At 62.6% G+C, this 87,322-nt stretch carries 70 protein-coding genes and 2 pseudogenes; 25 read left to right on the top strand and 47 right to left on the bottom strand.

Going from position 1 to position 87,322, the window contains the following annotated elements; all coding sequences use genetic code 11:
* The 8 genes and pseudogenes from ACM6IP_RS09695 to tssB form a co-directional block, all read right to left on the bottom strand.
* Positions 1–310 (bottom strand): annotated as a pseudogene (locus tag ACM6IP_RS09695) (type VI secretion system tip protein VgrG); the annotation flags it as partial.
* 2 nt (positions 311–312) lie between these two features.
* Positions 313–2,934 carry a type VI secretion system ATPase TssH gene (gene tssH, locus ACM6IP_RS09700; RefSeq protein WP_414861366.1) on the bottom strand — a complete coding sequence of 874 codons (2,622 nt, stop codon included), beginning with the start codon at positions 2,932–2,934 and terminating at the stop codon, positions 313–315.
* Between the two features lie 154 nt (positions 2,935–3,088).
* Positions 3,089–3,580 (bottom strand): type VI secretion system tube protein TssD, encoded by a 492-nt coding sequence (gene tssD / locus ACM6IP_RS09705; RefSeq protein WP_414861367.1) that lies wholly within the window; start codon positions 3,578–3,580, stop codon positions 3,089–3,091.
* Positions 3,581–3,594: 14 nt separating this feature from the next.
* A complete protein-coding gene (locus tag ACM6IP_RS09710; protein WP_414861368.1) occupies positions 3,595–5,346 on the bottom strand; it encodes an OmpA family protein in 1,752 nt (583 codons plus the stop codon).
* Positions 5,343–6,026: a type VI secretion system protein TssL, short form gene (gene tssL, locus ACM6IP_RS09715; RefSeq protein WP_414861369.1), complete on the bottom strand. Its 684-nt coding sequence runs from the start codon at positions 6,024–6,026 to the stop codon at positions 5,343–5,345. The genes ACM6IP_RS09710 and tssL overlap by 4 nt, the downstream gene beginning before the upstream one ends.
* Entirely contained in the window at positions 6,023–7,378 is a 1,356-nt protein-coding gene (gene tssK / locus ACM6IP_RS09720) for a type VI secretion system baseplate subunit TssK (RefSeq protein ID WP_414861370.1), read from the bottom strand. The genes tssL and tssK overlap by 4 nt, the downstream gene beginning before the upstream one ends.
* Before the next feature lie 20 nt (positions 7,379–7,398).
* Positions 7,399–8,937 carry a type VI secretion system contractile sheath large subunit gene (gene tssC, locus ACM6IP_RS09725; RefSeq protein ID WP_401129815.1) on the bottom strand — a complete coding sequence of 513 codons (1,539 nt, stop codon included), beginning with the start codon at positions 8,935–8,937 and terminating at the stop codon, positions 7,399–7,401.
* Positions 8,938–8,971: 34 nt separating this feature from the next.
* Complete coding sequence (gene tssB, locus ACM6IP_RS09730; RefSeq protein ID WP_414861371.1) at positions 8,972–9,475, bottom strand: type VI secretion system contractile sheath small subunit; 504 nt, start codon at positions 9,473–9,475, stop codon at positions 8,972–8,974.
* 401 nt (positions 9,476–9,876) lie between these two features.
* Between tssB and ACM6IP_RS09735 the strand changes: the two genes are divergently transcribed.
* Positions 9,877–10,833, top strand: coding sequence for a site-specific integrase (locus tag ACM6IP_RS09735; protein WP_414861372.1), 957 nt, complete (start codon positions 9,877–9,879; stop codon positions 10,831–10,833).
* Positions 10,834–10,857: 24 nt separating this feature from the next.
* Here ACM6IP_RS09735 and ACM6IP_RS09740 read toward each other — a convergent pair whose 3' ends face one another.
* From ACM6IP_RS09740 to ACM6IP_RS09750, 3 genes are read right to left on the bottom strand one after another with little or no spacing between them, the layout of a single operon-like run.
* On the bottom strand, positions 10,858–12,087 hold the full coding sequence (locus ACM6IP_RS09740) for an NAD(P)/FAD-dependent oxidoreductase (RefSeq protein WP_401129809.1): 1,230 nt from the start codon (positions 12,085–12,087) through the stop codon (positions 10,858–10,860).
* The gene (locus tag ACM6IP_RS09745) at positions 12,048–13,553 is read right to left on the bottom strand and encodes an amidase (RefSeq protein ID WP_401129807.1); all 1,506 of its coding nucleotides are present in this window, start codon (positions 13,551–13,553) and stop codon (positions 12,048–12,050) included. The genes ACM6IP_RS09740 and ACM6IP_RS09745 overlap by 40 nt, the downstream gene beginning before the upstream one ends.
* Positions 13,554–13,562: 9 nt before the next feature.
* Complete coding sequence (locus tag ACM6IP_RS09750) at positions 13,563–14,591, bottom strand: hypothetical protein (protein WP_401129805.1); 1,029 nt, start codon at positions 14,589–14,591, stop codon at positions 13,563–13,565.
* A 232-nt stretch (positions 14,592–14,823) separates the two neighbouring features.
* Between ACM6IP_RS09750 and ACM6IP_RS09755 the strand changes: the two genes are divergently transcribed.
* From ACM6IP_RS09755 to ACM6IP_RS09765, 3 genes are all read left to right on the top strand, one after another.
* On the top strand, positions 14,824–16,719 hold the full coding sequence (locus tag ACM6IP_RS09755; protein WP_401129803.1) for an acyl-CoA synthetase: 1,896 nt from the start codon (positions 14,824–14,826) through the stop codon (positions 16,717–16,719).
* A gap of 40 nt (positions 16,720–16,759) precedes the next feature.
* On the top strand, positions 16,760–17,080 hold the full coding sequence (locus ACM6IP_RS09760; RefSeq protein WP_401129801.1) for a 2Fe-2S iron-sulfur cluster-binding protein: 321 nt from the start codon (positions 16,760–16,762) through the stop codon (positions 17,078–17,080).
* Positions 17,081–17,155: 75 nt separating this feature from the next.
* A complete protein-coding gene (locus ACM6IP_RS09765; RefSeq protein WP_414861373.1) occupies positions 17,156–18,226 on the top strand; it encodes an AraC family transcriptional regulator ligand-binding domain-containing protein in 1,071 nt (356 codons plus the stop codon).
* On the opposite strand, the gene ACM6IP_RS09770 is transcribed toward ACM6IP_RS09765, so the two are convergent.
* Positions 18,179–19,054, bottom strand: a complete 876-nt coding sequence (locus tag ACM6IP_RS09770) for a LysR substrate-binding domain-containing protein (RefSeq protein WP_414861374.1) — start codon at positions 19,052–19,054, stop codon at positions 18,179–18,181. The genes ACM6IP_RS09765 and ACM6IP_RS09770 overlap by 48 nt on opposite strands.
* 109 nt (positions 19,055–19,163) lie before the next feature.
* Here ACM6IP_RS09770 and ACM6IP_RS09775 point away from each other — a divergent pair, with 109 nt between their 5' ends.
* From ACM6IP_RS09775 to phnX, 7 genes are all read left to right on the top strand, one after another.
* A complete protein-coding gene (locus ACM6IP_RS09775) occupies positions 19,164–20,030 on the top strand; it encodes a phosphate/phosphite/phosphonate ABC transporter substrate-binding protein (protein WP_159995948.1) in 867 nt (288 codons plus the stop codon).
* Entirely contained in the window at positions 20,027–20,824 is a 798-nt protein-coding gene (phnC, locus tag ACM6IP_RS09780; RefSeq protein ID WP_414861375.1) for a phosphonate ABC transporter ATP-binding protein, read from the top strand. The genes ACM6IP_RS09775 and phnC overlap by 4 nt, the downstream gene beginning before the upstream one ends.
* Before the next feature lie 2 nt (positions 20,825–20,826).
* Positions 20,827–21,645, top strand: coding sequence for a phosphonate ABC transporter, permease protein PhnE (gene phnE / locus ACM6IP_RS09785; RefSeq protein WP_159998822.1), 819 nt, complete (start codon positions 20,827–20,829; stop codon positions 21,643–21,645).
* Between the two features lie 135 nt (positions 21,646–21,780).
* On the top strand, positions 21,781–22,872 hold the full coding sequence (gene psrA, locus ACM6IP_RS09790) for an iron-containing alcohol dehydrogenase PsrA (protein WP_095170280.1): 1,092 nt from the start codon (positions 21,781–21,783) through the stop codon (positions 22,870–22,872).
* Positions 22,873–22,999: 127 nt separating this feature from the next.
* Positions 23,000–24,295, top strand: a complete 1,296-nt coding sequence (locus tag ACM6IP_RS09795; protein ID WP_414861376.1) for an MFS transporter — start codon at positions 23,000–23,002, stop codon at positions 24,293–24,295.
* Between the two features lie 40 nt (positions 24,296–24,335).
* A complete protein-coding gene (locus ACM6IP_RS09800; RefSeq protein WP_095170278.1) occupies positions 24,336–25,208 on the top strand; it encodes a LysR substrate-binding domain-containing protein in 873 nt (290 codons plus the stop codon).
* 82 nt (positions 25,209–25,290) lie between these two features.
* Positions 25,291–26,118, top strand: coding sequence for a phosphonoacetaldehyde hydrolase (phnX, locus tag ACM6IP_RS09805; protein WP_159995942.1), 828 nt, complete (start codon positions 25,291–25,293; stop codon positions 26,116–26,118).
* A 118-nt stretch (positions 26,119–26,236) separates the two neighbouring features.
* Here the strand turns inward: phnX and ACM6IP_RS09810 are convergent, their stop codons facing one another.
* From ACM6IP_RS09810 to ACM6IP_RS09825, 4 genes are all read right to left on the bottom strand, one after another.
* On the bottom strand, positions 26,237–26,509 hold the full coding sequence (locus tag ACM6IP_RS09810) for a CopG family ribbon-helix-helix protein (RefSeq protein ID WP_414861377.1): 273 nt from the start codon (positions 26,507–26,509) through the stop codon (positions 26,237–26,239).
* 240 nt (positions 26,510–26,749) lie between these two features.
* Positions 26,750–27,139 carry a hypothetical protein gene (locus tag ACM6IP_RS09815; protein ID WP_414861378.1) on the bottom strand — a complete coding sequence of 130 codons (390 nt, stop codon included), beginning with the start codon at positions 27,137–27,139 and terminating at the stop codon, positions 26,750–26,752.
* Complete coding sequence (locus tag ACM6IP_RS09820; RefSeq protein WP_414861379.1) at positions 27,136–28,554, bottom strand: PAAR domain-containing protein; 1,419 nt, start codon at positions 28,552–28,554, stop codon at positions 27,136–27,138. Before ACM6IP_RS09820 ends, ACM6IP_RS09815 begins: the two co-directional genes overlap by 4 nt.
* On the bottom strand, positions 28,551–28,694 hold the full coding sequence (locus tag ACM6IP_RS09825) for a hypothetical protein (protein WP_414861380.1): 144 nt from the start codon (positions 28,692–28,694) through the stop codon (positions 28,551–28,553). Before ACM6IP_RS09825 ends, ACM6IP_RS09820 begins: the two co-directional genes overlap by 4 nt.
* A 334-nt stretch (positions 28,695–29,028) precedes the next feature.
* Between ACM6IP_RS09825 and ACM6IP_RS09830 the strand changes: the two genes are divergently transcribed.
* Both ACM6IP_RS09830 and ACM6IP_RS09835 read left to right on the top strand, forming a co-directional pair.
* Positions 29,029–30,543 (top strand): tetratricopeptide repeat protein, encoded by a 1,515-nt coding sequence (locus ACM6IP_RS09830; RefSeq protein WP_414861381.1) that lies wholly within the window; start codon positions 29,029–29,031, stop codon positions 30,541–30,543.
* A 3-nt stretch (positions 30,544–30,546) separates the two neighbouring features.
* The gene (locus ACM6IP_RS09835; protein ID WP_401129781.1) at positions 30,547–30,918 is read left to right on the top strand and encodes a hypothetical protein; all 372 of its coding nucleotides are present in this window, start codon (positions 30,547–30,549) and stop codon (positions 30,916–30,918) included.
* A 9-nt stretch (positions 30,919–30,927) separates the two neighbouring features.
* Here ACM6IP_RS09835 and ACM6IP_RS09840 read toward each other — a convergent pair whose 3' ends face one another.
* From ACM6IP_RS09840 to ACM6IP_RS09910, 15 genes are all read right to left on the bottom strand, one after another.
* Positions 30,928–31,779, bottom strand: a complete 852-nt coding sequence (locus ACM6IP_RS09840; protein ID WP_159995934.1) for a helix-turn-helix transcriptional regulator — start codon at positions 31,777–31,779, stop codon at positions 30,928–30,930.
* A gap of 53 nt (positions 31,780–31,832) precedes the next feature.
* A complete protein-coding gene (locus ACM6IP_RS09845; RefSeq protein WP_414861382.1) occupies positions 31,833–33,251 on the bottom strand; it encodes an aminotransferase in 1,419 nt (472 codons plus the stop codon).
* Positions 33,252–33,317: 66 nt separating this feature from the next.
* Positions 33,318–34,421, bottom strand: a complete 1,104-nt coding sequence (locus tag ACM6IP_RS09850; protein WP_414861383.1) for a polyamine ABC transporter substrate-binding protein — start codon at positions 34,419–34,421, stop codon at positions 33,318–33,320.
* A gap of 250 nt (positions 34,422–34,671) precedes the next feature.
* Complete coding sequence (locus ACM6IP_RS09855) at positions 34,672–35,562, bottom strand: universal stress protein (protein ID WP_414861384.1); 891 nt, start codon at positions 35,560–35,562, stop codon at positions 34,672–34,674.
* Between the two features lie 94 nt (positions 35,563–35,656).
* Positions 35,657–36,370 (bottom strand): NAD(P)H-dependent oxidoreductase, encoded by a 714-nt coding sequence (locus ACM6IP_RS09860; RefSeq protein ID WP_320332178.1) that lies wholly within the window; start codon positions 36,368–36,370, stop codon positions 35,657–35,659.
* 9 nt (positions 36,371–36,379) lie between these two features.
* The gene (locus ACM6IP_RS09865; protein ID WP_414861385.1) at positions 36,380–38,026 is read right to left on the bottom strand and encodes an ABC transporter ATP-binding protein; all 1,647 of its coding nucleotides are present in this window, start codon (positions 38,024–38,026) and stop codon (positions 36,380–36,382) included.
* A gap of 2 nt (positions 38,027–38,028) precedes the next feature.
* Positions 38,029–38,868, bottom strand: coding sequence for an ABC transporter permease (locus ACM6IP_RS09870; RefSeq protein ID WP_095170268.1), 840 nt, complete (start codon positions 38,866–38,868; stop codon positions 38,029–38,031).
* 3 nt (positions 38,869–38,871) lie between these two features.
* Entirely contained in the window at positions 38,872–39,831 is a 960-nt protein-coding gene (locus ACM6IP_RS09875; RefSeq protein ID WP_401129772.1) for an ABC transporter permease, read from the bottom strand.
* A 165-nt stretch (positions 39,832–39,996) separates the two neighbouring features.
* The gene (locus ACM6IP_RS09880) at positions 39,997–41,598 is read right to left on the bottom strand and encodes an ABC transporter substrate-binding protein (RefSeq protein ID WP_095170266.1); all 1,602 of its coding nucleotides are present in this window, start codon (positions 41,596–41,598) and stop codon (positions 39,997–39,999) included.
* A gap of 106 nt (positions 41,599–41,704) precedes the next feature.
* A complete protein-coding gene (locus tag ACM6IP_RS09885; protein ID WP_414861386.1) occupies positions 41,705–43,120 on the bottom strand; it encodes an aldehyde dehydrogenase family protein in 1,416 nt (471 codons plus the stop codon).
* Positions 43,113–44,303, bottom strand: a complete 1,191-nt coding sequence (locus ACM6IP_RS09890) for a pyridoxal phosphate-dependent aminotransferase (protein ID WP_095170264.1) — start codon at positions 44,301–44,303, stop codon at positions 43,113–43,115. The genes ACM6IP_RS09885 and ACM6IP_RS09890 overlap by 8 nt, the downstream gene beginning before the upstream one ends.
* Positions 44,304–44,333: 30 nt before the next feature.
* Positions 44,334–45,941 carry a 5-guanidino-2-oxopentanoate decarboxylase gene (locus tag ACM6IP_RS09895; protein ID WP_095170263.1) on the bottom strand — a complete coding sequence of 536 codons (1,608 nt, stop codon included), beginning with the start codon at positions 45,939–45,941 and terminating at the stop codon, positions 44,334–44,336.
* A 10-nt stretch (positions 45,942–45,951) separates the two neighbouring features.
* On the bottom strand, positions 45,952–48,051 hold the full coding sequence (locus ACM6IP_RS09900) for an acetate--CoA ligase family protein (protein ID WP_414861387.1): 2,100 nt from the start codon (positions 48,049–48,051) through the stop codon (positions 45,952–45,954).
* 19 nt (positions 48,052–48,070) lie between these two features.
* On the bottom strand, positions 48,071–49,231 hold the full coding sequence (locus ACM6IP_RS09905; RefSeq protein ID WP_095170261.1) for an acyl-CoA dehydrogenase family protein: 1,161 nt from the start codon (positions 49,229–49,231) through the stop codon (positions 48,071–48,073).
* 40 nt (positions 49,232–49,271) lie between these two features.
* Positions 49,272–50,063: an enoyl-CoA hydratase/isomerase family protein gene (locus ACM6IP_RS09910; RefSeq protein ID WP_414861388.1), complete on the bottom strand. Its 792-nt coding sequence runs from the start codon at positions 50,061–50,063 to the stop codon at positions 49,272–49,274.
* Between the two features lie 457 nt (positions 50,064–50,520).
* Between ACM6IP_RS09910 and ACM6IP_RS09915 the strand changes: the two are divergent.
* A pseudogene (locus ACM6IP_RS09915) lies at positions 50,521–53,714 on the top strand (T6SS effector BTH_I2691 family protein).
* A gap of 291 nt (positions 53,715–54,005) precedes the next feature.
* Positions 54,006–54,602 carry a DUF6708 domain-containing protein gene (locus ACM6IP_RS09920; protein ID WP_414861389.1) on the top strand — a complete coding sequence of 199 codons (597 nt, stop codon included), beginning with the start codon at positions 54,006–54,008 and terminating at the stop codon, positions 54,600–54,602.
* 340 nt (positions 54,603–54,942) lie between these two features.
* Here the strand turns inward: ACM6IP_RS09920 and ACM6IP_RS09925 are convergent, their stop codons facing one another.
* From ACM6IP_RS09925 to ACM6IP_RS09955, 7 genes are all read right to left on the bottom strand, one after another.
* Positions 54,943–56,355, bottom strand: coding sequence for an amino acid permease (locus tag ACM6IP_RS09925; protein ID WP_414861390.1), 1,413 nt, complete (start codon positions 56,353–56,355; stop codon positions 54,943–54,945).
* A gap of 176 nt (positions 56,356–56,531) precedes the next feature.
* The gene (locus ACM6IP_RS09930) at positions 56,532–58,793 is read right to left on the bottom strand and encodes an ATP-binding protein (protein ID WP_414861391.1); all 2,262 of its coding nucleotides are present in this window, start codon (positions 58,791–58,793) and stop codon (positions 56,532–56,534) included.
* A complete protein-coding gene (locus tag ACM6IP_RS09935) occupies positions 58,790–59,563 on the bottom strand; it encodes a substrate-binding periplasmic protein (protein WP_320332169.1) in 774 nt (257 codons plus the stop codon). The genes ACM6IP_RS09930 and ACM6IP_RS09935 overlap by 4 nt, the downstream gene beginning before the upstream one ends.
* Positions 59,564–59,567: 4 nt before the next feature.
* Positions 59,568–60,284 carry a response regulator gene (locus ACM6IP_RS09940; RefSeq protein WP_095170257.1) on the bottom strand — a complete coding sequence of 239 codons (717 nt, stop codon included), beginning with the start codon at positions 60,282–60,284 and terminating at the stop codon, positions 59,568–59,570.
* 92 nt (positions 60,285–60,376) lie between these two features.
* Positions 60,377–61,024, bottom strand: coding sequence for a TetR family transcriptional regulator C-terminal domain-containing protein (locus tag ACM6IP_RS09945; protein ID WP_414861392.1), 648 nt, complete (start codon positions 61,022–61,024; stop codon positions 60,377–60,379).
* A 100-nt stretch (positions 61,025–61,124) separates the two neighbouring features.
* Positions 61,125–61,919 (bottom strand): class II aldolase/adducin family protein, encoded by a 795-nt coding sequence (locus ACM6IP_RS09950; protein ID WP_095170255.1) that lies wholly within the window; start codon positions 61,917–61,919, stop codon positions 61,125–61,127.
* 71 nt (positions 61,920–61,990) lie between these two features.
* Complete coding sequence (locus tag ACM6IP_RS09955) at positions 61,991–62,986, bottom strand: ABC transporter substrate-binding protein (RefSeq protein ID WP_414861405.1); 996 nt, start codon at positions 62,984–62,986, stop codon at positions 61,991–61,993.
* A gap of 270 nt (positions 62,987–63,256) precedes the next feature.
* Between ACM6IP_RS09955 and ACM6IP_RS09960 the strand changes: the two genes are divergently transcribed.
* Positions 63,257–65,218: an FAD-dependent oxidoreductase gene (locus tag ACM6IP_RS09960; RefSeq protein ID WP_414861393.1), complete on the top strand. Its 1,962-nt coding sequence runs from the start codon at positions 63,257–63,259 to the stop codon at positions 65,216–65,218.
* A gap of 99 nt (positions 65,219–65,317) precedes the next feature.
* Positions 65,318–65,914, top strand: a complete 597-nt coding sequence (locus ACM6IP_RS09965; RefSeq protein WP_095170252.1) for a cupin domain-containing protein — start codon at positions 65,318–65,320, stop codon at positions 65,912–65,914.
* On the opposite strand, the gene ACM6IP_RS09970 is transcribed toward ACM6IP_RS09965, so the two are convergent.
* Positions 65,911–66,843 (bottom strand): helix-turn-helix domain-containing protein, encoded by a 933-nt coding sequence (locus ACM6IP_RS09970; RefSeq protein WP_414861394.1) that lies wholly within the window; start codon positions 66,841–66,843, stop codon positions 65,911–65,913. The two genes, ACM6IP_RS09965 and ACM6IP_RS09970, sit on opposite strands and share 4 nt — an antisense overlap.
* Positions 66,844–67,005: 162 nt before the next feature.
* On the opposite strand from ACM6IP_RS09970, the gene ACM6IP_RS09975 reads away from it, so the two are divergent.
* The 4 genes from ACM6IP_RS09975 to ACM6IP_RS09990 all read left to right on the top strand — a co-directional run bounded on the left by ACM6IP_RS09975 (position 67,006) and on the right by ACM6IP_RS09990 (position 71,589).
* The gene (locus ACM6IP_RS09975; RefSeq protein WP_320332162.1) at positions 67,006–68,364 is read left to right on the top strand and encodes a glutamine synthetase family protein; all 1,359 of its coding nucleotides are present in this window, start codon (positions 67,006–67,008) and stop codon (positions 68,362–68,364) included.
* Between the two features lie 156 nt (positions 68,365–68,520).
* Entirely contained in the window at positions 68,521–69,609 is a 1,089-nt protein-coding gene (locus tag ACM6IP_RS09980; protein WP_095170249.1) for a polyamine ABC transporter substrate-binding protein, read from the top strand.
* Positions 69,606–70,919, top strand: coding sequence for an NAD(P)/FAD-dependent oxidoreductase (locus tag ACM6IP_RS09985; protein WP_414861395.1), 1,314 nt, complete (start codon positions 69,606–69,608; stop codon positions 70,917–70,919). The genes ACM6IP_RS09980 and ACM6IP_RS09985 overlap by 4 nt, the downstream gene beginning before the upstream one ends.
* Before the next feature lie 178 nt (positions 70,920–71,097).
* Positions 71,098–71,589 carry a GNAT family N-acetyltransferase gene (locus ACM6IP_RS09990; RefSeq protein WP_414861396.1) on the top strand — a complete coding sequence of 164 codons (492 nt, stop codon included), beginning with the start codon at positions 71,098–71,100 and terminating at the stop codon, positions 71,587–71,589.
* 11 nt (positions 71,590–71,600) lie between these two features.
* Here the strand turns inward: ACM6IP_RS09990 and ACM6IP_RS09995 are convergent, their stop codons facing one another.
* Together ACM6IP_RS09995 and ACM6IP_RS10000 are read right to left on the bottom strand one after the other, a co-directional pair.
* The gene (locus tag ACM6IP_RS09995; protein WP_414861397.1) at positions 71,601–73,865 is read right to left on the bottom strand and encodes an ATP-dependent DNA helicase; all 2,265 of its coding nucleotides are present in this window, start codon (positions 73,863–73,865) and stop codon (positions 71,601–71,603) included.
* On the bottom strand, positions 73,862–75,514 hold the full coding sequence (locus ACM6IP_RS10000) for a VRR-NUC domain-containing protein (RefSeq protein WP_414861398.1): 1,653 nt from the start codon (positions 75,512–75,514) through the stop codon (positions 73,862–73,864). The genes ACM6IP_RS09995 and ACM6IP_RS10000 overlap by 4 nt, the downstream gene beginning before the upstream one ends.
* 251 nt (positions 75,515–75,765) lie before the next feature.
* On the opposite strand from ACM6IP_RS10000, the gene ACM6IP_RS10005 reads away from it, so the two are divergent.
* On the top strand, positions 75,766–75,990 hold the full coding sequence (locus ACM6IP_RS10005; RefSeq protein ID WP_095170244.1) for a YgdI/YgdR family lipoprotein: 225 nt from the start codon (positions 75,766–75,768) through the stop codon (positions 75,988–75,990).
* 124 nt (positions 75,991–76,114) lie between these two features.
* Positions 76,115–78,136, top strand: coding sequence for a reprolysin-like metallopeptidase (locus ACM6IP_RS10010; protein ID WP_414861399.1), 2,022 nt, complete (start codon positions 76,115–76,117; stop codon positions 78,134–78,136).
* A gap of 53 nt (positions 78,137–78,189) precedes the next feature.
* Here ACM6IP_RS10010 and ACM6IP_RS10015 read toward each other — a convergent pair whose 3' ends face one another.
* From ACM6IP_RS10015 to ACM6IP_RS10035, 5 genes are all read right to left on the bottom strand, one after another.
* Complete coding sequence (locus ACM6IP_RS10015; protein WP_401129727.1) at positions 78,190–79,293, bottom strand: P1 family peptidase; 1,104 nt, start codon at positions 79,291–79,293, stop codon at positions 78,190–78,192.
* A gap of 144 nt (positions 79,294–79,437) precedes the next feature.
* A complete protein-coding gene (locus tag ACM6IP_RS10020; protein WP_414861400.1) occupies positions 79,438–80,532 on the bottom strand; it encodes a polyamine ABC transporter substrate-binding protein in 1,095 nt (364 codons plus the stop codon).
* A gap of 53 nt (positions 80,533–80,585) precedes the next feature.
* Entirely contained in the window at positions 80,586–80,927 is a 342-nt protein-coding gene (locus tag ACM6IP_RS10025) for a cupin domain-containing protein (RefSeq protein ID WP_414861401.1), read from the bottom strand.
* Between the two features lie 28 nt (positions 80,928–80,955).
* Positions 80,956–82,362 carry an NAD(P)/FAD-dependent oxidoreductase gene (locus ACM6IP_RS10030; protein ID WP_414861402.1) on the bottom strand — a complete coding sequence of 469 codons (1,407 nt, stop codon included), beginning with the start codon at positions 82,360–82,362 and terminating at the stop codon, positions 80,956–80,958.
* Positions 82,363–82,412: 50 nt separating this feature from the next.
* Positions 82,413–83,228 (bottom strand): helix-turn-helix domain-containing protein, encoded by an 816-nt coding sequence (locus ACM6IP_RS10035; protein WP_095170239.1) that lies wholly within the window; start codon positions 83,226–83,228, stop codon positions 82,413–82,415.
* Positions 83,229–83,472: 244 nt separating this feature from the next.
* Here ACM6IP_RS10035 and ACM6IP_RS10040 point away from each other — a divergent pair, with 244 nt between their 5' ends.
* On the top strand, positions 83,473–83,748 hold the full coding sequence (locus ACM6IP_RS10040) for a DUF1652 domain-containing protein (RefSeq protein ID WP_095170238.1): 276 nt from the start codon (positions 83,473–83,475) through the stop codon (positions 83,746–83,748).
* Here the strand turns inward: ACM6IP_RS10040 and ACM6IP_RS10045 are convergent.
* Positions 83,739–86,255: a UvrD-helicase domain-containing protein gene (locus tag ACM6IP_RS10045; protein WP_414861403.1), complete on the bottom strand. Its 2,517-nt coding sequence runs from the start codon at positions 86,253–86,255 to the stop codon at positions 83,739–83,741. The two genes, ACM6IP_RS10040 and ACM6IP_RS10045, sit on opposite strands and share 10 nt — an antisense overlap.
* Before the next feature lie 253 nt (positions 86,256–86,508).
* Here ACM6IP_RS10045 and ACM6IP_RS10050 point away from each other — a divergent pair, with 253 nt between their 5' ends.
* On the top strand, positions 86,509–87,204 hold the full coding sequence (locus ACM6IP_RS10050; RefSeq protein WP_414861404.1) for a pirin family protein: 696 nt from the start codon (positions 86,509–86,511) through the stop codon (positions 87,202–87,204).
* Positions 87,205–87,322: the final 118 nt, after the last annotated feature.

Raw genomic sequence — 87,322 nt, forward strand, 5'->3', positions numbered from 1 at the left:
AGCCGGACAGGCGTCGAAAAGCTGTGACCACACCGCGCAACGTGCGCAAGGGCAGGACCACGTCGGGGGCGCTGAAGCTGAACACCGGCACCTTCGACGCCAAGGCGTACAGGCTCAACTGCCCACGCTGGCCAAGCATCTGCGCGGCCTCGATCTCCCCGGCACTGCTGGTGAATTCGATGCGGTAGCTGAACGGCTGGCTGAGTTGCTCTTCGCCTTCGAAAGCGAGCACGTCGAGCGGCGTCTCGACCCCCTCGACCCGCAGCTTATGCCGGTTGTGGTCGAAAAACCTGAGTGATGGACTGGACATGCTCAGGCCTCCGTGACGCTGTCGGTGAACTCAAGGCTGACGCCCTGTTCTTCGCTATAACCCAAGGTCACGCTACGGGTGGGCTGGCGGGCTGCCTGGCGTTGCAGCAACTGCTGGCTGAGCACCGGCAGGATTTGCTGGTTGAGCAAACTGTCGATGTTGCGCGCGCCGGCGTCGGGGAGCAGGCAGGCGCTCACCAGAGCGTCACTGAGGGGTTCGTCGTAGTGGCATTCGAGGTCATAGTGGCGCTGCAAACGCTCGGCGACCTTGGCCAGCTTGAGGCCGACGATGCGTTTGAGCGCGCAAGCATCCAGTGGGCGATAGATCAGGGTCTGGAAGCGTGCCAGCAACGCCGGCTGGAAGTGCTCGCGCAGCAGCGGGTGCAGCAGTTCGTGCAGAAGGCTGTCGGGGGCATCGGGTTGCTGCTGGAGACAGGCTTGCAGTTGCTCGCTGCCCAGGTTCGACGTCATGAGGATCACGGTGTTGCGAAAGTCGATTGCCCGCCCTTCGCCATCGCGCATGAAGCCGCGATCGAAGACTTGGTAAAACAGGTTAAGGACGTCGCGATGGGCTTTCTCCACTTCGTCCAGCAGCACCACGCTATAGGGGCGTTGGCGGACTGCCTCGGTGAGCACGCCACCCTGGCCATAGCCGACATAACCAGGCGGTGAGCCTTTGAGTTGGCTGACGGTATGGGCTTCCTGGTATTCACACAGGTTGAGGGTAATCAGCGACTTTTCGCCGCCGAACAGACAGTCCGCCAGGGCCAGTGCGGTCTCGGTCTTGCCGACACCGCTGGTGCCGACCAACAGGAATACGCCCAGGGGCGCCTTTTCTTCGCTCAGGCCGGTCCGTGCCGCACGCAGGCGCTGGGCCAGAGCGCTCAACGCCGGCGCCTGACCCACCACCCGCGTCGCCAGTTCCTGCTCCAGCGCCAGCAGGCTGGCCTGTTCATCCTTGAGCAGACTACCCAGAGGCACTCCGGTCCAGTCGGCGATCACTTCAGCGACGCTGCGAGCCGTGACGTCGAGGGACACCAGGGGCTGGTTGCCCTGGGCGTCGTTCAGTTGCGCCTGCAACTGGCTGCAGGTGTCCATGCACGCGGGCACCGCCTGGCGGGCGTCGAGCAATTGTCGGGTCAGCTCCAGTTGCTGTTGGTGGCGCTGCTGCAGTTGAGCCTGCTGGTGCTGAAGATCGGCGTGTTGCGCGGCAATCGATGCCAGACGCTCACGGGCCTGGCAACCACCCAGGTGTTGGTCGGCTTCAAGGGCCTCGCGTTCCAGGCCCAGCGCCACCTGGCGGCCGCGTAGGCGCACTAGTGCTTGCGGTTCACAGTCCAGGCTCATGCGTACCCGGGCGCTGGCGGTGTCGAGCAGGTCGACAGCCTTGTCCGGCAGTTGCCGCCCGGTCAGGTAGCGCCGTGACAGGCTGACAGCGGCCTGGACCGCCGCGTCCTCGATATGCACGCCGTGGTGGCTGGCATAACGCGCCTTGAGGCCCCGCAGCATGAGACTGGCACTGGCATCGTCCGGTTCGTCGACCTTGACCTGCTGGAAACGGCGTTCAAGGGCGGCGTCACGCTCGAAATACTGCTTGTATTCGCTCCAGGTGGTCGCTGCAATCGTGCGTAACTCACCCCGGGCCAACGCGGGCTTGAGCAGGTTCGCTGCATCCGCCCCGCCGGCCTGGTTGCCGGCGCCGATCAAGGTATGGGCTTCGTCGATGAACAGCAGCACCGGGTTGCTCGACTGTTGCACCGCCTCGATGACGTTTTTCAGGCGTTGCTCGAACTCCCCCTTGACCCCGGCGCCAGCTTGCAACAGCCCCAGGTCGAGGGTGCGCACGCTGACTGGCTTGAGGCTGTCGGGGACATTGCCCTGGGCAATGCGCAACGCCAGACCTTCGACCAGTGCGGTCTTGCCTACCCCGGGCTCACCGACCAGCAACGGATTGTTCTTGCGTCGACGGCTGAGAATATCGATCACCTGACGGATTTCGTCGTCGCGACCCAGCACCGGGTCGATCTGCCCGGCCCTGGCCTTGGCGGTGAGGTCCTGGGTAAATCGTTGGAGACAGGCATCGTCCGCCGGCGGTTTGCACGGTTCAGGCAACAGGCTGCCGTCGCCCACCGCGCTTTGCTGTTGAGCCTGGGGACGCTCCTCGGAGTGTTGATCGAGCAGACTGGACAGCTGCTGCAACTGCGCTTGACCCAGGCTCAACAATGGCCATGCCGCATCACACGCCAGCAGGCTTGGCGTCTGCAGCAACGCACCGAGCAGGTGGGCAGAACGCAGGCTGGTGCAATGGTCCTCCAGCGAGGCCAGCAGCCAGGCATCCCTGATCAGTTGCTGTAACTTGCCACACAGCTGCGGCTTGCCCTGCACGCTGCGCGGCTGACGGTCGAGGTGCTCGAGCAAGCCGCGCCACAGCGCATCCATGTCCCATTGGTAGCGACGCGCGATCAGGGTCAGGTCGCCCTCGCCCTGCTCCAGAAGCTTGAGCAGCCAGTGCTCGATGCTGATCTGCCCATGGGCTCGGCTTTGGCACAGCGAAGCGGCCGAGCTCAGCGCCTGGGCACAATAGGGATTGAGGCGGCGAAGCAAACGGGAGGCGTCAGGGGCCATGCAGGTACGTCCTTATACTGGATTCTGGGTGCGCAGGCAGTTGCGCCAGCGTTAGGTGTGCCGCGCGATGTGCAGGGTTGAGTGTCCGCGCACGGACACTCAACCCTGCACACCGGAACCAGCAGGTCGGGATCAACCTGCTGGCGGTTTCAGGTCAAGCGCTCTCGCGCGTATTCCAGGCGTCCGAGTGGTTGAGGTTGCCGTCCTTGAAGGACCAGGTGATTTTTTCGTAGCGCAGTTCGACTTCCTCCAGGTGGTTGTGTTTTTCCTTGGCGGGGTCCTTGATGTCGTGCATTTTCGAGGCGACCTTCACCACCTTGACCTGCTCCAGCAATGCGCTGTAGATCTCCACCTCCTGGCCTGCGGTGTTGATGCTGTACCACTTGAATTCAGCGCTCCGCAGGGTCTGACCGGAAGTCACCGCCTTGAGCAGATAAACGGTGGCGGCGTCGACTTCCTTGGTGAACGTAAAGGGTGAGTGAATGCGCGTGCCGGTCAGCTTGCCGGTGTTGTTGTCGGTCGGAATCGACACGTTGTGGTCCAGGGCGAGTACTTCGATGCTGCCCTGTCGCCCTTGCATGTCCACCGAACCTTTGATTGCACTGCCACCGTCATTGGTCAGCCATAGGTAAACGGGAATTGCCATGTGAAACTCCTTTCTCAGTACTCGATTGCCGCGGTTGCGGCAGGGGGTTGTCTGTCCGATCCGGCTGTGGGGAACACACAGGCCCCCGCTTCCGGGACCAGACGGATTTCGACGCGCCGATTGGCGGTGCGCCCGGCCTCGGTAGCATTGCTGGCGATCGGCTGGCTGGCGCCAAAGCCCTGGACCGCAAAGCAGCTGTCGGGGAAGTCGCCCATGCGCTGCATCCAGTCATGCACCGCCGCCGCACGGGCACGGGACAGTTGCAGGTTGTGCTCGGCGTTGCCGGTGGCGTCGGTGTGCCCGGCGATGACGATCAGCCAACCGGCCTGGGCCTGGATGCCAACCAGGGCGTTGATCAGCACTTTGGTCGAGTCCGGCTTGAGGCGCGCACTGCCGCTGCTGAACAGTGACAGGCTGTCCAGGCGAACCTGGCGCCTTACGTCCGCCGGAGTCGAGGCCGTCGGGTACCGGTGTCCGGCAATAGTCGCCAACAACGGCGTGCGCAATCGTTCGCCGTGATACAGGCCGAGTCCCAGGGCCAGTGGTGCGCCATGGCGGTAGTAGAGATCCAGGCGCACCGCGGACTGGCGCAGGGCTGCCAGTGCGCCTTCGCGCTGGGTGAACGATGGATGCCCTGGCCGCTCGCTGTGGGCAATGACGTGGTAGCGACGCAGATCATCGCTGACCTGGCGGGCCAACAAGATGTTCTGCCAGGCTGAGCTGGCGAGGGCCACGACAGCCGCCGCGACGAATAGCCAAAGTGCGATCAGCGGCGCGCCACGCAACGGTAAACGAGAGGGGCGGATTGGCAGCACAGACAGCAACGGATCGGGAAAGGTCAGCGGCCTGTCCACCTGCGGTTGTACCGAGGGGCTATCGAGCAAGGCCAGCTTGTCGCGCAGCCACTGCTGCCACAGGTTGCCCGGCAAGGTCCCGGCCACGGCCGGCACCAGGGTGACGGCGCAGGCCAGCGCAGGGCCGAGGGCGGAATGTCCGTCCCGTTTGGCCAGGTGTGGCAGCACCGACTCGGCCAGCCAGGCCGCAGCACTGTTGAGTTGCACGCTGGCCTGCAAACGTGCAGCCCGGGTGCCCGGGTCAGCGGCCTGGCGCTGCCAATCGCCGAGGCTGACACAGGCGCTGGAGTCGCGCACCCAGGGCTGGACCTGCCCCGCTTCCCAACTGAACCATGGACCGGCAGCGTGCGCACTCTGCAGGTAGCTCGCCAGCATCAGCGGCAAGCCAATCCCGCGTTTGCGCACTTGTCCCACTTGATGGCAGAAGGCGCGCAGTTGGCCGGCCAGTGCGGCACTGTCGGTATGCTCCGCGGGATTGATGATCAACAGCACACTGAGTTGTTCGCCCCACTGTGCACGCTCGGCCAGCAGCTCGGCGACCAGTGAGGGCAGGTGTTCAAGGCTCGGTACCCGTACGAAGCAGCCTTGCCCGGTAGTGCGCAGCGCGATCTGCGACGTCGGGGGTAGCGCGAACAATTGGTTGGCGCTATCACCCCAGACCAGCACCACGGGCAAGCGGTAGCCGGGCGGTGGAAGGCAGGCGTTGCCGGCCAGTGCCAAGGAGCAACCGCGCAGGCGCGCCTCACGGCGCACGCGCAGCCAGGCCCGGCCGACCAGTAACAGCACGGCCAAGACCATCACGGCCCGCAGCCAACCTGCGAGCGGGATAATCGCCAGCAACCCAAGCCCCAGCGCTCCCGCCCACAGCCAAAGCCCTTGCGCCTGCCTGGAGGTCATCGGCAAGGCTTTCATGCCTGCCCCGGCACTAGCGTGGCGATCACATTGCCCAGCAGTTGGTCGAGCCCCCACCACACCAGCCCGAGCACCACTGCCGCCATCAACAGATGCACCAGCGCTGAAGTGTCCCGCCACAGCCAAGCCAGGCGCCGCCCCGCGGGCAACTGACTGGGCAGGCTGTGTTCGAGCTGCAAGGGCGCAACCCGGGCAGTCAGCGTGGCCAGCAATTGTTCACGCTCAGGATCATCGTTGTCGGGGTAGCGGCCGCGAAAACCGAGCATCAGCACGCGCTGGAAGGTGGTCAGTACCAGCGGGTCCGGCGCAGGCTGATGCAGCACTTCGCGCAGGTCGGCATAGAAAAACTCGCCAGCTTGGTGCCGGTTGAAGAACTTCGCCTGCAGTGGCTCGCCGGCCCACCTCGCATGGGCATCGCCCTGGGCACAGCCGAGCATGGTTTCATCCAGCAAGGCGCATTGCGCGTGGCTGATCAGTTCGATGCTGCGTTGGCTGACGTGGGCCGCCGCGAGGTCCTGGCGAACCCGCTCTACCTGTTCAACGCAGCGCTGCCACAGTTGATCACTGTTGTGCGCCGACGCGCCCTGGCGCAGTTCGACAACCAGCAGATAGCTATCTTGCATCAGCCCATCGATATCCAGCGCCATGACGCGGTGGTTTTGTGCGGTGCGCAGGCTCATGTGCGCAGTACCGCAAACAGTTCAAGACTGACGTCGGTGAGTGTGCTGGGCACGTAGAACGCACAGACCCCTGCTGCGAGCATCGCGCGTCCCTTGGGGTGACCCAGGTCGAGGGCGAAGTACTGGTTCTCCAGGCGCAACGGGATGGCCGCCGGCACATGACTGAGGGACAACAAGGGAACACCGTCCAGCGCGGCATTGACCAGTTGCGAGACATCATCCGGGGTACCGACCTTGCACAGGCGCGGGAACTGCTCCTGCACCTGCACCACCGGCAGGCGGCAGCGCACCGAGAGGTAGAAGTCCGCGCCATCCGGTTCACGCAAGCGCCCATCGTTGAGGCTGACTTGCCAACGATTGGCCCCGGTCTCCTGCAGCTCCAGAGCAATGACCCGCGACGGCAGGCTGGCTTCGAGCAAGGTTGAGATGGTGCTCATCAAGGGCGCGAATACACTCTCCAGCTGGGTGTGCCGATAGCTCGGAATCTGCTCGATATCGTGATCCAGGGAAAAGGTCAGCAGACTGCCCGCCAACTTGGCCAGGTCCTGATAGACCTGCTCCGGATGACGCGCAGGATGCGCCTGCAGATCGGCCAGCACCGGCTGGTAGGTGTTCAAGGCATTGAGCAGCCAGAACAACGACACATCGGCCACGGCAAAGTCGGCCATGCGCTGGTTGCTTTCGCGGCGCATGCCCATCAATCGCTGACGCTTGGCCGACAACTGGATCAGCAGGTTGTCCAGTTGCCCGAGCAGACCGGGATGCGCGGCAAAGCTGATCAACGGCGGCACATACGCCGGATCGAGACTCCAGGCACCCAGGCCGTCACGCACCAGGCGCGCGACCGCACAGGTCAGGTAGTCGCCGTTGTCATCGTTTTCCTGGCGCAAGCTCAGTGCATGTTCCAGTACTCCAACCGACTGCACGTCATCGCCGAAGATATCCTGGACCTGACGCCAGTCCTGGCGATAACGCACCGGCCGATCTGCCCTGTCCCCCTCGAACAGGCAGTTGTTGCCATTGGCCTGTTCCAGTGGCAGCGCCAGGAGCAGCGTGACCTGCTGGCAGGTTTCAGGCAGCAGACGGGCCAGTTCCAGGGCTGGTGGCAGACGATCGGCTTGCTGGCTATCGATCAGGGTGCCGTCAGGCATCCGTACGCACAGTTGAGTAGCCTTGAGCAGGCCCAGCTTCAGGGCCTGTGTGTCGAAAGCCACGGCTTGCACCCCCCATGGATGCACCCGCGACAAATGGGCAATGGCCTGGTTGGTGTGGGCTTCCCAGCGAGCCTGCTGCTGGAATTGCTGCGGGCACAACAGGGCTCCCGCATTCCACAGGGGGCGGTCGATATTCATCAAGATTCCCTACAAAGTGATCAGGCTTTCGCTTTCGGCATTTGCGAAACCAACGACAGGTTGACGTCCATGCCTTCCACCTGGAAATGCGGCACGGCGTACAGCTTGACGCGGAAGAACCCGGGGTTGTCCTCGATATCCTCGACTGTCACCTTCGCATCACGCAGGGGGTGCGAAGCCTGCAGGGCGTCGCCAGGGTCGGTCATTTCGGTCACGAGCCCGCCTATCCACTTGTTCAACTCCAATTCCAGCAAGCGCCGGTCTTTGGTGGTGCCAATGTTCTCGCGCTGGATCAGCTTCAGATGATGAGCAATGCGCGACAGCAGGAAGATGTACGGCAAGCGTGCATTGATCCGACTGTTGGCGGTGGCATCGGCGGTATCGTAGAGCGCCGGCTTCTGCGTCGAGTTGGCCGAGAAGAAGCAGGCGTAGTCGCGGTTCTTGTAGTACGACAGCGGAATGAAACCGAGGTTGGCGAACTCGAATTCACGGGTCTCGGGGATCATCACCTCCGATGGAATCTTCACCTGGTTACCTGTGCCCAGGTCGTACAGATGAATCGGCAGTTCGCTGACCGCCCCCCCAGACTGTGGGCCACGTATCTGCACACACCAGCCATTGGTGATGAAGCTCTTGACCATGTTGGCGGCGAAAGCAAACGCAGCGCTGGTCCACAGGTATTTGTCGTGATCCGGGCCCTTGACGCTCTCGACATAGTTGAAGCTGCGCACCGGCACGGTGTCCGGGCCATAGGGCAGACGGCCGAGTACCCGTGGCATGGTCAAGCCAATGTAGCGGGCATCGTCGCTGTCACGGAAGGCTTTCCATTTAATGTATTCGGCACGGTCGAAGTAGTTGCCGATGTCCTTGATGGCGGCCACCTGCTCCATCGACTCCTTGCCGAAGAACGCCGGGCCCACTGCACCAATGAACGGCATGTGCGCGGCAGCCGCGACCTTGGAGATATTGCGCAGAAGAGCGATGTCTTGCGGGCTGCGATCGAACTCGAAGTTGGAAATGGCCGCTGCAAACGGCTCGCCGCCCGGGGTGTCGTACTCCTGGGTGTAGGTCTGCACATAAAAACCGCTTTGCGCGACTTCGGGCGCATCGTCGAAATCCTGTACCAGGTGCTCCTTGCTGATATCCAGTAACTCGATACGTACGTTCTGGCGGAAATCGGTCTGATCGACCAACGACTTCACTCCACGCCAGGTCGACTCGACTCGCTGGAAATCCGGGTGATGCATCACGGCATCCAGTTGTTGGCTGATCTGCGCATCCAGCGCACCAATGTGCTCGTCGAGCAGGCTCTTATCCAGGCGCTCGACCTTCTGTGCCGACTGTTCTAGCAGTTTGAGGAACACGCTGACGGCGGCAGTCACTCGCTCGTCGGCAGAGGCCTCGGCCAATGCTTCACTGCTTTGAAAAGTTTCAATGCCGCCCAACTGCGCAACCGGGTTGAGGTTGATCTTGCTGAATAGGGCGCCATAGACGCCGCGACTTTCTTCGGTCAACACGTGTGCGCCGCGCGATTGTGCGTGGGGATGTTCTACAGGCATGGGATAAACTTCCTTTTAAAGGATCCGGGCGGAGTTAGCGATCGTCTTGCACAGCCAAGGCAGCCAGTTCGTTGCGAAGCTCATGACTTAACCCTTCATCCTTGAGTATGAGTTCGAGTTCGTAACGAAAGGTTGAGTTATCCAGCAGATTGGACTTTAGGTCGCGCAGGAGATTGCGCATCGCCAGCAGTGCACGCAGTTGCGGTATTTGCCGTGCTACCTGTTCAGGTTCAAAATCCTTGAGGTTACGTAACTTCAACTCGATAACCGTCTGCGAACCGTCTTGGGTCAAGGTGTAGGGCACTGCCATTTTCAGGTCAGGGGCGAACTCGGCGAGGACACTGTCGAAGTTGTTGCGATCAACGTTTATCTTGGTTCTTTGCGACAAGGGCCGCAGCTCCTGGCCGTTGCTGTAGTCGCCCATGACCATCAGCTTGAGCGGCAACTCGACTTTTTTCTGCGCCCCACCGGTGTGCAAGTCGAGCTTGATATTGATCCGTGCCTTGGGCACTTCGTTCTGAAAACTACTTGACGCCATACATCCTCCAGATAATAACGTAACAACCGATGTGATCTCGGCAACCGATCCACCGACCTCGTTAGGTAAATCCATTTATTCGGCAACAAACAAACAAGATAAACACCTGCAAGTTGTAATAGTGGATGACTGACAGAGGTCTTTCCAGCCCCGAACATTAGAAAGAGAAAGTTCTTACGCATTTAAGGAAATAACCTACAACGCAAATTTTCTTGTTATGAAATCAAGTACGGCTCAATTAAAAAAACGCGAACATTGTTGCGCAAGCGCTGGATAACAGCCGACTCGCGGCCTCCTGCATCAGCTGCAAGCCTTTATTTCTTATGGTTTTTTGCTGTTTTCCAGAATTTGCGCTCTACTTCGCTCGACAAAACCTGATCAGCCACTGTGGGGAGCTAACGTTGAACAAGGTCGATCTCTACCTCAAGGCCGGTACCCGGGAGAACACCCGGCGCAGTTACCGTGCCGCGGTGGAGCACTTCGAAGTGACCTGGGGCGGGTTCTTGCCGGCGACGGGCGACAGCATCGTGCGCTACCTGGCCGACTACGCCGATCAACTGGCGATCAGCACCTTGAAGCAACGCCTGGCCGCCCTCGCCCAATGGCACATCACCCAGGGATTTCCCGACCCGACCAAGACGCCGACGGTGCGGCAGATGATCAAGGGCATCCGCACCTTGCATCCGGCGCAGGAGAAGCAGGCGGCGCCCCTGTTGCTGCAACACCTGGAGCAGGCCATCGACTGGCTGGAGCACCAGGCAACGCTGGCCGCCCAGCAGTACGACTGGCCCACCGTGCTGCGCTGTCGGCGGGATGCCGCGTTGGTGCTGATCGGATTCTGGCGTGGCTTTCGCGGCGATGAGCTGTCTCGCCTGCGAGTTGAACACACCGAGCTGCAAGCGGGGGTCGGGATCAGCTTCTACCTGCCCCACAGTAAAGGCGATCGCCAGCACCTGGGGACCCGCTTCCAGACCCCGGCCCTGAAAAAGCTCTGCCCGGTGCAGGCCTATGGCAATTGGATCACGGCCGCCGGCATTGCCTATGGGCCGGTGTTCCGGCGCCTGGACCGCTGGGGCAACCTGGCGCCGGACGGTTTGCACGCCAACAGCCTGATCCCCTTGCTGCGCCGCCTGTTTCGCCGAGCCGGGGTGCCCGCCGAGCTGTACACCAGCCACTCCCTGCGCCGCGGCTTTGCCACCTGGGCGACCGCCAATGGCTGGGATATCAAGTCACTGATGAGCTATGTCGGCTGGAAAGACGTCAAGTCGGCGATGCGTTATGTCGACGCTTCCCACAGTTTTGGCGGGCTGGCGGAAAAACCGCTGGTGGCGGGCATCACCCCGCTTTCCCTCGAATGATCCACCGCCCCGCACGACCTGTCGTCAACCGATCTCAGCCAGCGCCTGGGCGCTTGCGCCTTCGGCCAGCAGCTTTTTCGCCCGGATGAACTGCTTGGGACTGTTGATGCAGTCCGCTGCGAGGATCCGCTCATCCTTGATGTACCAGACCACGCGCGCGCGCCCTGCGGCATCGTCCTGGACTACCACACGCTGGTAGCCACGGTTCAACCCGGCGATCTGCAACCGGCAGTCGTACTGGTCGGACCAGAACCACGGCAGCGCCGAGTAGGGTTTGCGCAGGCCGCACAGGCTGGCGGCTGCACTCCTGGCCTGCTCCGTGGCGTTGGGCACGGACTCCAGGCGTAGCGAGTAACCGAGCAGCCCATTGGGATGAAACGCACAGTCGCCCGCCGCCACGATGTTGGGGTCCGATGTGCGCGCGCAATTATCCACCAGGATTCCGTCGCCGACCGCCAGCCCCGCATCGCGGGCCAGTTCCAGGTTGGGCTGGACGCCAATGCCGATGAGCACCAGGTCGGCCGCCAACAAACAGCCATCGCTGCACAGCACTTGCTCGACCCGTCGGCCCCCGCGCAGTTCCACTGGACGGACATGGGTGCGGATGTCCACGCCTTGGGCGGCGTGCAGTCGCGCAAAGTAGGCAGAGACCTCGGCAGCCGACACCCGCTCCAGCACACGGGCGCCCTGCACAAGCAGCGTGACCTGCAGGCCCAACTGGCGCAGGGCCGCGGCAGCCTCCAGGCCAATGTAGCCGCCACCGACAATCACCACATGCCTGCCCGCTCGTGCCTGGGCACGAATGCCCAGCGCATCCGCCGCCGTGCGCAGGTAGTGCACGCCTGCCAGAGCATGGCCAGGCAGTTGCAATTTGCGCACACGCGCGCCGGTGCACAGGGCCAGCTTGTCGTAACCCAGGCGCCGACCATCGTCGAGGACGACATGCTGCTGCACCCGGTCGATCTCCCGTACCCGTGCTCCCGGCATGAGGCTGATGCCCGACTTCTCATAGGCCTCGGGACTGTAGATGGGCGCCGGCCCGGACTCGGCGCCTTGCAGCGCGGACTTCGACAAGGGGGGACGCTGGTAAGGCAACGTCGACTCCTCACCGACCAACTGAATGGGACCGGTCCAGCCTTCGCGCCGCAGGCTGATCGCCAACTGTGCACCGGCGTGGCTGGCTCCCACCACCACACAGGTTCCGTCCAGCCGGCTCATGCCGGGTACGCCAGCGCAGGCAAGCGTTGCAGCCACGGCTGTGCCTGCTCCAGTTGGGCCGCCACTTGCAGCAGCAGCGCCTCGTTGCCGAACGCCGCGATGAACTGCACCCCCAGGGGCAACCCCTGCTCGGTCCAGAACAACGGCACACTGATTGCCGGAGTTCCGGTGAGGTTGGCCAACTGGGTAAAGGGCACAAAGGCCAGGTTCTGCCGGGACAGTTCGCCCAGTTGCTTTTCCATCATGCCCAGGCGCGCCAGCACCGCCAGTGCGCCGCTGGTGAGCAACAGTTGCAGCAGGCGCTCCTCGGCGCGCGGCATCTGCACCGCCTGGTGCGTCAACGGTGGACTGGCGAGTGTCGGCGTCAGGAACAGGTCATACCGCTGATGGAATGCCCCCAAGGCACGGGCGAAGTGATTCCAGCGCCGATGGCGCCCGACATAGTCACCGGCGCTGCTGGCGTTGCCGAGGGTTTCGAGCACGCGCGTGGTCAATTCGAAGTCGCGGCTGCGGGCACCCTGCGCGCGGGCCTGGGCCAGCGTTGCCGCAACTTGACCTCCATACATCTCCAGATAACAGCGCGCCAGTTCGTGGCCGTCGTACAGCGGCCGGTCTTCGCACACCTCATGCCCCAGGGCACTGAGCAGCCGGGCGCTGTGCTGCACCGCAGCGACAGCGTCCGGATGCACTTCGGTGCCCAGCGGCGACTGGCAACTGAAAGCAATACGCAAGCGCCCGAGATCGCGCTGCATCAGCGTGCAGAACGGTTCCTGTGGCGCGGCGATCACAAAGGGCTCGCCGCAACCGGGACCGGCCAGTACATCCAGGGCCAGGGCCGAATCACGCACACTGCGCGACACCACCAGGTCACTGGACGCGCCCTCCCACACTTCACCCGTCGCCGGCCCGCAGGGTACCCGGCCGCGTGATGGACGCAGGCCGAGCAGACCACAACAGGCTGCCGGAATCCGGATCGAACCACCGCCATCATTGGCCCCGGCCATGGGCACGATACCCGCTGCGACGGCAGCGGCCGAGCCACCGCTGGAGCCGCCCGGGGTGCGCGTCAGGTCCCAAGGATTTCGGGTCAGGCCAAAAGCCCGGGAATCGGTACTGGCCTTGAGGGCCAGTTCCGGGGTGCTGGTCTTGCCGAGGATCACCGCGCCAGCGTCCAGCAGGCGCTGGACCACCGTTGAATGCTCGGTTGCCGGTGTGTGGCGCAAGCCCTGGCTACCGTTGGACGTGGGCAAGCCAGCGTAGTCCTGGATCGCATCCTTGATCAGCACCGGCACCCCTGCCAGCGGGCCGCTCAGAGGGTCTTCCAAGCGCTTGCGTGCCTGCGCCAGCATGGGCAGGTTGACGGCGTTGAGCAGCGGATTGAGGCGTTGCAACTGCCCGTCGGCAAGGTCCAGCAACTCGCCGGGACTGACGTCGCCACGCCTGACCAGCTCGGCCAGCGCAGTGGCATCGCACTGCAGGTACTCGTGCACGCTGAGGCTCATCGGGTTTCCTTAATACAGATTCTTCAGGTCGTGTTTGACCACCGCATCCACCAACAGCGTAGTGGCCTTGCCCAACAACCCCCTGCCGTTCATGTGCTCGGACAGCATCTTGGGGAACGACGGCAGGTCGCTGTCACGCAGGTGGGTTTCGCTACGCCACAACCCGGCCGCCACCAGTTCGGGGCACGGCACGAAGCGCCAGCGCTCGACCTCCAGCACAATCGCCACCACCGGCACCTTGCCGTTGATTGCCAGCGGCGCCAGCAGCGACTGGTCGGCGCTCAACCAGGATTTACCGGTGACCGACAACTGGCTGCCGCCACCGGGAATGATGAACGACACGGTCACTGTGGGCGCCGACAGGATGTTGATCAGCGTACAGGCCACCTTGTTGCCGGGCCGCTCGGGGATCAACAGGGTCCGGTCGTCCAGCGCCAGGACAAAGCCGTCGGGATCGCCACGGGGGGAAATTTCCGTGGCGCCCGCGGCGTTGCGCGTCAGCATCAACAGGTAGGGCGAGGCTGCGATGAACCCCAGGGCCTCAGCGGACAGTTGCCCGCCCCCCTCGGCCTCGCACAACGGCAGCGCTGGTGCGCGCGGAGTCCAGAACTGCGCCCGCACCTTGGCCCGCGAACAATGCAGGAACAACGCATCGGCCCGGAACGCCAGGACGCGGGCACCGCCAGTGCCGCGCACCACGCAACGACCATTGGCGCGCAAGGCAAATCCGATGCCGGGCATGGTGAAGTACAGACTGCACCCCAGGCCCTGCTCCAGCGCTGCCGGCACGCTCCGCTCGGCAGGCCAGGCCAGGTCGATGGACTCGCCTTCGGCGCGCAGCACCGGGATGTCACGCAGGTTGAAGAAGGCAATATCCAGGCTCGGATCGCTGAACCCCACGGCACACACGGATGAGTGCTGGATGATCGTCAGGCAGTAATCGTCGATCTGCGATTGCAGGCGCTTTTTCATCATTGCCGGCGGTTCTGCAATCAGTTTGCGCAGGCTTTTAACCGAGTCGATCGAGTGGGCGGGCATCGGCAACTTCCTTGAGGTCGCATGGGATATGGCAACGATCCTAGGCCGTTGCCATACCCACAACCATGGCGCCCGGGATCAACTCCATGGCGTTGGGTTGCAATCTCGCACCCAGGTCCCGCTCGCTGGAAAAGTTGACACCGAACGCCCGACGAATGAATCACCACGCCATGCCTGTGTCCCGCGGTGCTTCCTAGAATCGCTGACCCTTTGCCCGCCACAGGATCCAGCCGTGACCTTACGTGACCTTAGCGACATCGAGGCCTTCGAGCGCACGCCCTTGCTCGACGCCGACCTACCCCCCAGTACCTACCAGATGCTCCTGCGTAGCGCAGACTTGCACGCCGATCGCCCCGCGCTGTCATTTTTTGCCGACATGCAGCACCTGCGCTCGCCCCGCACCTGGACCTACCGCCAGTTGCTGGCGCAGATCCACCGAGTGGCCAACGCCTTGCACAGTCGCGGCTACGGTGCGCACGACGTGCTGGCCTACGTGTTGCCGAACCTGCCCCAGACCCACTTCGTACTCTGGGGTGGCGAAGCCAATGGCATCGTTCTGGCGGTCAATCCTCAGCTCAGTGCCGAAGCCATCAGCCAGTTGCTACAGGCGGCGAACGCCAAGGTGGTGGTGACCCTGGCGCCCGCGCCCGGCACTGAACTGGGGCACAAGGTCGCGCAGGCCGTGGCGCTGACGCGCGGAGTCGAGTTGCTGGTCAGGGTCGCGCTGGACGAGACCGCAGCGCCCACAACCGCCCCGCCGGCGCTGCGCAACGCCATGGGGCAGACGGTCGAAGTGACGAGCTTTGAGGACTTTGTCCAAGGGCATAACGAAGAGCGACTGAACAGCCTGCGCGCCTTCGATTCGCACGCAGTGTCCTCGTACTTTTGCACGGGAGGCACCACTGGCTTGCCGAAAATCGCCGTGCGCGAACACCTCAATGAAGTATTCGACGCCTACGCCATGATGCGCATGCTCGGCGATGCCATCGGCCCGGGCAAAACCCTGTTCTGCGGCTTGCCGTTGTTTCACGCCAACGGCCAGTTGGTGACCGGCCTGGCGCCGTGGTCGGTAGGTGCGCACGTGGTGCTAGGGACCCCTGAGGGTTATCGCGGCGCCGGCGTGCTCGCGGGGTTCTGGGAGATCGTCGAGCACTACCGGATCAATTTTTTCAGTGGCGTGCCGACTATCTACTCGGCGTTGCTGCAACAACCCTGCAGCGGGCGAGACATCAGCTCGCTGCAGCTGGCCATGTGTGGCGCGGCACCCATGCCGGTGGAGCTGTTCCGGCGCTTCGAATCCGCCACCGGGATCCGCATCCTCGAAGGTTATGGCCTGACCGAAGGGGCATGCGCCAGCAGCCTCAACCCACCCGCCGGCGAGTCTCGCATCGGTTCCATCGGCCTGCGCTTGCCTTACCAGCAGATGGCGGTGCTGCAACTGGACGCAGCGGGCAACTACCAGCGCCATTGCCTGCCGGGCGAGGTCGGGGTGATTGCCATCAGTGGCCCCAACGTTTTTCGCGGTTATCTGCAGGCCGAGCACAACCAGGGCGTCTGGCTGACCCTGGGGGACGGGCAGCACTGGTTCAATACCGGTGACCTGGGACGCCAGGACGCAGAGGGCTACTTCTGGCTGACCGGGCGCAAAAAGGAGTTGATCATCCGCGGTGGGCACAACATCGACCCGCAGGTGATCGAGGAACCCTTGTATCGCCACCCCGACGTCGAGATGGCCGCCGCCGTCGGCCGCCCGGACCTGCATGCCGGTGAACTGCCGGTGGCCTACGTCAAGCTGCGCGCGGGCAGCACGGTGACCAGCGCACAACTGCTCGAGTACCTGGCACAGGTCATCGCCGAGCCCGCGGCAATGCCCAAGCGCCTGCAACTGCTCGATGACATGCCACTGACCGCCATCGGCAAACTGTTCAAGCCAACCCTGGTGATGGGTGAAATCGCCGATGTACTACAGGCCACCGCGCTGGCCCAAGGTGTGTCGCTCAACGCCGTGGATGTGCGCCAGCACCCCGTGCACGGCTACCTGGCGACCCTTGCCCTGGAGCAGCACAGTCCGGCATTCGAACAACTGCTGCGACGCTTCGCGTTTGCCTGTGAAATCGCCCGGGGCTGACCCCAGGCGCTCCCCTACCCCCATTGCAAGGAGCTGCAAGATGCCCAGAATCCAGGTCACCGAATTGAACGGCGAAGTCCAGTGGATTGACGCCGACGAGGGGGTCACCCTGATGGAGGCGCTGAAACACGCCGGTTGTGACGAGATCGAGGCCATCTGCGGTGGCGCCTGTTCCTGCTCGACCTGCCACGTCTATGTCCTTGCAGGCGGTTTTGCCGCCTTGGGTGGGCGTAACGAGGGCGAACAATTGCTGGTAGAGGAATCCGTGCACTACCAGGACAACTCGCGGCTGTCGTGCCAGGTGGTGCTGACGGCGGCCATGGACAACCTGCATGTTGCGGTAGCGCCCATGGAGGGATAGTGCGCCATGGTGGCTTTGTGCTTGAGCCTCGCGTTACATTGCCTGTCGAACCCCCTCAGCAGAGTGTCTCGACAGATGCCCAAAGCCACCAGTGTTTCGGCCGTTGCAGTCCTGGACCTGCATGACCTGCTGCTGGCGCTGGAACTGGTCACCCCGGCGCAGATGGCCAGCGCCGGGCTCGATCGCCATGCGCTGATTGACAGCCGCCCCAGCGCCCTGCCGATCCAGGAACAGCGCCTCGACGAGGAGTGCTTGCTGGCCCTGTGGCAGATGGCAACCCGCGACCTGCCCATGCCGGAGATCGGCCTGGTGGTCGGGCAAACCTTCAACCCTGCCACCCAAGGCGTGTTGGCCAGTTGGCTGTTCCAATGCACCCGGCTGGGTGAGGCCTTGCAGATCTTCCAGACCCACATTGCCCTGATGAATCCCTCGGAGAGCTGGACCTGCAGCGAAACCCACGAACATCTGCTGCTGGAGTTTTCCTTCGCCCCCGGCAAGCCCTACCCGCAAGCCGCAACCGAACGCAGCATGAGTGCCTTGCTCAGGTGGAGCCAGGAGATGACCGGAGAACCCCTGGTCCCCAGCGCCTGCGAATTCAGCTACCCGCGCCCGGCCTACCATGAGCGTTACCCGCCGATTTTTGGCCAGCACTTGCAGTTCGACGCCCCGCGCAACTGCCTGTACCTGCCCCGCGCGTTTTTGCAGGCCCCGATCCGCAGTGCCAACAGCTACCTCAAGCAGATTCTCGAGGAGCGGGCGCTGCACACCTTCGGCCAACTCGCCACCCGCGATCCGCTGCTGGACAAGGTGCGCCAGTTGATCCAGGGCAACCTACAGCACGGAGTGAGCATCGAGCAGGTGTGCAGCGCGCTGCATGTCAGTCGCCCGACCCTGTATCGCCGCCTCAAGCAGCACGGCACCAGCTTCACCGAGTTGGTGGGCGCGGTACGCAAGGACCTGGCCTACCGCCAGATTCAGCAGGGTTTGCCGGTGGCGGTGGTCAGTGATGGCCTGGGCTTCAAGGATGTCAGCACTTTCCATCGCGCTTTCAAGCGCTGGTTCAATCGCTCGCCAGGGGAATGCCGCTCGCACACCGGCTCAAGAAACGTGGGCCTGCCCCGCCAGCAGGACTTCGAAGAACGATGAAATCAACCGGCTGGAGCGCCGCTCCGCCAGGCAATAGAGGTAAGTCTCGGTGTACAGCGGATCGCCTTCCAGGCGGATCGCGCGGATCCGTGGGTCGGCAATGAACTCGGCTTCGGACACCGCCCCCAGGCCAATTCCGCGGACCACGGCTTCGCGCAGGGCTTCACGGCTGCCGATCTCCATGGCGATTCGCGGCACCACGCCCGCGGCCAGCAGCGCCGCGTCGAGGACCGCGCGGGTGGTGGAACCGGGCTCGCGTTGCAGCAGCGCCTGGCCTTCCAGTTCTTCGAGACGCACCGAGCCGCGAGCAGCCAGGGGATGGGCATGGTGGGCGAACAGGATGATCGCGTGGCGCGCGTAATGCACGGCACACAGCGCCGGATCGTCGTGCCGCCCGGCCAGCACCGCGATGTCGGTCACGTAGCGTTCGAGATCGGCCAGGACCTCTGCCGAGTTGCCGACCCGGATCGACACATCGATCCGTGGATGACGCTGCAGATAGTGGTCGACCATCTCGATCACATGAAACGGCCCTACCGCCCCCAACCGCAACTCGCCGCTGTCGAGCCGGCCGGAATCGCGCAGCAGGTTGTGCGCGTCCAGATCCAGGGCCGCCATCGCCTGGGCGATCGGCAGCAGTTGCCGGCCGACATCCGACAACTCGATGCGCCGCCCACGGCGGTGAAACAACTCCAGGTTGTATTGCCGTTCCATGGCTTGCACCTGGGTGGTCAGGGTCGGCTGGCTGAGGCCGATCGCCCGTGCCCCGGCACTGAAACTGCCGTGACGGGCCACGGCAAGGAACGCTCGCATCTTTGCGCTGGACATCCATAGACTCCATCAATAGTTAACTGCCTGAAGCCATATTGAATTGATCGAATGACTGTCACGTGACACTTCTAGCCTGAGGCAACTCCAAACCACTCCCTGGATTGCCATGAAACCTCTTCGCTCATTCCTGCGTGTTGCCAGCATCGCCCTCGCCCTGACCGCCGCCGGCCTGGCCAGCGCCAAAGACCAACTGACCATTGGCCTGATCCCCTCCGAAGACTCGCAGGCGATGATCGAAGCCAGCAAACAGGTGCTCGATACCCTGCAAACCCGGTTGGGCATGCCGGTGGTGCCCTTTGTCGCGACCGACTACAACGGCATCATCGAAGCGCTGCGCGCCGGCAAGCTCGACGTCGCGTACCTGGGGCCATTCTCCTACGTCCTCGCCACCTCGGTGGCCGAGGTCGAAGCCTTCGCGGTCGCCGTCACCCGCAAAACCGGGCAAAGCGCCTACAAGAGCGTGATTGTCGCGCGCAAGGACAGCGGCATCCGCGAGCTGGCCGACCTCAAGGGCCGTACCTTCGCCTTTGTCGACCCCAGCTCGGCGTCCGGCCACCTGTTCCCCAAGGCCGGCCTGGAGCAAGCCGGGTTCGTCCCGGCGCAGCTGTTTTCCCGGGTGATTTTCTCCGGCTCCCACGATGCCAGCATCCTCGCTGTGGAAAACCACAAGGTGGATGCCGCTGCGGTAGCCGACCGGATTTTTGCCAGCGCGGTGAGCAAGGGCCTGGTCAAGCAGGACGAATTCCAGGTGGTCTGGAGTTCGCGGCCGATTCCCGAGTCGCCGATGGTCTGGCGCAAGGACCTGGACCCGGCCCTGCAACAGAAGGTCGCCAGTGCCCTGGCCTCGATCAAGGATGTGCCGTGGGGTGACCAGGGCGTGCTCGACGGCTTCCAGCCCACCAGCGACGCCGCCTACGACGTGGTTCGCGACACCGCCAAGGTGCTCGATCTGGATTTGCGGAGCATGAAATGATCAGCATCCGCCAGTTGACCAAGCACTACGGGAGCAACCCGGTGCTGCGCGGTATCGACCTGGACGTCGGCCAAGGCGAGTTCGTGGTGATCCTGGGGCAATCCGGCGCGGGCAAATCGACCTTGCTGCGCTGTATCAACCGCCTGGTCCAGGCCGACTCCGGCACCCTGCAGGTGGCCGGCATCGATGCCCGCTCCTGCCGCGATCCGCGCACGCTGCGCCGCCAGGTGGCGATGATCTTCCAGCACCACAACGTGGTGCCGCGCCTGAGCGTGCTGAAGAATGTCCTGACCGGACGCCTGGGCGCCGTGTCCACCTTCAGCTCGGTGCTGCAGCTGTTTCGCCGGGCGGATGTCGCCCTGGCCAGGCAATGCCTGCAACGGGTGGAGCTGGAGCACAAGGCCGACGAACGCACCGACGCCCTCTCCGGCGGGCAGATGCAACGGGTCGGCATCGCCCGCGCCCTGGCCCAGTGTCCCCAGGTGATCCTGGCGGACGAACCGGTGGCCAGCCTCGACCCCAAGACCGCACGCCTGGTGTTGCAGTACCTGCGCGATGCATCGCGGGAACTGGGGATCACCGTGCTGTGCAACCTGCACCAGGTCGACTACGCCCGTGAGTTTGGCGACCGGATTGTCGGCCTGGCCCACGGCCGCCTGGTGTTCGACGGCCACCCGGCGAGCATGGGCGAGGCTGACCTGCAACGCATCTACCCTGGCCAGGAACCAGCACCTGAAGTGCCACCGACGACCAGCGCGCTGGCGCTGGTGCCGTGCAGCGAACCGAGGGCTTGAACATGCAACCGAACAATTACCTGTGGACCGTCGACCGGCCGCGCAGCGCGCGGAGCTGGCTGACTACCGCGGCGCTGGTGCTGGCGGTGGTGCTGACCCTGCATTGGAGCGCCGAGGGCGCGCAGCTCAGCGTCGCGGAACTGGCCGGCGGCCTGCCGCAAATCGGCGACTTCCTCGCCCGTACCATGCCACCCGACCTGAGCATTCTCCCGCGTTTGCTGGCACCGGCCATCGAAACCCTGCAGATCGCGATCTGGGGCACCCTGCTCGGCGTGCTGCTGGCGATTCCGTTGTCGTTCCTGGCGGCGCGCAACCTCAGTCGCAACCGCCTGGTATTCCACGCCACGCGACAGTTTCTCAACGTGACCCGCAGCATCAACGAACTGATCCTGGCCCTGATCTTTGTCTCGGCGGTGGGTTTGGGGCCCTTTCCCGGTGTGTTGGCGTTGGCGCTGCATGGCATGGGCATGCTCGGCAAGTTCTTCGCCGAAAGCATCGAGGAAATCGACCAGGGACCCATCGAGGCCCTGCAGGCCACCGGGGCACGGCCGTTGCAGGTGATTGTGTTTGGCGTCCTGCCGCAGGTGATTACCGCCTGGATCGCGGTGATCCTCTACCGCTTCGAGGTCAACTTGCGCTCGGCCACCGTGCTCGGCATGGTCGGCGCCGGCGGCCTGGGGTTCGAGCTGGTAAGCAGCCTGAAGCTGTTCAAGTACGAACAAACCGCCACCTGCATCATCGTCATTACCTTGATGGTGGTCATCGCCGACGCAGTGTCCGGCAGGCTGCGCAATGCGATCCAGCGCGGTTCCAACCATTAAACCGCGCTGGCCGCACCTTCGGCTGCCGGCTGTTATCGGTCCAGCCGATTCAAACCTGCGATTTATCGATTTGAGCTGTTGGCGAGTGCCCCTGAGTATGGGGCCACTTCGCCAACAACAATAAGGAACTCCCTGATGACCGCCCGATTCCACAACCCGGTAGACACTCGTTTCGGCTGGGGCAGCCTGCAACAGTTGGCCGCAATTACCGAACAGCACAAGGTCGCCCTGGTGACCTTCCCCGAAGCACGCGGGCTGGGCCTGGTGGCGCGGATCGAAGAGCTGCTGGGTGATCGCCTGGTCTACGTGATCGAAGACGTGCAGCCCAATCCCGACGTGGCGCACCTGCGCGACACCTATGAACGCTTCTGGGCCGAAGCCGGCGACTGTGCCATGGTCATCGCCGTGGGCGGAGGCAGCGCCATCGACACCGCCAAGGCGCTGATTGTCGGTACCGAATCGGGGAGCTTCGACGAGTTGCTGACCCTGCTGGCAACCGGCAAGCCCTTTGTCCCGGCCCGCAGCAAATTGCTGATTGCCGCACCTACCACCGCCGGCACCGGCAGCGAAGTCACGCCCTGGGCGACCATCTGGGACAGCGCCAGCCTGAAGAAATACTCGCTGCACCTGGACTGCACCTGGCCCAAAGTGGCGATCATCGACCCGCAACTGATGTTGACGGTGCCAGCCAGCGTCACCGTCTCCACCGGCCTGGACGCCTTGTCCCATGCCCTGGAGGCAATCTGGAACGTCAACGCCAACCCGATTTCCGACACCTTCGCCGTGGCGGCCATCGAGGACATCCTCGAATGCCTGCCTCGGTTGCTGCGCGACCTGTCCAGCCAGGAACTGCGCTCGCGCATGGCCCTGGCCGCCCTCAAGGCGGGCATGGCGTTCTCCAACACCAAGACCGCACTGGCCCACTCCATTTCCTATGAAATGACCCTGCGCCACGGCCTGCCCCATGGCATCGCCTGCTCCTTCACCCTGCCCCTGGTGCTGGGCCTGGCCTGGGGTCACGACCAGGAGCGCGACCAGACCCTGCAGCGGGTTTTCGGCACCGACTTGGCCAAGGCCCAGGCCCAGTTGCGCGACCTGTTGCACAGCGTCGGGGTGAAGACCGAGTTTGCCGACTACGGCGTCACCGCCCAGGACGCCGAGGCCATCATCCAGTTCGCCCTGCAGGGCGCGCGCGGCAAGAACTTCATCGGTTGCCAAGCGGCCTAGATCCAGCTTTTACCTCAACACGCACTGCCTGCGGCGCCACCGGCCGCGGCGATTTCCTGCGGCACCGGTAAATCGGTGTCACCCTCGGGCGATGGCTCGAGGGGCGAACAATAATAAGGAAAAGATCATGAATCGTGCCCAAACCCTGCCTGGTATCGCTACCCACACGGCCTCGTTCCGCGTCGCCCAGTGGCGCATGTTGCTGGCGGCGATGTTCTGTTACCTGTTTTTCTACACCGGCCGGCAAACCTTCGGTTTTGCCATTCCAGGGATCCAGGCCGAGTTTGGCCTGAGCAAGGAAACCCTGGGCTGGGTGTCGGCCGCCATGCTCTGGGCCTACGCCATCGGCCAGGCCATCAATGGCAACCTTGCCGACAAGTTCGGTGGCCGGCGGATCATGACCCTGGGCGCCGTGCTGTCCTGCGGCGCCAACTGGGTGACCAGCTTCTCTGCCGGGTTTGCCAGCCTGATCCTGCCCTGGGGCATCAACGGTTACTTCCAGGCATTGGGCTGGGCGCCGGGCAGCCGGTTGATCTCCAACTGGTGGAGCGCTGGCGAGCGCGGCAAGGTCTACGGCTTTTATGTGTTTGCCGCTGGGTGCGCCTCGGTGCTGTCCTACGTGACCTCGATCGTGGTGCTGGAGGTGCTGCAACTGGAGTGGCGCTGGATCTTCCGTCTGCCGGTGTTGCTGATGCTGGCCGGCGGTATCCTGTTCTACCTGATTGCCCGTGAACGCCCGCAAGACCTGGGCTTCGAACCGCTGGCCGACACCGGCGTGGCCAATGCCGCCGACAAACAGCATGAGGTGTCGCAAGGCGAGGTCGAAACTTCCGCGCAGCGCTACAAGGCAGTCCTGAAAAATGCCCGGCTGATCATCGCCGCGGTATCCCTGGGCTTCCAGAACGCCGCCCGCTACGGCCTGATCGTCTGGGTGCCGGTGCATTTTCTCGGTGCCGACTGGAAAAGTGGCGACAGCCTGGTGGATCCGAAGTGGATCACCGTGGCCCTGCCGGTGGGCATGGCGATCGGCGCACTGACTAATGGCTGGGTGTCGGACAAGCTGTTCGGCTCCAAGCGTTACCTGGCGATCATGCTCTACATGTTCCTCGGCGCGGCGACCAGCCTGTGGATGTGGAGCCTGCCGCCCCACAGCATGATCGGCCTGGTGGCGCTGTTCCTCTGCGGGTTCTTCGTCTATGGCCCGGCCTCCAGCTTCTGGGCCCTGTGCCCGGACCTGGTCGGCGCCAAGCGGGCGGGTACGGCCACCGGGGTGATGAACTTCTCCTCCTATCTGTTCGCGGGCCTGGCGGAACCCCTGATCGGCAGTATGCTCGACAGTACCGGCAATACCTCGCTGATCTTCATCGTGGTCACCTCGGCCTGCCTGTGCAGTGCGCTGGTCGCGCTGTTCATCAGGCGTTGATGGCTCGGCACCCCGTTTCGACTCACAGGCAGGCGCACTCATGTACCAGTACCACAAGTGGCTCCGTTCCTTTCACGCCGTGGCCAAAACCGGCAGCTTCACCCTGGCGGCCGAATACCTGTGCATCGGCCAGCCAACGGTCAGCGAGCAGGTCAACGCCCTGGAGAAGAAGTTCTCGGTGGAACTGTTCCACCGCCGTGGTCGCTTTATCGACATGAGTTCGGCCGGGCACCAGCTCTACGGGATTACCCAGGGCCTGTTCGGCCAGGAGGACGAAGCCGTGCAACTGCTGCACAGTTTCAAGCAACGCAAGACCGGCATGTTGCGCCTGGGGGCGGTTTCGCCGCCTATCGCGATGAACCTGACCTATGAACTGATGCAGCAGCATCCGGACATCGAGCTGGAAACCTCCTTCAGCCCGGAAAAGGAGACCCTGGCGCGACTGTTCAATTTCGACATCGACGTGGCGATCCTCGCCCTGTCCGAGTTCGACCAGCGTTTCGACACCCAGCTGTACCGGCGCTACCCGATCATCGCGGTGGTCCGTGACGACCATCCCTGGGCGCAGCAGGAACAGGTGCATGTCGAGCAGATCAGTGCCGAGAAATGGGTGCTGCGCGAGAAGAGTTCGCGGACCCGGCAACTGGTGGAGGAAAGCTGCACGCGGTTGAACGTCGAACTCAACTGCGTGATGCAATTGAACAGCCGCGAAGCCATTGTCCACGCCATCGCCAAGGGCATCGGCATTGGTTTTGTCTCGGCTGTCGAGTACGCCCAGACCCCGGGCACCAAACCCATCACCTTCGTCGATCACCCGTTCGCCATCGATTACCACCTGTGCTGCCTGGGCATCCGCCGCAACCGGCCAATGATCGCCGAGCTGTTCGACTCAAGCCCGATACCGACCACCTGACAACACCGTACCCATTGACCTTTGCGCCCTACTTCCTTGCACGAAGGACGGCCGCCCCCTACCCACACACTGGAGATCTACCATGCACTATCAACAACCGCGCCACCTGCAAGCCGTGGTCCTGGACTGGGCCGGCACCGTCGTCGACTTCGGCTCCTTTGCCCCCACGCAGATTTTCGTCGAAGCCTTTGCCGAGTTCGGCGTTGCCGTGTCCCTGGAAGAGGCCCGTGGCCCGATGGGCATGGGCAAGTGGGACCACATCCGCACGCTGTGCAATCAACCGCAGATTGCCGAACGTTACCGTGCCGTGTTCGACCGCCTGCCGACCGATGCAGACGTCACTGCACTCTATGAACGGTTCATGCCGCTGCAGATCGACAAAATCGCCCTGCACTCGGCCCTGATCCCAGGCGCCCTGGAGGCCATCGCCGCGCTACGCGAGCAGGGGCTGAAAATCGGATCCTGCTCCGGCTATCCGGCGGTGGTGATGGCCAAGGTGGTAGAGCTGGCCCGGGCCAACGGTTACGTCGCCGACCATGTGGTAGCCACCGACGAAGTGCCCAACGGCCGTCCGTATCCGGCACAGGCCCTGGCTAACGTGATCGCCCTGGGAATCAGCGACGTCGCCGCATGCGTCAAGGTCGACGACACCTGGCCGGGTATCCTCGAAGGCCGCAGCGCCGGCATGTGGACAGTCGCCCTGACCTGCTCCGGCAACGCCCTGGGCTTGACCTACGAACAGTTCCAGGCACTGAGCCCCGAGCAACTGGCCGAAGCACACGCCCGCATCAGCCAAACCTTCGAAGGCGCCCGCCCGCACTACCTGATCGACACCATTGCCGAGTTGCCGGCAGTGATCGAGCAGATCAACGCCCGCCTGGCACGGGGTGAAACGCCGCAAGGCGCGTGAGCCAAGCAACGCTGCAACTTGCAGCGTATCGGGGTGAGGATTGCCCCGGTACGCTGCCATTTTTCTATGGGTCCGATCCACGCATTATCGATCCTCGCGTGTGTGCCACAGCTCTCCATCAGCGCGGCACTGGCAGCGGAGATTCTGTAGTCAGGCTGTCGGCCCAGGCCTGGACTGCCTGGTGGTCAATTACCCGACCGGCGTCCACATCAGCCAAGGCCTCTCGGGTCAGGCGACTGCGTTCTTCTTCCTGGTCAATCCAAGCAGAAAGGGCCTGCTTGACGATCCAGTTCTTGGAGCGTTCAAGGCGCTCGGCCTTCAAATCGACCTTCTCAGCCAGTTGCACAGGGACATGAGCCGTGACGGATCGGGTCTTGGCGGTAGTAACCATGATCATTACTCCAATGCAGCGAAATGCTATTTTTGAATAAAAAATGGGACAGATTTATTTAGCAGAAAAATAAACCCGTCACCTTATGCGTTAATACCAATCCCGATGCAGCCACCGGTCTGCATATATTGGGCATAATCCGGTATCTGTTCCGGTGCTCCAACCTTGTCCCAGTGATGTAACAGGCTTCGGCTGGAAATATTGAAGTCCGTTTTTTACTTGGATTAGTCGTCCATCAAGCTACTTGAGTTTGATCAGCACGACTGCAATTCCCATCCAAGTGCAGGAAATGATCATTATCGTCAAATCGATAATCAGAAGACGTTTCAAGCGAGTAGGAAAATTTTTAAGATCGGTAGGATCCAGTTCACCGATGCGAAGTGATGCCCATGGCCACACCACCATTCCGGCGATTTTTGATATATCCAAGAAGGACCAAATCAAACCCCGTTTTCCCAGGCTTGGCCCCCAAATATAGATGTAACGACTGTTCTTCAAAGCCTCTTTAATGGCGTCCAGATGACAACGGCTAAGGTACAGACTGAATGCGAGGCCCACCGCAGCGAGGAGAATTGGGCCTCCGCTAACAATGATCGCAATCCAGGGAGACCATGTGTCGATACTGGTCATGGTTGTGTAACCTCGTACATTTTCTCCCCCATGTATTCGCCAGCCTTACCACCGTACTCCGTACCCACCCATGCCCCCGTCCCCACTATGGCCGCGACACAGACAACACCTCCGATACCTGTAGATACGCCAAGTGCCACGCAAATCGAACCTCCAGCAGATCTGGCTATCCCTCCGCTAACAGCACCAATAAAGGTCGACCCAGTAAACTTCCCTCCCTCCGTAAACCTCACCTTCTCGCAAGCCGCCCCCGAATCGCCAATACATACCTCCTGAATAGCCAACCACGAGGACACCCCGCCAATACCAATCCCGATGTAACCACCGGACTGCATATACTGCGCAGCACGACTGGTAGCGCTGACATGCGTGGCATAACCCGGTATCTGTCCCGGCGCCCCAGCCTTGTCCCAATGATGGACCAGGCTTCGACTGGAAATGCCGAGGGCCGTTTTCAACTTGGGGTGATCGCCCAGGGTGGTCTGGCTGCGCAGCCGAGTAGAGTTCAGCAAATGTACATCCAACTGGCTGATCAGGTGCCTGCGATCGGCGAAGAACTGCGGCGATTTGAGATGACCATGTTGGCGATAGCTTTCCTGATGCAAGCGCTCCATGGCCTGGAGCGTGTCACGCAGCCTGCTCACGTGGTTTTCCATGACCAGGGCACTGACGCCAAGCCAGGTTGAGGTGTGACCGGTAAAGCTGGCGATTTCAGCGCCGTGGCGAAGCAGAAAATCGGCCTGTTGCGGCGTAAGAGGATCAAGGGTTGCCTTGACCTGTTGAGCCGCCTGCATCAGTTGCGCTTCCTGATAGGTACAGGAAGTGTTGTTCGGATCGCTCAGCACGACCATCGAACCGGCTTTGATCTCACCCAGATCAGGGTTGAGCGCCTGAAACTTGCTCATCACCGCCCCATCGCGCACCGGAAAAAGCGTGGCCTCCAGTGCTTCACGGGTCATGCTTTTGGGGACCACATAGAAGCCTGGTTCCTGAGGCTCCAAACGCTTGAACACTGGCGCAGCAGCATGGCTCGATGGCGAGAAGGCGGATTGCCGCGGCGCTTGCGAGGGATTGGTGCCTGCTGAAGAAGCTGGCTGAGCGGCTGCTCTTGTCGTTTGTGGTGCAACGCTTGATTGCAGAGGCGCTATCACGCGGTTGCGACCCTTGGGGCAGCCGCAGTGAATGCCTGCGCCGTCCAGTACCGTTGCAATCCCCATCCACTTCATGGCGGGCAGGCTATCAACGATTACACCGATTTCTCCGCATTGCGGGCAAGGTGTGGTTTTATCCCCGAGCCGCAGGACGCCCCGGCCGCCTTGTGTCGCATTGGGCAGGCTGCTGAGACACACCGCGCCGGTGGTGGTCAGATCACCATGCAGACCTTGACCTATCCCGTTGACACTGCCTCGACTCATGACTCAGCCCTCACTCGAGGTAGCCAGGCTGGTGCGCTGACACCGGCAAACTGCTGCTCGGCAAAGTGCAGTTGCTCCAGTGCGCGGAGAAACTCAGGGGAGACGTCGGTGGTGTACATCAGGGCTGCATGCATTTTCATGATCCATATCCATGGGTTTATTTCGCCGTTTCTCTCTCCTCACTCCAGAGCGTGCGATGTCGCGAAACCTATCGAACGATGGCCAAGAGTGTGAGGGTTTGATTAACCAGCAGTACCCTGAAGATGTGAATATCGAACGTAAATAGGACTCTTCCCCGATGCGCGTAGGAAAAGAGTTAAATTAGACTTACTCTCGCGATTGCAACCTAATCGAAGTAATACCCACGCAGGTAGGGCTTTGCCGCTCAAGGTTACTGACCCTGGTAAACCGCCTGCGTTTGTGTCCGTCGGCCTTTGTCATTAGTGTGGGAATTATCTGCAGGGAAGCATCAAGATGAATCTCATGACAAAAGCGATTTGCCGTTATCTTTTGCCCGCACTAGAAGCCCCATTCCGCCTGTCTATTAGCCAATTTTCCTGCGCCTTTGGGAAATGGCCGCAGCGTGTTTTCATGGCAACTGTGCTACTTGGCTTGTTGACGACGGCAGCGTTTGCCAGCGCTCAACCGAGCAATCTTGGAGATCATCAGGTTTTTCAAACAAACACCGAACTGCAGCGCGCTAATACGCAGGTGATTGCGGCGTCCACCTACGCCGAACAACATCCGCGTGATACCGATGCACAGTATGCGCTGGCCGTGGCGCTGGATCGGATGGGTGACCTGCAAACCCTGAGAGCGAAGCAGCTGTTTCCGTACAACGCAGGATACAGGGCCGCTCTGGAGCTGGCCCGGAACAACCTGAAGGCCCACCCTTACACCAGTAAGCTCATGCCCAAGGTACAACGCCTGGAACCTGGCGCGGCAGCAGACAAGGAGCAAATACTCTGGAGCTACCGTGACGCTGCCCGACGTTATTTCACCAGGGCCCGTATCGTTTACCAACAACTGATCGCCTTGCAGCCCAACAACAGCAAGTGGCAACAAGCACTCGCGGTGAACTACACAAGAACCAACCCGGGCCATGTGGGGGTCGAAGAAGTCAGGGCCTACTATCAGCCGGCCCTGGATATTCTGCTGCGCCTGGCAAAGTCAGCGCCTGGTAACCAGCAGTTGCAACGCGATCTCGCGGCAACCTACGAGGAAATTGCGGACCGGGTGAATTCAATGACCGGCACCTTGCCCGCTGAATACCATGAGGCCTTGGCAATACGTATAAAAGTGCTCAGGAGCAATGAAACCAATCCACTGTTCGTCCGCGAGTTGGCAGTGACCTTCGGCAAGATCGGCGAAGCCCTGGTAATGCGCGGGAAATGGGCAGCAGCACGTGACGCCGTGACCGATCAATTTGGCTTGTACCAGGATTTGGCTGCCTTGGACCCTGGCAACAACCAATGGCAACGCGAACTTGCAATGGCGCACATGGATTTTGCAGCGATTAAAAACGACAACAATGGGCCAGGCGCAAAACTAGAGGCAGAAGTGCTGAATCATTATTCCCAAGCCTTGGTAATACGAGCCCGGCTGATTGAAGTGGAGCCGAGCAATGCGCAGTGGCAGATGGACTTGGTCGCCAGCCACGAAACTATGGCCAGGTTTTACGATGACCGAGGGTTGAACGAAAAAACCCTGGCCTCCTACATCGAGGCGCAACGACAAATGGCCAAGTTCGCACAGCGTTACCCCAACGATCGCGGTTGGCTCTTCTACCAACTCTATTTCTATTTCAGCATCGGTTCCGAGTACCGGGCAATACAGAGCTGGGCCGCGCCCCACTCACTTGGGGGGAAATTTCCCGAACCAGGGAAATTCAAATCCGCTGCAAAGGCCCAAGACGAGGTGTTTGAGAATATGCGCAAGATAATCGATACCTTGGTCCGCATGACCGATGCCCCTGCGAGGCCAGTGTAGAAAATGAACAGATTGAACTGGCACACCATGATCTTCTTGCTCAGCGTGCTAACAGCAGGCTGTAGCAATGTCATTTATCCTGACCCGCTCCCGGCCGCAGCAGCCGTACTGAAAACAGCACCTGAATCGGATGGTAAAAAAATCATCTCGGCGCAGTGGATGAAGCGTGATTTTTCTGCCGAAATCCACAGCCTGTCCAGTGGCGATGTTTCGGGGCTTCTTATAAGAACCACCGGGTACGCGCCGGGAGAACAGATCACCGTTGAGCTCGATGATAAAAACAGCAATGACGATGGTGGTAGCTACACGCTAACCAAAAAAATAACCGGCGTCGTGGATAAGCACGGTGAAGTCAGAGTACTGATTAAAAGTTAAACCACCTGATCAGATGCGGTCCTGGCGCAGCCACTCGATGAACAGCGCAAACAACTCGGACTGGGAGTTGATCGCCAACTTCAGGTACAGGTTCTTGCGGTGCATGCGCACGGTTTCTGCGGCGATCCGCAGTTCGTTGGCCGTCGACTTGACCGAGTGACCGCGCAGCACCATGTGCGCCACTTCACGCTCACGCTCGGTCAGCACCTCACAACCGAAATGCTCGAAGGCGTGCTGGATACTCGGTTTGAGATCGACCGTCGCAGGTGCAGCTACCGCCTCCTGTTGGGTGATCAGCCGGTTGCACTGGGCAAACTGGCGGATGAACTGGCGGACCATAGGCTCGACTGCGCGCAGCAGGTCCAGTTGCCCGGTGCTCAAGGCCTGGCCGCCAAAGCCCTGGAACAGGCTCAGGGACACCTTGCTCTGATTGCCGACATCGACAATGAAATAACTGTCTTCCGAACAACCGCCCTTGAGGTAGTAGGCCTTGTAGTAGTCGCTGTCGAAAAAGTCGTCCGGGGCGATTTCTTCCAGGTGATAGAAGCCTTCCGCCAGGCCCTGCTCCACCGCCAGGCAGAACGGGTCGAGCAGGTAACCGCCGGAGAAATAGCGTTCGATCACCGACTCCCGGTACTGCTCGGGAATGCCTTGCAGGTACAAGGATTGGGGTGGCTGGTCCTTGCGCTCCAGGCTGATCATCACCGATTCCACCGACACCAGGTGTCCCAAGGCCTGCGCCAGGCAGCGCAACGCATCCGCCGTATCGATCCGGGTAAAGGCGTGCGCCAGCCCGGCGTGCCATTGATGCAGGGCACGCCAGGGCATGGCGATCAGTGTGTGGTCCTGGGCTTTGCTCATGCCGTGCAGTCTAGCCGGTGAGCCAGGACCGCGCATAGGCAGGCCGCGGCTGCTCATCGCCCGGCGTACAGGTCCAGGGCCTGGAGTTCGGCGGCGACCTCGAGGATGCACGCGCGCAGGGTCTCGACGATTTCGTCGACCTGGGCATGGGTGATGATCAGCGGCGGCGACATTACGTTCAGGTGCATGATCGGCCGCACCAGCAACCCCTTGGCCTGGGCCCGCAGATGAATCCGCTCGCCGATGTTGACCTCGTCGGCAAACAGCGCCTTGCTGGCCTTGTCGGCCACGAACTCGACGCAGGCCATGAGTTTCTCGCAGCGCACATCGCCCACCAGCGGCAAGCCACGCAGGGTTGCCAGGCGTTGTTCCAGATAGCTGCCCACATCCTGCACGTGGGCCAGCAGGTTCTCGCGCTCGATGATCTCGATGTTCTTCAGCGCCGCGGTGCAGCACACCGGATGGCCACTGTAGGTGAAACCGTGGGTGAAGCAGCGCCCTTGGCCGGGCTCGGCGATCACGTCCCAGATCCGCGTCGAGAAAATGCACGCCCCCAGCGGCAGGTAGGCCGAGGTCAGGCCTTTGGCGGTGGTGATGATGTCCGGCTGCACGCCGAACAGCTCGCTGGAGGCGAACCACTTGCCCAGGCGGCCGAACGAGGTCACCACTTCATCGGCGACAAACAGGATGTCGTGGGCCTGGCACACCTGCCACATGCGCTGCAGATAACCTTCAGGGGGAATGATCACCCCGCCGGAGCCCATGATCGGCTCGGCAAAAAACGCCGCGACCCGGTCGGCACCGATGCTGTGGATCTTGTCTTCGAACTCCTGGACCAGGAACTCGAGGAACTGCGCCTCGTCCATGCCATCCGGGGCGCGGTACGGGTTGGGGTTGGAGACGTGGTGGATCAGCTCATGGGCGTAATCGAATTCCGGCACCCGGTCAGCAGCCTTGTTGCCGATCGACATCGTCAGGCAGGTCGAGCCGTGATAGGCGTTGTAGCGGGCAATGATGTGTTTCTTCTGCGGTTTGCCACGGCAGTTCTGGTAGTACTGGATCAGTCGATAGGCGGTGTCGACCGCAGTCGAACCACCGGTGGTGAGGAACACGTGGTCGAGATCGCCGGGAGCCAGGCTGGCAAGTTTTTCGCAAAGCTCGATTGCCACCGCATTGGCCATGTCGGAGAACGGATTGGCGTACGCCAGTTGCCGGACCTGATCGGCAATCGCCAGGGCCATTTCCTCGCGGCCCAGGCCGATGTTGGTGCACCACATGCCGCCCACCGCATCGAGAAAGCGCTGGCCTTCACTGTCGTAGATATACGCGCCGTCGCCGGCGACGATGTTCAGCGCGCCGTTTTGCCGGTGCTCATCGAACACGTGGTAGCCGTGCATGTGGTGGGCCTTGTCGGCCTTGACCAGTTGGGCGTTATCGAACTTGTTGAAGAACTCGGCGTTGGGTGTGGTCATGGCAAAGGTCTCGAAGGTGATGATCAATCAGCTGGGATAATCAAGGTGGGACGAGCCGACACTGACTCAGAGCCCGGTCTTTACCGTGCTCCAGACCCGGGTGATGGCGCGCATGTCCTTGGCGTCCTGGGTCTTCTGCGCAAACAGCCGCGCACGCGTGGCCGCGTCGGGGTAGATCGCCTGGTTGTCACGCACCTCGGGCTGCAGCAACGCGGTGGCGGCCTGGTTGCTGTTGGCGTAGTGGATGTAGTTGCTGACGTCGGCCATTACCTGGGGTTGCAACAGGTACTGGAGGAACTTGTGGGCGTTGGCCACGTGGGGCGCGTCACTGGGGATGTACATATTGTCGAACCAGATCAGCGAGCCTTCCTTGGGCACGAAGTACGCCAGGTTGATCTTCAGCTTGGCCTCCTCCGCCCGGGCCTGGGCGGTGGCGTAATCGCCGGACCAGGTCATCGCCATGCAGACATCGCCATTGGGCAGGCTGGTGAGGTAGTTCACCGAGTCGAATTTCTTGATGTAGGGTCGCACCGACAGCAACAGCTCCTGGGCGGCCTTGAGGTCGGCCGGCGCGGCGCTGCGGGGGTCACGGCCCAGGTAGGTCAATGCCAGGGGGATGACTTCGGTGGGCGCATCGATCAGGGTCACGCCGCAGTCGGCGAAGCGCGAGACAATCTTGGGATCGAAGATCATCGCCAGCGAACCGATAGGGGCATCGGGCATGCGGGCCTTGATCATGTCGACGTTGTAGGTCACGCCATTGCTGCCCCAGGTGTAGGGCGCCGAATAGGCCACACCGGGATCGTAGCCCTGCAGGTCCTGCAGCACCTTGGGGTCCAGGTTGCTCCAGCCCGGCAGTTGCTGCTTGTCCAGGGGTTGGAACACCTTGGCCTTGATCAGCGGCGGCACCAGAGAGGCATTGAGCACCACCAGGTCGTAACCGGAGTGGCCGGTGAGCAGCTTGGCCTGCACCGTCTCGTAGGCATCGAAGGTGTCGTAGATGACCTTGATCCCCGTGGCCTGTTCAAAGTCGGCCAGGGTCCTTTCACCGATGTAGTCCGCCCAGTTGTACAGCCGCAGCGTGTGGGCATCGTTCACCTCGGCGGCATGCACCGCCCAGGACAAGGGAGCTAGCAACAGACTGGAAAACACGTGTAGTGCCTTGCGCATTGCACATTCCACCTTATAAGCAGACTCGGCTCTGGATGAGCGGACGTGCTTACTATTGGCGGATTGACGCAACGGCACCATACCCCGAATGGGGGTGGACGACCGCCCCCCAAACGCAGAACCGTAGCAGCTGTCGAGCCCGCGAGGCTGCGTCAACGGCCGCACGACGTTCATTCAACTCGGCAATACATCCGCCGGGGGTCGCTGCGCAACCCAACGCAGCCTTCGGCAGCGGCTACAGGGATATCCGTCAGACTGCCAGCACGCTGCAGGACGCCTGGTACAGCAGATGCTCGGTGGTGCTGCCGATGAGTTTTTCCAGGCCTCGCGACTGATTGCGCCCCAGCACCAGTACATCGACCTGGTTCTGATGGGCGAATTCGGCCAGCACCTGGACTGGATCACCCTTGATGAAGTGCCGGTGCTCCGGCGCTACGCCAAAATGCTCGGCGGTATTGAGGAAGGCGTTTTCCAGGTCCTGGCGCAATTGCCGGGTCAAGTCGCTCAACGCCAACCCGGCGGCGCCCAGGTCACCCAGAAAATCGGCGGTTATGTCACAGGCTGTGACCAGGTGCAGTTCGGCATCGCATTGCAACGCCAGGCGTTCGGCCTGCTTGAGGATCCGCTCGTTGAGCTTTTGATTCTGTGGCTGGTCATTGGCGCTGTCGATGGCCGCAACGATCTTGCGCGGCAAGGCCTGGGCCTGGTCGCCCACCAGGTAGGTCGGCACCGGGCAATAGCGCAGCAGGTACCAGTCCATCGGGGTGAAGAAGGTGCGCTTGAGCAGCGGTTCCTGCTGCACTTGCTTGATCAGCAGGTCCGGTTGCAGTTCGCTGACGTGCTGCAGGATGTCGCTCCTGACGTCTTCGGACCACGTGGTGTAGGCCGTGACCTCAACCCCGCTGACTCGCAGTTGATGGGCTTGCGCCTGGAGCCAGAGGTCCTGTTCCTGCAGATAGCTGGCCCGTGCGCTGGCCCAGTCATCGCCCTCCAGCAGGGAAAGGATGCCCAGGGACTTGATCAGCCCGACGATGTGCAGGCTCGCACCGCTGGCCCCGGCCAGCGCACCCGCCTGCTGGATGGCCGGCGACTGGCGCAGGGCCGGGTTGATGATCAGCAGCAGGCGTTGGTACTGGCTCATGGTCGGATTCTCGGATGAAGTTATGTTCAGTATTGACCCAAGACTGCACCCGTGGGGGTTTAGCGTATTGATCCCGATCAAGGCCGATGGCTGGTCAGGCCATAGTTGGGGGCCGCGGATACAACTGCTCGTCAAACTGGGCCAGTCGCGGGAACACCAGGGGCTGTTCATCCGCCAGGTGCCGCAGGCGCTGGTCGTACTCCACCAGAAACGTCTGGCGCGCCTCATCGCTGATATAAGGCACGTGCCAGGCGACAAACGGCTCCAGCACATCAAACCCAACGTAGGCCAAGGTCCCGCGCAGGATCGGCCGCAGCATGTCTTCCAGCGGGCCGTGAATCGCACCGTCGCCGAACATGTGCTCACGCCCCCCCAAGGTCACCGTCACCAGCGCCTTCTTCCCGGCCAACCCACCCTGATCGTAAAAACGCTTGCCGCCATAGCAAATGCCCGACACCAGCACCCGATCGATCCAGCCCTTGAGCATGGCCGGGGCGGAGAACCAGAAGATCGGGAAGTTGAGGATCAGCAAGTCGGCCCACAACAGCTTGTCCAGCTCGCCCTGGATGTCCGCGGCCAGGGATTGGCTCTTGACCCCCAGGCGTTGTTCCAGGGCGTAGACCAGGTAATCGGGGTTTTCCCGCGAGGAAAAGTCCTGGCTGCTGGCGACCGGGTTCCAGTTCATCGCGTACAGGTCGCTGACCTGCACCTCGTGGCCCTGGGCCTTGAGGGTGGTCACGGCCTGGTCACGCAGGGCCGCGGTGAAGGAGTTCGGTTCGGGGTGAGCGTGGACGATCAATACTTTCATGATGATTCCTTAGACGTCTGCAAGCGTCGGCGTTGAAGGGTGTGCAGCGCGCGTGGCCAGCAACCGGTCGAGCCAGTCGGGGTCCATTTGCGGTTCGGATGAAAACAGCAGCCCGGTGTAGTCCTGGTGCGGCGGGGTAAAGATGGCATCACGTGAGCCGTGGTCGACCACCCTGCCCCTTTGCATCACCAGCACCTCGTCGGCAATCGCCCGCACCGTGGCCACGTCGTGGGTGATGAACAGGTAGGCGACGCCGAGCTGTTGTTGAATACGGTTGAGCAGTTTCAGTACACCCTCGGCCACCAGTTGGTCGAGGGCCGAGGTCACTTCGTCGCAAATGATCAGTTGCGGATCGGCCGCCAGCGCCCGGGCGATGCAGATCCGTTGTTTCTGCCCACCGGACAGTTCCCGGGGCTGGCGCTCCATGAACGTCGCCGGATCGAGTTCGATCATCTCCAGCAACTCGGCCACGCGGGCGCGCATGGCCTTGCCCTTGAGCCCGAGGTAAAACGTCAGCGGCCGGCCGATGATGTCGACGATGCGCTGGCGCGGGTTGAGCGCCGTGTCGGGGATCTGGTAGATCATCTGGATCTTGCGCAGTTGCTCCTTGCTGCGCTGGCGAAAATCCGCCGGCAGCGGCTGGCCGTCGTACAGCACCTGCCCGGCCGTCGGTGGCAGCAGGCCGGTGATCAAGCGCGCAGTGGAGCTTTTGCCGCTGCCGGATTCACCGATCACCGCCAGCGTCTGGCCACGGTACAGGCTCAGGGATACGTCGTGCAGTACCGGGTGCTGACCATAGCTGGCGCAGCTGTTGCGCAATTCCAGCAACGGCTGTTCCTGCTGCGGCAAGGGCTTGGGTTCGGTGCGAAAACTGCGCACCGCCCACAGCGACTTGGTGTAGTCCTGCTGCGGGGCGTCGAGCATTTGCCGGGTCTGGGCCTCTTCCACCAGCTTGCCGTGGCGCAGCACCATGATCCGGTCGGCCATCTGCGCCACCACCGCCAGGTCGTGGCTGATGTAGATCGCAGCGCTGCCATACGTTGCGACGGCGTCGCGGATCGCCGCCAGCACCTCGATCTGGGTGGTGACGTCCAGGGCCGTGGTCGGCTCGTCGAAGATGATCAGGTCCGGATGGCAAGCCATCGCCATCGCGGTCATGACCCGCTGCAACTGGCCACCGGAGACCTGGTGCGGATACCGCTGGCCGATCTGCTCGGGGTTGGGCAGGCGCAGCACCCGATACAGTTCGACGGCTTCGGCCATGGCTTGCGCGCGGCTGATGCCGGCGTTCTGCACGGCGGTTTCGACGTGCTGGTCAATCAAGCGATGGGCCGGGTTGAACGACGCCGCGGCACTCTGCGCGACATAGGCGATGCGCAGCCCCCGCAGTTTGCGCAGGGTCTCGGGCTTGGCGGCCAACAGGTCGATGCCATCGAACTGCAGCGATCCGCCGGTAATCCGGCAGCCATCGCGGGTGTAGCCCATGGCGGCCAGGCCGAGCGTCGACTTGCCGGCCCCCGACTCGCCGATCAGGCCCAGCACCTCGCCCCGTTGCAGGGTCAGGTCGATGCCCTTGATCAACGGGTGCCAGGCGTCCTCGTAGTGACCTTCGATGTGCAGGTTGCGAATTTCCAGCAGCGCTTTGGCAGTATTCATCTTCAGCATTCCTTGAGACCGCTGGATTTGTGCAGCATCCAGTCGACGACGAAGTTGACGCTCACCGTGATCAACGCCACGGCCAGGGCCGGCAGCAAGGGACTGATGTCACCGAAGGTGATCAGCACCGCGTTGTCGCGCACCATGCTGCCCCAGTCGGCCGTGGGCGGTTGAATCCCCAGGCCGAGGAACGACAGCGCGCTGATGAACAGGAACACAAAGCAGAACCTCAGGCCGAACTCGGCAATCAGCGGCGCCGCGGCATTGGGCAGCACCTCGCGGGTCACCAGCCACCACAGGCCTTCACCCCGCAGCCGCGCGGCCTCGACGAAGTCCTGGACCACCACGTTCATCGCCACCGCGCGGGACAAGCGAAAAACCCGGGTTGCATCCAGCAGCGCGATCACCAGCACCAGCGAGGTGGCCGTGGTGCCCACCACGCTGAGGATCAGCAAGGCAAAGATCAGTTGCGGGATGGCCATCAGAATGTCCACCACCCGCGACAGGCCCTGGTCAACCCAGCCGCCCTTGATCGCCGCCACCAGCCCGCTCAAGCCGCCGAGCAGGAACGCCAGCAGCGTAGTCAGGAAGGCAATCCCCAGGGTATTGCGGGCACCGTAGACCAGGCGGCTGAACATGTCGCGGCCCAGGTTATCGGTGCCCAGCAGGAACTCGCCGCCCCAGGGCGCGAAGCCCTCGCCCACCACCTGGGTTTCACCGAACGGCGCCAACAGCGGGGCGAACAGCGCCACCAGGACATACAGCACGATCACCAGCAGGCCGAACTGGGCGCTAAGCGGCGCCCGGAGCGGTGCCCGGAGCAATTGTTTAAGCAGGCTCATGGTCTACCCCTTCGGATGCATCAGGCGTGGGTTACTGGCAATCGACAGCACGTCGGCGCTGGTATTGAGCAGGATGTAGGTGGCCGCGAAGATCAGGCTGCAGGCCTGCACCACCGGAATGTCGCGTTTGGCCACCGAGTCCACCAGCAACTGTCCAAGACCGGGATAGACAAACACCACCTCGACCACGACTACCCCCACCACCAAGTAGGCCAGGTTCAGCGCCACCACGTTGACGATCGGCGCCAGCGCGTTGGGCAAGGCGTGGCGAAAGATGATCCGCGACGGGCTGATGCCCTTGAGCCGGGCCATTTCGATGTAGGGGCTGGCCAGCAGGTTGATCAGCGAGGCGCGGGTCATGCGCATCATCTGCGCGATCACCACCAGGCTCAGGGTCGCCACCGGCAGCACCGAGCGCTCGAGGATGGTGCCCAGCGAGGCGTCTGGAGCCAGGTTGGAAATACTCGGGAACCAGTTCAGTTTGACCGCGAACACCAGGATCAGCAGGTAGGCCACGAAGAACTCGGGAAACGACACCGCACTCAAGGCCGAGGTGTTGAGCAAACGGTCGAACCAACTGTTGCGATACAACGCCGCGAGCATGCCCAGCAACAAGGCCAGCGGCACCGAGACCAGCGCCGCCAGCAGCGCCAGGCTGAAGGTGTTGCCCAGGCGGCTGCCGACCAGCTCGGCGATCGGCCGCTGGTTGGCCAGCGAAACCCCCAGGTTGCCCTGCAGCAACTGCCAGATCCAGTGGCCGAAGCGGGTCAATGGCGGCAGGTCCAGGCCCAATTGCGCGCGGTAGGCCGCCACGGTTTCCGGGGTCGCTGACTGGCCGAGCATGGCCTCGGCGATGTCACCGGGGAGCATGCCGACGGCGAGGAAGATGATCACCGATACGGCGAACAGCGACAGCAGGCCCAGAGCCAGGCGCTGACCCAACAGCTTGAAAATACTTCTCATCGTGCGGTTCCTTATTCTTCTACTGTGGGAGCGAGCGCCCGCTTGCGGCTTGCTCGCGATGGCGGCGGTCCATTCAACATCAATGTTGCCTGACCAATTGCTATCGCGAGCAAGCCGCAAGCGGGCGCTCGCTCCCACAGGGATTTTCATCGCTTCGAGAATTTCTTACGCCTGCCACCAGCGCTCGATCACCCGCAGCCCGTCCAACTCGCCATACGGCGCGGTCTGGCCGCCGTGGCTGACTCGCTTGGAACGGGCCGCCACGGAGCTGGCGAACAACGGCACGATCGCCCCGCCGTCGTCGCGGCACAGCGCCTGCATTTCGTTGTACATCTCGCGGCGCAGCGGCTCGTTCATCTCGCCCCGGGCGGCATTGAGCAACTGGTTGAAGCGCGGGTTATCCCAGTGGGTTTCGTTCCAGGCCGCACCCTTGGCGTACCCGATGCTGAACATCCGGTCGGCGGTCAGGCTGCTGTACCAGAACGAGGTGGTGAAGGGTTGCTTCATCCACACGTTGGAGAAAAAACCGTCGGCTGGCTCGCGCACCACGTCGATGTCGATCCCGGCGGCTCGGGCCTGCTCCTTGAACAGCACCGACGCGTCCACGGCCCCGGTGTAGGCTGCATCGGACGCTTGCAGGCGTACCTTGAGCGAATCCATACCGGCCTTCTTCAGGTGGAAACGCGCCTTGTCCGGGTCGTAGGTGCGTTGCTCCAGCGCGCTGTTGATGAACCGGCTGCCGGGCTGGATCGGGTGGTCGTTGCCCACCAGGCCATAGCCGTAGAGCACCGAGGCCAGCAGGGTTTCGCGGTTGATCGCGTGCTTCATCGCCAGGCGCACGTCGTTGTTCTGGAACACCGGGCTGTCGGTCAACATGGGAAAGGTGTAGTGCTGGGCGCCCTTGGTTTCCTCGATCACCAGGTTGGGGTTGCGCTTGAGCAGCGCCACAGTCTTGAGGTCGACTTTGTTGATCACGTCCACCTGGCCGGTCACCAGGGCGTTGACCCGCGCGGCGCCATCGGCAATGGCGATCAGTTCGGCGCTGGCGAAGTGCGCCCGGCCGGGTTTCCAGTAGTCGGGGCTGCGCTCCAGGGTCATGCGCACGCCCGGTTCGAAGTCCTTGAGTCGATAGCCGCCAGTACCGACCGCAGACTGCCAGTCCGGCAGACCGTCCTTGCTGGGCATGATCACCAGGTGGTAATCGGCAACCACATAGGCGAAATCGGCGTTGCCCGAGTGCAGTTCAAACACCACGCTGTCCGGGCCCTGGGCGCTGACCTTGGCGACATCGCCGAGCACGGTCTTGGCCGCCGATGTCGACTTCTCGCCCAGGTGGTGCTGGATCGAGGCCACCACATCGTCGCTGTTCAGGCTCTTGCCATTATGGAAGGTCACGCCCGGGCGCAACTTGAAGGTCCAGACCCGTGCGTCCGGGCTCGACTCCCAGCTCAGCGCCAGTTCCGGAATGGCGCTGCCGTCGACGGCGATTTCACTCAAGGTGTTGTACACCGCCGAGAACCCGACAAAGGTGAAGGTGTCGCTCCAGGAGCCGGGATCGCGCGAGTCGGTGGTGCTGCCACCGGCCAGGCCCAGGCGCAGCACGCCACCGGGCTTGGGGGTCGCCTCCTCGGCAAATGCGCCAAACGGCAAACCCATGGAGCAGGCACCGGCCATGGCGGCCGCAGCCGCGCTGTACTTGAGGAAGTCCCGGCGCGGGAAGCTATGTGCATGGATCGCTTGAGTAATTTTGTTGTTGTTATCGCTCATTGCATGGCCTCTGATCAAAAGCTGCGTTGTTAATCGATTACCGGTCCAACTCCACGCAAGGCACCGGGCCATGGCCCGGTGCAAACACCCTGTGGGGCGTCAACCGTCACACCTGGATCGCCTTCACTTCGACGAATTCATTGAGCCCCTCTTCCCCCCATTCCCGGCCATTACCGGATTGTTTATAGCCACCGAACGGCGCCTGGTAATTGAACGCCGCGCCATTGATAAAGCACTGGCCCGCGCGCAGTTGCCGGCCCAGGTGCAACGCGCGCTCAGCACTGCCGGCCCAGACCGCGCTGGACAGGCCGAACGGCGAGTCATTGGCGATCTGCAACGCGTGCGCTTCATCGGTGTAAGGGATCAGGCACAGCACCGGGCCGAAGATCTCTTCCTGGGCGATGCGCATGCGGTTGTCGACATCGGCGAACAGGGTCGGCGTGACGTAGTAGCCCCGCTCGAACGCCGACGCGTGGTCACCGCCGCACACCAGCCGCGCACCTTCCTGCTGGCCGAGCCGGATGTAGTCCTGCACGGTGCGCCGTTGCGCCGCCGAGCACATCGGTCCGAGAAAGCTCTGTGGATCCAGCGGATCACCCATGGCCAGGCCAAGGGTTTGCTCGCGTGCCAGTTCCACCGCCTCGGCGTAACGACGGGCGGGCAAGAGCATGCGCGTCAGGGCGGTGCAGGTTTGGCCGGAGTTGATCATCACGTCCTGTACGCCGTACTGCACGGCAGCGGCCAGGTCGGCGTCCTCGGCGATCAGCAGCGGCGACTTGCCGCCCAGCTCCAGGCACACCCGCTTGACCGACGGTGCGGCAGCCTGGGCCACGCGCACTCCGGCGCCAGTGGAGCCGGTGAACGACAGCATGTCGACATCCGGGTGCTTGGCCAGGGCCTCGCCGACTTTCGAACCCGGCCCGCTGACCAGGTTGAACACCCCGGCAGGCAGGCCGATGGCCTCGACCATCTGCGCCAGCAGGAACGCGTGCAGCGGAGTTTCCTGGCTCGGCTTGACCACCACCGTGCACCCGGCGGCCAGGGCCGGCGCCAGTTTGCCCAGCAGTTGATGCAGCGGGTAATTCCACGGATTGATGAAGGCACAGACACCCACTGCTTCTCGGATCACCAGGGAGTTGCCGACCTCACGGACCTGATCCATCAGGCCCGCCAGCTCCGCGTATTGCTCCAGGCCAATGATCGGCCCGTCGACTTGTACCGAGCGGCACCATTGCACCGGCATCCCCAGTTCGCTGGTGATCACTGCCGCCATCTCGTCCGCCCGCAGCCGCAGTTGCTCGGCCAGCGCGCGGATGTAGCCGGCACGCACACTGGAGGCGGTACGTGACCAGGGACCAAACGCCCGCCGCGCCGCAGCCACGGCCAGTTCGACGTCACGCTCATCGCCCAGCGGCACGCGGCCGGCGAGTTCTTCGGTGGCCGGGTTGATCACCTCGGCCACGCCCTGCCCCGACGGGGTCAGCCAGCGGCCATCGATGTACAGCGAACAGTGTTCAAGCATGGGCTTGGGCCTCCATCAATTCATGGGCACAACGGGCGATGCGCTGGCAGGCCTCGCGCAGTTGTTCGCTGTCGACCACCAGGCCCAGGCGGATATGCCCGGCGGCACTGGGGCCAAAGGCTTCGCCGGCCAGCACCGAGACGCCGTGGCGATCCAACAGGCGGTCGGCAAACGCCTGGGCGCTGAGCCCAGTGGCGCGGATATCGAGCATCACGAACATCCCGCCATCGGGTTTCAACGCCCGCACCCCGGGACAATCGGCCAACACTGCGCAGACCAGATCACGGCGCTGGCGATAGGCCTCGCGCATCGCCGCCAGTTCTGGCAAGTGGTTGTCGAGGGCGACCACGGCGGCATCCTGGACGAAATCCGGCAGGCCATAGAGCATGCACAGCGCAAGGTTTTCCAGGTGCGCAGCCAGCGCCGGTGGCGCCACCACCCAGCCGATCCGCCAGCCGGTCATCGCGTGGGATTTCGACAGGCTGTTGAGGGTCGCCGTGCGCTCGGCCATGCCCGGCAGACTGGCCGGACTCACGTGTTCGCCGTCAAACAGCAGCTCGCTGTAGACCTCGTCGGAAATCAGCCACAGGTCATGGCCGATGCACAGTTCGGCCAAGGCTTGCCAGGTGCTTCTCGGCAGGCTGGCCCCTGAAGGGTTGTGCGGGCTGTTGAGCGCCAAGGCCCGGGTGCGCGGGGTGATGCGCGCGGCGACGTCTTCGGGCATCACCCGAAAGCCGTTCTCGGAGCGCACCGGCACCGGGATCACCACCGCGCCGCAGGCACCGAATACGGCTTCGTAGGTGACGTACATGGGCTCGGCGACCAGTACTTCATCGCCCGGGTTGAGCACACACTGGGCCACGCTGAACAGCGCACATTGGGCGCCAGCCAGGACGATCACCTGTTCAGTGGTGACTGCCTGGCCACTGCGCGCCTGGTGCCGACGGGCGATGGCGTCACGCAGAGTGCGTTTGCCGCGCACGTCGGCGTAGTGGGTGTTGCCCGCCAGCAGGCTGTCGATGGCGGCCTGGACGATAGGGGCCGGGGTATCGAAATCCGGGTCGCCCACCGACAGCAGCAGAATGTCTGCGCCCTGCTCGCGCAAGGCCAGTGCACGGTAGTGAATATCCCAGGCGGCGGCGCCGTCGCCGGCGATACGTTGGGTCAGATCGGAAAAACGCATGGTCCTGCCTCCGTCAAACAAACCATCAAGTCAATGAGCGCAGGCATGCTTGAGCTCGATCAGGGTGACGCCGTTGCGTTTGAAGCCGTGGCGCAAATCGGTCTGCAACTCGGCCAGGCTCTGCGGCTGGCTGACGGTGCAGCCGAATGCTCGGCCGAGGGCGGCAAAGTCCGGATTGCGCGGCAGCACGCCGATCGGCTCGATGTCCAGGCTCAGCATGTCGTCGCGGATCTGGCCCAGGGCGTCGTTGTTCCACAGCAGCACCACCAGCGGGCTGTCCAGCTCCTCGACGGCGGTCGCCAGTTCCTGGGCGGTGTAGAGGAATCCACCGTCGCCCACCAGCACCAGGCCCGGACGCTGCGGTGCGCCGAACTTGGCGCCGATCCCGGCGGGCAAGCCATACCCCAGGGTGCCGTAGCCTGTGGGGTGCAACCAACTGCGCGGGGCCAGGCTGGCGAAGGCGTAGTTGCCGGTGTAGGCCAGTTGGGTCATGTCGGTGCTGATAAAGGCGTTGTCCGGCAGTTCGGCGCCAATGCGCTGCAAAATCGCCTGGTGGATCGACTGCAATGGGCCGTGACCGGCCTGCACCGCTTCGCGCAAGGCGGCGACGGCGGCAATCGCCGCGCTGGCGTCGCGCGGGCCGGACGGCAGGCGTTCGAGCAAGCCGTCCAGGGTTTGCCGGGCATCGCCGTGCAAAGCCACGGCACAGGGGTAGAAGTCGTTGAATTTGCGGGGGTCGATATCGACTCGCAGCAGCTCGGCATTCAACGGCAAGCGCTCGCGCCAGAAGTCTGTGTCGGCCATTTCCGTGCCTACTGCCAGCACCACGTCCGCCTCGGCGATCAACTGCCAGCCCGGCTCCACGCACAACGACGAGCCGGCGTTGAGTGCTGCCTGCGGCGGCAACAGACCCTTGCCGGCGACACTGGTGAACAGCGGCGCGGCCAGCCTGGTGCTGAGTTGCTGCAGTTGCGCGCTTGCGTCCAGGGCGCCGCCTCCGGCGATGATCATCGGCCGTTTGGCAGCGTTCAATTTGCTCACTGCCTGGTCCAGGGCGCTGGCGCACGCGGCGCCACGTCCGGGCCGCACCACCACGTCCTGGCTCCAGTCGCGGGACACCGGTGCCGACAAGACGTCCAGCGGCACGGAAATGTGCACCGGGCGCGGCCGCTCGCTGTCGAACACCGCGTAGGCGCGGGCAATCAATTGCGGCAGGTCGTCCGTGCTCAAGGCTACGGCCGAGAACGCGGTAATTGGCGCTGTCATGGCGCGCTGATCCTGGGTTTCGTGCAGGCAGCCCCAGCCCTTGCCGAGGCTGGCGGTGTGGTTGACGCTGGAGATCACCAGCATCGGGATCGAGTCGGCATAGGCCTGGCCGATACCGGTGGCGGCATTGGTTACCCCGGGGCCGGTGATGATGAAGCAGACTCCCGGTTTGCCGCTGACCCGCGCGTAGCCGTCGGCCATGAAGCTGGCGCCTTGCTCATGCCGGGTCAGGACGTGGCGGATGCCGCTGCCGGGCAAGCCGCGATAGAGCTCCAGGGTGTGTACCCCGGGAATGCCGAACACGGTGTCGACCCCGTAGTTGGCCAGCAGGCGAACCAGGGCCTGGCCACCGGTCAATGGTGTGGTGTGCATGTGTTTATCCTCACGCATGGCCGAGGCGAATCAACGCATCGACCGCGGTCGTGCCGTGGGCACCGACCAACAATGGGTTTACATCGAGTTCCAGCAACTGCCCGGCGTTTTCGCAGGCGTAGTCGGCCACCGCGCGGATCGCGGCCACCAGTGCCTCGAGGTCCGCCGGCGCACGGCCACGAAAGCCCTGGAGCAAGGCTGCACTGCGCAAACTCAGCAGGGCATTGCGAATCGCCCCCTCGGTGGTCGGTAGCAGCAGGCTGCGACTGTCCTTGAGCAATTCCACCAGGACCCCACCGGCACCGATCACCAGCGCTAGGCAAAAGTCGTTTTCGCGCTTGATGCCGACAATCAACTCCGCCAGCGGCGCGCTGGCCATGGGTTCCAGCAGCACCTGATCGAAGACCACGCCAGGGGCGTAGGCGCCAATGCTGGTCGCCATGTTGCTCAGGGCGGCCGTCAAGGCGGCGGCGTCCTTGAGGTTGAGCGCCACGGCCCCGGCCTCGGTCTTGTGCGGCAACTCGGCGCTGAGCGCCTTGAGCACCAAGGGGTAACCCAGGCGTTGGGCATCCTCGAGGGCCTGCGCTACGGTGCTGCGCACGCCATTCGGTACCGGCAGGCCAAAGGCCCGCAGCGCCTGCTTGGAGTCCCATTCATTGAGCAGCCGGCCCGTCCCCGCCAGCGGCTGCGGACAGAGCGGCAGCAACGCTGATTCACCCAGGGCCAGCAACGCCTGGCGGTTAGCCTGGTAACCGGCGATCCGGCCCCAGGCGGCCAGGCCGTCTTCCACCCCTTGCAAAGCAGCTACGCCCTGGGCATGCAAGCGCTCGCGTGCATGGGCCGGCAGCAGCTCGGGGAAAGCCGAGGTGACAAAGCCAGTCTTGCCGTGGCGCACCAGTGCCTGGCAGTACAGCTCCAGCAACAGGTCGCACTCCTTGCGCTCGCCGGTGAACTGGGCGGGGTAATCGAGCACCAGCATGGCCGCGTCGGCTTCAGTGCGCAGGGCACTGTCGAGCATCCGGTTGAGGGCCTCGCCATCGCCCCAGATGGCAGTGGTGAAGTCCAGAGGATTGACCAGGTTGGCGTAGCTGGGCAGGACCTGCGCCAGCTCGGCGGTTTGCCCCGCGTCGAGTTTGGGCAGGCGCAGGTCGTTACGTTCGGCGTAGTCGGCAATCAGCCCGGCATCGCCGCCGGAACAGGCCAGCGCAATCAGGCTGTTGCCCGTTGGCAAGCGACCGCAGGCCGCCGCCTTCAGGGTCTCGACGAAGCTCACCGGGCCACTCACCCGAATCACCCCCAGGCGCGCAAACAGCGCGTCGTACAGGGCATCGGAACCGGACAGCGAGCTGGTGTGACTGAGCGCCAATTCGGCGCCGATCTGCGACACCCCGGTTTTCAGGACGATCACCGGGATGCCCTGCTCCAGCGCCTTGTGCGCGGCACGGGCAAAGGCCGGGACGTTCTTCAGACCTTCCAGGTGCAGGCCGATGGCGGTGACTCGCGGTTCGTCGAGCAACACGTCCATCAACTCCGCCACGCCCAGTTGCGCCTGGTTGCCCACCGATGCCATGTAGGCCACCGGCAGCGAGCGGTCGCTCATCGACAGGTTGTAGGCGAAATTGCCGCTCTGGGTCAGCACGGCCACGCCCCGCTCCACCGCCTTGCCGCCATGGGCCACCGGCCACAGCGCGCAGCTGTGCAGGTAGTCGAGCAAGCCGTAGCAGTTGGGGCCGAGCAAGGCCATGTCACCGGCAGCCTCAAGCAGTTGCTGTTGCAGGGCCTGGCCCTCGGCGCCGGTCTCGGCAAAACCGGAGGCGTAGCAGATCGCCCCGCCCGCGCCCTTGGCGGCCAGTTCGCGGACGCAGGTCAGGGTCAGTTCACGGTTGGTGGCGATGAACACCGCGTCCGGCCCACAGGGCAGATCGCTGATCTGGCGGACGCACGGCACGCCTTCCAGTTCGTCGTGTTGCGGGTTGACCAGCCACATCTGGCCGGCATATCCGCCTTCGGCGCAGCGCTTGAGGGCGCGAGCCATGCTGCGCCCGCCGACAAACGCGACGTGGCGTGGGGCGAGCAGGCGCTTGAGGTTGTCTCGAATCGTCAGGGGCATGGGGGTTCTCCGGGACCGATCAGCGCAGCAGTGGCCGCAGCAGCTCGCGGGAAATGATGTGCCGCTGGATTTCCGAGGTGCCTTCCCAGACCCGCTCGATCCGTGCGTTGCGCCAGATGCGCTCGACCACACACTCATCCATCAAGCCCATGCCACCGAAGATCTGCACCGCCTCGTCGGCGACCTTGCCCAGGGTTTCGCTGGCGAACAGCTTGGCCATGCCGGCTTCGCCATCGGTCATGCTGCCCTGGTCCATCTTCCAGGCGGTGTGCAGGGTCAACAACTCGGCCGCACGGATCTGCGTGGCCATGTCCGCCAACTTGAACGAGATACCCTGGTAGGTGCCGATCGGCTGGCCAAACTGCTTGCGGTCTGCGGCCCATTGCAGCGAGACGTCCAGCGCCCGCTGCGCCTGGCCGACACAGTTGGCGGCAACCATCACCCGCCCGGCGGTCAGCCAGGCATTGGCCACGTCCCAGCCCTTGCCGACTTCACCCAGCACCTTGGAGGCTGGCACGCGGCAGTCGTCGAAGAACATCTCGTAGGTGTGGTAGCCACGGTTGCTCACGCATTTCGGGCCGCGGCGGATGGTCATGCCCGGGGTATTGCGGTCGACCAGGAACGAGGTCACGGCGTTGCGCGTACGGCCGTTATGCTCGTAGGTGTCGGTCACGGCAAACACGATGGCGAAGTCGGCGTGCCCGGCGTGGCTGATGAAGTGCTTGCTGCCGTTCAGCACGAAGTCGTCGCCGTCCCGTACCGCGCGGGTCTTGATCGAGTTGGCATCGGAGCCGGCACCCGGTTCGGTGAGGGCGAAACAGTCGATTTTTTCGCCCTGGATGCACGGCAACAGATAGTCGTTGATCTGCTGGCCGGTGCACGCCATGAGGATCTTCGAGGGACGTGCGACGAACACGTGCAGCGCCCAGGAGACCTTGGACAGCTCCCGCTCGATCAGCGCCTGGGACAGGTAGTCCAGGCCGCCACCGCCCACCTCTTCCGGCATGTTGAACGCATAGAAGCCGGCGGCGATCGCCTTGCCGCGAATCTGCGCCGCCAGTTCGGGCGATACTTCGTCGGCGCGGTCCACCGCCTCTTCATAGGGCAGCAGTTCCTTGGTGACAAAGCTGCGTACGGCGTCCACCAACATTTCTTGTTCTTGGGTCAGTTGGAAATTCATGCTGCTACCTGTTGTTCGTGTGCTGAATGAGGTGGGGGCGTTAGCGTCCGATAAACCGCGCCGGGCGTTTCTCGGCGACGGCGCGCAGGGCTTCGCTGGCGTCTTCACTGCGCCCGCACAGCAGGCCGGCGGCCAGTTCGGCCTGGAGTTGTTGCGCCAGGCAACGGTCAGCGCCTTCACGCATGAGCTGCTTGGCCTGGGCGAAGGCAAAGGTCGGTCCATTGGCCAGACGCGTCGCCAGTTGCGCGGTGACGCTGTGCAGTTGCTCGTCGGCGCAGACTTCGCCCACCAGCCCCGTGGCCAGGGCCCGTTCGCTGCCCCACAGCTCGTCAAGGAACAACAGGCGCTTGGCCTGCTCACTGCCAATCAGGCGTGGCAAGTGCCAGCTGGCACCGGCATCGGGCGAGTAAGCCATGCTGGTGTAGCCGGCCTTGAAGCGCGCCGATTGCCCGGCGATGCGCAGGTCGCAGCACAGGGTCAGGTCCATCCCGGCGCCCACGGCGGTGCCGTTGATGGCGGCAATGGTGGGTTTTTCCAGGCTGTGCAGGCGGTTCATCAGGGCATGGGCGGTTTCGGTCCAGCCGTAGCTTTCCAGGGCTCCCCGCGCCTCGGCGGCCGCCCATTCATCAAGGTCGGCACCGGCGCAGAAACTGCGGCCACTGCCGGTCACCACCACCACCCGCACCTGCGGGTCGGCGTTGTAGCCATCGAGCAAAGCGTGCAGGTATTTCAGGGTCGGAATGTCGAGCGCGTTGCGCTGGGCGGTGCGATTGAGGGTGATCCAGGCAACGCCGGCTTCAACCTGGCTGAGCACGGCAGAATCAGTAGTCATGGGAATCCTCGAATTATTGTGTTTGGCCTGAGGTGCTGCGACTTGAGGCCATACTAAACGAGTGTTCAACAAGGCGGCAATCGTTGGGGAAATCTGCTGTAACAGCGGTTGATCGTGAATATCTTGTTGTATTTAAAGGATTTGTTTGTTGGTGGCGGTTAGCTGGAGATCGCGCTGTTACAACTTTGCACAACTGATGACAGGACGCGGGATATGGGTATAGCAATGCCGTAATCCTGGTCCTGGCGTTCTGAGGTTAGGGCCTGCCTTCAAAATCAAAACCCGAAGCGTCCTACACCCAACACCGAAACAGCTGATTTATCCCTCCCCCACTCCTTGCATAGGGTGCTCGGCACTTCAGACAAGGAAAGCTCATGTCACAACGGACCTGCGTCTTCGCTCCCTGTGCGGCCTATGAGGCGGCCACCGTTAATGCTGGCGTTCGGGGGCGAGCCCAATGACCCTCGGCGAACAACTGGCCATCGTCGTCTCGGAAACCGGTTTGTTCACCGACCAGTGCCGGGCCTGCGAGCGCCAGGGCTTACCGATCCTGCCCTTGCGCCAGGCTTTGGTCCCGGACTACGCGGTCGATCCGTTCCTCGCCGAGAATGGCCAGGTCCAGACCCGATTGGGCTGGCGCACCTTGCGCGCGGGTTACCTGTATGTGTTGCTCGACCGCTCGATCTGGCAGGCCTACCAGGTCACACCTGACGGCTATCTTCGGCAGTTCAATCCCTATACGCCGCCGGCTAGCAACGAGTCCTTGCTCGCCTCGGAATGTGTCTCGGCCGATCACGATGCCCCGGCCTCGTTCCTCAACATCGACACCCATGAGCACCGCGTAGCCTGGTTGGCGTTTGCCAGTGATCCCTGGCCAGTCAGTGTGCTGGATGCCTATAAGGCCGGACATGCCTCGCACCGTTTCCAGGCGCTGGACCTCGCCCAGGCACGGGATAACCCGGCCAGCCTGGGCCTGGCCATGACCGCGGAGTCGCTGCAAGTGAATGAGCGGGTCCTGGAGTACCAGTCGCTGCAGGCGGGCCAATTCCCCAGCGTGCACGGTGTCTACCCGCGCGCCATGAACTGCAGCAGGGGGTGCTGGCCTTCGTCCTCGATGACACCCTCGGCCTGGTCCAGGAATACAACGCCCAGCGCACCGCCTGGATTCATGCCCGCCAGCAATGGCTGGAAGATCCGCTACGGGCCTACCAGCACCAAACCTCGCAGATCCTCTTGGCCATCCGCGCCCAGCACCGTGACCGGGCACAGGCGCACACCCCATCCTTCGAACCCTTCAGCGGTGACGGCCCCCCGGTGTTTGTCGACCCTGGAGTTGAACGCCAGCGCATCATCGACCACGCGGCCGTCGAGTCCAATCAGGACCTCGAGCAGCGCTACGACGAAGCCGCGCGCGCACGGTTTCAGCAGGGCTACGATAAACGGCTGCAACGTTACCAGCAGTTGATTGACCGAGCCGCCGACAACTACGCAGCAGCCTGTGGCACGGCACGCTTCAACTGCATCGAACAGCATGACTACGACGGTGCTGTCGGCGCCTCCGGCCGGGCCTACGCCACCACCATGGCGCTGTGCCTGCGCGGTGGCATCAGCGAAGCCCCGGCTGCCAACGGCGACGAGCGCGGTCCCAGCGCCCAGCTCTGGCGGGCGTGGCTAAGCAATCCACAGAGCCCGATCTACCGCGCCCTGTTGTTACGTGACCAGTCCCTGCTGGCCAACCTGCTGCCGACTTTCGAGGACAACGCCAGCCTTGCCTGGAACGACAGCGAACGGCTCTACAGCGCCCTGAGCAAACTGATCGCCAGCGACCAGGGCGGGCTCCTGCTTGGCGCCTACCTGAAACAATCCATGGCCGACCTGCTCGGCGCCCTGAATGCCGCCAGTGCCCGCCTGCAACCGATCATCAGTCCCGCGGTAGGGCGCGTGGTTTCCCGTGTCAACAGTGCCAGCCAACTGCTGCACAACCGCCTGCACCTCACCGAACTCCAGGTGCAGATGAAACTCAGCGAGTACTACGCGCTGCAATCGGAGCATCTGCGCAACCTGCAACGCAACGCCGTCGCGGCCATGCCCCGCAGTTGGGACAACATCCTCGACGAGACGGGCACGTGGGACCCGAAAAACCGCAAGGTCACCGGCAAAGTCCGACCGCTGATCCAGGGCGGTTTACTCAGCCTGGCGCTGCTTGACCCAAAACTGGCTGCGTTGACCATCACCGTGAGTGTCTGGGTCGAAGGCAAGGCGGCTGGCTTGCTGCAGGAAACCCAGCGCCACATGGCGCAACTGACTGACAGCACGCACTCGGCATTGCTCGATGTCAGGGTCGGCATGGGCACCCTCGAGCCCCAGGCGCGTCAAGTGCTGCAGGGGCTCAAAGTCTCATCAAAACAGGCGACCCACTGGGTACGCACCGGCTTCAGCGGCCTGCGCGGCGCCGCTGACGGCAACATGCTGCTGGCGCTCGGTGGGATGTATTTGCTCAACGACGCCTTGCACAAGAACCTCCAGGAAGCGGAGCGAGTCATCGGGGATAAAGCCCTGGAAGCGCGGTTGGCGTTGTACGGCAGCAGCCTGGGGGTGTTGGGGGGTGGGGTGGAGTTGGTGGGGGCGGCACTGGCGAAAGGGGGGAGTCGGGTGTTGGTGAATGGAGGGTTGTCTGTGCGGGGAGTGGCGGCTATCAAGAGAACTGCGGATGCCGGGAGGGTGCTCGCGAGAGCGGGGGCAGTTATTGGTGTTGCCGCAGGAGTTTTTGAAGCGGCACAAGCCACGGTGGCCACCAAACGATCATTGAACGCCGGTGATACTTCTGCTGGGATCGGCTATTTGGTCTCGACATTTCTATCAGGCGCCGGGGCATTCATAGGCATTGGGGCTGCTGCTTTCGGAGCTAATGCGCTACTTGGTCCAATGGGAGTTGCCATCGCATTGGGACTATTGGGATATGGCGTCTTCCTGTCGGCCAAACGAAAAGAATCCAATCCCTTCGAACAATGGGCAAAACGCTGTTACTTCGGGAATGCCAACGAAACCCCCAAGGTTCATTGGATCAGACCTGATCAAGCCCACATCGCGATTGCCGAACTCAATGCCATAACCCTGGGCCTTGAGACCGGTATCCATTTCCGACTGCGTTTGACCGGACTCAGTTCACCTGACGATGGCGGCCTCATCCCGGGCCTCAGTGCCCCGGTCTACGAGCAATGTCTGGAGTATCGGATATCCCTGCCGTACTTCGACGCGACCCGCTCTGCCTACCGCTGGGCGGTGACGATCCATCGCCGCGGTGACGAAACTGGCAACCAGTCCATAGGCGGTGAAGTGATCGTGGAAGGCGAGCTGAATCCCCCACCCATCCTTACCTCCGCCAGCGAGCGCCGCGCAGCACTGAAGGCATCAACCCGACCAAGACAGCCTGACTACAAGGAAAACAGCATCACTCCCCGCATCAACCTGCGCACCGTGCGCTCGACCGATGGCAGCCCCATGCAGGTGAAGGACATTCAGGGAGCGATTGTCCTACTGCTGGAGTCTCGCCACTACAACATCGAGGGCGCGACCTTGTCATTGACCTACTGGCCAGACCGCGATGTACAGGATGCTTATGCAGAACTAATCACGATGGATTTTCAATGAAGCCGAGACGGCTGTGCAGTAAGACGTTTTAGCCACCCAGACTGGAGTTTTTTAATGGCTTATACCGCCCCCTTACTCAACGAGCCGGCTGAAGGTTGGAAGCATGACCTTCCGGGCCCCAACCAACTACCCACTTCGACGCCGTATCCACCAGTCCTTCCCGATCCGCCCAACCATGTAGACGACATTTATTTGGAACTAGCGCGTGCCACATACCGAATGCGGGGCCTTGGTGTTTGGTGCTCTGTTTTCATCATTGCCTTGGTAGCTGTTTGTGCATTCTTCCTGGCTATGATCGCGATTACTTCCCCTTCCCTCATCCCTCTGGGGATGAGTGCCGTAGGATTAGCCTCGATAGGTATCTGCATCTGGGCTGCAATATATATATGGCGAATGGATACCGAAGCCCCTCGCGATGAACCCATCCGTTTCAATCGCCTACGTCGCAAAGTCTATGTCTATCGCTTCTTCCATGACGGCGCCAAGCCCTTCAGCCGCACCGCCTGGGGGGTGCGCCCGGTAGCTTATGACTGGGACGACCTGCATGCCGAAGCCTGCAGCATCTACGGCCCCATGGGCACCGGCGGTTTTATCGAAACCGTCACGCTGGCCGTGCTCAAGCCCGGCACGCACGAGGTGATCGATCGCTTTCTGTTCGCCCACGAAATCCATCGAGGCGAGATGTATTGGGCCATGGCCCAACTCTTCATGCAGCAAGGCCCCCATGCCCTGCCCACCTTCCCCTACGTACCCCGCGATTGGAACAACGAAGACGTGAGCTTCAACCTGGCTCGGCGTCTCGCGCCCAAAGTCGTCTGGCCGGCGGAGATGGACCTGGAGTCGCGGACAGCGCCATGCCCAAGGCTGGGGAGCCTGGGTTGCAAGTAGGGAGTGGGTAATATCAGGACGCACGTATTTTCTTGGCCGAGTTTGGCTGGTAAGTCTTGTGGCATGTTGATGGACGGTGGTGACCCGGACATTGTCGGAGCGAGCGCCTGCTTGCGGCCTGACAGTGATGATCGCAAGTACGGCGCGGTGCATCAGGCAGTGTGCGTCAGCGTTGACGACCATCGCGAGCAGGCTCGCTCCTACAGGGTCTGGTGTATGCAGGAACCTGTGGGAGCTGGCTTGCCAGCGATGGTTGCAAGGACGACGTGGTGCATCAGGCAGTGTGCGTCATCGTTGGCGACCATCGCGAGCAGGCTCGCTACAGGGGGTGAGTGCGGGGTTATGTGGTAGGCAGTTGCGGGGCCAGGACGCCTTGGCGTTTGCGGTGGATCAGGAAGTAGGCGCTGTAGCACAGGGCAATGAAGCCGAAGCCCCAGTACAGTGACGGGCGTTGGGTTGGGTCCAGGGCCAGGAAGACGAACAACGAGCAGCACAGGGCGATGCACACCAGCGGCAGCACCGGGAACCACGGGGCGCGGTATTTCAGGTCTTCGAGCTTGCCGCCATCACGCAGGTAGGCCTTGCGGAATTTGTATTGGGCCAGGGCGATGACGATCCAGGTCACGGTACCGGACATCCCGCTGACGGCCATCAGCACCATGAACAGGGTGTCGGCGGCGACGAAGCTGGTCATCAGCGACACCAGGGCAAAACACAAGGTGATGCTCAGGGCGCGCAGTGGCACGCCGCGTTTGCTCAGGGGCGACAGGCTTTTCGGTGCCATGCCGGTCTTGGACATGGCCCAGAGGATCCGGGTCGAGGCGTAGAGGCCGGAGTTGCCCACCGAGAGGATCGCGGTGAGGATCACGAAGTTCATCAGGTCCGCGGCGTAGGGGATGCCGACCATGTCGAACACCTGCACGAACGGGCTCTCCATCAGGCCCGCCTGCTGCCACGGAACGATGGCGGACAGCACAATGATCGCCAGCACGTAGAAAATCAGCACGCGGAACACCACGTTGCGCACGGCCCGCGGAATGCTCTTTTCCGGCTGGTCGGTCTCACCCGCTGCCACCCCCATGATTTCGCAGCCCTGGAAGGCGTAGACCACGGTCATCATCACGGCGAACACCGCTGACAGGCCGTTGGGAAACACTGAATCGCCGATCAGGTTGCTCATGCCCGGTGCCGGTGCACCGCTGCTCAGCGGGATCGCGCCGAAGATCACCAGCACGCCGACCACGATAAAGCCCAGGATCGCCGCGACCTTGATCCCCGAGAACCAGTACTCGGCTTCGCCGAAGGCTCGGGTGGCCAGGGCGTTGAGGCCGAACAGCACCACCACGAACAGGGCCGACCAGTACCAGATCGGTACTTCAGGGAACCAGCGCACCATCAGCATGCCGGCGGCAGTAAATTCCAGGCCTACGGTGGTGGCCCAGCTCATCCAGTACACCCAGCCGATCATGAAGCCGGTGGCCGGGCCGATGAACTTGGTGGCGTGGGTCTGGAACGACCCCGACACCGGCATCTGCACCGACAATTCGCCCAGGCAGACCATCACCAGGTACATCAGGAAACCTGCTACCAGGTACGCCAGGATCGCGCCCACCGGACCGCCCTGATTGATGGTCACGCCGGAGCCCATGAACAGCCCGGTGCCGATCACGCCGCCCAGCGACAACATGAAAATGTGCCGGCTTTTAAGGGCGCGGGTCAGGTGGATGCCTGTACGTTCAGTGGTTTGCGTCATGTCAGCACCCCAGGCGAGTGAGGTGGACGGGATCAGCTTTACGGCCATTCATTATTATTATCTCCAATAAGCTTCGAAGACCGCGCTGTGGCGGTTGCCCCGATTATTGGAAGGCCATGTAAGTTCGCGTTGACGGTAAAGATCGAAGTTGTAGAAAGTCGTAACAGATTTGTACGTCAGCTCTGCAACAGGCCTTTGAGGGTCTGCAGGGCTTCGTGGAGCTGGGCATCGACCTGGGGTGCGAGGTCACGCAGGGCGGATTCGGCGTTGCCCAGCGCCGCGTCTTCCAGCGCCCGCAAGACCTGGGCCAGGGCGCGGAAACCCAGGGAGTCACTGCTGCCGGCCAGGCGATGGGCCAGGTGTGCGACCTCGGTGCAGTCTTCGGCCGCGATGGCTTCCGCCAGGGCCCCACGGTGCTGGATGATCGAGGTGCGCAGCACGCTCAGCAGACCCAGCACCTTCTGTTCGCCGAGCAATGTGCGATGGGTATCCAACAGCGGCCAGTCCATGGCCCCGTCCTGCGTTGTGGGTTCGGCTGACGGCGTCTGCCCCGCCAGGACCGCGCGCAGCTCGGCCAGTTTCAGCGGCTTGGCGAGGATGCCGTCCATCCCGGCATCCAGATAGCCGCGCACGAGTGCCGGTTGTACGCTGGCGGTCAGGGCGAAAATCCGCGTGGCGCGGTTCGGCCCGACACCGCCACGGATCTGCCGGCACAGTTCGACGCCGCTGATCCCCGGCAGGTGCACGTCCAGCAGGATCAAATCAAACGCCTGGGCGGCGCACTCGGCCAATCCCTGCTGGCCCTCCTCCGCGAGCCAGACCTGGTGCCCGTCCTGTTGCAGCAAGCCGCTGACCACCTCACGGTTGAGCGCCACATCTTCGACCACCAGAATCTTCAGCGCCGGGCCGCTGACCTGCTCGACGGGTTCATCGACCAACTCGCCCGCCGGCGCCAGTGTCAGCTCGAACCAGAAGCAACTGCCACGTCCCGGCTGGCTGTCGACCCCGATGCTGCCGCCCATTTTCTGCACCAGGTGTTTGCAGATCGCCAGGCCCAGCCCAGTGCCGCCAAAACGTTGCGCCACTTCCTCACTGGCCTGGGTGAAACGCTCGAAGATCTTTTCCTGCATGGCCGGGTCAATGCCGATGCCGTTGTCGGTAATGCTGACCCGCACGCGTTGCCCGTCGAGCCCCGGTGTCGGCGCCAGCAGCATCACCAGCACACTGACCTCACCGCCCTCGGTGAACTTGATGGCGTTGGCCAGCAGGTTGCTCAGCACCTGGCGCAGGAACTGTTCGGCCGCCAACTGGCGTGGCGCCAGCTGCGGGTCGATCAGGCAATGCAGGCGCGTGCGGTTGTCCAGCGCCCGGGGTTCGAGCAGGGTCAGTACCTCATCCAGCAGTTGGCGCAAGGAAAAATTCACCGGCTCCAGGTGGGTTTCGCCCTCCTCCAGGCGCGCGAAGTACAGCACCTCGTTAAGAATGGTCAGCAAACCTTCGCCGGCCTTGTGCAGGGCATCCAGGCGTTTGCCGTCGAGTTCGTCCAGGCGTGGGCTGCGCAGCAATTGCGCCATGCCGAGGATGCCATTGAGCGGCGTGCGCAATTCGTGGCTCATGGTCGCCAGGAACCGCGACTTGGCGAGGTTGGCCGCTTCGGCTTCGTCCTTGGCGCGCATCAGGCTGGCGGTGCGCCGTTCGACCATGCGCAGCAGGTCATCGCGATTGTGCTGCAGGGCCAGGCGGTCGGATTCGCGGCGGTCGATGTCACTGAGGATCGCCCGGCGCATGTCGTCCAGGGCGTGGGCCACGGTGTCGATTTCATCCGGGATGCCACTACGGCTCTTGTCCAGGAGCAAAGGTTCCTGCCACTCGCCGGCAGCGATGCGCCGGGCGAACCCGGCCATCACTTGCAGGTGGCGGGTCACCAGACGGTAGAACAATCCGGACAGCGCCACCGCCAGGCCACAGAGAAACACACTCATCCACAGCAGGCTGGTCAAGCCAGTGGCGTACAGCCGCTGGTGCACGGCCCCCAGGTCAGTGCTGACTTCGAGTTGCCCCAGGTGACGTTTTTCCCCGGAAGGCGGCTGGTAATCCAGTTCGAAGCGCTCGATGCGCAAGGGTCCGACCGGCTGCGGATTGCCCTGCAACAACTCGAAGTCCGGGCTGCTCAGGCGCACCCGCGCCACGTCGGAGAAATCCACCAGGCCCCGAAGCTGGACATTCAGCTGCTCCTGGTTGAGGTCCCACAGGCTGCGTTCCAGACTGGCCAGGTAACCGGCACGAATCAGCTCCATGCGCGAGTCGATGTCACGCATCTCGCGGCGGTACTCGAAGTACAGCTGTACGGTGCTGGCGAGCACGGTAAAACACAGGCTGAACAACAGGATGAACAGCAGCAGGCGTCGCAACAACCCACCGGGCCGGGCGCGGATCATTGCGCGTCCGCCGGCAGGCTGACCATGTCGCGGTAGGTGACTTCGCTTTCGTTGAGCCAGCGTTCGATGTCGCCGGCCTCGACCATGCGCTGCAACTGGGCATCGATCTGCGGCATCTGGCTGGCCAACGCCGAGCGCCGCGACACCGCGATCCGCAGGTAGTCGACGCTCAGGGGCTGGGGCAAGGCGACGATGTCCTGGGCGCCTTTCAGGTGTTCGACGTACAACTCGCCAGTGCGCCGCTCCTGGGTGATGAAGTCGATGCGCCCGCGAATCAGCTTGCCGAAGTTCTGCTCACTGTTGGAGACCCATTCGATATTGTTGCTGCGAGCCACCAATCGGTCGAAATCCACCCCGTAGCTTTCCCCGAACAGCAGGCCGCCGCGGTACCGGGCGAGGTCTTCGAGGCGTTCGAAGCGCACCGGGTGTTGCCGATTGATGAACACCGCGACGTCCTCGCGCAGCACCGGCACCCGGGAAAACACCAGACTTTGCTCGCGTTGCGCAGTGCTGTAGGCCAGCACCACGTCGACCCGACCCTCGGCGGCGTCCAGCAGGCAGCGTTTCCAGTTGCCCAGCACCACGGTCTCGACCTCATAGCCCAGCGCGCCGAACAGGTGCTTGACCACGCTCGGGGCCAGGCCGCGCACCTGCTTGCCGTCACTCCAGGAGATCGGTGGGTACACCGGGTAATCGCAATAGCGGACCTTCTCGGCAGCCATGGCGGTGCCGGCGCCGAGCATCAGTAACAGCCCGAGGGCGCGCACCATCGCCTCAGGCCGCCACACTGGCGGTAAACAGGTAACCGGCGCCGTGAATGGTAATGATCAACTGCGGCTCGGCCGGGTCGTCATGCAACTTGCGCCGCAAGCGCCCCACCAGCACGTCGATCGAGCGGTCGTTGGGCACCCACTCGCGGTTGCGGATCTGGTCCATCAACTGGTCGCGGCTCAGGGTGTGGCCGCTGTTGCGCAGGAACACGCTGAGCAACTGGTATTCGCCGTGGGTCAGCAGGGTCTCGTTGCCGGCGTCATCGATCAGGCGCCGGCGATCGGTATCCAGGGCCCAGGCAGCGAATTGCTTGACCGGCTTGGCCGCGGCGGCGAGTGGCTGGGGGGCTTGGGCATGACGCACCCGGCGAATCAGGTTTTTCGCCCGGGACACCAGTTCCCGGGGGTTCAGCGGCTTGATCACATAGTCATCGGCGCCGCACTCCAGGCCGACGATACGGTCGATTTCGTCGTTGCGGCCGGTGATCAGGATGATCCCCACCTCCGAGCGCACCCGCAGTTCGCGGGTCAAGGTCAGGCCGTCCTTGCCTGGCAGGCGGATGTCGAGCATCACCAGGTCGACCGCCTGGCTGGCGAGGAAGGTATCCGCGGCCTCCGCCGTTTCGGCGCAGTGGACCGCGTACCCTTCCTGGGACAGGTAGGCGTGCAGCAGTTCGCGAATCAGCGGATCGTCGTCGACGATCAGTACCCGAGGAGTCATCGCTTGAAGTCCTGCGTGTGCCCGAAGGCGTGTTTCTTATTAGAGTGGTTTTGCGTTTCAGCGGGTGATCCTAGCCTCTGCTGAACGATCGATCAACAGCTGCCGGTCGGCACGCAGAAACGCTGGCGCCCGCCGGCCTGGAGCCCATCGACCCAGGCTTCACAGATCTGCATGCCCTGCTCCGGGCTGAAGGTCCCGGGGTTGAGTCCGGACTCCAGCCACAGGCCATCGAGCAAGGCGCTCAGGCCAATAGCCGCGAGGTCGGCGTCGAAGTGTTCCCAGCCCTCCTCCTGGGCCAGTTCGGCCAGCACCTTGCGCAAGATGCCGCGGTATTCGCCGTAAGAGTGTTCGTGGGCCAGGTTGATTGCCTCGGCGGTTTTCACCGCGCCCCAGAACGCCAGCCAGGCATCGATCAGTTGCGGGTCCAGCAGTTCGGCGGAAAACGAGCCACGAAAGAACGCCGACAATCGCTCCCGCGCAGTCGGCGCGGCCTGCTCCATGGCCTCGCGCAGCAAGCTCATGACCCGCCCGGTGATCGCCATGTAGGCTTCGGCCACCAGTTCGTCCTTGCCAGAATAGTGGTGGCTGATCAGCCCCACCGAGACCCCGGCCTCAGCGCAGATCTTGCGAATCGATGCGCCCTGGAAGCCATGGCGCTTGAGGCACACCAGGGTCGCCTCGATCAGATTGGCCTTGCGCAACTCCGGCTCCATGCGTGAAAAACGGGCTTCCTGACTCATGGGCGACTCTCTCCTTGGATCGATCATTGGGGCCCTGCACCGCCCCTGCGTTGAACGACTGTACAGCAAGAGTGCGCCCAGTCTCCAGCCTCAACCGCGTTCAGTCACGATAGCCTGGGGCAATGCGCTCGAGCAGGCGCAACATCGCCGCCCAGGCCAGTTGCATGGCATCCGGATCGCTCAACTGGCCCTCTTCCAGGGGCCGGCCGGGATCGTTGAACTGGCGCTCGGTGTGCGCGCAGACCTCGTGGGGCGGCAGCAGCAATTCGCCACAGGCCTGGGCCGCCAGTTGGATCTCGCAGGCCTTTTCCAGGTAATACATGCGCAAGAACGCCTGGCCCACGGTGGCGCCCACGGTCAACAGGCCATGGTTGCGCAACATCAACACCGGCTTGTCCGCCAGGTCGTGCACCAGGCGCTGCTGCTCGCTGAGGTCCAGCGCCACGCCTTCGTAGTCGTGGTAGGCGACCCGGCCGTAGAACTCCATGGAAATCTGATTGACCGGCAACAGCCCGCACTTCAAGGCCGCCACCGCACAACCGGCGCGGGTGTGGGTGTGCAGCACGCACTGGGCGTCGTCACGGGCGCCGTGGATCGCGCTGTGGATGACAAAACCCGCCGGATTGACCGGGTATTGCGACGGCTCTACGGCATGTCCGTCAAGGTCGATTTTCACCAGGTTGGAGGCGCTGATTTCATCGAACATCAAGCCGTAGGGGTTGATCAGGAAGTGGTGCTCCGGCCCAGGCAGGCGCACCGAGATATGGGTGAAGATCAGATCGGTCATGCGAAAGTGCGCGATCAAGCGATAGCACGCCGCCAACTCTTCACGCAGGCGCTGCTCGGTGGCGCTGCGCTCGACCGGCGCATCAGGGTGGCTGACAAATTGTTTCATTGGCGAGGTTCTCCAGGCAGATGGCTGGGCAGACAGTAAGGCTGGACGGGGCAAGCGTCCAGCCGCGCGGCTTATTTGCTGGCCCAGGCGTTGAAACGCTCTTCCAGTTCTTCGCCGTGATCGACCCAGAAGCCGACGTCCATCGACAGCGCACCCTTGAGGTTCTGCGGCGCGGTCGGCACCCAGCGCGCGAGCGACTCATCCAGGCGTGCCGCGGCCTCGGTATTGGTCGGACCGTAGGGAATCTGCTGCACGTACTTGACCTGGGCATCGGGCTGATTGGTGAAGGCGATAAACCGCTTGGCCTGATCGACATGCCGGGAGCCCTTGATGATCGCCCAGTAGTCCATGCCGTACAGGCTGCCCGGCCAGACCAGGCCCAGGTGACTGCCGCCCTGGGCGGCGGCGGCAATCCGCCCGCTGTAGGTCGAGGTCATGACCACGTCGCCGGCGGCCAGCCATTGTGCCGGTTGTGCGCCGGCTTCCCACCACTGGATATGGGGCTTGAGTTCGGTCAGCTTGGCAAAGGCGCGGTTGACCCCTTCAGGAGTGCCCAGGACGTGGTAGACGTCCTCGACCTTGACCCCGTCGGCCAGCAAGGCGAACTCCAGGTTGTACACCGCGCGTTTGCGCAGGCCGCGCTTGCCGGGGATTTTCTCCACGTTCCAGAAATCCGCCCATGAGGCCGGGGCCTGGGCCAGCTTGTCGGTGTCATAGGCAATCGCCACGCTCCACACCAACGCGGCGGAACCGCACTCCTGCGCGGCCTCGGGAATCAACTGTGCGGCATGCCCCAGTTGCGTCCAGTCCAGGCGCTCGTACATGCCCTCTTCGCAGCCGCGCATCAGGTCCGGGCCTTCGATCTGCACCACGTCCCAATCGACGTTGCCGGTGTCGACCATCACCTTGATCCGGGCCATTTCGCCGTTGTATTCGCTCTGGATCAATTTGCTCTGGTCCAGCGCGCTGAAGGGCTGGAAAAACGCCACGTCCTGGGCTTTCTGTCCGGCGCCGCCGTATCCGACCACCACCATGTCCGGCGCCGCCTGAACGCTGCCCATGGCCATGGCCAGGGACAACAGCAAGGGATAACGAGCGAGCTTGAGTCTATTGGCTTTCATCTAGCAGTCCTCGTGCAGGTGCCACCCGGAGCAAGGCCGGCGTGACCCATTTTTATTGTTGTGAGGTTCGCCCCAGGAGCGGGCGCCAAATGAAAGTACTGCAAGCCTTAGTAAAAAAACAAGTTGATTTTTTACTGCCGGTAAATTTCTATAGGGCAATAATAACAACGCCGAAGCACGGCCTTTCGGCTTCAGCCTGCCTGGAGTAAGCGCACCATGCCGACCTCGTCCCCCGCCTTTGCCCATCTGTTCGAGCCCTTGCAGATCCGCGGCAAACGCCTGAAAAACCGCATCATGTCCAGCGGGCACGACACCTCGATGCCGACCGACAACCTGGTCAACGCGCAACTGATCGCCTATCACCGGGCTCGCGCCGAAGGCGGTGTCGGGCTGATCGTGCTGCAGGTGGCCGGGGTCCACGACAGTGCGCGCTACACCTCCCATGTGCTGATGGCCACGGATGACGCCTGCATCGAGGGTTACCGTGAGCTGGCGCAGACATGCCACGAGCATGGCACCCTGGTGTTGTCGCAGATTTTCCACCCGGGGCGGGAAATCATGGAGTCCAGCGACGGTCTGCTGGCCGTGGCCTACTCCGCCTCTGCAGTGCCTAACGAGCGCTTCCGGGTGATGCCACGGGCGCTGGACCAGGCGATGATCGATGAGATCGTCGCCGGTTATGCGGCGGCCGCTCGCCGCCTGCATCAGGCTGGGATCGACGGGGTCGAGGTGGTCGCCAGCCATGGTTACCTGCCCGCGCAGTTCATCAACCCCCGGGTCAACCGACGCACCGATCACTACAACGGAGACCTCGAACAACGCCTGCGCTTCCTGCGGGAAGTGATCGCTGCGGTGCGCGCCAGCACCGATGAGCAGTTCATCATCGGCCTGCGGATTTCTGCGGACGAGCGTGACCCCGAAGGCTTGAGCGAAGATGAGTCCCTGGCCAGTGTGCAAGCGCTGCAAGCCCAGCTGGACTACGTGCACATCGTCGCCGGCACCTCGGCCTCGCTGGGCGGTGCAGTGCACATCGTGCCGCCGATGGCCATCGAAGCGGCGTACCTGGCCAAAGAAGCCGGGACCTTCAAGGCTGGCCTGAAGATTCCACTGTTCGTCACTGGCCGGATCAACCAGCCCCAGGAGGCCGAACTGATCCTGGCCCGGGGCCAGGCCGATGTCTGCGGCATGACCCGGGCGCTGATCTGCGACCCGCAAATGCCCAACAAGACCGACGCCGGGCGTGCCGAAGACGTGCGCGCGTGCATTGCCTGCAACCAGGCGTGCATCGGGCACTTCCACAAGGGATTACCGATTTCCTGCATCCAGCACCCGGAAACCGGGCGCGAACTGATCTACAGCCAACGCGCGCCAGCGACTCGGCGCAAGCGCATCATGATCGCCGGCGGTGGCCCGGCCGGAATGAAGGCCGCAGCGGTGGCCGCCCAGCGCGGGCACGAGGTGACCCTGTACGAAGCCAGCTCGCAACTCGGCGGCCAGGTGCTGTTGGCCCAACTGCTGCCGCGCCGCGCCGAGTTCGGTGGAGCCAGCACCAACCTGCAGCGCGAGATGCAATTGGCCGGGGTGCGCGTAGTGCGCAACACCCGGGTCGACCGGGCACTGGTGGAGCGCGAACAGCCGGACCTGGTGATCGTTGCGACCGGGGCCGAACCTTACTGGCCAAACTTCGAGCGTGGCGGTGAATTGCAGGTGGTCGACGCCTGGCAGGTGCTCAAGGACGAGGTGCCGATCGGCCGTTCAGTGGTAGTGGTGGACTGGCGCTGCGACTGGATCGGCCCAGGTATCGCCGAGCGCCTGGTGCGGGCTGGGCATCAGGTCCAGTTGGCGGTCAATGGCACTCATTGCGGGGAAAACCTGCCGCTGTACGTGCGTGACCAACTGGCCGGCGAACTGCATAAGCTCGGCATCCCGATCACCCCGTATGCCCGGCTCTATGGCTGCGACGACAACACGGTGTACCTGCAACACACCGCCAGTGGCGAGCCAATGCTGCTGGAGAACATCGACACCCTGGTGTTGTGCCAAGGCCACCAACCGGTGGATACCCTAGGTGCCGAACTGCAAGGGCTAGTGGAGTTTCGCCGGATCGGCGACTGCCTGGCACCGCGCACCGCCGAAGAAGCCATCTACGAAGGCCTGAAAGTCGCCTGGGAGCTTTAAGCCTGTTTATACTCCGGGACTTTAGGTTTTGGCTTGGGCGCAAATCCCCGCTTTTAAAGGTGGGACCGCGCTCAAGCCCCTCCCGGTCTGGAATTTGCCATGAGCAACAGCAACACGCCTGCGCCCGACATCGGCAGCGCTGCGCCGCATTTCCTCGGCACGCGGATTCGCGGCCTGCGCAAACGCCGGGGCATGACCCTGGCGCAGCTGGCGCAGTTGAGTGAGTTGACCGCCGGTTACATCAGCCAACTGGAACGCAACCTCGCCTACCCGTCGATCCCGGCGCTGTTCAACATCGCCCGTAGCCTGGGCGTGACCATCCAGTGGTTCTTCGCCAGCGAAGTGCCCACGGCCCCCGAAGACCAGGGCGTGGTGGTGCGCAAGAACAGCCGCCTGAGCGTGCACTACGAAGACGGCATCGTCGACCACCTGCTCACCCCCCAACCCAACCGCCAACTGGAAATGCTCCACTCGCGCTTCCCACCCGGCACCTACAGCCAGCAAAGCTACAGCCACGACGGCGAAGAAGCTGGCTACCTGCTGTGCGGCAGCTTCGAGCTGTGGGTCGGCGATCGGCATTTCCAGCTCAGCGAAGGCGACAGCTTCAGCTTCTCCAGCCAGGAACCACACCGCTACGGCAACCCTGGCGAAGTGGATGCGGTGGTGATCTGGGTGATTACTCCGCCGACGTTTTAACGCCGCACTCGCCCACTGGTTGCTGTAGCCCCCGCACGCTTGAGAGTGTCGCTCGGCAGTTCCTTGAACAGTGCCCGGTAGCTGCTGGAAAAACGTCCCAGGTGCCAGAATGACCAGTGCATCGCCACTTCGGCCACGGTGGTCTGGCCGGGGTGGCTGCCGAGCAGTTCGCGGCGGGCGCTGTTGAGGCGGCGCAGGCGCAGCCATTGGGTTGGAGCAATGCCGGTGTAGGTCTTGAAGGCGTGTTGCAACTGGCGCAGGGAAACCCCGGCGACCTGGGACAACTGCAGCAGGTTGAGCTGTTCTTCCGGGGTATCGGCTGCCCACTCGCCCACCCGTTTCATGAGCACCCGCTCCCCTGCCCGGCGCTGCAATGCACCCTGGTCGAGGCAGACGCAGGCGTTGTCGAGGATGAACAGGCAGTCGTCCAGCAGTTGCTGGGTCAGGGCTTCCCGGCTTGGCGGGTCGATGGCCTGGGACAGCCGGGTCAGGGTGCCGCTGAGCCAGCGGCTGAACAGCGCGTTCTGCTGCGAGTTGAGCGGCGCCATGAACAGGCCTTCCAGGCGTTCGATGCTAACGCCATGGCGCTGCAGGAACTGCGGACCGAAGACCACGGCCACTTCCTGGTAATTCTCCGGGGTGATCCAGATATTGCGGCTTTCGCCGTTGAGCACGTAGAGCGCGTTGTCGCTGCGGTCGAAACAGAACGCCAAGGCCCCCGGTGGCGCGCTGAAATTCTGCTCGACCCGGGTGTTCATGCATTCCTCGTAAATCTCTACCCCCTGCAAGTCCAGATAGCGCACCAGGCCGGCGAAGTGCCCGGGCGACATCTGCTGGTAGTGCTGCACCCACCCAGGGGTCGCGCGTATCTGGTCGGCGACGTCTGCGGTGTTGAAAGCCTGCACATGCAAGGGATTTTGCGCTGTCATGGGGAGATCCGCGCGCACTCTTTTGGTGCGCTTGATGGCTGCTGAAAGTGGATAGATGGAACCGTAACGCTGGCCCAAGATAGTCGTCAACGCGCTACAGGGGAAGTCTCTGTGCACAGCAAGCCTGACTCTGGCGCGGATAAAACCAATAACGAGGTCTTTATGAACGCCCCTTTCGATCAGCTCTCCACCTGGCTGAAAGATCACAAGATTACCGAAGTCGAATGCGTGGTCACTGACCTGACCGGTATCGCTCGCGGCAAGATAGCGCCCACCAACAAGTTCCTGCATGAGCGAGGCATGCGCCTGCCGGAAAGTGTGCTGTTGCAAACGGTAACCGGGGACTTTGTCGACGACGACGTCTACTACGACCTGCTCGACCCGGCCGACATCGACATGGTGTGCAAGCCGGTGTCCGACGCGGTGTACGTGATTCCATGGGCCATCGAGCCCACTGCGATCGTGATCCACGACACCTTCGACAAGTTCGGCAACCCGATCGAACTGTCGCCGCGCAACGTGCTCAAGAAAGTCCTGCAGCTGTACACCGACAAAGGCTGGAAGCCGATCGTGGCCCCGGAAATGGAGTTCTACCTGACCCAGCGCTGCGAAGACCCAGACTTGCCACTCAAGGCGCCACTGGGCCGTTCGGGCCGTGCCGAAAGCGGTCGGCAGTCGTTTTCCATCGATGCCGCCAACGAATTTGATCCACTGTTCGAAGATGTCTACGACTGGTGCGAAGCCCAGGGCCTGGACCTCGACACGCTGATCCATGAAGACGGCCCGGCGCAGATGGAAATCAACTTCCGGCATGGCGACGCACTCGACCTGGCCGACCAGATCACCGTGTTCAAGCGCACCCTGCGCGAAGCGGCGCTCAAGCACAACGTCACCGCCACCTTCATGGCCAAGCCGATCGGCGATGAGCCAGGCAGCGCCATGCACCTGCACCAGAGCGTGGTCGAGATCGCCACCGGCAAGCCAATCTTCGCCAATGAAGACGGGAGCATGAGCGAATTGTTCCTGCACCATATCGGCGGCCTGCAGAAGTACATTCCCAAGCTGTTGCCGATGTTCGCCCCCAACGTCAACTCGTTCCGGCGCTTCCTGCCGGACACCTCGGCGCCAGTGAACGTCGAATGGGGCGTGGAAAACCGCACCGTCGGCCTGCGGGTGCCGACCTCGAGCCCGGACGCGATGCGCGTGGAAAACCGCTTGCCCGGCGCCGATGCCAACCCCTACCTGGCGATCGCGGCCAGCCTGTTGTGCGGTTACCTGGGCATGGTCGAACGAGTCGAACCGAGCGCCGGCGTCGAGGGCCGGGCCTACGAACGACGCAACCTGCGCCTGCCGATCACCATCGAAGACGCCCTGGCGCACATGGAGAACTGCCCGACCATTGAAAGCTACCTGGGCAGCAAGTTCGTGCGCGGCTACGTCGCGGTGAAACGCGCCGAACATGAAAACTTCAAGCGCGTGATCAGCTCCTGGGAGCGCGAGTTCCTGCTGCTGAGCGTCTGATACCGGGACTGTGGGAGCGGGCCGGGCGGCGCTCCGCTTGCTCGCGGTGGGGAGCTGATCCTCGAGCTGATGTCGACTGATCTGACGTCATCGCGAGCAAGCTCGCTCCTACATTGGGTCCTGTACATCGAAAACAATTATTCCAAGAGGTGTCGAATGCGTCTTATGAAATCCGTGGTTCCCGTTGCCCTGGCGCTGTTGTGCAGTGCCGTTGCCCATGCGCAGCCCAGTGTCAGCGTGTACAACTGGACCGACTACATCGGCGAAACCACCCTCGCCGACTTCACCGCCAAGACCTCGGTCAAGGTCATCTATGACGTGTTCGACTCCAATGAAACCCTGGAAGGCAAGCTGCTCGCCGGGCGTACCGGCTACGACGTAGTGGTGCCGTCCAACCACTTCCTGGCGCGCCAGGTTAAAGCCGGGGCCTTCCTCAAGCTCGATCGCGAGCAATTGCCAAACTGGAAGAACCTCGACCCGAAACTCTTGACCCTGCTGGAAAAGAACGACCCCGGCAACGCGCACTCGGTGCCGTACCTGTGGGGCACCAACGGCATCGGTTACAACGTCGACAAGATCAAACAGGTGCTGGGAGTTGACCATATCGACTCGTGGGCGGTGATGTTCGAACCCGAGAACCTGAAAAAGCTCAGCCAGTGCGGCGTGTCGATGATGGATTCGGCCGATGAAGTGTACCCGGCCATCCTCAACTACATGGGTATGGACCCGCGCAGCGAAAAAGTCGAAGACTACAAAAAGGCCGAAGCCAAGCTGTTGACCATTCGGCCCTACATCACCTACTTCCACTCCTCCAAGTACGTCTCGGACCTGGCCAACGGTGATATCTGCATCGCTTTCGGCTACTCCGGCGACGTGTTCCAGGCCGCCAACCGGGCCAAGGAAGCGAAGAACGGGGTGAACATCGCCTACGCCATCCCCAAGGAAGGCAGCAACCTGTGGTTCGACCTGCTGGCGATACCGGCCGATGCCGGCAACCCCAAGCAAGCCTACGAGTTCATCAACTACCTGCTGGACCCCGAGGTCATTGCCAAGGTCAGCGCCACCGTCGGCTACGCTAACCCGAACCCGGCCGCCAAGCCGTTCATGGATGCCGAGCTGGTAAACAACCCTGAGGTCTACCCGCCCCAGGCGGTGCTCGACAAACTCTACATTTCCACCACCCCGACGCCAGAAATCATGCGCCTGATGACTCGCTCGTGGAGCAAAGTGAAGTCCAACAAATGAACCAGGCCACTCAATTCAACCCAGACACCGAGCACGCCCGCTCCTATTACGCGGCCAGCGCCAAGGGCATGCGCCAACGCCCGGCGCTGAGCGCGGACCTGGAGGCCGACGTCTGTGTGATCGGCGGCGGTTTTACCGGGGTCAATACCGCCATCGAACTGGCCCAGCGCGGGCTCTCGGTGATCCTGCTGGAGGCTCGGCGGATCGGCTGGGGTGCCAGCGGGCGCAACGGCGGACAACTGATCCGCGGCGTCGGCCATGACGTCTCGGGATTTGCCCGCTACGTCGGCGAGGACGGCGTGCGTTACCTGGAGCGCGCGGGGATCGAGTCGGTGCAGGTGGTGGCCGAGCGTATCCGCCAGCACGGCATCGACTGTGATCTGCGCTGGGGCTTTTGCGAGCTGGCCAACACCGCGGCGCAGTTTGCCGCGTTCAAGGCTGAGCAACAGAGCCTCCAGGCCCAGGGTTATGCCCACGAGACCCGGCTCGTGGCGGCGCAGGACATCGACCAGGTGGTCAACTCCAAGGTCTACGCCGGGGGGCTGGTGGACATGGGGTCGGGGCATCTGCACCCGCTGAACCTGGTCCTCGGTGAGGCACAGGTGGCTGAATCCCTGGGGGTGCGGATCTTCGAACACAGCCCGGTGCTGGAGATCGTTCACGGCAGTACGGTCAAAGTCCGCTGTGCCAGCGGCTCGGTACGCGCCGGCACACTGGTGCTGGCCTGCAACGCTCACCTAGAGGAGCTGGAGCCCAAGCTCAGCGGCAAGGTCCTGCCCGCCGGCAGCTACATCATCGCCACCGAACCGCTGTCGCAGCAGGCGACGGATCAGTTGATCCCGCAGAACCTGGCGCTGTGTGACCAGAAAGTCGGCCTGGACTATTACCGGTTATCGGCCGACCGGCGCTTGTTGTTTGGCGGTGCCTGCCATTATTCCGGGCGGGACCCGGCGGACATCAGCGCCTACATGCGCCCACAGATGCTCAAGGTGTTCCCACAGTTGGCCGATGTGCGCATCGACTATCAATGGGGTGGGCGCATCGGGATTTCCGCCAACCGTTTTCCGCAGATCGGCCGTCTATCGGCGCACCCGAACGTGTATTACGCCCAGGGATATTCCGGCCACGGCTTGAACGTCACCCACTGGTGCGCACGCCTGCTGGGCGAAGCGATCCATGCCGGACACAGCCAGGGCTTCGACGTGTTCAGCGCAGTGCCGCACCTGACCTTCCCCGGTGGCCGCGCATTGCGCACCCCGCTGCTGGCATTGGGCATGGCGTGGTATCGGTTGAAAGAGATGGTCGGGTGATGGGCTGGGCAAATGGACGCGCTGTCTTGCCACCTTGATGTAGGAGCGAGCTCCCGCTTGCGGCTTGCTCGCGAAAAACCCGAGAGCACCGCGTTGAATCAGCAAACACGCGTCATCGTTGACGTCCATCGCGAGCAGGCTCGCTCCTACAGTGTGGTTTGTTTGAGGACCCTACCCCATGCCCGGCATCGAACTGCTGCGCGCTCAGCGCGATGAGCTGGACTGCATCGAGAACCTGATGCAGTTCTACCTCTATGACTTCAGTGAATGGCTGCCGCTGACCTTCGCCGAGCGCGGCCTGTTCAATGTGCAACTGCCGCCCGACTATTGGCGCAAGCCCGCCATCCAGCCTTTCCTGATCCGGGTGGATGGCGCATTGGCCGGTTTTGTCACGGTAGACGATACGGCACACCTGGCCGGGGTGACGTTCAATATCAGCTATCTATTCGTCAGCCGTCGATACCGTGGCCAGGGCGTTGGCCGCCATGTGGTAGACGCCCTGCTGCAGCAGTTTCCCGGCTGCTGGCAGGTTTTCCACCTGGACGCCAACCTCGCGGCCAAGGCGTTCTGGGCCAAGGTCATCCCGGCGCTGGGTGCAAGCGAACTGAGCCAACACCGGTTGCCGGTGGACGGTTACCCCTGCACCTTGTTCAAGTTCCGCATCCCCTGACGCCATCGAGCTTACGCACGGCCGCTGACGGACCACCAGCGTGGCAGCAACTGCTGGACCTTGGGCTCGGCGAATCGATCGTCGATCAACATCACCAACCCTTGATCCTGCTGGGTGCGAATCACCCGGCCGGCGGCCTGTACGACTTTTTGCACGCCGGGAAACAGGTAGGTGTAGTCATAACCATCGCCGAAAATCGCCGCCATCCGCTGCTTCAACTGCTCGTTGACCGGGTTCAGTTGCGCCAGCCCGAGGGTGGCGATGAAGGCGCCAATCAGTCGTGCCCCGGGCAAGTCGATGCCCTCGCCAAATGCCCCGCCGAGTACCGCAAAACCAACGCCCTGGCTCTGCGCAGTGAACTGTTCGAGAAACGCCTGGCGGCTGCTTTCGTCCATGCCCCGGGACTGCGACCATTGCTGGATGTGCGGGTGACTGTGGGCAAACAGTTGGGCCACCTGTTGCAGGTAATCGAAGCTGCTGAAAAACGCCAGGTAGTTGCCGGGGCGTGCGCTGAACTGGCGCGCCATCAGATCGACAATGGGCGCCAGGGAGGCCTGGCGATGGACAAAACGAGTGGAGATCTGGCTGACGATCTGCACCTGGAGCTGGTCGGCATGAAATGGCGACTCGACGTCGATCCACACCGTCGCCGGCGGCAGCCCCAGCAGGTCGCGGTAATAGCGCTGCGGGCTGAGGGTCGCGGAGAACATCACCACACTGCGCGCCGCGGTCAGCCTGGGGCGAATAAAGCCGGCCGGCACCACGTTGCGCAGGCACAGCAGCGCCAGGCTGCGCTGACCGCTGGACTGGCGCTTGCTGATGTCGAACACGAAGTGCTGGTCGAACAGCTCCGCCACCCGGCAGAACTGCAACGCATCGAAGTAGAAACGCTGCACCTCGGCGTCCAGCCCTTGCGGGTGGTCGTTGAGGTAGTCGCCGATGGCCGCGGTGCACAGCGACAGCGCCTGCAACAGTTTGTCCGGCGCCTTGGCATACGCCTGGTAAGGGCTGGCCTGCTCCTTGTGCAGCGCGTTCCATTCACGGTTGACCCGCTGCAGGCTTTTCTTCAGGACCTGGGGGGCGATCTTGCGCATGCTGTTGAAGCTGAACTGATCCAGGCTGGCGCTGTACATCTGGCGCCCGCGCTCCACCAGGTTGTGGGCCTCGTCCACCAATACCGCCAGTTGCCACTGGTTGGCCTGGGCCAGACCGAACAGCAGCGCGCTGAAATCAAAGTAGTAGTTGTAGTCGGCGACCACCAGGTCGGCCCAGCGCGCCATTTCCTGGCTCAGGTAGTAGGGACACACCTGGTGCTCCCGGGCGATCTGGCGCAGCGCCGCCTGATCAAGCAGGGTCAATTGGCTGGCTGCCTGGCGGGCTGCTGGCAAGCGGTCATAAAAACCCTTGGCCAACGGGCAGGACTCGCCGTGGCAGGCCTTGTCCAGGTGCTCGCAGGCCTTGTCCCGGGCGACCATTTCCAGCACTCGCAAGGGCAACCCCGGTGCGCTGTCGACCAGCACTTGTGCGGCATCCAGCGCCAGTTTGCGGCCTGGAGTCTTGGCAGTGAGAAACAGCACCTTGTCGAGCTTCTGTGGCGCCAGGGCCTTGAGCATCGGGAACAGCGTGCCGAGGGTCTTGCCGATGCCGGTGGTAGCCTGGGCCATCAGGTAGCGGCCGGTGCTGACCGCCTTGAACACCGATTCCGCCAGGTGACGCTGGCCGGGACGAAAGTCCGGGTGGGGAAACCGCAGGGCCTGTGCGGCCTGATTGCGCGCCTCGCGATGAGCCAGTTCCTGCTCGGCCCAGGCCAGGAACAACCCGCACTGCTGGTTGAAAAAGGTCTCCAGCTCAAGCGCGCTGCAGGCTGACACCAGGCTGGTCTCCTGCTCACTGACGATGTCGAAATACACCAGCGCCAGGTTGATCTCGGCCAGGTGCAGTTGCTGGCACAGTAACCAGCCGTAGATTTTCGCCTGGGCCCAATGCAATTGCCGGTGGTTGGCCGGCATACGCTCGAGGTCACCGCGGTAGGTCTTGATTTCTTCCAGGCGGTTCTGCGCCGGGTCATAACCGTCTGCCCGCCCCCGCACGGTCAACTGCCGGTATTGGCCTTGCACCGCCACTTCGTTCTGGTAGCCCGGACTGCGCCGCGATGCCACGGTGCGATGCCCGACGATGCCCTCCAGCGCCGTGGGCGATGGGGTGAAGCGCAGGTCGAGGTCGCCGCACTTGGCGGTGAACTCACACAGGGCACGCACCGCGATGCTGTAGCTCACTCGCAAGGTAACGCCCACTGCACGTAGCACACGGCGATGGGCATCTGATGGGCATGGCAGAACTCCAGCCAGCGCACCTGGTTATCCTGCAAGCGATCGCCGGGGCCCTTGACCTCGATCATCCGGTAGGTCTTGTGCTGCGGCCAGAACTGGATCAGGTCGGGCATGCCGGAGCGGTTGGCCTTGATGTCCTGCAACAGGCGATCGAACCAGTGCTTGAGGTGTTCCGGCGGCAGGCAGAGCAATGCCAGTTCCAGCAGTTCCTCGGTCAACACTCCCCAGAACACGAAGGGCGATTGCACACCCGCCTTGGCGTGAAAACGCTGGCGAATGGTCGCGGCATAACGGCCATCGTCCAGTTCGCCCAGGCAAGCCTGGAACAACTCGGCGCGGCGGGTATGGAAATCCTCGCTCAGCAGGTCCACCGGCCCGCGCTGGAACGGGTGGAAGAACGCCCCGGGCAGCGGCGCGAAGATCGCCGGCCAGCAGAGCAAGCCGAACAATGAGTTGATCAGGCTGTTTTCAACGTAATGCACCGGTGCCGCCGGGTCATCCAGGTGGGCCTGGACATGAAACTCCACCGACAACGCCGGGTCGACGCGCAGCAGGTTGAGGTCCAGGCGCTCGACTTCCCGCGGCTTCAGGCGTGGCGCCGGCGGCCCGCCAAGTTTGCGCCGCAAGCGCGGCAGCATCCGCAGCACTTGCTGCTGCTCGGCGGCACTTTGCGGCGCGAGCTCGGCCTGGGTCGCCAACTCCAGCGCCAGGGCATACTCGGCGCAGCGCTCCAGCACACGGATCAGGCGCGCCCTGGCACCCGGATAGTGGCACTGGCGATAGATGTCCAGCGCTGCCGGCCAGTCGGCCAGGCGTTCGCAGTGTTGCCCGAGCAGGAACAGCAGTTTGTCGCGGCGTCTCAGCAGCCAGGGGTTGGCGCTGTCCAGTGCGTGAATCCGGGCCACCACCTGGCTCACGTCCTCAGCGCCTTCGAAGGCTTGCTGGCAGCCATGCAGGTAAAGAAACGCCTCGACGTCCTCACGACTGCGCAAACCCCGGGACTCGGCGCAGAACTCGACTTTCTCGTAGGTGTAGATGCCCAGGTCCGCCAGCACGAACTCCGACCAGTCCTGGTAAAGGTTGCCGAAGAACATCAAGCGCAGGCGATCGCACAGGTCCATGATGGTCAGGCTCAGGACCCGATCATCCAGGGCCGGGTACCACTGTCGCAGGGTTTGCGGGTGGGGGAATGCCTCACGCAAGGCATCGAGCCAGGCGGTTTTTTTCGCTTTGGGCTGGTCGATGGCCGTGCCGAAACAGGCCAGGATCTCAGCCTTGAGCAGCACCTCGAACAACGCATCCAGAGTCAATGGCGCCTGATCGTCGACCCAGCCCAGCGCCAGTAACGGCTGCACCGCCAGTGCCGTCGCGCCAATTTCCGGGTACTGCAACTTGCCCGGGCGAAAGTGTTCGCCCTTGCGCATCACCATGCGCACCAGTAGCGCCTGGGAAGCTCGCGGCAATTGGCCGAAAGACTCAATGAATGCCTGCTCCTGCGGGCTGAGCACATCGGCATAACGCTGCTGCAGCCAGGCGAGTACCTGCTGAAAGTTATTCAGGTAGTAGAACGGATCTTCGAGCGGATTGACGGTCACAGATAGAAAGGGCCATGGCGAGCGGATACTGGTTATGCATACAGATAGCAGTTCAGCCGCGCCGCTGGCAAATGGAAAAAGATAAATGGCCGGGTTTTGTCCATTCCATCTACCCTGATGTGGTATTTTTCCAGCTTTTTCAGGGCCTAAGCGAACTTTCCCGGGATAAGCGGGACCAAGGGCCTAGTGATATCGCGCCGCTGCTCCTTGCATCAGGCCGATCAAGTGATTCTGGATTAAGAGGTTTTAGTATGAACATCCGTACTCTGTGCATGCCCCTGGCCGTGGTCGCCTTGCTGGCGCTGGCAGGTTGCTCGACCCCAACGGTGGTGACCCTGCAGAACGGCACCCAATACCTGACCGAAGATATGCCGGACACCACCGCTGAAGACGGTTTTGTCGAATTCAAGGACATCTCTGGCGCGACGGTCAAGGTCAAGGCGGATGATGTCGCCACCATCCGCAAGGAAAAATGACCCTGCGCCTTCACGCTGCAACAGGAAACCCCAAGTAACAGGCGATCATTTGAAGTGCTTTATATTTGTTGATAAACAGACGAGTCATCGGAAGTTTACAAACATTATAAAGCCAGGTGATCGCATGTTTTATTCATTGTCCAGCACACACCGAAATATTAACTTAAGTTACCTCATCAACTGCATTAGCATAGCCACCACCACTGCACCACTCACAGTCTTTGCGCAGCCCTTCCCCGCTCCCTCATCGACAATTGTTTCGTTTCAACAAGCGCGGCTCGCACCTGACACTTTTCGCTTGGATCCTTCTGTTTTAGAATCCATCCAGCAAACCGCCAAAGATGGCACCTCCCGACAACTGCAATTACCCCTACCGGAAGGTGGCGACACGGTATTCACCCTCACCGACTCCAATGTTCTACCGCCAGAACTTGCCCAACGTTACCCGCAGATACAAAGCATGAAAGGCACTGATTTGCATGGCCGCCACATACGCATGGACATATCTGATCGCGGAATGCGGGCGATAATATTTGACCCACAAGGCACATGGCAGATCCAGCCCGTACCCAACCTTAATCGACCCTCCTCTTCCCCCGATAATTACCGCAGCTTTCGTATTCCTGGGCTCCTTGCCAGTGCCCCGCCACACAGGACCGAGCCGCCACGCCAGGGCGTGCCGGCACTAACGAGCCCCCAACCCAGCCAGACCTCGCCGATTAATCAGCACTCGCGCGAGTATCGTCTTGCAGTGGCAACCACCAGTGCATATTCGCAATACTTCGGTGGCAGCGTTGCAGCCAGTTTGGCCAGTGTGGTCGAATCCATCAATCGAGTGAACGCGGTATTTGAACGGGATCTTGGAATACACCTGAGGCTGGTCGAAGACAACGACAAACTGATGTTTACTGATCCGACCACGGATCCCTATCGTTCCCCCACGGATGACGAAGATTTCGACTATTCGCGCAAACAAAATACCCGTGTATTAAAAGAATTGATTGGCAGCGAAAACTTTGATGTGGGGCATTTATTTGAAATGTCTGAAGGGGGCGGAGCAATAAACGCTGCTGTTTGCGATGACGAAGGCAAGGCCAACGCCAGTAGCGGTCTAACCCCGAAAGAGGATGATGTCGAACTACTTAACCAGTATTTCATTAACACTGTCACTCACGAACTGGGCCATCAATTTGCTGCGGATCACACGTTTAATGGTTGCATACGTGACGCAGATTCTGCTTTCGAACCCGGCAGCGGCTCAACCATCATGAGTTATGCGGGCGAGTGTTTCTTGTCAACACAATCGCCGCCAACCATAAACCCACTGCACAACCTGCAGAACCATAAAGACACTTTTTTTCATGCAAAAAACATCGAGCAGGTGCACGCCTTCACTTCCGCAGCCGGCGCGACCTGTGGCGTTGAACGGATCAACCCCAACCGCCCTCCGGTAATTGCGACTCCCTATGGTGATGCGAGCCTGTTCATCCCGGCGCGGACCCCGTTTGCGCTTACCGGGCATGCTTACTCCACCGTCCCGAATGCGCAATTGACCTATACCTGGGAACAAATCGATTTGGGGCCGGAGCAGTTGGAGAACGAAGCATTGAGCGATAAGATCCAAGGTCCGATTTTCCGCTCGTACCCGCCCAGCCTTGAAGGAACGCGTACCTTTCCAAAGCTAGAGGCGATTCTCGCGGAACAGCGCCTGAATGGAGAAGTTTACCCCGCGACCACACGCGAGCTGAATTTCCGCCTGACCGTGCGTGACAATCTGCCGGACCTGGCGTCCACCGCCTACATCGACCGCAAAATCCACGTCATGGATACTGGCCAGGCCTTCGCAGTGACTAAACCCACCAGCAATACCACATGGCAGGTCGGCACTGCCCAATCTGTCAGTTGGCTCGTTGCAGGTACCGCCCAAACGCCGATCGCCTGCCAGACCGTGCGGATCGAGCTGTCCCTTGATGGCGGTCACACTTATCTGACTCAACCCTTACTCGCGTCAACTGCAAACACCGGACAGGCTCAAGTAACGCTGCCTACGCTTGACGAGGGCAGCGCCAACTCGCGCATTCGCTTGAGCTGCAACAGCAGTGTATTTTTCGCAGTTTCTCCCGCCAACTTCAGCATCGTGCAGTAAGCGCATTGCTCACCCCCGTGAGGTTTTCGCCTCACGGGTTCATCAGGCCAGTACTACGTCGTACTGTGCCATCCAGTAGCACCCAGCGCCTGCAGCAGCAGCCCTGGCTTGAGCCCCTCAACTTGGCGGCCATCGTCGCTGCACATGTCCTCGCCTGCGAGCAACGCATTGATGATCGCCTCCTCCACCGCTTCGGCCGCTGCGCTGAACAGGGCCGAGAGGTAATCGTTGTTGAGCATCGCCAGTGGCGTGCTCAATGGCAGGTCCTTGCGCCCGTAGTCCGCAGGCGGCAGGTCCTGGTTGCCGGTAGCGAACGCCAGGAAGATGTCCCCGCTGGAGTCTTCGGTGCCGCCGCCGGTGCGGGCGATGCCGATCGAGGCGCGCTGAGCCAGGCGTTGGCACTGGTGCGGCAGCAGGGGCGCATCGGTCGCGAGGACCACCACGATCGAGCCCATGCCAGGCGTGCCCTGGTGTTCGAAGGGCGATGGACTTGGCACCAGTTGGCGGCCGACTGGGTAGCCGTCGATCCGCAGTTCGCGGCGTTTGCCATGGTTGGCCTGGACCAGCGCGCCGACGGTGTAGCCACCCTGCCCGGCCGGTACCTGCCGCGACGCGGTACCGATTCCACCTTTGAACTCATGGCAGATCATCCCGGTGCCACCGCCGACCGCGCCCTCCGCCACGGGACCAGCACTGGCATTGGCGGCCGCTTCTGCCACGTGTCGCGGGCCTACGTGTTGGCCCCAAATGTCGTTGAGCACGCCGTCGTAGGTCTCCATCACCACTGGCATGCACCAGTAGGTCGCGGGGTCCGCCAGGCTGTCGCGCTCCAGCGCCACCAGGGCGTCACGCACCACGCCGACGCTGTGGGTGTTGGTAATGGCAATCGGGGTTGTCAGCAGCCCGGCTTCACGAATCCATTCCAGCCCCGTGGCATCCCCATTGCCGTTGAGCACATGGCAGCCGGCGAAACACGGCTGCTGCCGCGCATGACCGGCCCGCGGCTGGATCAGCGTGACGCCGGTCCTGACCTGTTTGCCGTTGACCTGTTCGCGCAGCGTACTGTGTCCGACCCGAACTCCCGGGACATCGGTAATGGCATTCAACGGTCCCGGTACGCCCAAGCCCAGGGTGATGCCCAAATCACGTGCACGCATGTCCTCTCCTCAGCAATATTCAAGCACCGGTTTGCGCCGGCGAAGGATCGCTACTCTAGAGAACCCCGACTGTCGCGCCCATTACCCCGTTGGGGTATGCCCCCCACAAGCACAGGGACGCAACCCCCTACCGGATATTGCCGATCAACTCCCGGTGCGAATCTTGTTCCACAGCCGGGTCCGAATCCGGTCGATGTTCAGGGGCATGGCTTGCAGGGCGAACAATTTGCCCATCATTTCCGGACTCGGGTAGACCTTGGTGTCGTTCCTGATAGCCGGGTCGATCAGGCTATCGGCCTGCTGGTTACCGTTGGCGTAGTGCACATGGTTACTGATGCTGGCCATGACGTCGGGGCGCAGCAGGTAGTTCATGAACGCGTAGCCTTGTTTTTCGTCGGGAGCATCGACGGGCATGGCCACCATGTCGAACCAGATCGCCGCGCCTTCCTTGGGAATCGCGTAGCCGATGTCCACGCCGTTATTGGCTTCCCTGGCCCGGCTTTCGGCCTGCAGGATGTCACCGGAGAAACCCACCGCAACGCAGATATCGCCGTTGGCCAGGTCACTGGTGTACTTGGAGGAATGGAAATAGCTGACGTAGGGCCGCACTTTCATCAGCAGGGCTTCGGCCTTCTTGTAGTCCGCCGGGTCCTTGCTGTGGTGGGGCAAACCCAGGTAGTTCAAGGCCGCGGGCAGCAGTTCCGGGCCGTTATCGAGGATTGCCACGCCGCACTTCTGCAGCTTCTCCATGTATTCGGGCTTGAAGATCAGATCCCAGGAGTCCACGGGGGCGTTGTCCCCCAGCACCGCCTTGACCTTGGCGATGTTATAGCCGATCCCGGTACTGCCCCACAGGTAGGGAAAGCCGTGCTCGTTGCCCGGGTCGTTGTCTTGCAGGGCCTTGAGCAACACCGGGTTGAGGTGCTGCCAGTTCGGCAGTTGGCTCTTGTCGAGCTTCTTCAGCGCCCCGCCAGCGATCTGCCGCGCCATGAAGTGGTTGGAGGGGAACACCACGTCATACCCCGATTTGCCGGTCATCAACTTGCCATCGAGGGTTTCGTTGCTGTCGTAGACGTCATAGCTGAAACCGATAGCGGTTTCTTTCTGGAAGTTTTTCATCGTGTCCGGCGCGATGTAGTCCGACCAGTTGTAGACCTTCACGGTCTCGCCGGCCTGGCTGAGGGACGCAGCCAACATCAGCGGGGCCAGCATCAGGGGTGCACGGGGTAAGCGGATCATGATTCGATTCCTGTTTGGCGTTTTTATTGGCAGGTCTTCGGTTGATCAGAGGATCAAAAAATCAATACGTAGGTCTTGCGCACCGTTTCCTCGATGTCCCAGATCCCGGTGCTGTTGGCGGGCAGCATCAGGGCATCGCCGGCTTCTATCTGCAGGGACTCGCCGTTATCCGGGGTGAAGGTGCAGCGGCCCTGGACGAAGTGACAGAACTCTTGCGCGACGATCTGCCGCCGCCAGCGACCCGGGGTGCACTCCCAGATCCCGGTTTCGACGCCGTCGCTGCGCTCCACGCTGGTGGTCGAGGTGACCGCTACCGGCGTACCGAGCGGAATGGCGACCGGGGCGGATTCCTGCAGCGGCACATGATGGGTGTTCTTGAACTGGGTAATGCTCATGTCGATACCTGTGGGTGAGTGAAGCGCGTTAGAGCATCAAGCCTTCCATGAACCCCGCTACCTGCGTGGCAAGCTTGCGGCGCCAGGGCGCGCTGTGCAGGTCGGCCAGGGTGCGGTCTTCGTGGATGAAGCTGCGGATGATCGCGTTGTAGCCCAGCCAGCGCAGCGGCTCCGGCTCCCAGGCGCGCAACGCGTCGAGGCCGCCTTGGGGGACGACCCAGGGCTGGCGCACCAACTCGCTGTCGCGTTGCAGGATCAGGTCGGCCAGGGTCCGGCCGCCGAGGTTGCTGGCGCCGACGCCTTCACCGCCGTAACCACCCGACAGGGCGATGCCGCTGCGCACGTCGCACAGCATGTGCGGCTTGAAGTTGCGCGACATGCCGAGGTTGCCGCCCCAGGAATGGGTGATCTGTACGTTCTTGAGCTGCGGGAACAATTCACCGAACAGGTAGCGCCGCAGCTCCACCTCGCTGCTGGTCAGGTCGAAGTTGTGCCGCAGTTGACCGGCGAACTGGTAGCCGCCACGGGCGCCGAACACCAGGCGATTGTCGGCTGTACGCTGGCCATAGGTGACTTGGCGGCTGCTTTCGCTGAAGGCTTGGCCGCGGCTCAGGCCGATTTCGTCCCAGGTCGCTGCGGACAACGGCTCGGTGGCGACCAGCAGGCTCTGCACCGGCAATTGATAACGACCCAGCGGGGCCAGCGTCACGGCATAACCCTCCACCGCCGGCACCACCCAACGCGCACGCACGCTGGCCTTGGCGGTGCGCACGCTGCCCGATTGCCAGGCAGTCACTGGGCTGTTTTCGAAGATCTTCACCCCCATGCGCTCCACGGTTCGTGCCAGGCCCCGCACCAGCTTGGCCGGCTGGATCGTCGCGCAGTGCGGCGCATAGATTCCACCATAGGGCTTGGCAACCCGGATCTGCTGGTTGAGCTGCTCGGGGGTCAGCCAACGATAGTCGGACTGATTCAGGCCCTGGGCATACAGCCCGTCCAGGTACTGGCGCAGGCTGTGCTCCTGTTCGGGGTAACGAGCGGCGCAATACAGCACCCCGCCTTTGCGGTAATCGCAGTCGATGCCTTCCCGTTCGATGACGATCGCCACTTCATCGGGAATGCTGTGCAGCAAGTCGAAGGAGGCCCGCCGTTGTTCGGCGGACAAGCCGGCCAGCAGGCGGTCTTCGCCCAGCAGGTTACCCATCAGCCAGCCGCCATTGCGGCCCGACGCGCCAAAACCGGCAGTTTGCGCCTCGACAATGGCAATGTTCAGCTCCGGGGCCTGGCGCTTGAGGTAGTACGCGGTCCAGAGACCGGTGTACCCGGCGCCGATGATCACCACATCGACATCCAGGTCGTGCTCAAGGGCAGACCTCGGCAACAGCGGCTCCTCGAGCTGGTCCATCCACAAACTGATCGTGCGCCACGCCGGCATGCAAGTCTCCGCCATTCAAGTTTCGATGGCGTCGATCCTAGTGGGTTGGCTCAGGGCTTGTCTTGCGCGCGTGCACGCAAAGAAATCTGTTTGACGTAGGCCTTGGGCGACAACCCGGTGTGCTGGCGAAAACAGCTATAGAACGCCGACAACGAGTTGAACCCGGCGGCGAAGGCCAGTTCGTCGATGCGCACCGGGGGCGTGGCGCGGTCCAGTGCCGCCAGCAGATGCTGCAAGCGCGCCTGGTTGACGTAGCGGTAGAAGCTTTGCCCCAGGACCTGGTTGAGCAGGTAGGAAATCTGGTTACGGCTGTAACCGCACTCCTCGGCGACCCGTTGCAGATCCAGTTGCGGATCGAGATAGGCTTGCTGGCGCTCGAAGTACTGCTGCAGGTCCTGGGCCATGAAACTCAGCTGCCGGGGTGACAGCCCCAGCCGGCTGGCTGCCGGACGCGGCGCACCTGGTGTCTGGCTGTCACGCGGTTCATGGACCAGGGACGCGTACTCATTGACGCGCCAGATCAGCCCGTCACGCACGGTGATGGCCTCGCTTGAGCGAAACGACACCAGCCCTTCGCCACCGCGCAGGGTCATGCGGTATTGGATGAACGCGGTATCGCCATCCAGGCGGATGCGGTCCGAATGCTCCAGCGCCTCCTCGGGATCACGGGGCATGCTGCTGCGCACGTATTCACGCAACTCACTCAAGCCCAGGACCCGGTTCTGGAAAAAGTCGTGGTACTGGATGTCCGGGTGATACAGCGCCATCACGCCGTCGAGGTCGCGGTGCTTCCAGCACAGGTGATAACGCAGCACGGTTTCGCCGGTAGCCTGGGTCAACAACGGGCCATCTTCTGGGGCAGGCATAGGGCACTCGACGACATAAAGCACCGAGCTTGCCGAACTTGCCCGCGGGCTTCAATGGCAATGGGCAACGCCGGAACGTGATCCAGCGCATAAAAACCGCGTTCAATCGCCAAATGGCCTGAAAAACCCAGTAACTGCAGGCTGAACGAGTGCTATTTTTATTCACTCAACCGGTGGCGCCACAGAGGGCGCTCTCTCCTGCCATGAGCTAACGGAAGCGCTCGATCACCCAGGTGGGCAACAGATGAACAAGGCTTCGCAGAGTAAGGTCACCTTTCCCAACGCCTGCCAGTTGATGCGCTGGCATTTTCATCCCGTGGGCTTCGAGGCCAACATGGATGCCCCGGGGAGCATGATTGCGCGGCTGTTCGACCGCGTCAGCGGCGAGACGCTGCTGGCCATCGCCGGGATTCCCTGCGCGACGGTGATGAACGCGGCAGATGTGGAGCGCATCATCGAGGCCGTGGAGGATGAACTCGAAGCCTTCATCCCCTCCCAGGCGCTCAAGAGTTACGCCTGAGCCCCCAACCCGATGGCTTTGAAATCTGTGGGAGCGGGCTCGCTCCCACCACCTGTACGGTGATCGGCGAAAAACGGCTTGGCGGCGATCCGGTCGGAGGCCCGCGGCATGTTCACCATCGGGCCTTCCTGGGCATCGACGTACCAATAGCAATGACTGACCGCACGGGTGATGCCGACATACGCCAAGCGCAGGATTTCGTCTTTCTGCGCGCTGTCGTACGGATCGGCATCTGCGTCCTTGCCCAGTCCCGCCATCCGATAGACCTGATTCTTGTAGGGCGAACTGGTCAGGTGCTGGCAGTCCCCCAGCAGGAACACCGCGTCCGCCTGGAGCCCCTTGGCACTGTGATAGGTCAACTGCTTGAGGCGTCTGGCCTCGTACGGCAAGCTAGAATCAACATTAACTACAGATGAAATATGCTTCTCTATCAATAACTTATCGCTGCTTTTTCGATACAACATTAAGATTGAATCACCCTTCTGGTAGTGCTCCGTCAGGCGTTTGCCCAGCGCAGCCTCATCCCGCTCATGGATCTGCACCGGCAACAAAGATGTCGCCTGCCCGCACGCCTTGGCCTTCTTGCCTGGGATCGCCGGGGCGGCACGCACGATATGTTCGGCCGCATCAATGATGTACTGGTGGCTACGGTAGTTATCGCTGAGCATTACCCGGGTAGTGCTGGGTGACGAGAACTGCTGGTTGAACTCCATGAAGTACTTGGGCGAACTGCCACGCCAGCCGTAGATCGATTGCCAGTCATCACCCACGCACAGCAGTGAAGAACGCTGGGCCCCACGGCCGACATGCATGGCCGGCCCGCGGCGACGGATTTCGCGAAGAGTTGCCCGCAACCAGGAGACGATCTGCGGCGATACGTCCTGGAATTCGTCGATCATCAGGTGCGACATCGGTCGCAGCAGTTCATCGCTGAGCAGCCTGAGGTTTTCCGGCGAGTGCTCGCTGAACAAGGCGAACATCCGGTTGTAGGTCATCACTGGTGGCTTCTGGTCCAGTAGATGATCCTCGAACGTGCGCCAGAACAGACTCAATGCCTCAAAGAAAAACCGGTCTGGATCATCCTTGGCAAAGGACATCTGGCCCACGGCGGTGGGCACGTCGAGGCCGAGGTTCTCGATAAAGCTGGCGGCACCGACAAAACAGTCGAGCAACGGCGCGCTGGCCAGCTCGCCCTTGACCTTGTAGTCGAACCCGGGACCGGCGCTGGCATCCCCTGCCAGCGTCGCCAAGACCCGTTTTGACGATTGATAATTATCTAGCCAAATCAAAGGCTTACGACAGAAAGCTTGAAATAGGGTGCGCTTTACTGCCCATTCTGCGCGCACCGTTAGCTTGGCGTTGGGGCGGCTTAGCTGGGGATTTTCCTGGGGGTCGAAGCCCAGCACCACCCAGGCGTCCAGGCTCGGGATGTAACCGTGGCAATGAAAGGTCGCGCCATTGATCTCGAACGTCTGCCGGCTAGGCTCGATGCCCTTGATCGGCCAGGCGCCGGCACGCAACCACAGGTCCTCGACGACATCGCACAGTTCTTCGTCGCGCTTGGCCGCCAGCTCAGTCACTGCCATGCGTTTTTGTACATCCGGGTGGTCGCGCTCCAGTTCCTTGAGTTGCAAGGCGTGCCGCGACAATGGCGTGATCAACTCGCGAAAACGCAGGTTATCGGTAAACAATCGGTGAAAACAGGCGTTGAGCTGTTGGCGTTGAGTATCGTTGATCCGCAGGTCGAAGGGGTTGCTGTCGACCTGCGTGTCATCCAGCAGTGTCCGCTCGCTAAGGTTCTCGAAGGCTTGCAGGCGCTCGAAGCCAGGCAGGCTGCGGACCATCGGCAAAATCCGCGAATGGAAAGTGCGCACCAGGTCGCGCGCGTCCTTTGGCGACAGCGCCCGGCCCCACAAGGCGTAGAGAGCAATCAGCTTGTTGATGAAGTCCTTGCGCGACTCCCGGGTGAAGGTCACCACGGTCAGGGAGTCCAGTTCAAAGCCCAGGTACTGGGTCAGCAACACGATGCGCAACGCCAGGGTGGTCGACTTCCCGGCGCCCGCCCCGGCAATCACCGAGGTAGACGGCGTATCGCTGAAGATCATCTTCCACTGCGCGGCGCTGGGTTGCGCTGCCCCCGGCAGCAGGCGCGCGACATCAGCCTTGACGCGCTTCTTCAGGTCAGCACTCAGGGGCAGTCGCCAGTCGTCGAACAAGTGCTCGTCGACCCGTGGTGCCGGGTGCTCGGTGCAGCGGCTATCGCGAATCAGCAGGACCTGGCGCCCTTCCTCCAACCCTTCGGCCCTGCCTTCCTGATAACCGTAATCCACCCCGGCGGTATGTCCGCTGCGAAAACCGTCGGCCTGGCCGTGCAGCCAGGAAGCCCGATGCTGGGCGCGCAAACGGGTCAGGCCATGGCCAAAGAAACGCGCGGCCAGGCGCTTGAACAAGGGCATCTCGGCCAGGGGCAAAAGCTCGGGGGGCAGATCGGGGGTGTGTTGCGGCACGCTGACTCCAGGGTGTGAGGCTGTTGCGGGCTATGGTGTCTGCATTTGCCCGGGAGTTCTAGTCAAATGCTTATCCATCATTGGTTTAAGTGATGAAGTGAAGGTGTTGCCGTAGTAGGCCTCGCGAATAAATATCTAATTTATAGATCGTTTTGAAGGGGTTTTTACGCTTTTTATCGATTCATGCCTGATGGAAGATGCACGCCATCAACCACCGGTTCTCGTTGTATGACGAACCTTTCAGGAGACGATCATGCTTGAACTCAGACCCTTCACCTCCCTGGGCGGCGCCAACCACGGCTGGCTCGACGCCCACCATCACTTCTCGTTCGCCGAGTACCACGATCCCAAGCGTATGCACTGGGGCAACCTGCGAGTATGGAACGACGATGTGATCGCCCCGGGCACCGGCTTCCCCAAGCACCCGCACCGCGACATGGAGATCATCACCTACGTTCGCGAAGGCGCTATCAGCCATGAGGACAACCTGGGCAACAAGGGCCGTACCGAGGCCGGAGACGTCCAGGTCATGAGCGCCGGGACCGGGATCACCCACAGCGAGTACAACCTGGAGTCGACGGCGACCCGGATCTTCCAGATCTGGATCATCCCCAACGAGGCCGGTTCGGCTCCGTCCTGGGGGGCCAAGCCTTTTCCCAAGGGCCAGCGCGAAGGTTTCGTGACCCTGGCCAGCGGCAAGGCCGGCGATGACCAGAGCCTGCGGATCCGCGCCGATGCACGTTTGGTGGCGGCCAACCTGAAAGCCGGGGAAAGCGCCGAATACGCCCTGGATAACGGCCGCCGGGCGTACCTGGTGCCGGCCACGGGGGTCATTGAAGTCAATGGCTTGCACGCCGAGGCGCGGGACGGTGTGGCGGTTGCCGATGAGCGGGTGTTGCGGGTCACCGCGATCGAGGACAGTGAGATTGTCCTGGTGGATCTGGCCTGACATCTTCCCCGGGGCGGCCTCTGGGCCGACCGGGGTGTTGGATTAGACCGAGTACATATCCATTTTTGCGGTAACGACCACCTATGGTTCCGCTTTTACAGCGGCTCACTTTTGGAGG

This window comes from Pseudomonas sp. IT-P176 (genome assembly GCF_949767245.1).
Taxonomy (GTDB): domain Bacteria; phylum Pseudomonadota; class Gammaproteobacteria; order Pseudomonadales; family Pseudomonadaceae; genus Aquipseudomonas.

Coding starts and splice junctions, on each gene's coding strand:
- tssH (WP_414861366.1), bottom strand. CDS start 2,934: ATGGCCCCTGACGCCTCCCGTTTGCTTCGCCGCCTCAATCCCTATTGT.
- tssD (WP_414861367.1), bottom strand. CDS start 3,580: ATGGCAATTCCCGTTTACCTATGGCTGACCAATGACGGTGGCAGTGCA.
- ACM6IP_RS09710 (WP_414861368.1), bottom strand. CDS start 5,346: ATGAAAGCCTTGCCGATGACCTCCAGGCAGGCGCAAGGGCTTTGGCTG.
- tssL (WP_414861369.1), bottom strand. CDS start 6,026: ATGAGCCTGCGCACCGCACAAAACCACCGCGTCATGGCGCTGGATATC.
- tssK (WP_414861370.1), bottom strand. CDS start 7,378: ATGAATATCGACCGCCCCCTGTGGAATGCGGGAGCCCTGTTGTGCCCG.
- tssC (WP_401129815.1), bottom strand. CDS start 8,937: ATGCCTGTAGAACATCCCCACGCACAATCGCGCGGCGCACACGTGTTG.
- tssB (WP_414861371.1), bottom strand. CDS start 9,475: ATGGCGTCAAGTAGTTTTCAGAACGAAGTGCCCAAGGCACGGATCAAT.
- ACM6IP_RS09745 (WP_401129807.1), bottom strand. CDS start 13,553: ATGAGCCTCAGCGTGCACGAGTACCTGCAGTGCGATGCCACTGCGCTG.
- ACM6IP_RS09750 (WP_401129805.1), bottom strand. CDS start 14,591: ATGCCCGCCCACTCGATCGACTCGGTTAAAAGCCTGCGCAAACTGATT.
- ACM6IP_RS09760 (WP_401129801.1), top strand. CDS start 16,760: ATGCCCAGAATCCAGGTCACCGAATTGAACGGCGAAGTCCAGTGGATT.
- ACM6IP_RS09765 (WP_414861373.1), top strand. CDS start 17,156: ATGCCCAAAGCCACCAGTGTTTCGGCCGTTGCAGTCCTGGACCTGCAT.
- ACM6IP_RS09770 (WP_414861374.1), bottom strand. CDS start 19,054: ATGTCCAGCGCAAAGATGCGAGCGTTCCTTGCCGTGGCCCGTCACGGC.
- ACM6IP_RS09775 (WP_159995948.1), top strand. CDS start 19,164: ATGAAACCTCTTCGCTCATTCCTGCGTGTTGCCAGCATCGCCCTCGCC.
- phnC (WP_414861375.1), top strand. CDS start 20,027: ATGATCAGCATCCGCCAGTTGACCAAGCACTACGGGAGCAACCCGGTG.
- phnE (WP_159998822.1), top strand. CDS start 20,827: ATGCAACCGAACAATTACCTGTGGACCGTCGACCGGCCGCGCAGCGCG.
- psrA (WP_095170280.1), top strand. CDS start 21,781: ATGACCGCCCGATTCCACAACCCGGTAGACACTCGTTTCGGCTGGGGC.
- ACM6IP_RS09795 (WP_414861376.1), top strand. CDS start 23,000: ATGAATCGTGCCCAAACCCTGCCTGGTATCGCTACCCACACGGCCTCG.
- ACM6IP_RS09800 (WP_095170278.1), top strand. CDS start 24,336: ATGTACCAGTACCACAAGTGGCTCCGTTCCTTTCACGCCGTGGCCAAA.
- phnX (WP_159995942.1), top strand. CDS start 25,291: ATGCACTATCAACAACCGCGCCACCTGCAAGCCGTGGTCCTGGACTGG.
- ACM6IP_RS09810 (WP_414861377.1), bottom strand. CDS start 26,509: ATGGTTACTACCGCCAAGACCCGATCCGTCACGGCTCATGTCCCTGTG.
- ACM6IP_RS09815 (WP_414861378.1), bottom strand. CDS start 27,139: ATGACCAGTATCGACACATGGTCTCCCTGGATTGCGATCATTGTTAGC.
- ACM6IP_RS09820 (WP_414861379.1), bottom strand. CDS start 28,554: ATGAGTCGAGGCAGTGTCAACGGGATAGGTCAAGGTCTGCATGGTGAT.
- ACM6IP_RS09825 (WP_414861380.1), bottom strand. CDS start 28,694: ATGAAAATGCATGCAGCCCTGATGTACACCACCGACGTCTCCCCTGAG.
- ACM6IP_RS09830 (WP_414861381.1), top strand. CDS start 29,029: ATGAATCTCATGACAAAAGCGATTTGCCGTTATCTTTTGCCCGCACTA.
- ACM6IP_RS09835 (WP_401129781.1), top strand. CDS start 30,547: ATGAACAGATTGAACTGGCACACCATGATCTTCTTGCTCAGCGTGCTA.
- ACM6IP_RS09840 (WP_159995934.1), bottom strand. CDS start 31,779: ATGAGCAAAGCCCAGGACCACACACTGATCGCCATGCCCTGGCGTGCC.
- ACM6IP_RS09845 (WP_414861382.1), bottom strand. CDS start 33,251: ATGACCACACCCAACGCCGAGTTCTTCAACAAGTTCGATAACGCCCAA.
- ACM6IP_RS09850 (WP_414861383.1), bottom strand. CDS start 34,421: ATGCGCAAGGCACTACACGTGTTTTCCAGTCTGTTGCTAGCTCCCTTG.
- ACM6IP_RS09855 (WP_414861384.1), bottom strand. CDS start 35,562: ATGAGCCAGTACCAACGCCTGCTGCTGATCATCAACCCGGCCCTGCGC.
- ACM6IP_RS09860 (WP_320332178.1), bottom strand. CDS start 36,370: ATGAAAGTATTGATCGTCCACGCTCACCCCGAACCGAACTCCTTCACC.
- ACM6IP_RS09865 (WP_414861385.1), bottom strand. CDS start 38,026: ATGAATACTGCCAAAGCGCTGCTGGAAATTCGCAACCTGCACATCGAA.
- ACM6IP_RS09870 (WP_095170268.1), bottom strand. CDS start 38,868: ATGAGCCTGCTTAAACAATTGCTCCGGGCACCGCTCCGGGCGCCGCTT.
- ACM6IP_RS09875 (WP_401129772.1), bottom strand. CDS start 39,831: ATGAGAAGTATTTTCAAGCTGTTGGGTCAGCGCCTGGCTCTGGGCCTG.
- ACM6IP_RS09880 (WP_095170266.1), bottom strand. CDS start 41,598: ATGAGCGATAACAACAACAAAATTACTCAAGCGATCCATGCACATAGC.
- ACM6IP_RS09885 (WP_414861386.1), bottom strand. CDS start 43,120: ATGCTTGAACACTGTTCGCTGTACATCGATGGCCGCTGGCTGACCCCG.
- ACM6IP_RS09890 (WP_095170264.1), bottom strand. CDS start 44,303: ATGCGTTTTTCCGATCTGACCCAACGTATCGCCGGCGACGGCGCCGCC.
- ACM6IP_RS09895 (WP_095170263.1), bottom strand. CDS start 45,941: ATGCACACCACACCATTGACCGGTGGCCAGGCCCTGGTTCGCCTGCTG.
- ACM6IP_RS09900 (WP_414861387.1), bottom strand. CDS start 48,051: ATGCCCCTGACGATTCGAGACAACCTCAAGCGCCTGCTCGCCCCACGC.
- ACM6IP_RS09905 (WP_095170261.1), bottom strand. CDS start 49,231: ATGAATTTCCAACTGACCCAAGAACAAGAAATGTTGGTGGACGCCGTA.
- ACM6IP_RS09910 (WP_414861388.1), bottom strand. CDS start 50,063: ATGACTACTGATTCTGCCGTGCTCAGCCAGGTTGAAGCCGGCGTTGCC.
- ACM6IP_RS09920 (WP_414861389.1), top strand. CDS start 54,006: ATGATCGCGATTACTTCCCCTTCCCTCATCCCTCTGGGGATGAGTGCC.
- ACM6IP_RS09925 (WP_414861390.1), bottom strand. CDS start 56,355: ATGACGCAAACCACTGAACGTACAGGCATCCACCTGACCCGCGCCCTT.
- ACM6IP_RS09930 (WP_414861391.1), bottom strand. CDS start 58,793: ATGATCCGCGCCCGGCCCGGTGGGTTGTTGCGACGCCTGCTGCTGTTC.
- ACM6IP_RS09935 (WP_320332169.1), bottom strand. CDS start 59,563: ATGGTGCGCGCCCTCGGGCTGTTACTGATGCTCGGCGCCGGCACCGCC.
- ACM6IP_RS09940 (WP_095170257.1), bottom strand. CDS start 60,284: ATGACTCCTCGGGTACTGATCGTCGACGACGATCCGCTGATTCGCGAA.
- ACM6IP_RS09945 (WP_414861392.1), bottom strand. CDS start 61,024: ATGAGTCAGGAAGCCCGTTTTTCACGCATGGAGCCGGAGTTGCGCAAG.
- ACM6IP_RS09950 (WP_095170255.1), bottom strand. CDS start 61,919: ATGAAACAATTTGTCAGCCACCCTGATGCGCCGGTCGAGCGCAGCGCC.
- ACM6IP_RS09955 (WP_414861405.1), bottom strand. CDS start 62,986: ATGGCCATGGGCAGCGTTCAGGCGGCGCCGGACATGGTGGTGGTCGGA.
- ACM6IP_RS09960 (WP_414861393.1), top strand. CDS start 63,257: ATGCCGACCTCGTCCCCCGCCTTTGCCCATCTGTTCGAGCCCTTGCAG.
- ACM6IP_RS09965 (WP_095170252.1), top strand. CDS start 65,318: ATGAGCAACAGCAACACGCCTGCGCCCGACATCGGCAGCGCTGCGCCG.
- ACM6IP_RS09970 (WP_414861394.1), bottom strand. CDS start 66,843: ATGACAGCGCAAAATCCCTTGCATGTGCAGGCTTTCAACACCGCAGAC.
- ACM6IP_RS09975 (WP_320332162.1), top strand. CDS start 67,006: ATGAACGCCCCTTTCGATCAGCTCTCCACCTGGCTGAAAGATCACAAG.
- ACM6IP_RS09980 (WP_095170249.1), top strand. CDS start 68,521: ATGCGTCTTATGAAATCCGTGGTTCCCGTTGCCCTGGCGCTGTTGTGC.
- ACM6IP_RS09985 (WP_414861395.1), top strand. CDS start 69,606: ATGAACCAGGCCACTCAATTCAACCCAGACACCGAGCACGCCCGCTCC.
- ACM6IP_RS09990 (WP_414861396.1), top strand. CDS start 71,098: ATGCCCGGCATCGAACTGCTGCGCGCTCAGCGCGATGAGCTGGACTGC.
- ACM6IP_RS10005 (WP_095170244.1), top strand. CDS start 75,766: ATGAACATCCGTACTCTGTGCATGCCCCTGGCCGTGGTCGCCTTGCTG.
- ACM6IP_RS10010 (WP_414861399.1), top strand. CDS start 76,115: ATGTTTTATTCATTGTCCAGCACACACCGAAATATTAACTTAAGTTAC.
- ACM6IP_RS10015 (WP_401129727.1), bottom strand. CDS start 79,293: ATGCGTGCACGTGATTTGGGCATCACCCTGGGCTTGGGCGTACCGGGA.
- ACM6IP_RS10020 (WP_414861400.1), bottom strand. CDS start 80,532: ATGATCCGCTTACCCCGTGCACCCCTGATGCTGGCCCCGCTGATGTTG.
- ACM6IP_RS10025 (WP_414861401.1), bottom strand. CDS start 80,927: ATGAGCATTACCCAGTTCAAGAACACCCATCATGTGCCGCTGCAGGAA.
- ACM6IP_RS10030 (WP_414861402.1), bottom strand. CDS start 82,362: ATGCCGGCGTGGCGCACGATCAGTTTGTGGATGGACCAGCTCGAGGAG.
- ACM6IP_RS10035 (WP_095170239.1), bottom strand. CDS start 83,228: ATGCCTGCCCCAGAAGATGGCCCGTTGTTGACCCAGGCTACCGGCGAA.
- ACM6IP_RS10040 (WP_095170238.1), top strand. CDS start 83,473: ATGAACAAGGCTTCGCAGAGTAAGGTCACCTTTCCCAACGCCTGCCAG.
- ACM6IP_RS10050 (WP_414861404.1), top strand. CDS start 86,509: ATGCTTGAACTCAGACCCTTCACCTCCCTGGGCGGCGCCAACCACGGC.